Source organism: Streptomyces sp. NPDC026062 (genome assembly GCF_055568375.1).
Window position 1 is genome coordinate 1 of record NZ_JBVHOQ010000001.1, and the last position, 112,823, is coordinate 112,823.

The 112,823-nt window shown below is 70.4% G+C and carries 100 protein-coding genes, 1 tRNA gene, 3 pseudogenes and 1 riboswitch (1 of these 105 running past the window's edge); of the genes and pseudogenes, 40 read left to right on the forward strand and 64 right to left on the reverse strand.

The features are described from left to right. Positions 1–255: 255 nt before the first annotated feature. On the reverse strand, positions 256–1,590 hold the full coding sequence (locus tag ACZ4LX_RS00005) for a JmjC domain-containing protein (protein WP_467635800.1): 1,335 nt from the start codon (positions 1,588–1,590) through the stop codon (positions 256–258). Positions 1,591–1,885: 295 nt separating this feature from the next. Between ACZ4LX_RS00005 and ACZ4LX_RS00010 the strand changes: the two are divergent. Continuing rightward, a pseudogene (locus tag ACZ4LX_RS00010) lies at positions 1,886–1,992 on the forward strand (IS5/IS1182 family transposase); the annotation flags it as partial. 26 nt (positions 1,993–2,018) lie between these two features. Here the strand turns inward: ACZ4LX_RS00010 and ACZ4LX_RS00015 are convergent. After that, complete coding sequence (locus tag ACZ4LX_RS00015; RefSeq protein ID WP_467636914.1) at positions 2,019–3,071, reverse strand: hypothetical protein; 1,053 nt, start codon at positions 3,069–3,071, stop codon at positions 2,019–2,021. 483 nt (positions 3,072–3,554) lie between these two features. Between ACZ4LX_RS00015 and ACZ4LX_RS00020 the strand changes: the two genes are divergently transcribed. The 3 genes and pseudogenes from ACZ4LX_RS00020 (at position 3,555) to ACZ4LX_RS00030 (ending at position 7,241) form a co-directional block, all read left to right on the forward strand. Beyond that, complete coding sequence (locus tag ACZ4LX_RS00020) at positions 3,555–3,680, forward strand: hypothetical protein (RefSeq protein ID WP_467635802.1); 126 nt, start codon at positions 3,555–3,557, stop codon at positions 3,678–3,680. Between the two features lie 41 nt (positions 3,681–3,721). After that, positions 3,722–4,772, forward strand: a pseudogene (locus ACZ4LX_RS00025) (IS256 family transposase). A gap of 117 nt (positions 4,773–4,889) precedes the next feature. Continuing rightward, positions 4,890–7,241: a protein kinase domain-containing protein gene (locus ACZ4LX_RS00030; RefSeq protein WP_467635805.1), complete on the forward strand. Its 2,352-nt coding sequence runs from the start codon at positions 4,890–4,892 to the stop codon at positions 7,239–7,241. A 236-nt stretch (positions 7,242–7,477) separates the two neighbouring features. On the opposite strand, the gene ACZ4LX_RS00035 is transcribed toward ACZ4LX_RS00030, so the two are convergent. Next, positions 7,478–7,645 carry a hypothetical protein gene (locus ACZ4LX_RS00035; protein WP_467636917.1) on the reverse strand — a complete coding sequence of 56 codons (168 nt, stop codon included), beginning with the start codon at positions 7,643–7,645 and terminating at the stop codon, positions 7,478–7,480. Between the two features lie 321 nt (positions 7,646–7,966). Here ACZ4LX_RS00035 and ACZ4LX_RS00040 point away from each other — a divergent pair, with 321 nt between their 5' ends. Then, positions 7,967–9,184 (forward strand): tyrosine-type recombinase/integrase, encoded by a 1,218-nt coding sequence (locus tag ACZ4LX_RS00040; protein WP_467636821.1) that lies wholly within the window; start codon positions 7,967–7,969, stop codon positions 9,182–9,184. A gap of 109 nt (positions 9,185–9,293) precedes the next feature. Here ACZ4LX_RS00040 and ACZ4LX_RS00045 read toward each other — a convergent pair. After that, positions 9,294–9,367, reverse strand: a tRNA-Pro gene (locus ACZ4LX_RS00045). 127 nt (positions 9,368–9,494) lie between these two features. Between ACZ4LX_RS00045 and ACZ4LX_RS00050 the strand changes: the two genes are divergently transcribed. The 3 genes from ACZ4LX_RS00050 to ACZ4LX_RS00060 all read left to right on the forward strand — a co-directional run bounded on the left by ACZ4LX_RS00050 (position 9,495) and on the right by ACZ4LX_RS00060 (position 11,890). After that, positions 9,495–10,196, forward strand: a complete 702-nt coding sequence (locus tag ACZ4LX_RS00050; protein WP_467635809.1) for a transketolase — start codon at positions 9,495–9,497, stop codon at positions 10,194–10,196. A gap of 59 nt (positions 10,197–10,255) precedes the next feature. Continuing rightward, positions 10,256–11,158, forward strand: a complete 903-nt coding sequence (locus ACZ4LX_RS00055; RefSeq protein ID WP_467635812.1) for a transketolase family protein — start codon at positions 10,256–10,258, stop codon at positions 11,156–11,158. A 120-nt stretch (positions 11,159–11,278) separates the two neighbouring features. Beyond that, complete coding sequence (locus ACZ4LX_RS00060) at positions 11,279–11,890, forward strand: carbohydrate-binding protein (RefSeq protein WP_467635815.1); 612 nt, start codon at positions 11,279–11,281, stop codon at positions 11,888–11,890. A gap of 70 nt (positions 11,891–11,960) precedes the next feature. Here the strand turns inward: ACZ4LX_RS00060 and ACZ4LX_RS00065 are convergent, their stop codons facing one another. The 10 genes from ACZ4LX_RS00065 to ACZ4LX_RS00110 all read right to left on the reverse strand — a co-directional run bounded on the left by ACZ4LX_RS00065 (position 11,961) and on the right by ACZ4LX_RS00110 (position 21,394). Continuing rightward, a complete protein-coding gene (locus tag ACZ4LX_RS00065) occupies positions 11,961–12,551 on the reverse strand; it encodes a GAF domain-containing protein (protein ID WP_467635819.1) in 591 nt (196 codons plus the stop codon). Then, the gene (locus ACZ4LX_RS00070; RefSeq protein WP_467635822.1) at positions 12,548–13,315 is read right to left on the reverse strand and encodes a GTP-binding protein; all 768 of its coding nucleotides are present in this window, start codon (positions 13,313–13,315) and stop codon (positions 12,548–12,550) included. Before ACZ4LX_RS00070 ends, ACZ4LX_RS00065 begins: the two co-directional genes overlap by 4 nt. Next, on the reverse strand, positions 13,293–13,664 hold the full coding sequence (locus ACZ4LX_RS00075; RefSeq protein WP_467635825.1) for a DUF742 domain-containing protein: 372 nt from the start codon (positions 13,662–13,664) through the stop codon (positions 13,293–13,295). Before ACZ4LX_RS00075 ends, ACZ4LX_RS00070 begins: the two co-directional genes overlap by 23 nt. Positions 13,665–13,666: 2 nt before the next feature. Further along, the gene (locus tag ACZ4LX_RS00080) at positions 13,667–14,101 is read right to left on the reverse strand and encodes a roadblock/LC7 domain-containing protein (protein ID WP_350994283.1); all 435 of its coding nucleotides are present in this window, start codon (positions 14,099–14,101) and stop codon (positions 13,667–13,669) included. A 7-nt stretch (positions 14,102–14,108) separates the two neighbouring features. After that, positions 14,109–16,073 carry a sensor histidine kinase gene (locus ACZ4LX_RS00085; RefSeq protein ID WP_467635828.1) on the reverse strand — a complete coding sequence of 655 codons (1,965 nt, stop codon included), beginning with the start codon at positions 16,071–16,073 and terminating at the stop codon, positions 14,109–14,111. Positions 16,074–16,455: 382 nt separating this feature from the next. Beyond that, complete coding sequence (locus ACZ4LX_RS00090; protein WP_467635831.1) at positions 16,456–17,451, reverse strand: alpha/beta hydrolase; 996 nt, start codon at positions 17,449–17,451, stop codon at positions 16,456–16,458. Then, entirely contained in the window at positions 17,448–18,161 is a 714-nt protein-coding gene (locus ACZ4LX_RS00095) for a C39 family peptidase (protein WP_467635833.1), read from the reverse strand. The genes ACZ4LX_RS00090 and ACZ4LX_RS00095 overlap by 4 nt, the downstream gene beginning before the upstream one ends. Positions 18,162–18,412: 251 nt before the next feature. Then, the gene (locus ACZ4LX_RS00100) at positions 18,413–19,477 is read right to left on the reverse strand and encodes an ArsR/SmtB family transcription factor (RefSeq protein WP_467635837.1); all 1,065 of its coding nucleotides are present in this window, start codon (positions 19,475–19,477) and stop codon (positions 18,413–18,415) included. A gap of 111 nt (positions 19,478–19,588) precedes the next feature. Then, on the reverse strand, positions 19,589–20,854 hold the full coding sequence (locus ACZ4LX_RS00105; protein WP_467635840.1) for an MBL fold metallo-hydrolase: 1,266 nt from the start codon (positions 20,852–20,854) through the stop codon (positions 19,589–19,591). Positions 20,855–20,953: 99 nt separating this feature from the next. Next, entirely contained in the window at positions 20,954–21,394 is a 441-nt protein-coding gene (locus ACZ4LX_RS00110) for a PPOX class F420-dependent oxidoreductase (protein ID WP_467635845.1), read from the reverse strand. 217 nt (positions 21,395–21,611) lie between these two features. Between ACZ4LX_RS00110 and ACZ4LX_RS00115 the strand changes: the two genes are divergently transcribed. From ACZ4LX_RS00115 to ACZ4LX_RS00125, 3 genes are all read left to right on the forward strand, one after another. Next, the gene (locus tag ACZ4LX_RS00115; protein ID WP_467635848.1) at positions 21,612–22,202 is read left to right on the forward strand and encodes a carboxymuconolactone decarboxylase family protein; all 591 of its coding nucleotides are present in this window, start codon (positions 21,612–21,614) and stop codon (positions 22,200–22,202) included. Positions 22,203–22,363: 161 nt separating this feature from the next. Beyond that, positions 22,364–23,572, forward strand: a complete 1,209-nt coding sequence (locus ACZ4LX_RS00120) for a glutamate dehydrogenase (protein ID WP_467635852.1) — start codon at positions 22,364–22,366, stop codon at positions 23,570–23,572. A 92-nt stretch (positions 23,573–23,664) separates the two neighbouring features. After that, on the forward strand, positions 23,665–24,255 hold the full coding sequence (locus ACZ4LX_RS00125) for a TetR/AcrR family transcriptional regulator (RefSeq protein ID WP_467636824.1): 591 nt from the start codon (positions 23,665–23,667) through the stop codon (positions 24,253–24,255). 80 nt (positions 24,256–24,335) lie between these two features. On the opposite strand, the gene ACZ4LX_RS00130 is transcribed toward ACZ4LX_RS00125, so the two are convergent. The 3 genes from ACZ4LX_RS00130 to ACZ4LX_RS00140 all read right to left on the reverse strand — a co-directional run bounded on the left by ACZ4LX_RS00130 (position 24,336) and on the right by ACZ4LX_RS00140 (position 26,390). After that, positions 24,336–25,337, reverse strand: coding sequence for a DUF6745 domain-containing protein (locus tag ACZ4LX_RS00130; protein ID WP_467635853.1), 1,002 nt, complete (start codon positions 25,335–25,337; stop codon positions 24,336–24,338). Between the two features lie 230 nt (positions 25,338–25,567). Further along, positions 25,568–25,894 (reverse strand): hypothetical protein, encoded by a 327-nt coding sequence (locus tag ACZ4LX_RS00135; protein WP_136330525.1) that lies wholly within the window; start codon positions 25,892–25,894, stop codon positions 25,568–25,570. A gap of 301 nt (positions 25,895–26,195) precedes the next feature. After that, complete coding sequence (locus tag ACZ4LX_RS00140) at positions 26,196–26,390, reverse strand: hypothetical protein (protein WP_467635859.1); 195 nt, start codon at positions 26,388–26,390, stop codon at positions 26,196–26,198. A gap of 349 nt (positions 26,391–26,739) precedes the next feature. Between ACZ4LX_RS00140 and ACZ4LX_RS00145 the strand changes: the two genes are divergently transcribed. The 6 genes from ACZ4LX_RS00145 to ACZ4LX_RS00170 are packed head-to-tail and all read left to right on the forward strand — an operon-like array spanning position 26,740 to position 32,250. Next, complete coding sequence (locus tag ACZ4LX_RS00145; protein WP_467635862.1) at positions 26,740–27,693, forward strand: STM4015 family protein; 954 nt, start codon at positions 26,740–26,742, stop codon at positions 27,691–27,693. A gap of 7 nt (positions 27,694–27,700) precedes the next feature. Continuing rightward, a complete protein-coding gene (locus tag ACZ4LX_RS00150; protein ID WP_467635866.1) occupies positions 27,701–28,015 on the forward strand; it encodes a hypothetical protein in 315 nt (104 codons plus the stop codon). Continuing rightward, positions 27,996–29,138 (forward strand): STM4014 family protein, encoded by a 1,143-nt coding sequence (locus tag ACZ4LX_RS00155; protein ID WP_467635868.1) that lies wholly within the window; start codon positions 27,996–27,998, stop codon positions 29,136–29,138. The genes ACZ4LX_RS00150 and ACZ4LX_RS00155 overlap by 20 nt, the downstream gene beginning before the upstream one ends. A 37-nt stretch (positions 29,139–29,175) precedes the next feature. Further along, on the forward strand, positions 29,176–29,991 hold the full coding sequence (locus tag ACZ4LX_RS00160) for an STM4013/SEN3800 family hydrolase (protein ID WP_467636827.1): 816 nt from the start codon (positions 29,176–29,178) through the stop codon (positions 29,989–29,991). Continuing rightward, on the forward strand, positions 29,988–31,352 hold the full coding sequence (locus ACZ4LX_RS00165) for an STM4012 family radical SAM protein (RefSeq protein WP_467635871.1): 1,365 nt from the start codon (positions 29,988–29,990) through the stop codon (positions 31,350–31,352). The genes ACZ4LX_RS00160 and ACZ4LX_RS00165 overlap by 4 nt, the downstream gene beginning before the upstream one ends. 7 nt (positions 31,353–31,359) lie before the next feature. Beyond that, positions 31,360–32,250, forward strand: a complete 891-nt coding sequence (locus ACZ4LX_RS00170) for an STM4011 family radical SAM protein (RefSeq protein ID WP_467635874.1) — start codon at positions 31,360–31,362, stop codon at positions 32,248–32,250. 13 nt (positions 32,251–32,263) lie between these two features. On the opposite strand, the gene ACZ4LX_RS00175 is transcribed toward ACZ4LX_RS00170, so the two are convergent. Next, positions 32,264–33,106, reverse strand: a complete 843-nt coding sequence (locus ACZ4LX_RS00175; protein WP_467635879.1) for an SGNH/GDSL hydrolase family protein — start codon at positions 33,104–33,106, stop codon at positions 32,264–32,266. Between the two features lie 216 nt (positions 33,107–33,322). After that, complete coding sequence (locus tag ACZ4LX_RS00180; RefSeq protein WP_467635883.1) at positions 33,323–34,273, reverse strand: M23 family metallopeptidase; 951 nt, start codon at positions 34,271–34,273, stop codon at positions 33,323–33,325. Between the two features lie 3 nt (positions 34,274–34,276). Continuing rightward, a riboswitch (cyclic di-AMP (ydaO/yuaA leader) is annotated at positions 34,277–34,431 on the reverse strand. A gap of 501 nt (positions 34,432–34,932) precedes the next feature. Between ACZ4LX_RS00180 and ACZ4LX_RS00185 the strand changes: the two genes are divergently transcribed. Further along, positions 34,933–35,745 carry a tyrosine-protein phosphatase gene (locus tag ACZ4LX_RS00185; protein WP_467635890.1) on the forward strand — a complete coding sequence of 271 codons (813 nt, stop codon included), beginning with the start codon at positions 34,933–34,935 and terminating at the stop codon, positions 35,743–35,745. Between the two features lie 147 nt (positions 35,746–35,892). Here the strand turns inward: ACZ4LX_RS00185 and ACZ4LX_RS00190 are convergent, their stop codons facing one another. The 18 genes from ACZ4LX_RS00190 to ACZ4LX_RS00275 form a co-directional block, all read right to left on the reverse strand. Further along, positions 35,893–36,069, reverse strand: a complete 177-nt coding sequence (locus ACZ4LX_RS00190) for a DUF6126 family protein (protein ID WP_326740262.1) — start codon at positions 36,067–36,069, stop codon at positions 35,893–35,895. A 48-nt stretch (positions 36,070–36,117) separates the two neighbouring features. After that, positions 36,118–36,726 (reverse strand): helix-turn-helix domain-containing protein, encoded by a 609-nt coding sequence (locus tag ACZ4LX_RS00195; protein ID WP_467635896.1) that lies wholly within the window; start codon positions 36,724–36,726, stop codon positions 36,118–36,120. 87 nt (positions 36,727–36,813) lie between these two features. Then, on the reverse strand, positions 36,814–38,211 hold the full coding sequence (locus ACZ4LX_RS00200; protein WP_467635902.1) for an aspartate aminotransferase family protein: 1,398 nt from the start codon (positions 38,209–38,211) through the stop codon (positions 36,814–36,816). Then, positions 38,208–40,142: a 1-deoxy-D-xylulose-5-phosphate synthase gene (gene dxs, locus ACZ4LX_RS00205; RefSeq protein ID WP_467635904.1), complete on the reverse strand. Its 1,935-nt coding sequence runs from the start codon at positions 40,140–40,142 to the stop codon at positions 38,208–38,210. The genes ACZ4LX_RS00200 and dxs overlap by 4 nt, the downstream gene beginning before the upstream one ends. A gap of 179 nt (positions 40,143–40,321) precedes the next feature. Beyond that, positions 40,322–41,341, reverse strand: a complete 1,020-nt coding sequence (gene hpnH / locus ACZ4LX_RS00210; protein WP_467635907.1) for an adenosyl-hopene transferase HpnH — start codon at positions 41,339–41,341, stop codon at positions 40,322–40,324. A gap of 5 nt (positions 41,342–41,346) precedes the next feature. Next, positions 41,347–42,006, reverse strand: coding sequence for a phosphorylase family protein (locus tag ACZ4LX_RS00215; RefSeq protein ID WP_467635911.1), 660 nt, complete (start codon positions 42,004–42,006; stop codon positions 41,347–41,349). After that, positions 42,006–44,009 carry a squalene--hopene cyclase gene (gene shc / locus ACZ4LX_RS00220; RefSeq protein ID WP_467635917.1) on the reverse strand — a complete coding sequence of 668 codons (2,004 nt, stop codon included), beginning with the start codon at positions 44,007–44,009 and terminating at the stop codon, positions 42,006–42,008. Before shc ends, ACZ4LX_RS00215 begins: the two co-directional genes overlap by 1 nt. Positions 44,010–44,116: 107 nt before the next feature. Beyond that, the gene (locus ACZ4LX_RS00225; protein WP_467635921.1) at positions 44,117–45,220 is read right to left on the reverse strand and encodes a polyprenyl synthetase family protein; all 1,104 of its coding nucleotides are present in this window, start codon (positions 45,218–45,220) and stop codon (positions 44,117–44,119) included. Continuing rightward, positions 45,217–46,605: a hydroxysqualene dehydroxylase HpnE gene (hpnE, locus tag ACZ4LX_RS00230; RefSeq protein WP_467635926.1), complete on the reverse strand. Its 1,389-nt coding sequence runs from the start codon at positions 46,603–46,605 to the stop codon at positions 45,217–45,219. Before hpnE ends, ACZ4LX_RS00225 begins: the two co-directional genes overlap by 4 nt. Before the next feature lie 119 nt (positions 46,606–46,724). Continuing rightward, positions 46,725–47,645, reverse strand: a complete 921-nt coding sequence (hpnD, locus tag ACZ4LX_RS00235) for a presqualene diphosphate synthase HpnD (protein ID WP_467635928.1) — start codon at positions 47,643–47,645, stop codon at positions 46,725–46,727. Positions 47,646–47,674: 29 nt separating this feature from the next. Beyond that, positions 47,675–48,595 carry a squalene synthase HpnC gene (gene hpnC / locus ACZ4LX_RS00240; RefSeq protein WP_467635931.1) on the reverse strand — a complete coding sequence of 307 codons (921 nt, stop codon included), beginning with the start codon at positions 48,593–48,595 and terminating at the stop codon, positions 47,675–47,677. Between the two features lie 444 nt (positions 48,596–49,039). Then, positions 49,040–49,825 (reverse strand): ABC transporter ATP-binding protein, encoded by a 786-nt coding sequence (locus ACZ4LX_RS00245; protein WP_467635934.1) that lies wholly within the window; start codon positions 49,823–49,825, stop codon positions 49,040–49,042. Next, positions 49,818–50,747: an ABC transporter permease gene (locus tag ACZ4LX_RS00250; RefSeq protein WP_467635938.1), complete on the reverse strand. Its 930-nt coding sequence runs from the start codon at positions 50,745–50,747 to the stop codon at positions 49,818–49,820. The genes ACZ4LX_RS00245 and ACZ4LX_RS00250 overlap by 8 nt, the downstream gene beginning before the upstream one ends. Positions 50,748–50,854: 107 nt before the next feature. Continuing rightward, positions 50,855–51,727: a glycosyltransferase family 2 protein gene (locus tag ACZ4LX_RS00255; RefSeq protein WP_467636830.1), complete on the reverse strand. Its 873-nt coding sequence runs from the start codon at positions 51,725–51,727 to the stop codon at positions 50,855–50,857. An 8-nt stretch (positions 51,728–51,735) separates the two neighbouring features. Further along, positions 51,736–52,515, reverse strand: a complete 780-nt coding sequence (locus ACZ4LX_RS00260) for a CDP-alcohol phosphatidyltransferase family protein (protein WP_467635941.1) — start codon at positions 52,513–52,515, stop codon at positions 51,736–51,738. After that, entirely contained in the window at positions 52,493–53,554 is a 1,062-nt protein-coding gene (locus tag ACZ4LX_RS00265; protein ID WP_467635944.1) for an iron-containing alcohol dehydrogenase family protein, read from the reverse strand. The genes ACZ4LX_RS00260 and ACZ4LX_RS00265 overlap by 23 nt, the downstream gene beginning before the upstream one ends. After that, positions 53,542–54,279 carry a phosphocholine cytidylyltransferase family protein gene (locus tag ACZ4LX_RS00270; RefSeq protein WP_467635947.1) on the reverse strand — a complete coding sequence of 246 codons (738 nt, stop codon included), beginning with the start codon at positions 54,277–54,279 and terminating at the stop codon, positions 53,542–53,544. The genes ACZ4LX_RS00265 and ACZ4LX_RS00270 overlap by 13 nt, the downstream gene beginning before the upstream one ends. After that, positions 54,276–56,108 carry a DUF5941 domain-containing protein gene (locus ACZ4LX_RS00275; RefSeq protein ID WP_467636834.1) on the reverse strand — a complete coding sequence of 611 codons (1,833 nt, stop codon included), beginning with the start codon at positions 56,106–56,108 and terminating at the stop codon, positions 54,276–54,278. The genes ACZ4LX_RS00270 and ACZ4LX_RS00275 overlap by 4 nt, the downstream gene beginning before the upstream one ends. A 241-nt stretch (positions 56,109–56,349) precedes the next feature. On the opposite strand from ACZ4LX_RS00275, the gene galE reads away from it, so the two are divergent. The 4 genes from galE (at position 56,350) to idi (ending at position 59,916) form a co-directional block, all read left to right on the forward strand. Beyond that, complete coding sequence (galE, locus tag ACZ4LX_RS00280) at positions 56,350–57,333, forward strand: UDP-glucose 4-epimerase GalE (RefSeq protein WP_467635950.1); 984 nt, start codon at positions 56,350–56,352, stop codon at positions 57,331–57,333. Positions 57,334–57,498: 165 nt separating this feature from the next. Further along, positions 57,499–58,440 (forward strand): cation diffusion facilitator family transporter, encoded by a 942-nt coding sequence (locus ACZ4LX_RS00285; RefSeq protein WP_467635953.1) that lies wholly within the window; start codon positions 57,499–57,501, stop codon positions 58,438–58,440. A 75-nt stretch (positions 58,441–58,515) separates the two neighbouring features. Continuing rightward, positions 58,516–59,103 carry a GNAT family N-acetyltransferase gene (locus ACZ4LX_RS00290; protein WP_467635956.1) on the forward strand — a complete coding sequence of 196 codons (588 nt, stop codon included), beginning with the start codon at positions 58,516–58,518 and terminating at the stop codon, positions 59,101–59,103. Between the two features lie 207 nt (positions 59,104–59,310). Further along, a complete protein-coding gene (gene idi, locus ACZ4LX_RS00295; protein ID WP_467635959.1) occupies positions 59,311–59,916 on the forward strand; it encodes an isopentenyl-diphosphate Delta-isomerase in 606 nt (201 codons plus the stop codon). Positions 59,917–59,940: 24 nt separating this feature from the next. On the opposite strand, the gene ACZ4LX_RS00300 is transcribed toward idi, so the two are convergent. Together ACZ4LX_RS00300 and ACZ4LX_RS00305 are read right to left on the reverse strand one after the other, a co-directional pair. Beyond that, positions 59,941–60,396 carry an ATP-binding protein gene (locus ACZ4LX_RS00300; RefSeq protein WP_467635962.1) on the reverse strand — a complete coding sequence of 152 codons (456 nt, stop codon included), beginning with the start codon at positions 60,394–60,396 and terminating at the stop codon, positions 59,941–59,943. Between the two features lie 134 nt (positions 60,397–60,530). Then, a complete protein-coding gene (locus tag ACZ4LX_RS00305) occupies positions 60,531–61,154 on the reverse strand; it encodes an HdeD family acid-resistance protein (protein ID WP_467635965.1) in 624 nt (207 codons plus the stop codon). A gap of 80 nt (positions 61,155–61,234) precedes the next feature. On the opposite strand from ACZ4LX_RS00305, the gene ACZ4LX_RS00310 reads away from it, so the two are divergent. The 3 genes from ACZ4LX_RS00310 to ACZ4LX_RS00320 all read left to right on the forward strand — a co-directional run bounded on the left by ACZ4LX_RS00310 (position 61,235) and on the right by ACZ4LX_RS00320 (position 65,546). Continuing rightward, a complete protein-coding gene (locus ACZ4LX_RS00310) occupies positions 61,235–61,993 on the forward strand; it encodes an enoyl-CoA hydratase/isomerase family protein (RefSeq protein WP_467635969.1) in 759 nt (252 codons plus the stop codon). A gap of 91 nt (positions 61,994–62,084) precedes the next feature. Continuing rightward, the gene (locus ACZ4LX_RS00315; protein WP_467635972.1) at positions 62,085–62,942 is read left to right on the forward strand and encodes an SCO6745 family protein; all 858 of its coding nucleotides are present in this window, start codon (positions 62,085–62,087) and stop codon (positions 62,940–62,942) included. 156 nt (positions 62,943–63,098) lie between these two features. Beyond that, positions 63,099–65,546 carry a Tex family protein gene (locus ACZ4LX_RS00320; RefSeq protein ID WP_467635975.1) on the forward strand — a complete coding sequence of 816 codons (2,448 nt, stop codon included), beginning with the start codon at positions 63,099–63,101 and terminating at the stop codon, positions 65,544–65,546. Between the two features lie 158 nt (positions 65,547–65,704). Here the strand turns inward: ACZ4LX_RS00320 and ACZ4LX_RS00325 are convergent, their stop codons facing one another. Beyond that, positions 65,705–67,342, reverse strand: a complete 1,638-nt coding sequence (locus tag ACZ4LX_RS00325; RefSeq protein WP_467635978.1) for an ABC-F family ATP-binding cassette domain-containing protein — start codon at positions 67,340–67,342, stop codon at positions 65,705–65,707. A 238-nt stretch (positions 67,343–67,580) separates the two neighbouring features. On the opposite strand from ACZ4LX_RS00325, the gene ACZ4LX_RS00330 reads away from it, so the two are divergent. After that, a complete protein-coding gene (locus ACZ4LX_RS00330; RefSeq protein WP_467635981.1) occupies positions 67,581–68,543 on the forward strand; it encodes an FAD-dependent oxidoreductase in 963 nt (320 codons plus the stop codon). An 86-nt stretch (positions 68,544–68,629) separates the two neighbouring features. On the opposite strand, the gene ACZ4LX_RS00335 is transcribed toward ACZ4LX_RS00330, so the two are convergent. Beyond that, positions 68,630–70,375 carry a BCCT family transporter gene (locus tag ACZ4LX_RS00335; RefSeq protein ID WP_467635984.1) on the reverse strand — a complete coding sequence of 582 codons (1,746 nt, stop codon included), beginning with the start codon at positions 70,373–70,375 and terminating at the stop codon, positions 68,630–68,632. Between the two features lie 557 nt (positions 70,376–70,932). Here ACZ4LX_RS00335 and ACZ4LX_RS00340 point away from each other — a divergent pair. Next, positions 70,933–71,976 carry a LacI family DNA-binding transcriptional regulator gene (locus ACZ4LX_RS00340; RefSeq protein WP_467635987.1) on the forward strand — a complete coding sequence of 348 codons (1,044 nt, stop codon included), beginning with the start codon at positions 70,933–70,935 and terminating at the stop codon, positions 71,974–71,976. 131 nt (positions 71,977–72,107) lie between these two features. Here ACZ4LX_RS00340 and ACZ4LX_RS00345 read toward each other — a convergent pair whose 3' ends face one another. Then, positions 72,108–72,989, reverse strand: coding sequence for an oxygenase MpaB family protein (locus ACZ4LX_RS00345; RefSeq protein ID WP_467635991.1), 882 nt, complete (start codon positions 72,987–72,989; stop codon positions 72,108–72,110). A 316-nt stretch (positions 72,990–73,305) separates the two neighbouring features. On the opposite strand from ACZ4LX_RS00345, the gene ACZ4LX_RS00350 reads away from it, so the two are divergent. Beyond that, positions 73,306–74,280 carry an oxygenase MpaB family protein gene (locus ACZ4LX_RS00350; protein ID WP_467635994.1) on the forward strand — a complete coding sequence of 325 codons (975 nt, stop codon included), beginning with the start codon at positions 73,306–73,308 and terminating at the stop codon, positions 74,278–74,280. Here ACZ4LX_RS00350 and ACZ4LX_RS00355 read toward each other — a convergent pair. The 4 genes from ACZ4LX_RS00355 to ACZ4LX_RS00370 form a co-directional block, all read right to left on the reverse strand. Then, a complete protein-coding gene (locus tag ACZ4LX_RS00355) occupies positions 74,198–74,830 on the reverse strand; it encodes a TetR/AcrR family transcriptional regulator (RefSeq protein WP_467635997.1) in 633 nt (210 codons plus the stop codon). The genes ACZ4LX_RS00350 and ACZ4LX_RS00355 overlap by 83 nt on opposite strands. Before the next feature lie 141 nt (positions 74,831–74,971). Next, positions 74,972–77,662, reverse strand: a complete 2,691-nt coding sequence (locus tag ACZ4LX_RS00360) for a M4 family metallopeptidase (RefSeq protein ID WP_467636000.1) — start codon at positions 77,660–77,662, stop codon at positions 74,972–74,974. 131 nt (positions 77,663–77,793) lie between these two features. Further along, positions 77,794–78,891: a helix-turn-helix transcriptional regulator gene (locus ACZ4LX_RS00365; protein WP_467636003.1), complete on the reverse strand. Its 1,098-nt coding sequence runs from the start codon at positions 78,889–78,891 to the stop codon at positions 77,794–77,796. Positions 78,892–79,066: 175 nt separating this feature from the next. After that, positions 79,067–79,546, reverse strand: a complete 480-nt coding sequence (locus ACZ4LX_RS00370; RefSeq protein ID WP_467636005.1) for a macro domain-containing protein — start codon at positions 79,544–79,546, stop codon at positions 79,067–79,069. Between the two features lie 161 nt (positions 79,547–79,707). On the opposite strand from ACZ4LX_RS00370, the gene ACZ4LX_RS00375 reads away from it, so the two are divergent. Further along, positions 79,708–80,439, forward strand: a complete 732-nt coding sequence (locus ACZ4LX_RS00375; RefSeq protein ID WP_467636008.1) for a MerR family transcriptional regulator — start codon at positions 79,708–79,710, stop codon at positions 80,437–80,439. A 132-nt stretch (positions 80,440–80,571) separates the two neighbouring features. Here the strand turns inward: ACZ4LX_RS00375 and ACZ4LX_RS00380 are convergent, their stop codons facing one another. From ACZ4LX_RS00380 to ACZ4LX_RS00395, 4 genes are all read right to left on the reverse strand, one after another. Next, on the reverse strand, positions 80,572–82,743 hold the full coding sequence (locus ACZ4LX_RS00380) for a 3-hydroxyacyl-CoA dehydrogenase NAD-binding domain-containing protein (RefSeq protein ID WP_467636011.1): 2,172 nt from the start codon (positions 82,741–82,743) through the stop codon (positions 80,572–80,574). A gap of 30 nt (positions 82,744–82,773) precedes the next feature. Further along, the gene (locus ACZ4LX_RS00385) at positions 82,774–83,988 is read right to left on the reverse strand and encodes an acetyl-CoA C-acetyltransferase (protein ID WP_467636015.1); all 1,215 of its coding nucleotides are present in this window, start codon (positions 83,986–83,988) and stop codon (positions 82,774–82,776) included. A gap of 138 nt (positions 83,989–84,126) precedes the next feature. Continuing rightward, positions 84,127–85,269 carry an acyl-CoA dehydrogenase family protein gene (locus ACZ4LX_RS00390; RefSeq protein WP_467636018.1) on the reverse strand — a complete coding sequence of 381 codons (1,143 nt, stop codon included), beginning with the start codon at positions 85,267–85,269 and terminating at the stop codon, positions 84,127–84,129. Continuing rightward, positions 85,269–86,429: a CaiB/BaiF CoA transferase family protein gene (locus ACZ4LX_RS00395; RefSeq protein ID WP_467636021.1), complete on the reverse strand. Its 1,161-nt coding sequence runs from the start codon at positions 86,427–86,429 to the stop codon at positions 85,269–85,271. Before ACZ4LX_RS00395 ends, ACZ4LX_RS00390 begins: the two co-directional genes overlap by 1 nt. 235 nt (positions 86,430–86,664) lie before the next feature. On the opposite strand from ACZ4LX_RS00395, the gene ACZ4LX_RS00400 reads away from it, so the two are divergent. After that, a complete protein-coding gene (locus ACZ4LX_RS00400; protein WP_467636025.1) occupies positions 86,665–87,855 on the forward strand; it encodes a saccharopine dehydrogenase family protein in 1,191 nt (396 codons plus the stop codon). Between the two features lie 73 nt (positions 87,856–87,928). Here the strand turns inward: ACZ4LX_RS00400 and mmpA are convergent, their stop codons facing one another. Continuing rightward, a complete protein-coding gene (mmpA, locus tag ACZ4LX_RS00405; protein WP_467636028.1) occupies positions 87,929–88,090 on the reverse strand; it encodes a morphogenic membrane protein MmpA in 162 nt (53 codons plus the stop codon). A 48-nt stretch (positions 88,091–88,138) separates the two neighbouring features. Further along, on the reverse strand, positions 88,139–88,849 hold the full coding sequence (locus ACZ4LX_RS00410) for an endonuclease V (protein ID WP_467636031.1): 711 nt from the start codon (positions 88,847–88,849) through the stop codon (positions 88,139–88,141). Between the two features lie 43 nt (positions 88,850–88,892). On the opposite strand from ACZ4LX_RS00410, the pseudogene ACZ4LX_RS00415 reads away from it, so the two are divergent. Next, positions 88,893–89,222: pseudogene (locus ACZ4LX_RS00415) on the forward strand (YciI family protein); the annotation flags it as partial. Here the strand turns inward: ACZ4LX_RS00415 and ACZ4LX_RS00420 are convergent. Then, positions 89,223–90,335 (reverse strand): WD40/YVTN/BNR-like repeat-containing protein, encoded by a 1,113-nt coding sequence (locus ACZ4LX_RS00420; protein ID WP_467636837.1) that lies wholly within the window; start codon positions 90,333–90,335, stop codon positions 89,223–89,225. It abuts the pseudogene before it with no gap. A 185-nt stretch (positions 90,336–90,520) separates the two neighbouring features. Here ACZ4LX_RS00420 and ssgD point away from each other — a divergent pair, with 185 nt between their 5' ends. Together ssgD and ACZ4LX_RS00430 are read left to right on the forward strand one after the other, a co-directional pair. Next, positions 90,521–90,937 carry a spore wall synthesis regulator SsgD gene (gene ssgD / locus ACZ4LX_RS00425; protein WP_467636034.1) on the forward strand — a complete coding sequence of 139 codons (417 nt, stop codon included), beginning with the start codon at positions 90,521–90,523 and terminating at the stop codon, positions 90,935–90,937. Between the two features lie 370 nt (positions 90,938–91,307). Continuing rightward, complete coding sequence (locus ACZ4LX_RS00430) at positions 91,308–92,939, forward strand: ABC-F family ATP-binding cassette domain-containing protein (RefSeq protein WP_467636037.1); 1,632 nt, start codon at positions 91,308–91,310, stop codon at positions 92,937–92,939. 39 nt (positions 92,940–92,978) lie between these two features. On the opposite strand, the gene ACZ4LX_RS00435 is transcribed toward ACZ4LX_RS00430, so the two are convergent. After that, positions 92,979–93,440, reverse strand: a complete 462-nt coding sequence (locus ACZ4LX_RS00435; RefSeq protein ID WP_467636040.1) for an ATP-binding protein — start codon at positions 93,438–93,440, stop codon at positions 92,979–92,981. Between the two features lie 168 nt (positions 93,441–93,608). On the opposite strand from ACZ4LX_RS00435, the gene ACZ4LX_RS00440 reads away from it, so the two are divergent. The 3 genes from ACZ4LX_RS00440 (at position 93,609) to ACZ4LX_RS00450 (ending at position 95,913) form a co-directional block, all read left to right on the forward strand. Next, positions 93,609–94,460, forward strand: coding sequence for a Scr1 family TA system antitoxin-like transcriptional regulator (locus tag ACZ4LX_RS00440; RefSeq protein ID WP_467636043.1), 852 nt, complete (start codon positions 93,609–93,611; stop codon positions 94,458–94,460). A gap of 9 nt (positions 94,461–94,469) precedes the next feature. Beyond that, positions 94,470–94,661 (forward strand): hypothetical protein, encoded by a 192-nt coding sequence (locus ACZ4LX_RS00445; protein ID WP_467636046.1) that lies wholly within the window; start codon positions 94,470–94,472, stop codon positions 94,659–94,661. A 277-nt stretch (positions 94,662–94,938) separates the two neighbouring features. Beyond that, positions 94,939–95,913 carry an acyl-ACP desaturase gene (locus ACZ4LX_RS00450; protein ID WP_467636049.1) on the forward strand — a complete coding sequence of 325 codons (975 nt, stop codon included), beginning with the start codon at positions 94,939–94,941 and terminating at the stop codon, positions 95,911–95,913. A 210-nt stretch (positions 95,914–96,123) separates the two neighbouring features. On the opposite strand, the gene ACZ4LX_RS00455 is transcribed toward ACZ4LX_RS00450, so the two are convergent. After that, positions 96,124–96,378 (reverse strand): WhiB family transcriptional regulator, encoded by a 255-nt coding sequence (locus tag ACZ4LX_RS00455; protein ID WP_467636053.1) that lies wholly within the window; start codon positions 96,376–96,378, stop codon positions 96,124–96,126. A 213-nt stretch (positions 96,379–96,591) separates the two neighbouring features. Here ACZ4LX_RS00455 and ACZ4LX_RS00460 point away from each other — a divergent pair, with 213 nt between their 5' ends. Further along, a complete protein-coding gene (locus ACZ4LX_RS00460) occupies positions 96,592–98,790 on the forward strand; it encodes a DEAD/DEAH box helicase (RefSeq protein WP_467636056.1) in 2,199 nt (732 codons plus the stop codon). Here ACZ4LX_RS00460 and ACZ4LX_RS00465 read toward each other — a convergent pair. Next, positions 98,784–99,827 carry a multicopper oxidase domain-containing protein gene (locus tag ACZ4LX_RS00465; RefSeq protein WP_467636059.1) on the reverse strand — a complete coding sequence of 348 codons (1,044 nt, stop codon included), beginning with the start codon at positions 99,825–99,827 and terminating at the stop codon, positions 98,784–98,786. The two genes, ACZ4LX_RS00460 and ACZ4LX_RS00465, sit on opposite strands and share 7 nt — an antisense overlap. Before the next feature lie 279 nt (positions 99,828–100,106). On the opposite strand from ACZ4LX_RS00465, the gene ACZ4LX_RS00470 reads away from it, so the two are divergent. Both ACZ4LX_RS00470 and ACZ4LX_RS00475 read left to right on the forward strand, forming a co-directional pair. After that, entirely contained in the window at positions 100,107–102,599 is a 2,493-nt protein-coding gene (locus ACZ4LX_RS00470) for a ThuA domain-containing protein (RefSeq protein WP_467636061.1), read from the forward strand. Continuing rightward, complete coding sequence (locus tag ACZ4LX_RS00475; protein WP_467636064.1) at positions 102,596–104,833, forward strand: OmpL47-type beta-barrel domain-containing protein; 2,238 nt, start codon at positions 102,596–102,598, stop codon at positions 104,831–104,833. Before ACZ4LX_RS00470 ends, ACZ4LX_RS00475 begins: the two co-directional genes overlap by 4 nt. Positions 104,834–104,848: 15 nt before the next feature. On the opposite strand, the gene ACZ4LX_RS00480 is transcribed toward ACZ4LX_RS00475, so the two are convergent. Beyond that, positions 104,849–105,928, reverse strand: a complete 1,080-nt coding sequence (locus tag ACZ4LX_RS00480) for an ABC transporter permease (protein ID WP_467636067.1) — start codon at positions 105,926–105,928, stop codon at positions 104,849–104,851. Beyond that, on the reverse strand, positions 105,925–106,935 hold the full coding sequence (gene ligD / locus ACZ4LX_RS00485) for a non-homologous end-joining DNA ligase (protein ID WP_467636842.1): 1,011 nt from the start codon (positions 106,933–106,935) through the stop codon (positions 105,925–105,927). The genes ACZ4LX_RS00480 and ligD overlap by 4 nt, the downstream gene beginning before the upstream one ends. Before the next feature lie 97 nt (positions 106,936–107,032). Between ligD and ACZ4LX_RS00490 the strand changes: the two genes are divergently transcribed. Beyond that, entirely contained in the window at positions 107,033–108,097 is a 1,065-nt protein-coding gene (locus ACZ4LX_RS00490) for an ATP-dependent DNA ligase (RefSeq protein ID WP_467636070.1), read from the forward strand. Positions 108,098–108,112: 15 nt separating this feature from the next. Here ACZ4LX_RS00490 and ACZ4LX_RS00495 read toward each other — a convergent pair whose 3' ends face one another. The 6 genes from ACZ4LX_RS00495 to ACZ4LX_RS00520 all read right to left on the reverse strand — a co-directional run. Beyond that, positions 108,113–109,381: a lytic transglycosylase domain-containing protein gene (locus tag ACZ4LX_RS00495; protein WP_467636073.1), complete on the reverse strand. Its 1,269-nt coding sequence runs from the start codon at positions 109,379–109,381 to the stop codon at positions 108,113–108,115. Between the two features lie 23 nt (positions 109,382–109,404). Then, a complete protein-coding gene (locus ACZ4LX_RS00500; RefSeq protein WP_467636076.1) occupies positions 109,405–110,130 on the reverse strand; it encodes a hypothetical protein in 726 nt (241 codons plus the stop codon). A 46-nt stretch (positions 110,131–110,176) separates the two neighbouring features. After that, entirely contained in the window at positions 110,177–110,707 is a 531-nt protein-coding gene (locus ACZ4LX_RS00505) for a hypothetical protein (protein WP_467636079.1), read from the reverse strand. A 90-nt stretch (positions 110,708–110,797) separates the two neighbouring features. Next, the gene (locus ACZ4LX_RS00510) at positions 110,798–111,439 is read right to left on the reverse strand and encodes a hypothetical protein (RefSeq protein WP_467636845.1); all 642 of its coding nucleotides are present in this window, start codon (positions 111,437–111,439) and stop codon (positions 110,798–110,800) included. A gap of 119 nt (positions 111,440–111,558) precedes the next feature. Beyond that, positions 111,559–112,080 (reverse strand): hypothetical protein, encoded by a 522-nt coding sequence (locus ACZ4LX_RS00515; protein ID WP_467636082.1) that lies wholly within the window; start codon positions 112,078–112,080, stop codon positions 111,559–111,561. Further along, a protein-coding gene (locus tag ACZ4LX_RS00520) for an MCE family protein (protein ID WP_467636085.1) crosses the window boundary here: on the reverse strand, positions 112,077–112,823 show its 3' portion. It continues 510 nt past the right edge of the window; the window shows 747 of its 1,257 coding nt (coding positions 511–1,257); its start codon lies beyond the right edge, outside the window; it ends in the stop codon at positions 112,077–112,079. Before ACZ4LX_RS00520 ends, ACZ4LX_RS00515 begins: the two co-directional genes overlap by 4 nt.

Here is a 112,823-nt window from a genome sequence, read left to right on the forward strand (position 1 = left end):
CGCACGGCGGCGCAGCTCAAGGGGGTAACGGGAGGGTCGTGCCATGACTCAATCCTTTCACGGAATCGAGCCTCCACCTGACCCGGGACGGTTCACTGGACACCCGGCACGATCGACGAATGGATCGGCGAGGTACGGCCGGGGACGCGGCGACCCGCCGGGCCCTGGCTGCGGGTTTCCTGGCGGTCGGCAACGTCCGCTGCTCTTGGGACGCCGTAGCCGTGCGGTTGTACATGCCCGGACAGAGCGGCGTTGTCACAGTAGGTTCCCTACCACTGCGGCCTCCCCGGCGACGAGCTCGTGGACCAGGTGAGCTATGTCCTCCAACGTGAGACCGGCCGCATCGGCCAGCGCCGCCATGTCTGCTGTATGGCCGTCGACCAATGGACGCAGCGCCGCCTCCGCTTCGGGTGCGAAGTCGAATGTACTCCCGGCGGCGGACAACGTCACCTTGTCCTCGCCAACGTCCAGGATCGCGCGGGCAGTAGTCAGCCGCACTCGCAGGCTGCCGTCGGCGGGGATGGTGTCGATGTACGGGAGGCTCGGCACCATCCGGCCGACGGCTAGCCCGTCCATCGCCGTCCGGTAGCGCGTGAGCAGCTCCGGGTCCTCCAGCAGTTGGGCGAGTCGCTTGCGTAACCCGTCCGCGACGCTGGCCTGAATGTCCTGTGGAGCGAGCAGTGGCAAGTCGCGCCGCCAGTCTTCGTGCATGAGAAGCTGCTCGGACACCCAAGTCATCAGGTCGGTCGCGGTGTGGGTCTGCAGACCTAAGGTGACGTGCAAGGAGCGGGTGCCCTGATCGGCCGAGACCGCGTGCCACACGCCGCGAGGCACGTAAAGGACGTCGCCCGGCCGAAGAACCAGGTCTGCGACCGGGTCGGTGGGTGCCTCGCCCGGGTCCTCGATGTCGCGAAACAAGGGGAACGGGCGTGTGGGGCCGAAAATCCGCCACCGTTTCGCGCCGTCCAATTGAACGATGATTGTATCGTGGTCGTCCCAGTGGACGCCGAAGCCTTCGGTGCTGGTCCATGAAGCGTAGATATTCGCCTGGACGCGGGTGTGCAGTTCTCTTTCGATACCTTCGCAAAGGTGGGTAAGCGGCGGGTGGAGTTCGTCGGCCCTGACCAGGGCGAGCGACGCGCCTTCCTGGAGGCGAGCGTGCAGTCCGGCCGGGTGCAGTCGGTGCCACACCGTGTGGCGGCGTGTGGCGACAGGGGTGGTGTAGCTGCCGACCAGCAGGGTCTCGCCGTCGCGGGACAGTCGCATGCGCGGCGGCTCCAGCCGGTGACTGCTGAGAATGTGATTGAGGTCATCCCAGGTCATCAGACCAGAGACGTCGATGGCGCCGGCTGCGTGACGGTGTTCGCGGTGCAGTGCCTGGGCGACGAAGTCCTCACCCAGGCATGCTGTGATGGAAGGGCGCGTCGTCGCGTACGGCTCCTGCTCGTCGGTAGTTGCAGTCGCTCCTGCCGAGGCTGCCACCGTCGAGGGGATGGCGTTACGGGCGCGGGCCGCGGTCATCGGCTGGCGGGAGCGGACTAGGCCACCCGCCGACGGCACTGCGGGGTTGGGCGAGGCGGGACTCTGCATGAGCACTCTCCTCTCGAGAGGATGTCCGGGCCTGGAAAGCACGGCTGCTAACACCACCAATACAGCCGCAGACATCGGGGGCGATGACCGTGTGGCGGGCCCGCAGTGGAATGTGCGGGTCTTATGGGTCCTTGGTCTTTGTAACCTGCCTGCGCGCATCACCGTCTGCTGGCCACCTCGCGTTCGCCGTCGCCGTGTGCGTGCGGGACTTCGCCACGGTCTTCGCAAGGCCGAGCGAGTCAGCCAGACAGTTTGAGGCGGCTCCTCCGTGACTGCCCTAACCGCCGTCGAGTCAGTTGCAGGCGGACTGCGCGGTCCCGGTGCCGGGACCGGTGCGGCCCCGCCGCCGCAGACCCGACGCGATCATCGCGGACAGGGCATATTCGTCTCGAGTGATCCGCTTCAGTCCTGCGCGGCGAGGCACCGGATCAGTGGCTGTACCAGTAGGTGATGACTTCGTTCATGGCGGTGCGCAGCGGAGTGCCGGGGAGTCCGCCGGTCTGCGGGCACCTGTAGTTGTTTTGTGGGTTGCGCAGGTTGGCCCACCCGCTGCTGACCTCACCGAACTGGTTGGCGCACTGGGTCGCGATGGCGAGGCATCGCGTGATGTTGCCTGCGCCGCTGCAGAGTTCGGTGGTGAACAGGAGAGTGCTGTGGATCTGGATGCGGTGCCCAGCGGTGTCGTAGGTCCAGTCGAGGGCACCTTCGCGAGCGCGGGATGCTGAGGCATGCGCTGAGGTGGCGACACCCGTGGCTGCGGTAAGGCTCATGATGCCGATGACGGTGATGCGAGCGAACTTGTCGAACGTGGTTCTCTCCAGAGGCGAGCTGTAGTCGAAGCCCGTACCTGCGGCAGGCAAGAGGGAAGAGGTCACCCTGATTTCCCCTGCTCTTCTAGCATCTTGTTGCTCTTGATCTGTGATGGGTGCGCCAGGTGTGGCGTGTCGTTCCCATGCAGGTTCGGCGACGGGCGGGTGAGGGTGGGTTCGCGCGCCGCGCGATGGTGTCAGGGTCAGGTGGCGAGAAGTGTGGCGGGGCCGGTGCGGCTGGTGAGGCCAGTAGGACTGTCGCAGGCGGTGAGGTCGGCGTTGACGAAAAATTTCGGCGATGACCAGGCTGTCGCTGGTGAAGGTGCCGGAGGTGACGGTGCCGGTGAGGGTGAGGATCTGGGTGCCGGATGCTCCCGGGCCGAGGGCTGTGCCGTAGGTGTAGGCACTGTGGGTGCCGTCGTTCCAGGCCACGGTGGAAGCGCCTGAGGACGGCTGCTCCAGTACGGCGCAGGTCAGGCCTGGGGCGGTGCCACCGCCGGTGATGGTCCCGGCGGTGATGGCGGGCCGGGACAGCGAGATGCAGGACAGACTGATCGTCCCGGTGATGGTCACCGTCTGCGCGGTGTTCGTCAGTCCCGGGCTGTACGTGGTGGTGTCGGAACCGGTGCAGGTAGCGTCCAGCGGCGCTGCGTGCGCCTGGGCGGCGAACATAGCCCCGATCACGGCGATGGCGCCGGCCAGTGCGACCGTACGATGGCGGACGGTGGCGGGGGGCGGGTTCTGACGTACGGCACGGTTTCTCCTCATGGCAGGGGGCTGTGGCGGCGGTCGGTTGAGGCATTCCGGCCGAGACGAGAGTTCTGGTGTTGGCTGCGCCCGAGCGGCCGGACTGGAACTGTGGCCCAGCAGCGGACATATCGTCGGCTCGGGGCGAGGTGGGTGCCTGTCCGGTGCGCGGCACCCGGAAGAGACCACTGTGGTACAGCGAGATTTCCCGCGCAAGAACTGATTGCACAGGAGAGATTCCTGGTGCAGACGAGTCCCATGGGGTGTTGCACTGAGGCGCGCAGAGGCGCGCGGCGGGTACAAGCGTTCTGGAAGGGAGCCTCCCCGCGCGCGAGCCGTCTCAGCTGGTAGCTCGGGGATTGGGACTGTAAAAGATCGGTGTAACTCCTGATCAAGGAAGATGCATCGATGACCAGCGACATCGTGACCGAGGCCGAGTCCGTCAAGGCCACTGAGCCGCAGCCGGCGAAGAAGCTGGACGACCAGCTCACCGACGAGTTGGTGGCCACGCTCAGACCGAGGGTCTGCAGCTGACCGGCGAGGGTGGGCTGCTCCAGCAGCTGACCAATCGGCTCCTGGAGTCCGCCCTGGAGGGAGAGATCACCGACCACCTCGGCTATGACAAGCACGACCCGGCGGGGAAGAACGGCGGCAACAGCCGCAACGAGACCTGCGGCAAGACCGTGCTGACCGATGGTCAAGAAGCGGCAGAAGCGTGTGTCGGGCGTCGACGAGATGGTCGTCTTGCTCGCCCGCAAGGGGGTTGACGACCGGTGAGGTCCAGGCCCACCTGTCCGATCTATGGCGCCGACGTGTCGCGCCAGACGATCTCCACGATCACCGGCAAGGTCCTCGAGGGCATGGCCGAGTGGCAGAACCGGCCCCTGGACGCCGTCTATCCAGTGATCTCCATCAACGCGATCCACGTGAAGATCCGCGACGGCGCGGTGGCGAACCGGCCCACCTGCGTGGCCCTGGCCGTCACCGTCGAGGGCCGACGGGACATTCTGGGGCTGCGGGCCGGCGACGGTCGCGAGAGCGCCAAGCACTGGATGCACGTCCTGACCGAGATCAAGAACCGCGGCGTGAACGACGTCCTCATGCTGGTCGTGACGGGCTCAAAGGCCTGCCCGACGCCGTCGAGACCGTATGGCCGAAGACGATCGTGCAGACCTGCGTGGTCCACCTGCTGCGGAACTCCTTCCGCTATGCCGCCCGCCAGGACTGGGACAAGATCGCCAAGCTCCTCAAGCCCGTCTACACCGCGGCGACCGAGGACGCCGCACTCGAACGATTCGCGGAGTTCGCCGACCAAGGGCCAAGAAGTATCCGGCGATCGTCCGGCTCTGGGAGAACGCGTGGGAGGAGTTCACCCCGTTCCTCCGGTTCGACACCAAGATCCGCCGCATCGTCTGCACCACCAACGCGATCGAGTCCGTGAACGCGCGGATCCGGCGGGCGGTGAAAGCCCGCGGCCACTTCCCGAACGAGCAGGCCGCCTTGAAGTGCGTCTTCATGGCGATCATGTCGCTGGACCCGACCGGCAAGGGCCAGGCCCGCTGGACCATGCGCTGGAAAACCGCCCTGAACGCCTTCGACGGCCGCCTCTCCGCAGCCCGACAGTAACTCTCAACAACCTGAGTTACACCACTAGTTTGACAGACCCGCACGAAGGCGGAGAACGTCCTGACAGTCGGCATCCGAGGTCGGTATCGTCATAGGTCGGTGAAGGCGGGGGCCAGAGTGACGGATGCGTACGGGGACAGGCTGGGCCCGGGGTCGACGATCGGCCCCTACGTGGTCGAGCGCGTACTTGGTTCCGGAGGCATGGGGCGCGTCTTTGTGGCGATCTCCCCCACCGGTCGGCGCGTCGCAGTGAAGGTGATGCGCGAGGAGTACGCGGCCGACCCGCGGTTTCAAGTGCGTTTCGCGCGCGAGGTGGAGGCGGCCCGGCGGGTCAGCGGTGCGTACACGGCCTCGGTGATCGACGCCGCCACCGATGGTCCGCTGCTCTGGATGGCCACGCTGTTCGTGCCGGGGCCCTCGCTCGCCGACCGGGTGCGTGACGGAGGCCCCATGCCGGAACGCGAGGCCCGCGTACTGGCATACGAGCTGGCCGAAGCCCTGCGGGACATCCATCGGGTCGGGTTGGTCCATCGCGACCTCAAACCCGGCAACATCCTACTGACCGACGGCGGTCCTCGCGTTATCGATTTCGGGATCGCGCGGGTCGAGGGCACCGACCGCCTGACTCACACCGACGCTTGGGTGGGCACGCCGGCGTTCATGGCCCCGGAACAGTTCCTCGCCCAAGCCGGGATCGGGCCTGCCGCCGACGTCTTCTCGCTGGGCGGGGTGCTCACATACGCGCTGAGCGGCGCGGGCCCGTTCAACGGTGACATTCCCTACGCGATCGCGTGGAGCGTTGTACACGAGGAGCCCATACGCGTCCCAGGGGCAGGCCCCCTGCACGAGCTGATCGGCCAGTGCCTGGCCAAGGATCCGGCCGCCCGGCCGACCCCCACGGAAATCCTGGAACTCCTTCGGGAGAGCACGATCCAGCCACCGGCAGCCGCATCCGAAACGGCACCACAGGCGCATCAAGCACCGGCACGAGTGCCGGAGAGGGACTCCGTGCGAGTACGGAACCCGCAGGCGGCCCGAGTAACCGATCCGGAAGCGGAACGAGCAGCCGACAAGGACGCGCCCCAAATACCGGAACAGGAAGCTGAGCAGGATGCCCTCGACAACCCGTCAGCCGCTTCGATGCCGGAAGGAGCGGTAGTCGCCGACGTGCTACCGCCGGGCTCTAGCGAGGCCGACGAGAAGCCCGGCGTTGCGGATGGTGGCCGTCCACGACGCCAGGTGGCGCTGATGGCCGGAGCGCTCCTGGTTTCGGTGGCTCTGGGGCTGGTCGTGTGGCAGCCGTGGGGCGGCCGTCAGGGGAAGGAGCCGGGAGTCGGTGGGCCAACGCCATCCGAAGCCGCACCCTCGTCGACGCGACCGGTGGTGGTGGCGGCGAGTTGGACGACGAGGGTGCCGTCCGGCGGCGAGCACTGCACCAGCACTGACAAGGTGGTGCTCTGTGAGTCGGAGAAGGAAGCGGTCACCGCCTATGACGCCCGGACAGGAAAGAGGCTGTGGGGAAGCCTGCGCACCCGGGACAACAGCGTGATGCTCACCGTCGCGCCCGCTCGGTCGCTGGTGATCGTCGCCGAAGGGAACAACTACATAGGTCCCGGCGGGTGGAACCAGCAGGTGCTACGTGCCGTGGATCTCACCACCGGCAAGAACCGGTGGAAGGCCGCGACCATCATGGGTAGATCGGCGGCGCTGAACGGCACCGACCTGGTGGTAGGGGGAGAGTTCGGGATCAGCGGCAGGGACGTGGAAACGGGCACCGAGAAATGGCACCGGACAAAGGCGGACGTTGAACTGGCCTACCCCGTTGCGGTGGCCGGGGTCATCATGAACCTGCGTCCCGGCGACGCTTCCGAACGACCGCAGGCGGTGCTGGAAAGCCTCGATCCGAGCACCGGCGCCGTTCGCTGGAGCCGGGACCTACCCGCTCCCGACGTGTCTTGGGCCTGGCAGGCCGAGAAGAACTCCGTCGGAGTCGAGGTCTGGGGCACCAGCACGCCTCGTTTGAAGGAGTTCCTGCGGTTCGACGCCTCCGGCGCGCAGAAGGCGAGCCACACGATCCGCTCGCCGGAGACCGCCGCAGACAAAGCCGACGTCGCGGTCTTCGGTCCCACGTGGAAAGTGATGCGAGAGTGGACGAAGGGCCGCTTGGTGGCCACCGACCTCGCCGACGGTAAGGCGCGATGGGAGCTGCCGATGGCTGCGGCGGACGGCGATCCGTACGTCGACGGCAAGGGGCGCGTCTACGTCCTCAGGGCGAACGGCATGGTGATCTGTCTGGACGGCGGCAGCGGACGGGAGCTGTGGCGGTCCGAGCCTGCCCGTACATTGACGTCCACACCGTCCGAAGGGACGCGCCTGACAGTTCGGGCCGATGGTGTGGTCTTTGCACGCGTCGATTCAGGTTCCCTGGCCGCATTCAAACCGCCGGGCTATACGGGAACGTCCCTGTAAGCGCGCACCTGTACAGACTGGGACATCCAGCGAAGGGTATGGATGTCCCGTTTCTGCCGAGATGACCAGCAACAATGTGCACCCTGAATCCGTCCGTGGTGATCTTCGCCCCGGCGTCCAAGCATCGATCCACATCGGCCGCTGTGCTCACGAGACTCCGGCGCCGCCGGGGACGTTTGGCAGCTTTCGCGACGAAAACCTTGCGGTGGGCTCAGCGGATTGTGACGGTACGCCGCCTAGAAATGGGGGTTCTCGGTCGGATGATCGGCGTTGGTGGCAGCCTGAAGCAGTTCGTTGAGGTCCTCCGGGTCGGATGAGCGTTGGTCGATCCACCACCCGGCCCGGGTGATCGAGCGGGCCTTTTCTTCCAGCTCCGCCCAATCGGCCTCGTCCCAACTCCCCATACCACCCGGAGATCTACCGCCCCTGCCCACCGAACCGATAGCAGACTACACAGACCTTCAGAAGCACACGAAAAATGATGACACATCACACTTCGTCCAGGGTGACATCCGATCGTCCCTCCTGGCCAATGCCTGGTACTCGACGCGCGACCTCGCCGCCTGCCTGCGTGTAAACACATCGACTCTGCGCCGTTGGCGCACCGCTCGGCCACCCCAGGGCCCGCCGTTCGTCTCCGTTTCGGAACGCGTCGTCATGTACAGCGCGGTCGACGTTGAGGCATGGCTGCACAGCCACCGGACCGTCCCGCGCCGAGACGCATGATGACCGACAAGGCCACTGTGCCGGTCGGTGTCCGACTCACCACCGACATCGAGTACCGACCCGGTCGCCCCAACCCCTACCGCGCGCGAGTCCGCTGGTTCGACCCGGCCACCAAGCGACGCCTGTCCCTGTCGGAGGGAAAGGCGGACGAAGATGAAGCGCAGGAGTGGCTCCAGTCCGTCATCGAAGCGGCTGAGGCAGGGCTGTCGCCGTCGCTCGCCACCATAAAGCTCGCCGACTACGGCAACGCGAACATGGACCTCGCCCTGCGCGGCCTGGAGCTGAAAACACTCGATCCCTACCTGTCAGGCTGGCGGACGCGCGTCGTGCCCGCCTTGGGCCACCTCGCGGTGCGCATGGTCACCAACGGCGCTGTCGACCGCACCGTGCAGCACTGGATCGCCGACGAGCTCAGCCGCTCAACGGTCAAGAACACCATCGCCGTCCTGGTCCGCATCATGGAGCAAGCAGTCCGCGACGGCATCATCAAGGTGAACCCCGCCCGGGTGACCGGCTGGCAGAAGCTCTACAAACAGGCCGAGGACGAACTCCTCGACCCACGCGCGCTCGCCCTGCCCGACTGGGAAACACTCCTCGCACTGGCCGACGCGCTCGTGGCCGCCTCCCACGACGAGTACCGCGGCTGGGGAGAAGTGGTCATCTTCGCCGCGTGTACCGCCGCACGGATCGGAGAGATCTCAGGCTGTCGCGTCGGGGACATCGACACCACCCAGTGGATCTGGACCGTGCGGCGTCAGACCACACCCGCCCCCGGCGGGCTGACCGACAAGGGCACCAAGGGCAAGCGGGCCCGCAAGGTTCCCATCGTCGAGGAAATCCGCCCCCTCGTCGCCCAGCGCATCCTGTCCGCCGGCCCCGATCCCGACGCCCGACTGTTCACGGGCCCGCGCGGCGGACGTATCTCCACCGCCGTCCTGCGCGACGCCACACACTGGGACGATGTGGTCAGCAAGCTCGGCTATGAGCATCTGCGCCGCCACGACCTCCGGCATACCGGACTGACGTGGTTCGCCGACGCAGGCGTCCAAGTACACGTCCTCCGCAGGATCGCCGGCCACGGCTCACTGACCACTACCCAGCGCTACCTGCACCCCGACGTCCACAAGATCACGGCAGCCGGAGCCGCACTGTCAGCCCACTTCACCGCACTGCGCGCACCGCGCTCACTGCCGAGCCCCATCGTCATGACCCGCTGACGCGGTCAAGGACGCCCAGACCCCGGCTGGTCCCCAACTGGTCCCCAAAAAGATCAAGGGCCGGATTCGCATGACTCCGAATCCGGCCCTGATCTGCGACTGTCTCCAGTCGGGACGACAGGATTTGAACCTGCGACCCCTTGACCCCCAGTCAAGTGCGCTACCAAGCTGCGCCACGTCCCGTTGCCCGTCTGACCTGGGGTTTCCCCCGGCTGAACGCGCATGAGAAGAATACCGCACTTCAACCGGTGGTCACGAACACCTTTCAGTGCTTGACCTCAACCGCACTTGATGTTGGACGCTGATCCACATGACGAACACGACTGCCGCACCGGCGTCCGCATACGACGACCTGCCCCGGCTGATGAGCCTGATGACCGGCGACGAGAAGCACGGCCCCGCCGCCACCTCGACCCTGGACACGCTGTGGGTGCTGTACCACCGGGTGCTGCGAGTGACACCGGAGACCGTCGGCGCACCGGACCGGGACCGCTTCCTGCTCTCGAAGGGGCACGGACCGATGGCGTACTACGCGGTGCTCGCGGCGCACGGATTCTTCGATGAGAAGCTGCTGACGGGCTTCGGCTCGTACGACTCGCCCCTCGGTCACCATCCCGACAGGCTCCTGGTGCCCGGCGCCGAGATCGGCAGTGGCTCGCTGGGGCACGGGCTGCCGCTGGCCGTGGGGACAGTGCTGGGGCTGCGGGCCCAGGGGCTGACCGATCCCCGGGTCTGGGTGCTGACCGGCGACGCCGAGCTTGACGAGGGCAGCAACCACGAGGCGATCGCCTTCGCGGGCCCGGCCGGTCTGGAACGGCTGCACACCGTGGTGATCGACAACGCATCGGCGACCTACGGCCGCCCCGGCGGAATCGCGGAGCGGTTCGCGACCGCCGGCTGGTCGGTCGAGTCGGTGGACGGCCGGGACCACGAAGCCCTCTACGCGGCCTTCACCGCCCCGCACCCCGGGCAGCCGAGGGCCGTGGTCGCCCGGGTCGCCCCCAAGAGCTGACCCGCGCGACGCACAGCATCTCCACCGGAATCCTGCGCCCGAAGAAAAGGAACATCTCCATGGACACCATGCGCGACCGCTTCATCGCCACCACCACAAGCCTGCTCGACGAGGATCCCCGCCTGGCACTCGTCCTGGCGGAGATCAGCCGCGACGGATTCGGCCAGGCCGAGCGGGACCACCCCGACCGGGTCGTCAACGTCGGCATCCGTGAGCAGCTGCTCGTCGGGGCAGGGGCCGGGATGGCACTCACCGGAATGCGGCCCATCGTGCACACCTTCGCGAGTTTCCTGGTGGAGCGGCCGTTCGAACAGGTGAAGCTGGACTTCGGACACCAGGGGGTCGGCGGGGTACTCGTCAGCGCCGGGGCCTCGTACGACTGGCCGGCCGGCGGGTTCACCCACATGGCGCCCGGGGACGTCGCGCTCATGGACACGCTGGACGGGTGGACCGTGCACGTACCGGGCCATCCCGACGAGGCCGAGACACTGCTGCGGGAGGCGGCTGCCGGGGACGACAGGGTCTACGTACGCCTGTCGCTGCAGTCCAACAGCCGGGCACGTCCGGCAGGCGGGAGGGGCGGGTTCACCACCGCGCGGGAAGGAGCGGGCGGGGTGGTGATCGCCGTCGGACCGATGCTCGACAACGTCCTCACCGCGACGGAGGGGCTCGACGTGACCGTGCTGTACGCGACCACCGTGCGCCCGTTCGACGCCCAGGGGCTGCGCCGGGCGGTCGGTGACCGGGCCACCGCCGATGTCGTGATCGTCGAGCCCTATCTGGCCGGCACCTCGACGGGCGCCGCCAATGACGCGCTGGCCGCTGTCCCCCACCGGATCCTGGGGCTCGGCGTGGCCCGCGAGGAGCTGCGACGGTACGGACAGATGGACGAGCACCTCGCGGCGCACGGCCTGGACCCGCGCGCTCTGCGGCAGCGCATCGGCGGATTCCTGGGCGGGTGAACCGGGGAGGCGGGGCCCTGTTCGCCCATTGACCCCGCGGCGGACGTGAACCTACCCTGTCAACGCATTCCGAAAGCGCTTTCTAACCCCCCTCGGCACCTTTCGCACAGGGAGCGCCCAGTGAACCGTCCCGCCTCGGTCAGCGGTGTCCTGCGAAGTCTGTTTCCCCCACGGGACCTGATTCCGCTTGCCGCCCTCGCTCTCTGCCCCGTCCTCACCCTCTCCTTTCTGGCGGGTTCGCCCTCCCGGGCGCAGGCCGCCACCTCGCGCGTACCGGCGCCGGTCCCGGTCACCTGGCCGCGTCCCGTCTTCTGCGAGGCGGAGTGGTTCACGGCAACCGGCGGGGCGCACGGCGGAGCGATGAGGGAGAACCGGGCCCAGGACTCCGGCGGGAGGCGGATCACAGAGATCGAGGACGGCGACTGGATCGACCTCAAAGCGGTCGCGCCGGGGAAGGCCGGCTCGGTCACGGTCCGCGCCGCCTCCGGTGGCATCGGAGGAACGGTCGAATTCCGGGCGGGGTCACCGTCCGGACCGCTCCTGGGCAGCCTCGCCGTCCCGTTCACCGGCGGATGGGACCGCCCGGTGTCGGCGACGGCCGGGCTGACGGGTGCCGAGGGCGGGGTGCGGCTGTTCGCCGTGTTCACCAATCCGGCATGGAACGCCGGAACGGCCGATCTGTTCGCCGTGGACTGGTTCCGCTTCGACGCTCCGCCGGCCGGCGACGGATAGCCCGGCAAGGCGCCCGGGTCGACGGACCGGTCGCCGGTGGCGTCGACGGCGGTCCCGTTCGCCCGGACGCTCAGGTGCCGAGAATGTTCTCCTCCCGCTGGTGGATGTGCCGGAGGAGTTCCTGCGCCAGGGATTTGATCGTGTCGAGTCCCGTCCGCCCCCATGGGCGCGGAACGATGTCGACGGCGCAGACGGCACCGAGCGCGATGCCCGTACGGTCGATGAGGGGCGCTCCGAGATAGGAGCGGATGCCTATGTCGTCGACGACCGGGTTCCCGGCAAATCGCGGGTAGTCGCACACGTCCTCAAGAACCAGCGCCCTGCGCCGGACGACGACATGCGGGCAGAAGCCCCGGTCGATGGCCACATAGCGGCCGCGGCAGCTGCTTCCGGCCGCCGCGGCCCCCAGGTCGGTGCCTCTCCACGCGCCCGCCGGGGTGTGCAGCCCGGCGAAGAACTGGCGGTTCCCGTCAATGAAGTTGACCATCGAGAACGGCACCTCGGTCACTTCGGCCACCCGGTCGGCGAAGGCGTCGAAGTTGTCGAACGAGGCATCGGACCGCTCCCCCAGGCCGAGGCTGCGCAGCCGCTGGGTCCGGACCCGGGCGTCGCTGTCGACGGGTGTCAGCAGCTGCCGGCCGAGGGGGTGCGGGGTCGTCACGGATGAGCTCCGTAGCTTCCTCGGCCGGCCGGCGGTGCGGATTCGTCGGTCGTGTTGATGAGGTGCTGAACCAGGGTGACCAGCGCTCCGGTGCCCGAACTCGCGATGCGCGCGTCGCACAGGACGACCGGAACCGCGGGCGCCAGGTCGAGCGCCGCCCGCACCTCCTCGGGGCCGTAGCGGAAGGAGCCGTCGAACTCATTGACCGCGACGATGAATCCGATTCCGCGCCGTTCGAAGAAGTCGACGGCCGGGAAGCACTCCTCCAGTCTCCGGGTGTCGGCGATCACGACCGCTCCGAGCGCACCCTGGGAGAGTTCGTCCCACATGAACCAGAAGCGCTCCTGTCCGGGCGTGCCGAACAGATAGAGCACGTGCTGTTCGTCGAGCGTGATGCGGCCGAAGTCCATCGCCACGGTGGTGGAGGTCTTGGACTCGATGCCTTCGAGGCTGTCGGTCGCCGCGCTGACCTGGGTCAGCAGCTCCTCGGTGCTCAGGGGAGCGATCTCGCTGACCGCGCCGACGAACGTCGTCTTCCCGACCCCGAAACCGCCGGCCACCAGCACCTTGAGCGCGACGGGAAAGCTCTCGGGGCTGCCGGTGGGGTCCTCGTATCCGGACGTGCCTGTCACGCCCCCGTACCCGAGATCGCCGGGCGGGGGAGCGTACCCGCCGCCGCCCGGGGCCTCCGCGTATCCGACGTTTCCGGGGCTTGCGTTACCCGCGTGCGAGGGAGAGCCGTCAGAGCTGTCGTCGTAAGCCATCGAGCACTGCCTCCAGCAGGGATCGGTCGGTGGGCGTGTCATGGAAGGCGGGCGGGTGCGCGGTGACCGCGCCGCAGTCGACCAGGTCCGAGAGCAGGACCTTGGTGACGACTGCGGGCAGCCGCAGATGCGCGGCGATCTCGGCCACCGAGGTGGGCCCGCCGCACAGCCCGAGCGCCACGGAGTGTTCGGGACCGAGATGGGTCTGCGGAGCGGTCCCGGTGGCCATCACCAGGGAGAGCAGATCGAGCACGGTCGTGGGACGGGTACGGCCGTTGCTCACGGTGTAGGGGCGGATGAGGCGGCCTGCCGCATCGTCGAGCAACGGCCCTTCCTGCGTGGCCGGCACGGTCACAGCCCCGTGGCGCCCGGCACACCGGCCGCTTGTCTTGTCGGGGTCATGAGATAGGGCCGGACGCTCTTGACCAGCATCGTCATCTCGTAGCCCAGCACGGCGGCATCGGCGTTCCGTCCGGCGAGCACGGCCAGACAGGTGCCGGACCCGGCGGTGGCGACGAACAGGAGCGTCGAGTCGAGTTCCACCACCACCTGGCGGACCTCCCCGTTGTCCCCGAACCGGGCCCCGGCACTGCGGCCCAGCGAGTACAGCCCGGCGGCCAGCGCGGCCATGTGGTCGGCGCTGTCGGCGTCCATGCCATGGAGGGATTTCACCAGCCCGTCGGCGGAGAGCAGGACCGCGCTGCGCGTGTAGGGCACACGCTGTACCAGCCCGCTCAGCAGCCAGTCGAGGTCCGAGACCTGACCGGACGGCATATCGGTCGCCATGGTGCATCTACTCCTTGGTGGTGTTCAGGTGCGTTTCGAGTGGATCTTGATCGCTGGGGTACGAGCCGGCCCTGAGCAGTTCCACAGGGGCGGCGCCCCGGACCGGGAGCGGGTCCAGCGGTGCCCGGACCGGCGTCTGCGCTTCCCGGCCGGTCCGTACGCCTGCCGGCCCGCCGGCGTTCGTCGCGGTGTCCGGGTACGTCCCGAACTCCGAGCCGGTGTCCGGTACGTGCTCCGCCTCGGACTCCTCGCGCGCCTCGGCGAGGTCGATGCCGCGCCGGAAGGCCGCCACCAGCCCCGGGTCGTGGAGGATCGGCTCCTCCTCGGAGCGCGGGGCGGGAGCCTCCCTGAGCTGCGGGACCAGGTGTTCCTGGTTGGCCCGCCTGGGGAGCTGGGGCCGGCCCATCGTGCCGCGTACGACCCCGGTCTCCTGGGGATGCGCGGGGCCCTGGCCGTCCACGGCCGGAACGCCGGTGGACTCGCCTTCGGGGGCGGGCCGGTCGAGGCGTTCGGCACGCAGCGGGAGCGGTGGCGCCTCGTCCTGATGCTGCGTCTGCCGCGTTGCCTGGTGCAGCCGCAGCTGCTGCTTCGGTACGTGGGGCCGGTGCTCCGGTCCATGGGCGGGTGCCGGATCGCGGGCCGGGGTGGGGCGTCCTGCGGTGCCGTCCGACGGCAGCGGCCGGTGCACGGGGCCCAGGGGCGGGACCGGCGCGCCGTCCGCCCCGCCGGACACCTCCTCGTCGGCCCCGAGCAGGGTCTGCGGGAGGACGAGCACGGCCTGGGTGCCGCCGTAGATGTTGCTCTGGAGGCGTACGACGATGCCGTGCCTGCGGGCCAGCGACGCCACCACGAACAGGCCGATCCGGCCGTCCTGGAGCAGGCGGGCAACGTTGACCTGGTCGGGATCGGCCAGCAGGGCGTTCATCCGCTTCTGCTCGTCGCCCGGCATGCCGAGACCTCGGTCCTCCACCTCCAGGGCAAGGCCCGCGGTGACGCGCTGGGCGCGGAGCAGGACTTGGGTCTGCGGTGCGGAGAACACCGTGGCGTTCTCCACCAGTTCGGCCAGCAAGTGGATCACATCGGCCACCGCGTGCCCGCGGAGCGTCCCGTCGATCGGGGGTACGAGTTTGACGCGCGGGTACTGCTCGACCTCGGCGATCGCCGAGCGCAGCACCTCCGTCATGGTGACCGGGTTGCTCCACTGCCGCCTGGAGACGGCGCCCCCGAGAACGGCCAGGTTCTCGGCATGCCGGCGGATGCGCGTGGCCAGGTGGTCGACGTGGAAGAGGCCCTTGAGCAGATCGGGGTCCTCGACCTGGTGCTCCAGCTCGTCGAGCAGCTGGATCTCGCGGTGAACGAGCGACTGCAGACGACGGGCGAGATTGACGAATACCTCGACCTTCTGGTCCTCGCCGGTGTGCTCGGACAGCCGGGACGCCTGGACGACGGCGGCCACGGCTCCTTCCTGCTGGCGTCCGAGCTCCTGGGCGAGCAGCTCGAAGGCGTCGCTGCCGGGTGCTACGGGCTGTGGGGCACGCCGCGCCGACACGGGTTCGCCGTTGCGGAGCTGTTCCACCACCCGTTGCAGTTCGGCCTGGCCCTGTGCGCTGGCACGGCGCAGTGCCAGGCAGCGGCCGAACACGGTGGTGGCGACCCGGTTGGCGGCCAGCAAAGCGGCCACTATCGCGGCGACGGCCAGCCCGCCCGCCGCGCCGAGCGCCGTCCAGAGCTCCCTGGAGGGCCGGACATCGCCGGAGCGGGCGGTGAAGATGACGGCCGCGGCGCCGGCAAGTGCGACGACGACGGCCGGCAGGACCGCGGTGCGCAGGAGTTGGGGGCGTATGCGCGCCTCGGGAGACGGCCGGGCAGTGCGGGGCCTGGCCGCGGCCGAGTGGGAACGGGGACCTGGTCGGCCGTGCCGCCCGCCCTCTCGGCGTTCCGGTCGCGCTTCGGGTGCGCGAAGTTGAGACATCAGCGTCCTCAGGACGTGGGGCACCCGGAATCGGCATTCACGTGGTGACACCTACGGTGGTCGGTCATTCTCGGGTAATCGGCCGGGCAGGCTCGGAACACATGAGCTCACCGTTGATCACCGGGCACACACGGTAGTCGCCTCGTGTACGGGCGCGACGGGCAGTTGTGGAACTTGCCCGCCATCCGTCCCGCTCTGGTATGACCTTTCGCACGAGCGACCGAATTGACCGGGCCAATACCCGGTGTCCACTACCCGGTGGGTCATACCCAGCGGCGGATGGCCGATCGGCCGCGCCACGGCGCCGGGACGCGGCACCCGCTCACGCATGCGGCAGGCCCCCTCGACCACGTCGAGGGGGCCTGCCGCGGACCTGGGAGCGCTACGCCTTGCGGAGTCTGGCGATGATTCCGTCCAGGTCGCGCTGGAACATGTAGTCGCGGAAGATGTGTCCGCCGGGCTCCTCGTGCCACTCGTGCGGAATGCCGGCGTCTCCGAGTCGGGCCCGGAACTCTCGCTGCCCGGCCAGCACTTGGTTCTCGTTGACCTGGTCGAACCAGTTGACCGGGTCGGGGCTGGTGCCCGCGACCAGGAAGACCCGCTTGTTCCGGTAGCTCTCGATCCGTTCGACCGGGTTGTCGGCGCTGACCCGGGACTCGTCCCAGAGCGGTACGCCGTAGACCGTGCCGCCCGCCAGCTCCACCGCGGCGGACGAGGCGTTGGCCCAGTGGCCGACCAGGCCCGCGTCACGGCGGAGACTCGCCGGACCGGAATGGGCACTCACCGAGGCGAAGTGACCGTAGTACTTGGCCGCGTACTTCAGCGCGCCGAAGCCGCCCATCGAGAACCCGGCGACGGCTCGGCCGTCGTACTCGGCGTACGTACGGAAGTTCGCGTCGATCCAGGGCAGCAGCTGGGCGATGTGGAAGGTCTCCCAGTTCCGGGGACCGGCGTTGGAGCTGACCGGGTTGGAGTACCAGCCCGCGTGTCCCCCGTCGGGCATCACGACGATGACCGGCCTGCCGGCCGTCCAGGCCCGGATGCCCGCGCGGTCGAACGTGATGAAGTCCTGGTCCGTGCCGCCTCCGTGCAGCAGGTAGAGCACGGGGTAGCGGCGGCCGCCGGTGTGGTAGCCGTCGGGAAGCAGGACGTTCACGCCCGGGTTCCAGCCGATCGCGTCCGTCGCGAACCGGTAGTAGCGCATCCGGGGATCGCTCTCGTCGCTGTCCACGATACGCAGCCCGAATCCGTCTCCGGCGGCACTGGCGGTCGTTGCCGAGGCGAGGACACTCCCGGCGCCCAGCGCCATCGCGGCGGAGAGCCCGCCTGCGGCCCTGATGACGCTTCTGCGTGTGGGCCCGCTCTTCCCCGCGCTCATGCCGAGTATCCCTTCGGCGGAATCAGTGTGGCGAGCTGGTCGAAGGAGATCCAGTAGATCTGGTTGCCGCCGAAGGAGGCGGGGTCGGCGATGAGTACGGTGCGGTCCACCTCGTCGTAGCCGAAGACGGTGAAGTAGTGGTAGATCGTCTGGTCCGACGGATAGCCGGGAGGCTGGTTGCCGGGCGGGGCGACGATGTTGGCCACCAGCGGGTAGTTGCGGTCGATGTCGAAGACGATGTCGTACCAGAGCAGGTCGCGCTGGGCCTGGGTCGGCGGGTCGTTCGGCATCTCCTTGGTCTCGTACCAGCCACCGCCGAGGTTCGAGTTGAGCACGTTCGTGACCTGACCGATGTGGTCGGTGCCGTTCTGGGTGGTGCCGAGCTGCCGGGCCAGGTCGCCCTGGCTGGGCGGGGCCGTCCGGGCGGAGAGCGCGATGCGGGTGGCGGCCGGACCGCACCAGTAGCCGGTCTCCTGGACCTGATAGTCGATCTGCAGCCAGTGCGCGCTCTGCGTGCGTCCGCCGGCGACCTCCAGCCGGGTGCCCGGCCGGTTGTGTCCGCTGACGACAGCCGTGCCGGCCTTCGCGCCGTGCCCGAGCACGGATACGGACGAGGTCTGCGGTACGGGTGACGCCTGGACCAGGGTGGGCTGGAGGAGAGCTCCGGCGGCGGCTACGGCGATCGCTGCGGACACAAGTCTCTTGCGCATACGGGCTCCTGAGAAGGGTGGGGGGCCGTGCGGGAGAAACCGCACCGGAAGGCGCTCAGCTGTACGGGACAGCGGGCATCAGCGTCCCCGTTGCCGTACGGGGCGCGCAAGCGATGAAAGTTCAGACTTACGGCGGTACTTGAGTGACCGTCACATCCCGTCCTCCGGCCGCCGCATGGCGGCCGTCACCCCGGGCCGCCATGTCTCGGACTCACGCCCCGGCCCCACACCTCGGCGCCCTGCCTCGGCCCTCACCTCTCGGTCCCCGCCCGCCGGCCCTCACCCCCGCCTTCACGCTCCGCACCCAGGCGGCGGACGGGTCCGCTCTCGGCGGCCAGCAGGGCCCTCCCTTCGGCCGTCGCGACATGGAAGGAGCGCCCGGCCTTGCGCACCGTGGCGACCAGCCCCGCCGCACGCAGCACGTTCAGATGCTGGCTGACGGCGGGGTGCGTCACATCCAGGAGCCTGGCCGCCTCGACGGTGGAGCAACCGGTGCGGGTGGCACGCAGGACACCCGCCCGGGTGTGCCCGAGCAGGGGTCCCAGCGGCCCGGCACCTTCCGCGGAACGGACCCCGGATGCGCCGACGGGGTCCGGTCCCGCCCAGTCCGCCGCGTGGTCGATGGGATAGACGAGCACCGGCGGCAGATCCCCGTCGGCCAGAGTGATCGGCGTGGGCCAGCAGAAGAACGAGGGCTGGAGCAGGAGCCCCCGGCCGCGCAGGCACAGGCGCTGATCGACGGGATACACCACTTCCAGGACGGGTGGACGCCAGCGGAACTGCGGCCCGAGCCCGGCCAGCAGCCCCTCGGTCCCCCCGTCGAGCAGGCTGTGCAGCCGGACGGCGCGGTCGGCGTCGACATGGGCGTGGACACGCTGCCAGTAAGGCGCGAGCGCCTCGCGCTGGTACGTACCCAGAGCTTCGCCCAGGCGCCGCAGAGTCTCGGCATCGCCCCCGGCCAGCGATCCCACCCAACTGGGCAGTTGAAGCGAGGACGCCAAGTGGGTCAGGTCGGTCCGCAGCCGTGGCCGGGGGGTGCTCATCAGGGTGTCGAGCGCCGCCTGCAACGTGGCACGGTCGCCGGACGTCGGGGTGAGGAAGTCGGGCGAGTAGCCACGCGGGGGCAGGAGCGCGGACAGCAGCCGGGGGCTGTCGGAGAGTCGCGGCCGCACCCAGCGGCGCCATTCGCCGAACACCCTTTCTCCGTCGCGCCGTTGCAGGGTCTGCACGCTGTTGCTGATCTCCCAGAGGAAGTCCGGGCCGGGAGCCACCCTGACCCGCGCAAGGTCCTCGGACGTGAAGTACACCCGCAGCATGACCGCTCCCCCGGGAAGTGAGCTCCTCCGCGCGCAGCGTACCGCCGTTCGGACGTCGCGGCGCCGGCCCTCCCGGTGAGGCGGCGCAGCGGGAGGGCCGGCACATGCGTCCTATGCCTGGGGGGCCCTGTCCCGGTCGCGTCCGGAGGTGGCGGCGGCCCTGGCCGTGCCGGGAAGCTGTACGTGCACGGGGGGCCAGTTGCCCCACCCGGGTGCCGGTTCGGCGGCGACGTCGCGCCACCACGGCTCGACGGCGGGAGGGTTCGCGGGTTCGAACGGCTGGCCCGGCCGGGGAGCCGCCATCGTCACGCCGGCGAACTGCGTGGCACGCATGGACCATTCGGCGGGTTCGGCCCACGGGTGAAGAGCGAGGTTGAAGGTACCCCAGTGGATCGGCAGCATGACGCCCGCCGACGGGTCGTCGCCCTGGAGGTCGAGATGGGCCCGGACCCCCTCGTCGGGACTCATGTGGATGTCGGGCCAGGCGCCGGGTTCCGGCTTGCTGTCCGTCTGGTCCTTCGGCCAGTACTGGCTGTACGCACCGATCTGGATCATGGTGGCGTCGAACGGGCCGTGCTCGGCGCCGATCTCCTTGAAGCCGGGGAAGTAGCCGGTGTCACCGCTGTGGTAGATCCGGTGCTCGGGGCCGGCAACCGCCCAGGAAGCCCAGAGGGTGTGCTGCTGGTTGCGCAGACCTCGGCCGCAGAAGTGCCGGGCGGGCGTCGCGGTCAGGCTGATACCGGCGACGGTCGTGGACTCGTTCCAGTCGAGTTCGTGGATCCGGTCCAGGGGCACCCCCCAGCGCTCCAGGTGCGCGCCGACACCGAGAGGTACCGCGAAGACCGTGGCCGTGTCCGCGAGCGAGCGGATCGTCGGGAGGTCGAGGTGGTCGTAGTGGTCGTGCGAGATCACCACGACATCGACCGGGCCGAGGGCACCGAGCGGCAGCGGTGCGGGGTGCACACGCTTGGGGCCGGCGAAGGCGAAGGGCGAACAGCGCTCGCCCCAGACCGGGTCGAACAGCACCCGCCGTCCGTCGATCTCGGCGAGCACACTGGAATGCCCCATCCAGGTGAGCCGTAGTCCGGAGGCGGGGGGCTCGGCGAGGTCGGCGAGGGTCGTGGGGTGGACCGGCACGGTCCCGGTCGGCGCTCTGAGGACCCGCTCCTCCTTGCGGAAGTAGACCTTCGCGAACTCCAGCGCGGAGCCGGACGGCCTGGTCCGGGCCCCCACCGGGTTCTGGAAGACCCCGTCGGCGAAATTGGGGGAACGGCGGATGCGTTCCATACGGGCGCCGCCCGGGTCGGCCCCGAAGGCGGCGGGACGCAGCGCACGCAGCCGGGTGCGCAGCGGGAGTGGGGAGTCAGCGCCGGTCACAAGGTCTCCTGAGGGAGTCGGTATCGTCTCATTATGGACAGCGGGAACGGCTGCGCGAGTACGGAGCATCCAACCGGATGGCGCTCCGGAAGGAGCCGATCAGCCACGCTGCTGCCCGTACACGTGCTCGACGTGGAGCCGCAGGACGATCCGGCGGTCCCTGACCATGGCCCGGCGGTAGTCCTCCCAGTCCGGGTGCTCACCCTGGACGTCGCGATAGAGGGTGATCAGTTCCGCCACGGTGGCGTCATCGGGGTCGGCGGCCACCGGTGTGAGCTCGGCCGTACCGTCCGCGACCGTCCAGGCCCAGCGGTCCTGGCTGGTCACGTGGTAGCTCGCCCGCGGGTCCCGCGACAGGTTCCGGGTCTTCGCCCGGCCCTCGGTGACCGAGACACGGATGATGCGCTCGTCGGGGTAGTAGAAGTGGTTCACATTGGACATCTGCGGTCTGCCGTCCCGCCTGAGCGTGACCAGCACACCGCCGTTCTCCTCGGCCACCAGCCGTAGCAGTTCCTGCTGCTGTGCATCGAATCCCGTCATGCCGGATCCAACGTCCGGTCCGCCCGCAGGATTCCGGATCCGGTACGGACTCGTTCGGCAAGCGTCCGGATCAGGCCACCCCATGCCGCCCGGCCGCTCCCCCGGCGCACCGATGTCACATTCCGTGGCCCGCGTTTCGTCGCACCCGTGTCAGCAGCCCGGCGGCGGCATCCTCACCACCCCCGCCGGCACCGAGCCGTACCGGAGGAGACCGGTCATGACAGCCCGTATTTCGCTCGACCCGCCCCGCAGCCTCCTGTTCCGTGCCGTCTCGTGGTACTCGAACCGTGCGTACGGGAAGGTCATCGATCCCCTGCGCGCCGGTGCCCACCACACCGGGGTGCTGTGGGCCTGCTCCAGGCTGGAGCTGTCCGTGGACCGCTGGAAGAAGCTGGACCCGCGGCTCAAGGCCCTGGCGGTGATGGCGTCCGCGGCCACCGTCGGATGCGGCTGGTGCATGGACTTCGGCTACTGGGTGCACCACGGCCAGGGCATGGACCCGCGCAAGCTCCGCGAGGTACCCGGGTGGCGCGAGAGCGACGTCTACACCCCGCTGGAGCGCGAGGTGCTGGCCTACGCGGAGGCCATGACCGTCACCCCGCCCCAGGTGGAGGACGCGATGGTGGACCGGCTGCGTGGTTCGCTCGGTGAGGCGGCGCTTGTCGAGCTGACGACGGTGATCGCGGTGGAGAACATGCGGTCACGGTCGAATTCGGCCCTGGGACTCACCAGTCAGGGCTTCAAGGACCGGTGCGAGTCGCAGTGGCCCGGCACGTCCGAAGAGCACACTCCGGCCACGGACCGATGAGGCGGCGCAGACCGCGTTGACAGTGGGCCCCCGGCTCCCAATACTGACTGGTGATTCAGTAAATGATCGTCGGCCGGTATCGGGGGCGGCGGGTCCGCTCCCCCGGTATCCACGGCACCGCCCCGGGCCCGCCCCGATCGCGTGACCGAGGAGCACCCCCGATGACGACACCTCCGGTGTCCCCGCCCGCCCCGTTGATCTCCCTGACCTGGACGGACCACGTCACGGGCCGCCAGGGGCACCTTGTCGTCGACCGGCTGGTGCGCGGGGTGTCCAGTGGCGGGCTGCGCATGCGCGAGGGCTGCACGCTGGCCGAGGTCACCGGGCTGGCCCGCGGCATGACGATGAAGGAAGCCCTCCACTTCGACGCGGACCGGCCGGGCGCGCGCTACATACCGCTCGGCGGCGCAAAGGGCGGAATCGACTGCGACCCCCGCGATCCGGCGGCGTACGGCCTTCTGGTGCGCTATCTGCGGGCGATGCGTCCGTACGTGGAGAGCATCTGGACGACCGGCGAGGACCTCGGGCTCACCCAGGAACTGATCGACCGCGCCGCCGCGGAAGCGGGGCTCGTCTCCACCGTGCAGGCGGTGTACCCGCTGCTCGACGACGAGGCCGCGGCGCGCCGGCGGCTGGCCGACGCCTTCGCCGTCGAGGTGGACGGCATCGGCCTCGACGAGCTGGCCGGCGGCTGCGGAGTCGCCGAGTCCGCGCTGGCCGCGCTGGACGGGGCCGAGATCGCGTACGCGGACGCGCGGGTCTCGCTCCAGGGGCTCGGCACCATGGGCGGGGCGACCGCCCGGTTCCTGTCCCGGGCGGGTCTGCGGGTGGTCGCTGTCGCCGATGTCAAGGGAACGATCGCGAACCCGGACGGTCTCGACGTCGAGGCGCTCCTCGGTGCCCGCGACGCCTACGGCACGGTGGACCGGGGCGTGCTGCGCGACACCGATGAGGAGCTGCCGGCCGACGCCTGGCTGGCGCAGGACGCCGACGTGCTCGTACCCGCCGCCGTCTCCTACGCCATCGATCTGACGAACCAGTCCCGGATCAGAGCCCGTTGGGTGGTCGAGGCGGCCAACATGCCGGTCCTGCCGGAGGCGGAGGCACTGCTCACCTCGCGCGGGATCACGGTGCTGCCCGATGTGGTCGTCAACTCCGGTACCAACGCCTGGTGGTGGTGGACACTCTTCGGCGACATCGGCGCGGACGCGGATGAGGCCTTCGCGTACATCCGGCGCTCGATGCGCGCCCTCATCGAACTCGTACTGGCCCGCGCCGAGGCGGACGGCCGCACTCCGCGCGCGGCAGCGCACGCCGTCGTCGCCGACCGGCTGCCGGTGATGGCCGACCGCTTCGGCTGGTACCGCTGAACCCGAACCCGCAGCCGGTTCCGGGCCCGCCCCCGGCCCTCTGTGGAGCGGGCATTGGTTAGGCTGACGCCGTGGCAAGAGTGCGGTTGGGTGTGGCGGAGCGGCGCGAGGAGTTGCTGCGCGCTGCGGTCGAGCAGATCGAGGTACGGGGTGTCGCGGCGGTACGGATCGCCGATGTGGCATCCGTGCTCGGCGTGAGCAACGCCCTTGTGCTCTACCACTTCTCGACCAAGGAGAAGCTGGTCGCAGCCGCGTTCGCACACGCCGCGGAGGCCGACCTGGCCCATCTGCGCAAGCTGCTGAGCCGGCGCACCACGGCCGTCCGCCGCCTGCGCGCCGCCGTGCGGTGGTACGCGCCGACGGGCCAGGCCAAGGGCTGGCGGCTGTGGATCGAAGGATGGGCGGCCTCCCTCCGCGACCCGGCACTGCGCAATGTCGCGGGCGATCTCGACCAGCAGTGGAAGGCCGAGCTGGCCGAGGTCATCGAAGAGGGCGCGGCCGCGGGCGAGTTCCGCTGCGACGACCCGATGTCCGTCGCCTGGCGGCTGACCGCGCTGCTGGACGGTCTGGCGGTACAGATGACGTCGTACGCGGGTCCGCTGTCCCGCGCCACGATGCTGGAGTGGGCCGAGGAGGCGCTCGCCCGTGAACTGGGCATCGACCACGGGACCCTGATGGCCTGACGCGCTGCCGGGCCCGGCCGCCCCGTCCGGGTGATCCGCCTCTCCGGCTCCCGTCCGCCGCTTCGCTTCCCCGGGGCGGGTCAGGTCTGACGCACCGGTGCGTAGGCCTCTCCCTGAAGTCCGAAGGTCCACGCGACGCCCTCCTTCGCGGTCCTGGTGCGCGGCGGCACCCGGAGCCAGTACGTGCGATGTGTCCCGTCCGGTTCCGGAGTGGAGTTGACCACCTCCACCATGACCACGTCCTCGTCTCCGTCGAGCGGGATGCGCCAGAGAACACCCGTCTCGTCCCGGTGCACCGGTTCGGCTCCGGACTCGGTGAGATACCGGTCGTACCCGTAGAACTCCAGCATCACGCGGCGCAGCTCCGCGTTGGCCTCGGCACGGATCCGCTCGGGCGTCAGCACGGCCAGCTCGGCGAGGAACTCGGCGGGTACGGGCATGCCGCGCCAGGCGTACAGGGAGAAGCCGTCGCGGTAGGCGAGCGCGGGACCGTCACCGCTGTCGAGCCGTCCCGCCTCGTCCCGGTGCAGGGTCTCGGGACGTTCACTCATCACCACCGTGCGCTCGTACGGCCACCACCAGCCGGCGTTCCTCGCGACGGCCGCGAGTCCGTCGAGCCGGTCGCCCCGGCCGTCGAAGGCGGCGAGCCAGGCCGCGTCGTGCTGCCCGAGGACGGCGTCGAGCAGAACCAGCCGCACATCCGACTCGTCCTCGGGCTTCCCGGCGAGGTCCGCCACGACCCCTGCCCGTATGCGGTCGGCCAGCGCGGACGTGGTCTCCCAGAGCTGGGCACCGGTGGCGGACCACAGCGCGGACCAGCCGGCCGGGCCCAGTTCGTCGTACATCCGGCGCCGTTCCTCCGCCCACGGCCGGGTCCGGACGTCCTCACGGACCGAGCGGCCCGCATCGGTCAGCTTCTCCACCGCCTCGACGGCGGCCCTGGGCGAATCCGCCCAGACGAACTCCGCCGGCTCGGCCAGACCCGCACGCCGGTAGGCGAGCCGCACCCCTTCTTCGGCCGCTGCCCGGTCCGCCGCTCCGGTCGCCGCTGCCACGGCCCGCCATGAGTCCACGTACTGCATCGTCTTCCCCGTCCCCTGATCCTGTGTTCCGTGTTCCGGACGCCCCTGCGTCCGGGAGTGTCCCGCAACTGCCCATGTATGTCTGCCGGTCACCGTGGGTGTGTCCGTCGGTGTGGGAGCGCCCGCCGAGGTGGGTGAACTGCCCCCTGTGTGACTGGCCCGGCCCGCGTGCGCTGCCAGGTGCTCACGCACCGCCGTGCGCCCCTGGCGTTCCCGGAGGTCCTGGTCACTCAGTCCGCGACGATGCGGACCGCCCCCGGTGCGTATTCACGCTGGCGCACCACTCGGAACCACCCCTTCGGCAGCGAGATCACCGCATGTTCCTCGTGCACCACGCGGCCGCCGTCGGGGAGGTGGAGCAGCATCGGGCCGAACACCCCGCCCTCGCGGATGAGTCTTCCCGGCCCCGGGACGGCGTGCGCGTGTCCGGTGACCTCGCCGAGCGCGAGGACCAGCCGGCCGCGCCCGTCGCGCAGTTCGCCCGGCGCCTCCAGGAGATTCGCGGGCACCGCGGACTCCTCCAGCGCCATGATCAGTACGTCACCCTGCCGGTACACAGAGGTCTCCCCTCCGTGGCCGCACCCACTGTGCCGGCCACAGGGAAGACGCTACGGCGGGGGTCTGACAACGCCGCCTGCCCGAGGTCATGGAGGCTGTGGCCCGGGGTCCGTCCACGGCTCCGCCGGGCTGTCCTCCGGTTGTGCTGTCCGGCCGGAACCGGCCGCCTCACCTCAGCCGACGGAGCCCGGGCGTCGTTCACGTCCGGGCGACCGGCGGCAGGGCGTCGTTCACGTCTGACGGCTCGGACTCGACTTCTGTGGCGGCATCCTCGCGTGCTCTCCCGGCGTCCTTGTCAGGTCACGCTCCCGGGTCGTCCCGGGTGCCCCGGTCCGCCGCCTCGCGCAGGGTCGCCCGGATGTGCGCGACGGCTTCCGTCGCCGGGAGATCGGTCAGGCCCTCCGTGAACGGCAGATGCACGGGGCAGAACCACTCGCAGTACTCCGGGTGGCCGGCCCAGTCGTCCGGATACGTGCGCGTGGGCCGGAATCCCACCAGTGTGAAGTCCTCGTACTCAAAGCCTGAACGTTGGTACGGGACACAGCATATGGCGCAGAACGGCGGCTCCATCGGGCGCTCTCACTCTCTGGCGGGTCAACACCTGCGGGTCGCTCACCGTAACCGACCCCGGAAGCCCGCCCGGGCCCGTCCGGGCGCCGGCTCGCCCTGCACGGCGTGCCCCTGCCGGGCGGTCCGCGGATACCCCCGGGCACTGTTCGACCACGCGGGCCGAGCCGGATCCGCTTCTTGTGAACGAGCCGGGGAGCCCGGTCGCCCCGTTGTCAGTGGGACTTGATAAACCTTGCGGACATCAAACCGTCGCCGTCATCAGGAGATCAGGGCCATGTCCGATGTGGACCACCTGCACGAACTGCTCGGCCTTCCGGCCGTCGATTTCCAGTCCGGGACGGACGGCAGCCCCCGGCCGGCCGCCGACGCGGCGGCCTGGCGCGTGTTCGTCGAACCGTACGAGGACGAGGACCACACCTGGGAGCAGGAGTTCGCCGCGTTCCTGGACGAGGTGGACCCGGCCGGTGTCCGTGCGCTGATCATCGGGCAGTGGGGCGAGTCGTACGAGGAGACGTCGTCGTACCCGATCGATCTCGTCATCGCCGCGGCCGAGCGGCTGACGTCACTGGAAGCCGTGTTCGTGGGCGATCTGACGATGGAGGAGGCGGAGATCTCCTGGATCCAGCAGAGTGACGTCACCGCGCTGCTCACCGCCTTTCCCGCGCTGGTGGAGCTCGGGGTGCGCGGTGGTTCCGAGCTCGTCTTCCCCGCCACGAAGCACGAGCGGCTGCGTTCGCTCACCATCGAGACCGGCGGGCTGCCGGTGCAGGTGGTGCGCGGGGTGCTGGACAGCGAACTGCCCGCGCTGGAGCGACTCGACCTGTGGCTGGGTGTCTCCGCCTACGGGGGCGAAACCGATGTCGCCGATCTCGCCCCGCTGCTGTCGGGGACCCGTTTCCCGGCTCTGAGCCATCTCGGTCTGCGCAACAGCGAGGTGGAGAACGAGATCGCGGCGGCCGTCGCCTCCGCCCCGGTCGTGGCGCGGCTGCGCACCCTCGACCTGTCCTGCGGCACCCTCGGCGACGAGGGAGCGGCGGCGCTGCTGGAGGGGCAGCCGCTGACACATCTCGACGTCCTCGATCTGCACCACCATTTCCTCACCGAGCCGATGGAGCGCCGGGTCGCCGAGGCGCTGGAGCCGCACGGCGTGCGGGTGGATCTGTCGGACCGCTGCAAGCCGTGGGGCGACCGCGGGGCGGCGGGCCGGTACGTCACGGTGTCGGAGTGAGTGCGCGGTGACGTACATCGAGCACCCCGGCACCTTCCACGGACTGCCCGTCCTCACCCTGCCGCCGCCCGGTGAGCAGGGCCCGGCTCCGACGGCGCTGCACGAGGCCGGCTCCGCGGCCCGGCGGCCGGACTGCGCCGGGGAAGGGCCGGCGCTCCCGGATCCGACCTCGCCGGACCTGCACCACCACTCCCTCACCGATCCGGTGAGGGGGCGCGTCCGCGAGATGTACGCCCGCGAGGGCGTCCACGTCGGTCTCGACGAGGCGGACCACTGGGATCCCGAGGACGACGAGCCCCGTTATGTCGCGGTCGGCGAGTAGGGCGCCGCGCCTTGCGGTCGTCGGCAATCCCGGCAGCCGCAGGGTCGGCCTCTTCCAGGACGCGGTGCGCGCCGCCGGGCTTCCGGCTGCCCGCTCGGTGTCCTGGCTCGGCGTACTGAGGGGCGAGGCGGACTTCCTGCCCGGCGAGACCGTGCGCGTCGAATCGCCCGGCGAGGACGCCGAGGTCGAGCGGCTGCTGCGCGGGGTGGCCGACCCGACCAGGGTGGAGGGCTCGGCCCTCTGGTACACGCGGTTCGTCTCCGCCGTGCGGGACGTGGCACGGGCGGCCGAGGCTGCGGGCGCGCTCGTGCTCGACGGCCCGGGCGACATCGCGACGCTGTTCGACAAGCGCCTGTGCCACGGGGTCCTGGACGCCGCCGGTGTTCCCGTACCCGCCTCGCCTACATCGGGGCAGGGCGCTCGTCCCGTCCGTGGCTGGGCCGATGTACGCGCGCTGATGACGGAACACCGCCTGCCACGCGTGTTCGTGAAGCCCGCGCACGGATCCTCGGCCTCCGGGGTGATGGCCGTGGAGACGGCCGGTCCGGGGCGGATCCGGGCAGCCACATCGGTCGAGCGCGATCCGGCCGGCCGTCTCCACAACTCGCTCCGGGTCCGCCGCCTCACGACGGAACGGGAGGTGGCGGCGATCGTCGACGCACTCGCGCCCGACGGCCTGCACATCGAACGCTGGCTGCCCAAGGCCTCGCACCGGGGCCGGGCCTCGGATCTGCGGGTCGTGGTGATCGACGGCCGGGCCACCCATGCCGTGGTCCGCACCAGCAGCTCCCCCATGACCAATCTGCATCTCGGCGGTACACGCGGCGATCTGGACGAGGTGCGGGCCGCCATCGAGGCGGCGGGCGGCAACTGGGCCGAGGCGCTGGCCGTGTGCGAGAGGGCGGCCGCCGCCTTCCCGGACATGCTGTGCGTGGGCGTCGATCTGCTGCCCGCCACCGGCTGGCGGCGCTTCGCCGTCGGCGAGGTCAACGCCTTCGGCGATCTGCTGCCGCGGCTGACCGGCCTGCCGGGCAGCGGCGCCGAGGGCCTGGACACCTATGCGGCGCAGATCGCCGCCGTACTGAACCGAGCAAGGAACCACCGTGTCAGCGCAACCCCCTGAATCACACTCCGGCGTCACGGACGCCGCCGGCCCCGACATGAGCGAGGTCGTGGGCAGCCATGATCTGCTGCTCGTCACCCTGGACACTCTGCGGTACGACGTCGCGGCGGAGCTCGCCGCCGCCGGCCGTATCCCGAATCTGGCCCGGCATCTGCCGGGCGGCGTCTGGGAGAAGCGGCATGCTCCGGGGAGCTTCACCTACGCCTCGCACCAGGCGATCTTCGCCGGGTTCCTGCCCACACCGGCCTCCCCCGGACCGCATCCCCGGCTGTTCGCCGCGCGGTTCGCCGGCAGTGAGACCACGGCGGAGCGCACCTTCGTCTTCGATACCCCCGATCTGGTCTCCGGCCTGGCCGGGGCCGGATACCGCACGGTGTGCATCGGCGGGGTGGGTTTCTTCAACCGGCAGGCACCGCTCGGCTCGGTGCTGCCCGGACTGTTCCAGGAGGCGTACTGGGAGTCCGGGTTCGGGGTGGCCTCACCCACCTCGTTCGAGGAGCAGGTGGCCCGCGCCGAGCAGGTCGTCGGGGAACTCCCCTCCGGTCAAAGGCTGTTCCTCTTCGTCAATGTGTCGGCCTTGCACCAGCCGAACTGGTTCCACCGGCGCGGTGCGACCCGCGACGCGGGAGACAGCCGTGCCACCCACGCGGCAGCGCTGGAGTACGTGGACGCGCACATCGGCCGCCTCTTCGCAGCCGTGAGCAGCCGCGGACGGGCGTTCGCCATCGTCTGCTCCGACCACGGCACGGCGTACGGCGACGACGGCTACACCGGTCACCGGCTCGGTCACGAGTCCGTCTGGACCGTTCCGTACGCGCACTTCTTCCTGGAACCGGGAGCCACCGCACGATGACCAGTCGGCACACCACTCGCCCGTACCAGAGCTACGTCTACGCCTACCCGCACAAGACCGCGTACAGCAGGCTCTCCGAACACCCCGGCGGGCGGCCCTCGCTGAGTGACCTGTGGGCGGGCGAGAGCAAGGACGCGCTCTCGCTCTACCTCCACATACCCTTCTGCGAGGTCCGCTGCGGCTTCTGCAACCTCTTCACCCGGATCGGCGCGCCCGACGAGCTCACCACCCGCTATCTGGACGCGCTGGACCGGCAGGCGACTGCTGTACGGGATGCCCTGGGCGACGCGGAACCGGTGCGCTTCGCCGCCGCCGCGTTCGGCGGCGGGACGCCCACCTTCCTGACGGCCGGCGAGCTGGAGCGCCTGTGCGACATCGCGGAGAAGCGCATGGGCGCCGACCTGCGGTCCGTACCGCTGTCCGTCGAGACGTCACCGTCGACCGCGACGGCCGACCGGCTGGCCGTCCTCGCCGACCGGGGCACGACGAGGATCAGCATCGGTGTGCAGAGCTTCGTCGAGGCCGAGGCCCGTGCGGCGGTCCGTCCGCAGCGGCGTGCCGATGTCGAGGCGGCCCTGGGTCTGATCAGGGAGAGCCGCATCCCGGTCCTCAACATCGACCTGATCTACGGCATCGACGGCCAGACCGAGCAGAGCTGGCGTACCTCCTTGGACGCGGCACTGCGGTGGCAGCCGGAGGAGCTGTATCTCTATCCGCTCTACGTCCGGCCGCTGACCGGCCTGGGCAGGCTCGGGGGCGCTGACGAGGCTGCCGCGGACGCCGCCTGGGACGAGCAGCGACTGCGGCTGTACCGGGCCGGCCGCGACCATCTGCTCGCCCTCGGCTACGAGCAGGTGTCGATGCGGATGTTCCGCCGCGCCGACGCGCCGCGCACCGAGGGCCCCGACGACTACGCCTGCCAGACCGACGGCATGATCGGCCTGGGCTGCGGTGCCCGTTCCTACACGTCGCGGCTGCACTACTCCTTCGACTACGCGGTGGAGACGCGCGAGATACGGGCGATCATCGACGGTTACACGGCGGCCGAGGACTTCTCGCGCGCCGAGGTGGGCCGGTTCACCGACGGCGACGAGGCACGCCGCCGCCATCTTCTGCAGTCCGTCCTCCAGGCCGAGGGACTGCGCGTGTCCGAGTACCGCGAACGCTTCGGTACGGAACCCGGCCAGGACTTCCCCGGCGAGCTCGCCCGGTTCGACGGGCGGGGCTGGCTCGACCGCGACGCGGCTGCCGACGGCCTGCTGCGGCTGACACCCGAGGGACTCGCCCACTCGGACGCCCTGGGCCCCGAGCTCTTCTCCCCCGCCGTACGGGCCGCGATGGCCGCGTACGAGCTGAAGTGAGCCCCGCATGGATCTGACGATTCTCTACCGGGGTCCGCTCGCGTCGTGCGACTACGACTGCCCGTACTGTCCGTTCGCCAAGCGGCGCGACAGCCGGGAACAGCTGCGGGCGGACCGGGCCGCGCTGGAGCGCTTCACCGCGTGGGCGGCGGCGCGGACGGACGACCGGATCTCGGTGCTGTTCACCCCGTGGGGCGAGGGCCTGGTGCGCTCCTGGTACCGCCGGGCGCTGGTCGAGCTGTCACGGCTGCCGCACATCCGCAGGGTGGCGATCCAGACGAACCTCAGCGGCCGTACGCAGTGGCTGGCCGCCGCCGGCACCGCGGGCCGCGAGAAGATCGCGCTCTGGTGCACGTACCACCCGGGCCAGACACCGTACGAGCGGTTTCTCGGCCGGTGCGCGGAGCTGGCCTCGCTGGGGATCCGCCACAGCGTGGGAGTGGTCGGGCTCGACACCCATCTCGACGAGGCGCGGCGGCTGCGGGCCGCCCTTCCCGAGGAGGTCTACCTCTGGGTCAACGCCGCCGAGGGACACACCTACACGGACGAGGAGGCGGACCGGTGGACTGCGATCGACCCGCTGTTCCCGTACAGCCGCCATCCGCACCGCTCGGCCGGCCTGCCCTGCCGGACCGGTGAGTCGGTGATCTCGGTGGACGGGGACGGCACGGTGCGACGCTGTCACTTCGTCCGTGCCGAGCTCGGCAATCTCTACGACGGCAGCTACCGCGCGGCGCTCGGGCCCCGGGCCTGTCCGCTCGCCGTCTGCGACTGCCACATCGGTTATGTGCACCTGGAGACACTGCCGCTGTACGACGTCTTCGCCGGCGGGGTGCTGGAGCGCATACCGGCGGATCCGCTGTCCCCCGCCGCCCCGGCAGGATCCTTGGGCGGCTGAGGACAGCGGATGGTCAGAGCGGCAGCAGGTCGGGGCGTTTGGCCTCGACGTGGTCGCCCGAGGACTCACCGCGCAACCGCCTGCCGATCCACGGCACCAGGTACTCGCGTGCCCAGTGGATGTCGTCGCGCCGCACTTCGAGCGTTCCGCGCTGTGCCTGCGGCGGCCACGGCTGGTCCGGGTCCGCGGGCACGTCGAGGCCGAGGACCTGGGCGGCGCGCAGCGCGACCCGGGTGTGTCCCTCGGGCGAGAGGTGCAGCCGGTCGTCGTCCCAGGCCCGCCGGTCCTGCACCGAGCGCAGGGACCAGAGGTCGAGCACCGGGCAGTCGTAGCGGTCGGCGATGGACCGCACATGAGCGGTGTAGGTGGCGATCTTGCCGCGCAGATGGCGCAGCACGGGAACGTCACGGGTGTCGAAGCCGGTGGTGACCATGACGGTGCCGACCGACCGGGTCAGGTCGGCGACCGCGCGCTCGAAGCGCTCGGCCACGTCGTCCGGGTCGGTGCCCGGCCGGATGATGTCGTTGCCGCCTGCGCAGAAGCTCACCAGGTCGGGGGCGAGTTCCCTGGCGCGCGGCACCTGTTCCTCGACGATCTGGTCGAGGAGTCGTCCTCGTACGGCGAGATTGGCGTACCGGAAATTCCCGTGCGCGGCTCCTGCGGTGTCCGCCGCGTCGGTGTCCGGGAGCTGGTCCGCGAGGAGTACCGCGAACCGGTCGGCCCAGCCGACGAAGGTTCCGTCCGGGCCGGGGTCACCGACTCCCTCGGTGAAACTGTCGCCAATCGCCGCGTACGACTCGATGGCGTCCTGTCGGTTGATGACGCCCTGCTGGATGTTGTTCGAATCGTCTGCCACAAGGGCATATCCTGCCTCGCCGAATGTGACCTACGCGACCGTAATATGGGGTTGACGGGTGGTGAGATAGACCACCTGGTCAGTTTTTGGTAAAGGGGGAATAAGTACGCCCCCCGGTGGGGCGTGCGCACGCAAAAGCGGAGGGACGGTGCGCCGCCGCGCACCGTCCCTCCATGTGTTGCTCAGGCCCGGATCACCGGACCGGTGTTGTCCGGATCAGACGTTGATCCCGTGCGACGCCAGGTAGGCGATGGGGTCGATGTCCGAGCCGTACGCCGGGCCCGTGCGGACCTCGAAGTGGAGGTGCGGGCCGGTGGCGTTGCCCGTGGAGCCGGACAGGCCGACCTGCTGACCCGCGGTCACGGTCTGACCCGCCGAGACGGAGAGCGAGGACATGTGGCCGTACTGCGAGTAGTGGCCGTCGGCGTGCTTGATGACGACCTCGTTGCCGTACGCGCCGCCCCAGCCCGCGGTGACGACGGTGCCGGAGGTGATCGCCTTCACGCTCGTACCGGCGGAGACGGGGAAGTCGATGCCGGTGTGGCTGCCGCTGGACCAGCTGGCGCCGGAGGCGCGGTAGGCGGTGGTGTGGTTGCCCGGGACCGGGTGGACGTAGCCCGAGTCGTTGCTCCGGGCGGCCGGGGCGGAGGTCTCCTCGGACGACGAGGCGTCGGAGGAGGACGAGGGGGTGGAGTCGGAGACCGTGGAGGCCTTCGTCTCGGACTTGGCCGGAGCCTCGGGCGCGGCCTTCGACGGGGTGGTGGTGCCCGTGGAGGTGGTCGAGGAGTGACCCCAGGCCTTGCCGCCGAGGGTCAGCTTCATGCCGGGGAAGATCAGGCTCGGGTTGTCGCCGACGACCTTGCGGTTGTCCTGGTACAGCTTCTCCCAGCCGCCCTTGAGCTTGTGCTGGGCGGCGATCTTCGACAGGTAGTCGCCGGAGACCACGGAGTAGGTCGTGGTGCCGGCCTGCTTCTTCGCGACCGGGTTGGCCGGGGTGGCGTGCGTGGCGGCCGACTGCGCGGCTGCGGGAGCGGCCTGCTCCGCGGCGTTGGCACCGGTGGCGCCGAGTAGCGGAAGCGCGATGACGGCTCCGCCGGCACTCGCGACGACGACGCCACGGGCGATGGTGCTGGACTTGGGACGGCGGTGCTTACCCGATATGGGCATGAAGGTTTTCCTCTCCGGCGCCTGCGAGGTGAGCTGTCGGGTTCGGACTGGAGATGTCCGGTCGCGGCTGGCGCGACTTCACCCCGAGCCGGCCGGATTCCCGGTCGGCGGCTTACCTGGTTCCCCCGCTCCTGCCACGCGGTGAGTGAGTGCGAATTCCGGGCGGCGGCAGGATTAGGCGGTCCGTCCGGATGGCAGTGAACGTAAGCGAGCCGGGACGGCGGAAACAAGCCACCGGCTCCACCACCGATTCCGCTTCGGGAAATCGGCGAAGAATTCCGGTCACACTCCGTGGATTATGGATCTTGGCTTTCCGCGCGGTTCCCGGAATACCCCAACGCGCCACCGCCACACACCGTCACGGATATGATCCCGCTCACGAGAGAGCGACCATCTCCCGTACAAGCGGGGCAAGTTTGACGAAAAACCCCAATTCGGACATGTCATGCCCATCGCCCCACCCCTTCGCACCAGCAGCGGGGACCGGGAGCTTCGGACCGGGCCCACGAGCCCCTGCCGCCGAGCCGAAATCCAGGGCCTGCACCAGAGCCTGAAATGCGGCCTCACCCAAGAGGATTATCCGAGGAATCGATGTCGTATCGTCACGAGCGTGGACCCGCCGGCGACACGCGTCGGCGACCGAGCCTCCAGGAGTGACCGTGACGCAGCAGCTGCCGCAGACCCCGTCGACGGAGCCCGAACTGGCGGGTGTCCGCAATTTCCGTGACGTGGGCGGGCTGCCCACCTCGGACGGCCGCCGGGTGCGGTACGGACGGCTCTACCGCAGCGGTCACCTGGCACACGCCACGGCCGAGGACGCCACGTTCCTCGCCGGTCTCGGGCTGCACACCGTGTTCGACTTCCGCAACGCAGCCGACCACAAGCTGGACGGCCTGGACGTGGAACTTCCCGGCGTCCGCAATGTGAGCATCCCGCTCACCGACCCGGCGGACGGCGCGGAATTCTGGCGAATGGTGCGCGACGGCAACACGGACGAGCTGCGGTCGATCCTGGCCGACGGCAAGGGATCCCACCGCATGATCGCTTCCTACCGGCAGATCATCCTGGAGCGCACGGCCGAGCACAGCCGGGTGCTGCACGCCCTGGCCGAGGACAGCGTGCCCGCCCTGATGCACTGCGCCGCGGGCAAGGACCGCGCGGGTCTCTCGATCGCGGTGTCCCTGCTGGCCGTCGGCGTCGAGCGCGAAGCAATCGAGTCCGACTACCTCAAGTCCAACGACGCGCACCGCCGCTACAAGGTCCACCGCAGCGACGCCTCCCCCGCCGGAATGTCGCCCGAGGTGATGGAGCTGCTCAATCCGCTCTTCGGCGCCCACCCCGACTACCTCGCCGCGGCCTTCGCGACCATCGACGAGACCTGGGGCAGCACCGACCGCTACCTGGCGGACGGTCTCGGGGTAACCCCGGAGACCCGCGAGCGGCTGCGCGAGCGCCTGCTCGACGAGGTCTGACCGACGGGCGGCGCCCACGGCTTCCACTGGTGCACCGCCGCAGCGAACCGGGCGGCGCGCCGCCCCGGCAACCGACACTGCGGCACCGCCCCTTACCGCTGATACACCGCCAGGGCCAAGGGCTGTGGCGGTGCACCGCCACAGCCGCTACTGGTTGTGCATCCCCACGGCGAACAGCAGATAGAGGAAGCCCGCGATGATGTGCCCGGCCACCAGATAGGCGAAGAGCCTGATGACGAGCCCGCGAGGCATCTTCTTCTCCTGCGGGTCATAGTTCTTGGGGCGGCCCGGGCCGAGCGGGTCGTAGTTCTCGGAATCGGACATGACAGGTCCTCTCTGGCGACCGGCGGGGCCGGTGGCGGGGACGGCGTCTCAGCGACGGTGGATCCCGCTGCCGAGACACAGCTCGGCGGCGGGGCTCTGGAGCAGGGTGTGGACGAAGAGCAGCTCCGCGCCGTCACGGTCGAGGGCCGCGATCCGGTGCGGGGTGAGCGAGTCGAAGTGCGCGCTGTCCCCGGGTGCGAGGTCGTGGACCGTCTCGCCGAGGGTCACCCTCAGATGGCCGGCCAGGACATGGAGCCACTCCTCGCCGGGATGAACCCGCACCAGATCACCCTGGGCGCCGTGCGGGACCCGGACACGCAGGGCCTGCATCGCCCGGCCGGGGCCGCCGGCCTGCTGGTACATCCAGCCGTCGGCCTCGGCCCCTTCGAACCTGCGGCCACGGACGATCGCGTCACGTTCCGGGGGGATCTCACCGAGCAGCTCGGAGACCGTCGTACCGTAGATCCTGGCAAGTCCGAGCAGCATGGGAAGCGAGGGCTGGCGGCGGCCCGTTTCGAGCCGGGACAGATGGGCGGGCGAGAGCCCGGCCCGCTGAGCAGCGGTCTCCAGGGTGAGACCACGGCCGCGGCGCAGTTCGCGCAGGCGTGGCGCGACTCCGGGCAGCTCGTCGGCCACCCCTCCCTCTGGAGGATTCATATCTCCATTTGGCCAGGAACTTTCCTCGGAGGCAAATTTCTTGCCTCCGAGGCAAACGCTGGGCGGCCGCCCTCGGTCCGCCGCTGATCAGCGGTTAGCGACGGCCTGCTTCACCAGGGTCCGCCCGAAGTCCCACATCAGTCCACCGCCACCGTGCGCGTCGTCCATCACAGCCGTGAACGCGCCCACGAAGCGGTCCACGTCCGCTTCGTCGATCACCAGGGGCGGGATCAGTTTGATCACTTCCAGGTGGTCGCCGGAGACCTGAGTCAGGATCCGGTGCTTCTGCAGCAGCGGTACGACCACCATCTGCGCGAAGAGCCCCTTGCGGGCGGCCTGAAGCATGGTCCAGCGGCTGCGCAGCTTCAGCGAGGACGGCCGGCCGAACTCGATACCGATCATCAGCCCGCGCCCGCGCACCTCGTGCAGCAGCTCGTACTGCCCGAGGAGCGCGGCCAGCCGTTCGCGCAGCAGATCACCGGTGCGGCGCGCGTTCGCCACCGTCTCCTCGCTCTCCATGACCGCGAGGACCGCGAGTCCGGCCGTCATCGCCTGGGCGTTGGAGCCGAAGCTCGCGGAGTGGACGAGGACGCGGTCCATCGAGGAATAGACGCGCTTGAAGATCCAGTCCTTGCCGAGCGTCGCTCCGACGGGCACATAGCCGCCGGAGAGCGCCTTGGCCACGCAGACCAGATCGGGTTCCACCCCCTCCTCGTGCTGGTAGGCGTAGAAGTCCCCGGTCCTGCCCAGGCCGGTCTGCACCTCGTCCGCGATGAGCAGGGCCTTGTGCTTGTGCAGCAGCTCCTGGGCCTCGCGCAGGAAGCCGGGCGGCGACGCGTGCACCCCCTTGCCCTGGATGGGTTCGACGACGAGTCCGGCCACGTCGCCGTGCTTGAGCTCACGGCGCAGGGCGTCGAGGTCGCCGAGTTCGATGGCGGTGTCGGGCAACAGCGGGGCGAAGCCGTCCCGGAAGCCGGCCTCGCCGTTGACCGAGAGCGAGCCGGTGGTGAGCCCGTGGAAGGCGTGGGAGCAGTACAGGATCCTCGGCTTCCCGGTGGCGTACCGGGCGAATTTCAGGGCCGTCTCCACCGCCTCCGTGCCACTGTTGCCGAAGAAGACCCGGTCCAGGTGCGGGCTGTGGGCGAGCAGCTTCTCGGCCAGCAGACCAGGCAGCGGCTGGCAGTCGAACCGGGTCAGATCGGCAAGCGAGGCGTCCAGAACATCATGCAGCGCCTTGCGTACGACGGGATGGTGGCGGCCGAGCCCCATCACCCCGAAACCGGCGAGCATGTCCAGGTAGTCGTTGCCCTCCGCATCCCAGAAGTGCGCGCCCTCGGCCCGTTCGTAGACCCTGTCGAAGCCGATGGTGTGCAGCATGCGCGGCAGTTGGTGGTTGAGGTACTTCGTGTGCAGGTCGTAGCGTTCGGCGCCGCGCTCCGCGAGGAGCCGCGCCAGGTCGAAGCCCTTAGGCCCGTCGTCCGTCATGCCCCGTTCTCCTTCTCCCCATGGCTCAGAGCGTCCGGCCCCGCTTCCGGCCCCTCGTCCGCGTCGCGGACGTCCAGCGCGGCGCTGATCCGGCCCGCGATCTCGACGGGTGTGAGTCCGATGTCGGCCAGCACCTCGGCCCTTTTCCCGTGGGCGAGGAACTGGTCGGGAATGCCGAACGTCCGCAGCGGTACGTCGACTCCCGCGTCCCGCAGAGCCTGCCCCACCGCCCAACCGACACCTCCGGCCCGGCTGTTGTCCTCCACGACGGCGACGAGCCGGTGTTTCGCGGCGAGCGGCGCAAGCTCCGCGTCGACCGGCTTGACCCAGCGCGGATCGACCACGGTGCAGCGGACCCGGCGGCCCGTCAGCAGGTCCGCGGCCCGCAGACAGACGGGCGCCATCACGCCGACCGCGACCAGGAGCACATCGGCGTCCTCCGCACCGTGCAGGACGTCCATGGAGCCGATCCTGCCGATCGCGGGGACCGGATCCCCCACCGACGCCTTCGGGAACCTGATCAGGGTGGGTGCGTCGTCCACGTCGAGCGCCTCACGCAGTTCGGACCGCAGCCGGTCGGCGTCGCGCGGTGCCGCGATCCGCAGTCCCGGCACGACCTGGAGGACGGAGAGGTCCCACATCCCGTTGTGGGAGGCCCCGTCCGGTCCGGTGACCCCGGCCCGGTCGAGAACGAACGTGACGCCGCACCTGTGCAGGGCGACGTCCATCAGCAGCTGATCGAAGGCCCGGTTGAGAAAGGTCGCGTACACGGCGACGACCGGGTGCAGTCCGCCGGTCGCCAGTCCGGCGGCGGAGACCGTCGCGTGCTGCTCGGCGATCCCGACGTCCCAGACGCGGCCGGGGAACGCCTCGGCGAACTTGGTCAGCCCGACGGGGTGCAGCATCGCCGCCGTGATCGCGACGACATCCGGACGCTCCGCGCCGATCCCGGCGATCTCGTCCCCGAATACGGAGGTCCAGGACGGCCCGGCCTCGGGAGCGAGCGGGGCGCAGGTCAGCGGATCCATCGCGCCGACGGTGTGGAAGTGATCGGCCTCGTCCCGGAGCGCGGGAGGATAGCCCCGGCCCTTCTCGGTGAGGCAGTGCACGAGCACGGGTCCGTGGAAGCGTTTGGCGCGGTGGAGCGCGGACTCGACCGCGATGGTGTCGTGTCCGTCGATCGGGCCGATGTACTTCATTCCGAGGTCCTCGAACATGCCCTGCGGGGCGAAGGTGTCCTTGAACCCCTTCTTGGCCCCGTGCAGCGACTCGTACAGCGGCTGTCCGATGACGGGGGTCCGCTGCAGGACGCCCTTGCCCCAGGAGAGGAAGCTCTCGTAGCCGTCGGTGGTGCGCAGGGTCGCGAGGTGGTTGGCGAGGCCGCCGATGGTCGGGGCGTAGGAGCGCTCGTTGTCGTTGACGACGATGATCAGGGGGCGGTCCTTGGCTGCGGCGATGTTGTTCAGCGCCTCCCAGGCCATGCCGCCGGTGAGTGCGCCGTCACCGATGACCGCCACCACATGGCCGGGGCGTCCGAGCACCTCGCCTGCCTTGGCGAGGCCGTCGGCCCAGCCGAGCACGGTGGAGGCGTGCGAGTTCTCGATGACGTCGTGCTCGGACTCGGCACGCGAGGGATAGCCGGAGAGGCCGCCCTTGCCTCGCAGCTTGGAGAAGTCCTGCCGGCCGGTGAGGAGCTTGTGTACGTAGCTCTGATGGCCGGTGTCCCACAGGATCCGGTCCACGGGCGAGTCGAAGACCCGGTGCAGGGCGATGGAGAGCTCCACCACCCCGAGGTTGGGGCCCAGGTGGCCACCGGTCCTGGCCACCGCCTGGACCAGGAACTTCCTGATGTCCTCGGCGAGTTCGCCGAGCTGCGGTTCGTTCAGCGCCTTGAGATCGTGCGGCCCCCGGATGGACTGGAGCAGCGTCATGCCCGGGCCCCCTCTCTGGTCCTGTTATCGGCTCACGATGACGGCCCGGACCCTCGGTCCGCGTCCCGCCGACCGCCGCCGGCCCGGCCCGGACGCGCCGCGAGGTGCGGCACGTCGCCGGCGGCCGGGCCGGCAGCGCGCGGAGAGCCGGCCCGGCCGGCTCTCCGGCAGCCGTCATGTCACCGGTTACCGCCGACGGTCTCCCGCGCCGCGCGCAGGGATTCCTTCAGCGACCCCATGGTGGCGAGTACGGCGGTGGGCTCGTAGCCGCAGTGCGCCATGCAGTTGGCGCAGCGCGGGTCCTTGCCCCGGCCGTACTTGTCCCAGTCGGTCTCCTCGATGAGCTGCCGGTACGTCGGCACGTACCCGTCGCTCATCAGATAGCAGGGACGCTGCCAGCCGAACAGGGAGTAGTTCGGAATGGCCCATGCCGTGCAGGGGAAGTCCGCCTTGCCCTCCAGAAAGTCCAGGAAGAGCGGCGAGTGGTTCAGGCGCCACCTGCCCCGGTTGCCGCCCGCGAAGGTCTTCTTGAACAGCTCACGGGTCTGTTCGACACCCAGGAAGTGTTCCTGGTCGGGTGCCTTCTCGTAGGCGTAGGCGGGCGAGATCATCATCTCGTCGACCTTCAGGTCGTCATTGAGGTAGTTGAGGACCTCGATGATGGTCTGCGGTGTGTCGGTGTTGAAGAAGGTGGAGTTGGTGGTGACCCGGAAGCCGCGCCGCTTGGCCTCCTTGATCGCCGCCACCGCCTCGTCGAAGACTCCTTCCTTCGCGACCGATTCGTCGTGGCGCTCGCGCAGCCCGTCGATATGGACGGCGAATGCGAAATAGGGCGAAGGGGTGAACTTCTCGATCTTCTTCCGCAGCAGCATCGCGTTGGTGCAGAGGAAGACGTATTTCCGCTTCTCCACCAGCTGCCGGACGATTTCGTCGATCTGCGGGTGCATCAGCGGCTCGCCGCCCGCGATGGAAACCATCGGGGCGCCCGATTCGAGCACGGCGCCGACGGCCTGGGCCACCGGCATGCGCTGCTTGAGGACTCCGGCCGGGTGCTGGATCTTCCCGCAGCCCTCGCAGGCGAGGTTGCAGGCGAACAACGGCTCCAGCTCGACAATCAGCGGGAACTTATCCCGCTTTCGGAGCTTCTGTTCAATGAGGTACGTCGCAACCTTGATGGACTGACGGAGCGGCATGGCCATCTAGCTCACCTCCTGGGGAGCAGCAAAGATCGGTGCCATTCATAGAAAGCCGGCAGGACGGCACGGAGAACACGGAAAGCCGATATTCCACCGCGGAACGTGCCGATGCGGACGAGCTCATGCTCCGGAGCGTCCACGACCACCCGTACGGCCGCAACCGGGCGTGGCCCGGACCGCAGAGCGATGCGCAGCGTCGCGGCGGACTCCATGTCCACCGCGATCGCTCCGGTGGCCCGCAGCGCGGCCCGCTCATGCCCTCGGACGACATGATCGGAGCCGGTCAGCGGACCGGTGTGGACGGTGCGTCCGGGTACGGCCCTGGCGAGTGCGTCGGCGAGCAGTTCCGTGCCGGTGCAGGTGTCCGACCGCCCGGCTGTCCGGGTCTCGTCGGCCACCACCAGGTCGCCGGGGTGCATGCCGGGTTCGAGCCCGGCGCAGAACCCCGAGGCGATGACCGCGGCGCCGAGCGCCCGGCCCTCGCCGAGCGCTTTCGCCACGGCGGTTTCGGCCGCCTTCGGCCCCATGCCCGTACGGAGTACGGTCACCGGGCCCGGGGCAGTTCCCGCCCTGGCCCTGCCCGTGCGCAGGGCCAGGTGCTCGATGCCCAGGGCACAGGCGACGAGCAGCGGAGCGGCGGGGCCGGCCGGCCCCTGGGCATCGCCCATCAGATCCCCTCGCGAACCGCCGTGCGGCCCGCGAACGGGTCGCCGTGCACGTACCGTCCGAGTGCGGTCAGCGGGAAGACCTGCCGGTAGAGGTGGTAGTTGATGGAGAAGTCCCAGGGGAAGCCGGTACCGGTGAAGTACGGCTCGTCCCAGGAGCCGTCGGCCTGCTGGGTTTCGGCGAGCCAGGCGATGCCGCGCGAGACGGCCGGGGTGTCGCGCCGACCGGCCGCGAGGAGGGCCAGCAGGGCCCAGGCGGTCTGGGACGCCGTCGAGGCTCCGTGGCCGATCCACTTGTCCTCGTTGTACGAGCGCAGGTCCTCGCCCCAGCCACCGTCGTCGTTCTGGACGGATTCCAGCCAGCCGACCGCCCGGCGGATGGCGGGGTGCGCGGCGGGCAGTCCGGCGGCGACCAGCGCGGGCACCACCGACCCGGTCCCGTAGACGTAGTTGACGCCCCAGCGGCCGAACCAGCCGCCGGCCGCGTCCTGTTCGGCGAGCAGCCACTCGATCCCCCGGCGGGTCGCGGGGTGCCCGGAGTGGCCCTCGACGGCGAGCATCTCCACCACATGGCCGGTGACGTCGGCGGACGGCGGGTCGATGACCTCGCCGAAGTCGCAGAACGGCAGCCGGTTGGGGAAGGCGCTGGTGTTGTCGGCGTCGAAGGCTCCCCAGGCACCGTTGCGGGACTGCATGCCGACGTTCCAGCGCACTCCGCGCTCGATGGCGGCCTCGACCCGCGCCTGGTCCGGGTGACGGACCCGGCGCAGCGCGAGAACCACCTCCGCGGTGTCGTCGATATCGGGGTAGTTGTCATTGTGGAACTCGAACGCCCAGCCACCAGGCGCCAGTTGGGGCCTGCGCACGGACCAGTCACCCGGTCGTACGATCTCCTCGCCGAGCATCCAGTCCGCCGCCTTCACCAGCGCCGGGTGATCGGCGGCGACCCCGGCGTCAGCGAGAGCGATGGTGGCGAGGCAGGTGTCCCAGACCGGGGACTGACAGGCCTCGATCATGCGGGCACCGTCCTCGCGCCGGACCGCGAACCGGTCGAGCGATTCGAGTCCCGCCCGCATCACCGGGTGGTCGAGGTCGTAGCCGAGCAGATGCAGGGCGATGACGGAGTACACGGCAGGTGGCTGGATTCCGCCCCAGCAGCCGTCGTTCTCCTGGCGTTCGATGATCCAGCGCGCGGCCGCGTCCATGGCGGCCTTGCGCAGCTTGCGCGGGGCGACCCGGTGGTAGAGGTGCAGCGCCTTGTCTAGGCGCTGGAAGACGCCGTCCCAGCTGGTGGCCGGGGCGCGGCGGCGGGGCGGGTTCGGTTCGCCGGGATCCGTGTGCAGCTCGTCCAGGGCGAAGGGCGCGGGTCGCACCGGCCGTTTCGCGGAGACGACGGTGAGCGGCACGATGGTCTGGCGGGCCCAGCAGCCGAAGTCGTAGATGTTCAGCGGGACCCACTTGGGGAAGAACATCAGCTCGGGCGGGAGTTCCGGCAGGTCGTCCCATTTCCACCAGCCGAAGAGAGCCAGCCAGATCCGGGTGAACACGCGGCTCGCCGCGATCCCGCCCTGTTCCCTGACCCACCCCGCGGCACGGGCCATGTGCGGTTCGTCCGGCCGATCCCCCGCCAGGCGCAGGGCCACATAGGCCTCGATGGTGGCGGAGAGATCCCCGGGACCACCGTGGAAGGTGGCCCAGGTGCCGTCGCCGAGCTGTTCGCCGCGGATGAAGCGGCTGGCCGCCTGGACCGTGGCGGGATCCTGAATGCCGAGAAACTGCCGGAGCAGGAGGTCCTCGGCGTCCATGGTGACGTTGGTGGCGAGGTCGCCCTTCCACCAGCCCTGCTCGTCCTGTCTGCCGAGGAGGTGCTCCACAGAGCGTTCCGCGGCCCGCCGCGCGGCGGCGAGTACGTCGTCCGCGGCGATCGTCGATTCGGTTGTCGGAATACTGGCCGAGGCTGCGCGGGGATCAACAGCCCCGGTGCTTCCGTCGGTCGTCGCTGTCATGGCTTCCCCTTCGTGCAGTTGGTCCGCTGCTGTGCTGGGGTCTCCGTCGGCCGGCGCCCGTGACGGGCGCCGGCCGGCGACTGCGAGTCATATGGAGGCGATGGTCATCATCTCTTTCGTACGACGACGAAGTCCGCGAGCGCCGTGAGCTGCGCCCGCACGGATTCAGGCATGTCCACACCATGCAGCGCCTCGATGGCGACCGCATGCTGGCGACGGGCCTCCTGGGCGGTCCACTCCCGGCCGCCCGCCTCCTCGATGAGCGCCGCACGGGCGGCGAACTCCTCTTCGGAGAAGTTTTCGAAGTCGCTGCTCTTCGCGTCGGCGGCGAGCAGTTCGCCCAGACGCTCCGAGGCCGGTCCGCCCGCGGCGAGCGCGGCGACGACCGGCAGGGACTTCTTGCGCTGGCGCAGATCGCTCCAGGTCTGCTTGCCGGTGGAGTCCGGGTCGCCCCAGATCCCCAGCAGGTCGTCGACCGCCTGGAAGGCGAGGCCGAGGTGGTAGCCGTACGCCTCCAGGACGTCGGCGGTCCGGTCGTCGGCGCCGCCGAGCACCGCGCCGATGGAGCAGGCGCAGGCGAGCAGGGCGCCCGTCTTGTTGCCCTCCATCTCCAGGCACTCCTCGACGGTGACCCGTTCGCGGTGCTCGTAGGAGATGTCCTGGGCCTGCCCGTCGATCAGCTTGCGGGTGGCCGTGGTCAGCCGTCGGGCCGCGCGGCCCGCCTCGACGGTGCCGAGTTCCAGCAGGATCTCGTTGGCCAGTGCGAACAGCGCGTCGCCGACCAGGATCGCCTGGGCGGGGCCGTGCACCTTCCACACCGTGTCGCGGTGGCGTCGCTGCTCGTCGCCGTCCATCAGATCGTCGTGCAGCAGCGAGAAGTTGTGCACGAGTTCGACGGCCACGGCGCCGGGGACACCGGCCTCGGCGGCGGCTCCCGCCGCCTCGGCGGACAGCAGGGCGAGCGCCGGACGGACGGCCTTGCCGCCGTCGCCGTCGGAAGGCCTGCCCTGGGCGTCGATCCAGCCGAAGTGGTAGGCGGCCACGGTGTCCATGGGCGGTGCGAGCCGGTCAACGGCGGCCCGGAGCACCGGCACGGAAAGGGCCCGTCCGCGCTCCAGAAGCGCGGTGACGTCCGTGGTGTCCGCCACGGTGTCGGAAGCCGGATTCGCCGGGGTCACTGACTCTCCTCTTGTTCCGGTGGTACTGCTCATGCCGCCTCCTGCAGCGGATGTTCTTGGGGGCGGCCGAGCGCCAGGAGCGCGGCGTCCGCGGCACCGGCACCGCTGCGTACGGCACCCTCCATCGTGGCGGGCCAGCCGGTGGCCGTCCATGCGCCGGCCAGGAAGAGACCGGGTGCGCGGGTGCGCGCCCCCGGTCGCAGCCGGCCGACGCCGGGGGCGGGCGCGAAAGTCGCCGTACGCTCCCGGGTGACGAAGAAGTCCCGGATACCGGCCCCGCGGGCGGCGGGCAGAAGCCGCTCCAGCTCGGGCAGGTAGCGAGCGCGGAGCTCGGCGACGGGCAGATCGATCTCCTCGCCGGCGGCGGACTGGGAGACCGCGAGGTACTGGCCGGGGCCGGCCAGACCGGAGGCCTCGGTCCGGTCGAAGACCCACTGGACCGGCGAGCCGAGCGCGGCGAAGAACGGCCGCCTGAGCACCTTGCGGTCGTAGACCACGTGCACGTTGAGGATCGGCGAGGTGCCGATCTCCAGCAGCCGCTCCGGCGCGTCGAGCGCGCCCTCGGGCAGCAGGTCATGGGCCTCGCGCTGGGGTACCGCCAGCACGACGGTGTCCGCCTCGATCCGTTCGGCTCCGGTGTCGGCCACCCAGCGTCCGTCGTCGGTGCGGGTGAGCGAGGCCGCCTTCGTCCTCAGTTCGGTACGGACGCCGGCGGAGTCCAGGGCCTTGCGGCTGAGCGTGTCGTGGACGTCCCCGAGCGGCACGGAGGCCCAGCCGATGTCGGCGGCGCCGGGCTCGGAGAGGAGTCCGGTCTTGAAGACCTTCGCGGCGAGTGCGAGCGAGGAGTTCGGGGCGGTCGCATTGAGTGTGGCCACACCCACCAGGTCCCACAGGGCCTCGATGGTGCGGGGGGACTGGCCGTGCCGGGCGAGCCAGCTGCCGAAGTCGATGTCGTCGAGCGCGGGGTCTTCGGGGTCCAGCCGGCCCAGCGCAAGGGCTGCCCGGCCGACGCTCGCGCGCTCGGCGAGCGAGAGGTGCGGATAGGCGGCGAGCCCGGCGGCAAGGTGGAACGGAACCGGGAGACCGTTGCGTCGCAGCCGTCCGAGCCGGGGGCCCGCAGACCGCCCCACATCGAGAACGGGCACGTCCAAACGGTTTTGCAACGGGGCCAGACGTGCGCCGTCGACGCGGTCGAGGAACCAGCGGTAAGCGGTGCAGCACCGCAGATACACGTGCTGACCGTTGTCGACCGTCAGATCGCCGCGCCGGAAGGAAAAGGCGAGGCCGCCGAGCCTGGGCCGCCCTTCCAGCAGGGTCACGTCAACCCCGGCGTCGGCCAGACGCAAGGCAGCCGTGACGCCGGCGATCCCGCCGCCGACCACGACCGCGCGGGAGGAACGCATCGTGCCGTCCGTCATACGTCCCCTTCTCGCCAGGTCTTCTCCGTCAGGGACGCATCCGCCCGACAGGGGGTTGCCCGCCGTGCGGAGTGATCATCCATGATGCTCATGGTGCGTGAGATGTCCGTGTGGCGCATTCAGACACGCCCCCTGGTGGTGCGGCGCGAGATGTGACGCGCGTCAAGACCCGACAGGCCGCGCACCGCCACGTACGCCTTCTCGTGACCCGGGAGCGAGACCCGGCCGCGCAGCACGGCCTCGGGGTCGCGCTCGATCCGGTCGAGGAGCCGGCGGTAGATGCCGGCCATGGCCGCCACGCAGGCACCGCTGCGCCGGTCGAGCATCGGCAGCAGCCGGTAGCCCTCGGCGAACAGGGCGCGGGCGCGCCTGACCTCGAAGTGGACCAGCCCGGCGAAGTCGGAGCCGGGCGGCGGGGTGGCCCGGTGGAAGCCCGCGGAGCAGCCGAACTTGGCGAGGTCGTCGGCGGGCAGGTAGGTGCGCCCGTTACCCGCGTCCTCGCGCACGTCGCGCAGGATGTTCGTCAGCTGGAGCGCGAGGCCGAGCGTGTCGGCGTACTCCGCGGCGCGCTCGGACCCCGGCGCGCCGGGCTCCGTACCGAAGATGCCCAGGCTGAGGCGGCCGATGGCGCCCGCGACGCACCGGCAGTAGATCTTGAGGTCGTCCCACGTCTCGTAGGTCGCGCCGCGCACATCCATCAGCACACCGTCGATCAGCTCGTCGAGCCCTTCGAGCGGCAGCGGGAACCGGCGGGCGGCATCGGCGAGCGCTACGGCGACCGGGTCCGTGTCATCCTCGTCGATCGCCCCGTCACGGATCCGGTCGAGCACCGCACGGGTGCCCTCCAGGCGGACGCGCTTGGTCTCCGGTTCGAGTTCGCCGTCACCGATGTCGTCGACCCGTCGGGAGAAGGCGTACAGGGCCGACATGGCCTGCCGCTTCTCGACGGACAGCAGCCTGATGCCGTACGCGAAGTTACGCGCCTGCTGTCCGGTGACCGCCTCGCAGTAACTGTATGCGGCCTGTACCGGTGCCGACATGTACGTCGTCTGTCCCTCCACGGTCCGGCTCACCCCTCTCTACGCGCTCTTCGCAAAACAACTCCCACCTCGCGCAGCAGGCTGGGCTTGGTGGGTTTGGGGGGTCCGGGCAGTACGTCGAACCCGGCGGCCGCGATCGCGGTGAGGGCGGCACGCCCCCCTCCCACGAATCCGGCGAGAAGCAGCTTGAGCCTGCCGTGGACGCTACCCACCAGGGGGGTGCCTTCATTCAGCAGATTCCCGGCACGTTCGGCTTCGTATGCGATCAGCGCACGCACCGACGCGTTCCCGGAGGGGGCCGCCAGGTCGGATTCGGTGACTCGGAACCTGGCCATGTCCTCGGCCGGCAGATAGATCCGGTCACGGCCGAGGTCCTCGGTGACGTCCTGGAGGTGCTCGGCGATCTGCAGTGCGGTGCAGACCGCGTCGGAGCGGCGGACGCGCTCGGGACTCGCGGTTCCGGTGAGCTGGAGGACCAGGCGGCCGACGGGGTTCGCGGAGAGCTCGCAGTAGGCGAGGAGTTCCTCGTACGTCCCGTAGCGGCGGATCTTCTGGTCCTGCCGGTTGGCCTCGATGAGGCCGAGGAAGGGCTCGGGGGTGAGGGCACGGTGCCGCACGGTGGGACGCAGCGCTTGCAGGAGCGGGTGGTGTGGCGTCTCGCCGGTGCCCGCGAAGATCCTGCGCAGGTCGGTTTCGAGCGCGTCGAGCATCGCGAGCCGGTCCTCGCTCTGCGCCGGGTCGAGACCGAGGTGCCGCGCGTCGGCGCCACCGGGTGCGAGGTCGCCGTCGCCGATGTCGTCGACGAGGCGGGCGAAGCCGTAGACGGCCATCAGGTCGTCGCGCCAGGCACGTGGCAGGAAGAAGGGGGCCACCGGAAAGTTCTCGTCGGCGGCCTTGTCGAGGGTTCCGGGTACGGCGGGATCACGTCGCGCCTGCCGGGTACGGGTCACTGCGTACCGCCCTGCGCGAGGACGGCGTGAGCACCTCGGAGCTGGAGATCTTCCGTCATAGCCGTCACATCTCCCGTTCTACACTGCTGACCCAAAACAACCCATTCCGGACACGCCGCCCGCTCTCCCGAGTGCGGAGGACGACTAAGGGCCGTCCACCCAGGCGGTATCGCCCCACTTGCCACGAATCAGCACCGGTCCAGCTTACGTTGTACACCGCTCATCCATACGCGGGGGTGCGGGCTGCGCGGCACCTGCGAACCGCGCGCTGTCAACTTTCCCCTTGTGCAAGGAAATTGACGTCATCCAGCGGGAGGAGATCTTGCCGGGTGCTGTACGACGAGCCGTGGAGGCCCGGGAGGGGCCCCGTTCCGGAAGCAACACAGCGGCCTCTGCCGGAATGCTCCGGCAGAGGCCGCTGCGGTAGGCGGCTGCGGCGCCGCCCTACTTGCCGGTCTCGCGCTCGTACGCCTTGAGGACCTCGTCGGTCGGTCCGTCCATCAGCAGTTCGCCCTTCTCCAGCCACAGCACCCGGTCGCAGGTGTCCCTGATCGACTTGTTGCTGTGACTGACCAGGAAGACGGTGCCGGCCTCCTTGCGGAGCTCCCGGATGCGCGCCTCGGAACGGATCTGGAACTTCCGGTCACCGGTCGCCAGCGCCTCGTCGATCATGAGGACGTCGTGGTTCTTGGCTGCGGCGATGGAGAAGCGCAGCCGGGCGGCCATACCGGAGGAGTACGTCCGCATCGGCAGGGTGATGAAGTCGCCCTTCTCGTTGATGCCGGAGAAGTCGACGATGCTGTCGTAGCGTTCGCGGATCTCCTCGCGGCTCATCCCCATGGCGAGCCCGCCGAGCACGACATTGCGCTCGCCCGTCAGGTCGCTCATCAGTGCCGCGTTCACACCGAGCAGCGAGGGCTGTCCGTCCGTGTACACCTTGCCGCTCTCGGTCGGCAGAAGTCCGGCGATGGCCCGCAGCAGGGTGGACTTGCCCGAGCCGTTCGTCCCGATGAGCCCGATGGCCTCACCCCGGTAGGAGGTGAAGGAGACACCGCGTACGGCGTGCACCTTGCGGACCCCGCGCTCCTCGCCCTTGCCGCGGCGCAGTATCCGGCTCAGTGCCGCGGTGGCGCCGCCCTTGCCACCGCCGCCGCCGTTGACGCGGTACACGATGTGCACATCGTCGGCGATCACGGTGGGGACGCGCCCCGCGGTGTTGTCCTCAGCCACGGCCGTACCGCTCCTCTGCCTTCCAGAAGTACACAAAGCCACCGGCACCCACCACGAGCGCCCAGGCGAGGCCCACCACCCAGACGTGCGCCGGCAGGTTCTCGGAGCCGTAGCCGTCGATCAGGGCGAACCGGACCAGGTCCATGTAGATGGCCGCGGGGTTGTACTGCAGCACATCACCGATCCAGGCCGGCTTGTCCGCGAGCATCACCGGGATGGAGAACATGACGCCGGAGGCGTACATCCAGGTCCGCATGATGAACGGCATCAGCTGCGCCAGGTCGGGCGTCTTCGACCCGAGCCTCGCCATGATCAGAGCCAGTCCGGTGTTGAAGAAGAACTGCAGGAACAGCGCGGGAATCACCAGCAGCCAGGACAGCCTGGGATAGCTGCCGAAGCCGACCGTCACGGCGACCAGCACGATCATGGAGTACATCAGCTGCTGGAGCTGCTGGAGCGAGAACGAGATGGGCAGCGAGGCACGCGGGAAGTGCAGCGCCCGCACCAGGCCGAGGTTGCCGGAGATGGCGCGGACCCCGGCCATCACCGAGCTCTGGGTGAAGGTGAAGACGAAGACCCCGGTCACCAGGAACGGGATGAAGACCTCCTGCGTCATCCCCCTCTTGGTGCCCAGGATCAGACCGAAGATGAGGAAGTACACCGCGGCGTTGAGGAGCGGGGTGGCCACCTGCCAGAGCTGACCCAGCTTGGCCTGGCTGTACTGAGCGGTCAGCTTGGCCCGGGAGAACGCCAGGATGAAGTGGCGCCGCCCGCGGAGCTGGCTGATGTACTCAAGGAGTCCGGGCCGGGCGCCGCTGACCGTCAGGCCGTGCTTCGCGGCCAGCTCGGCGGGGCTCAGGCCGTCGTCGGCCGATGGCGGGGTGCTCAACGCAACAGCACCGTCATGGGTTGTGTCACTCACCAGATGAAACTCTCGTATTCACATCGCGCAGCCAGTCGCGGGCGCGGCTCAGGGCGGACAGGTCCCGACAAGAAAACTTACGCCTCATGCTCCCAGAGGCGCACCTCTCAGATCACCGGAGGGCGGCCGAGTCTGGTCAGCCGCCACACCGTACGCCACTTCATCGGGCGGCGCGGTCCGCAGGGCTTCGACCAGCCCTCGCGGAAGCCGCCGAACCACGCCTTCAGCGCCGGGCCCGAGGGCTTGCGGAGCAGGGTCAGCAGCAGCCACACGCCGAGATACACCGGGACCAGGGGCGCGGGCAGATTGCGCCGCGCCAGCCAGACCCGGTTCCGGGCCACCATGCGGTGGTAGACGGCATGCCGGGAGGGAGCGGTCGTGGGGTGGTTGAGGACCATGTCCGCGCGGTAGTCGATCTGCCAGCCGGCGTCCAGGGCCCGCCAGGCGAGGTCCGTCTCCTCGTGCGCGTAGAAGAAGTCGCCCGGCAGCGGGCCGACCTCGGCGATGACCCTTGTGCGTACGGCGTTGGCGCCGCCGAGGAAGGTCGTGACCCGCGAGGAGCGCATCGGGTCGGCGGCGCGCAGGCGCGGCACGTGGCGGCGCTGGGTCTCGCCGGTGTCGGGGTCGGCGATCCGGAAGCTGATGATGCCGAGTCTCGGATCGGCCTCGAACGCCTGCCGGCACAGCTCGGCGGTGTCCGTGAGGGGCAGGTGTCCGTCGTCGTCGAGGAAGAGCAGGGCGTCGACATCCGCGCCGGAGGGCCCGAAGGCCTCGATGCCCACGTTGCGTCCGCCGGGGATGCCCAGGTTCTCGGGCAGCTCCACGGTCCGCACGCCTGCGGGAACGTCCGGGACGGCGGAGCCGTTGCCCACGACGACCACCTCGATGCGGTCGCCCTCCTGGCCGGCGACCGAATCGAGCAGGGCGCGCAGCTCGGCCGGGCGGTTGCCCATCGTGATGATCACCGCGCCGAGTTTCATGGGGGTACTCACTTCAGCCTGCTCGATGCCAGGACCGACACGAGATGGAGGAGGGTCTGCAGCAGGGCGATGCCGGCCAGAACCGCGACCGCGAGGCGGCTGAAGAAGAAGTCGTCCCGGACGGCGTCCAGGACGGCCGCGACCAGGATGACCAGCGACGCCTCGACGCACAGGATCAGCCGGTGGAACTTGAGCGCGCCGGCGGCCCGGCGGGCGAGCGCCATGCCGGAGGAGCGAGGCTCGGAGGCGGCCTCCTTGACCGGCGGCAGCCCGCCCTGGTGACGTGCGACGCCGACCAGGTCGGTCTCGGCCTTGATCAGGATGGCGCCGAGCGCGGCGAGCGTGCCCAGGAAGGCCCACAGCCAGTCGATCCGCCCGCTGCCCCACAGGTCCGCGGCCCGCAGACCGAAGCCGACCAGCACGGCGGCGTCACAGAGGTAGGCGCCGACCCGGTCCAGATAGACGCCGCCCAGGGAGAACTGCTGCTTCCAGCGGGCGAGCTCGCCGTCGACACAGTCCAGCAGCAGGTAGAGCTGGACCATGAGGACGCCGAGCAGCGCACCGGGGATGCCCGGGACGAGCAGCGCCGGAGCGGCGAGCACACCGGCGACGGTCATCAGGTAGGTCAGCTGGTTGGGCGTCACCTTGGTGTTCACCAGGTACCGGTCCACACGCAGCGAGACCTCGCGCATGTATATCCGGCCCGCCCAGTGCTCGCCACTGCGCCGGTCCTTGACGCCCGGGGGGTGAACGACAGGACGGAGTTCAGCTACTGATGGTCTTGGCATAGTCGGCGTACGCGTCCCTGATCTGGTCGGTGGACAGGTTGAGGTGCTCCAGGACCGTGAAGCGTCCCGGGCGGGTCTGCGGCGCGTAGTCGACGGCCCGCACGAACTCGTCGGCCGTGAAGCCGATCTGCTCGGGCAGGACCGGCAGACCGTGCCGGCGGAGCACGTCGGCGAAGAGCCCGGACTGCTCACGGGCCCCCCGCAGGTGCATGGCGAAGGCCGCGCCGAGGCCGACCTGCTCGCCGTGGCTGGCGGCGCGCCGGGGGAAGAGCAGGTCGAAGGCGTGGCTGATCTCGTGGCAGGCGCCGGACGACGGGCGGGTGTCCCCGCTGATCGAGATGGCGATGCCGGAGAGCACGAGCGACTCGGCGAGGACCGTGAGGAACTCGTCGTCGGCGACGGTGCCGGGGTGCCGCAGGACGGCTTCGCCGGCGGTACGGGCCATGGCGGCGGCCAGTCCGTCTATCTGCTCACCGTTGACCTGGTGCGACAGTTCCCAGTCGGCGATAGCGGAGATGTTGGAGATCGCGTCACCGACACCGGAACGCACGAAGCGGTCGGGGGCGTCGCGGATCACCGTGAGGTCGATGACCATGGCGATCGGCATCGGGACACCGTAGGAGCCCCGGCCGTTGTCGTTGTCCAGGGTCGCGACGGGCGAGCAGAGGCCGTCGTGGGCGAGGTTCGTGGCGACCGAGACCAGCGGCAGTCCGACCCGGGCCGCGGCGTACTTCGCCACGTCGATGATCTTGCCGCCGCCGAGGCCGACCACGGCGTCGTAGCGCTTGCCCTTGATGTCGTCGGCCAGCTTCACCGCGGAATCGATGTCGCCCCCGGCGACGCAGTACCAGTCGGCGCCCGGCAGAGCCGGGGCGAGCTTCTCGCGCAGCGCCCGTCCGGAGCCGTCGCTGATGGCGATCGCGAGCCTGCCGGACGTGGAGATCCTCTGGTCGACGAGGAGGCCGGCCAGGTCGTCCATGGCGCCCCGGCTGATGTCGACGAAGACCGGGGAGGGGATGAGTCGGGTCAGTACCGGCACGCGATCTCCCTGCCCCTGGCGAGGTCGTCGTGGTTGTCGATCTCGACCCAGGTCACGTCGCCGATGGGGGCCACGTCGACGGTGAAGCCGCGGTTGACGAGTTCCTGGTAGCCGTCCTCGTAGTAGAGGTCGGGGTCGCGTTCGAACGTGGCCTTCAGCGCGTCGGCGAGCTCCTCGGCGGCCTCGGCCTCGATGAGGGTGACGCCGATGTACTCGCCGGTGGCGGTGGCCGGGTCCATCAGCTTGGTGATGTGCCGTACACCCCGGTCGCCGTCGGTGATGACCTTCATCTCCTCGTCCGCGAGGTTCTTCACGGTGTCGAGGGCGAGGATGATCTTCTGTCCGCTGCCGCGGGCGTCCAGCAGGGTCCGCTCGACGGAGACCGGGTGAACGGTGTCGCCGTTGGCGAGGATCACCCCGCGCTTGAGGACCTCGCGGGCGCACCACAGGGAGTAGGCGTTGTTCCACTCCTCGGCCTTGTCGTTGTCCACGAGGGTGAGCGTGAGGCCGTACTTCGCCTCCAGCTCCGCCTTGCGGTCGTAGACGGCTTCCTTGCGGTAGCCGACGACGATGGCGACCTCGGTGAGACCGATCTCCGCGAAGTTGGCCAGCGTGAGATCGAGGACGGTCTTCTCACCGTCCACCGGCACGAGCGCCTTGGGGAGCGTGTCGGTGTAGGGGCGCAGGCGCCGTCCTGCGCCGGCTGCCAGTACGAGGCCGATCATGCGGGTTCTCCTTCGTCGTGAACGGCGGGCGCCTTGGAGGACACCCAGAAGCGGATGGACTCCACCAGAACGACCAGTGCCACGGCCACCGCGAGGGCGGTGAGAGCAATGGTGAAGCCCGAGGTCTCCGTGAGAACGGCGGCGAATACGGCCACCGCCAGGGTCCGGCCCTCGTGCCCGCCGATCGTGCGCACCAGCCACCGGGGCGGGGCGCCGGTGCCGCCTCGAATGCGGTACACCGTGTCGTAGTGATGGTAGGCGACCGCCGAAACGAGACCGAAGGCCGCGGGCAGCGCACCGTCGATGTCGCTGCGTGCGGCCAGGATGAGCACCGTGCAGTACTCCGCAGCGCGGAAGACGGGGGGGACGAACCAGTCGAGCGCGCCCTTGAGGGGGCGGGCCACCGCTACGCCCGAGCAGATCGCGTAGAACACCGCGGCCGCGATCATCTGCCGGCTGCCGAAGGGCTGCTGAAGCGCCGCGGCGATCAGCGCCCCGGTGCCGACGACAGCCACCACCGGGGCGCCCCAGGCGCCGGGGACGCGCGGGCCCCGGGCGGCCACGAGCTCGGCGATCGGGCCGGAGTCGGCGAGGTCGGCGAGGGCCTGGCACGCACGGTCGGTGCGGCGGGCCCTGCGGGTCAGCGAGCGCAGCAGCCGGCCGGCCGTGGTGTAGCAGGCCGCGAAGGCGCATCCGACGAGCAGGGCGTAGAAGGTGATCCGGGGAGTGGTCAGCGCGGTCAGTACGGCGATCATCGCCCAGCGCTCGCCGATCGGGAGCACGATTATGCGGCGCACCCAGTGGGTCCAGCCGACGCTGTCGAGCTTGTCGGAGAGGGCGGCCGTGGGGCTGGCGTCCGCGACCGCGTCCTGGTTCGCCTCGGTGAACGAGAAGTCGATGACATGGCGGCAGGACTGGAGCACCATCGCGCCAAGGGCCAGCGCCCACACGTCGTCACCGCCGCGGGCGGCGCCGAGTGCGAGGCCCGCGTAGTACGCGTACTCCTTGGCCCGGTCGAAGGTGGCGTCCAGCCACGCGCCCATCGTCGAGTACTGGAGCGAGTAGCGGGCGAGCTGCCCGTCCGTGCAGTCCAGTACGAAGGAGAAGAGCAGCAGCAGACCGGCGGCGACGTATCCGCCGCGGGTGCCGGTGGCCGCACAGCCCGCCGCGATCAGCGCGGTGAGCAGGGACGCGGTGGTGACCTGGTTCGGGGTGAACCCGCGCCGTGCGCACCAGCGGGCGAGGTAGCGCGAGTACGGGCTGATGCAGTACGTGGTGAAGAAGCCGTCGCGGGCCTTCACGGCGCCGCGCAGCCGGACCGCCTCGTCGTCGACGGCGGCGACGCCCGACCGCGCGGCGGCCCGGGCGGCCTCGTCCGCCGGTACGGCGGCGACGAGCGAGCCGAGCTCCGGGCGCTGTACCGCGGTGCCTTCGGCTTCCATCGTGGCCGCCAGCCGACCCGGCACGGTGCGGTCGGTGACCGCGACAGCGGTGCCGGCCGGTCCGGCGGGGACGCCGGCGCCGACCGCCTCGGTGGTGGTGCGCATGGCACGGAGCAGGGCGGGGCGTGCCTCGGGCTGCGCGGTGAGCGCACCCGGCACGGTGGCGGCGGGGAAGCGGGGGTCGGTCAGTCCGAGCCGCAGGGCGTGAACATGACCCACGAAGCGGGGGTCGACGAGAGCGACGCGCCTCTCGGCCGGAACGGCGGTCAGCAACCCGACCGCTTCGGTGACATCCGCAGCGATCTGTACGTCGAAGCCCAGCGAACTCAGATCGCCCTGAAGCGACGATCCGGGCACGGGAGCACCTGTGAGAATGGCGGTCGACAGACGAACTCACTCCTTGGTGCTGACACGTCGGCGCGCGACAGTGCGGCCCTGAAATGCGGCCGGCGGCATGTCGGCAGAGGCTATCGGATGAACGGAGGCAGGAATTCACTGCCTGTTCGGGCTCCGTTGCGGGCGGAACGGCATCATGCGGTCCCGTCCGCGATCATCATCGTCGATGGTCGCCTCGCCTGACAAAACACGGGTACGGGACAGCCCCCCGGTCCGCCGTAGTCTGACCGTCATGACATGGCTGATCACAGGCGGAGCTGGATATATCGGGGCACACGTGGCGCGGGCGATGAGGAGCGCCGGGGAGCGGGTGGTCGTGGTCGACGACCTCTCGGCCGGCAATCCCGACCGGCTGCCGGACGATGTCCCCCTGATCCGGGGATCGGCGGCCGACCGCGAGCTGCTGGACCGGGTGCTCGCGGAGCACGAGGTGACCGGTGTGGTGCATCTCGCGGCGAAGAAGCAGGTGGGCGAGTCCGTCGAGCAGCCGCTTCTGTACTACCGGGAGAACGTCACCGGGCTGAGTGTCCTCCTGGAGGCCGTCGTGGCGGCCGGGGTCCGGCGCTTCCTGTTCTCGTCCTCGGCCGCCGTCTACGGCGTTCCGGAGATGGATCTCATCACCGAGGACGCTCCCTGCGTCCCGATCAATCCGTACGGTGAGACCAAGCTCGCCGGCGAGTGGCTGGTGCGGGCCGCCGGGAAGGCGCACGGGCTGTCCACCGGCTGTCTGCGCTACTTCAACGTGGCCGGCGCCGCCGAGCCGTATCTGTCGGACACGGGCGTCTCCAACGTGATTCCCATGTTCTTCGACCGGTTGACCCGTGGTGAGGCGCCACTGATCTTCGGTGACGACTACGCCACCCCCGACGGCACCTGCATCCGCGACTACATCCACGTGGCCGACCTGGCCGACGCCCACCTGGCCGTCGCCCGGCGGCTGACCCAGCAGGACGGTCCCGGTGACCTGACGGTGAACATCGGCCGCGGCGAGGGCGTCTCGGTGCGTGAGCTCGCGGATCTGGTCGCGGAGGTCACCGGCGTCGGACTGAAGCCCGAGGTCGGTCCGCGCCGGGCCGGGGACGCCGCGAAGGCGGTCGCCTCGTGCGAACGGATGTCCGGTGAGCTGGGCTGGACGGCCCGGCGCGGGGTGCGGGAGATGGTCGGGTCGGCCTGGCAGGGCTGGCTGCTGCGCCATCCCGGGGCATCCGCCTCCTAGGGCCGTACGGGCGGCTCCACTGCTCTGACCTGCGGCCATTTCCGCAGGTCAGAGCAGTTGACAACGGTGTTCAGTGCCGTGTTGCCCGATACCCCCCACCCGTAGTTCACTGACAGGGCCCGGTCCGTTCGAGTCCGGGCCCGCAGACGACCGGGAGGCGTCCCCATGGGGGCAGGGCACGATCACGGACATGTGCACGGAGGGCCCGCGCCCACCGGCACGGCAGCCGCCGCGTACAAGGTGCGGCTGAGGATCGCGCTGGGCATCACGCTCGTCGTGGCGGTCATGGAGGTCGTGGGCGGAGTCCTGTCGGGTTCCCTCGCGCTGATCGCCGACGCGGCCCACATGGCGACCGACGCCCTCGGCCTGGGCATGGCGCTGCTGGCGATCCACTTCGCCAACAAACCGGCCGGGCCGAACCGGACCTTCGGCTACGCCAGGGCGGAGATCCTCGCCGCGCTGGCCAACTGTCTCCTGCTGCTGGGGGTGGGCGGGTATCTGCTCTTCGAGGCGGTGGAGCGTTTCATCACCCCGGCCGAGACCCGGGGCGGGCTGACGATCGCCTTCGCGCTGGTCGGCCTGGTCGCGAACATGGTGTCGCTGTCACTGCTGGTCCGCGGGCAGAAGGACAGCCTGAATGTGCGGGGCGCCTACCTGGAGGTGCTCGCGGACGCCCTGGGCTCGGTGACCGTGCTGGTCTCGGCGGGCATCGTCCTGGCGACCGGCTGGCAGGCCGCGGACCCCGTCGCCTCACTGGTCATCGGGCTCATGATCGTCCCGCGTACGGTGAAACTGCTCCGGGAGACGTTGAACGTACTGCTGGAGTCGGCACCCCCAGGGGTCGACATGGGCGAGGTGCGCGACCACATCACCGCCCTGCCCGGAGTGCTGGACGTCCATGACCTGCACGCCTGGACGATCACCTCGGGGATGCCGGTGCTCTCCGCCCATGTGGTGGTGCGCCAGGAGTTCCTCGACTCGGCCGGGCACGAGAAACTCCTCCATGAGCTGCAGGGCTGCCTCGGTGACCACTTCGACGTCGAGCACTGCACCTTCCAGTTGGAGCCGAGCGGCCACGCCGAGCACGAGGCGAAGCTCTGCCACTGAGGCGCGGGGGGCCGGCTGGGCCCCAGGTGTAGTGTTTTCGCAGCGTTGCACGAGACACTCAAGGGTTGCCCCACGTTGACCGACGACGATCATTCCCTGAACAACTCGCCCCCCTCATCGCCGCACGGCCGCGCTCCGGGGCATCGGCACTCCGCCGCCCAGTGGACGGCCCGTCCCGAGTCGTCCGCCGACACCGCGGCCGTGCGCACCGTCAACGCGGCCGCGTTCCCGACGGAGGCGGAGGCCGATCTGGTCGACGCCCTGCGCAAGGACCCGTCGGCCTGGCTGCCCGGGTTCTCGTACGTCGTCGAGGCCGCCGACGGCTCCCTCGCCGCCTGCGCCCTGCTGACCCGCTGCCGGGTCGCGGGCGCACCGGCACTGGCACTGGCCCCGGTGGCCACCGCCCCGGAGTATCAGCGCAAGGGCGCCGGACAGGCCGTGGTGGGGGCTTTGCTCGATGCCGCACGACGGCGCGGGGAGCCGCTGGTGCTGGTGCTCGGCCATCCCGAGTACTACCCGAGATTCGGTTTCGTGCCCGCTTCGCGGTACGGGATCCGGCCAGGCTTCGACGTCCCGGACGAGGCGATGATGGCCCTGGTCCTGGATGACTCCGTGCCCGTCCCGCAGGGCACGATCGAGTACCCGGCCGCCTTCGGAGTCTGACCACGTCCTGCGTCCCCGCCGCGTCCTGCGGTGCGGCGGAACCGGACATGCCAGGAACCGAAGTACGGACAAGCCGCTTTTGTACGGCAGACTTGAGCAGACTCGACGGGACCGGCGTACGGGGCCGGGACCTTAGGGGGTGTCAGACACATGCCTGCGGCGTCCGGCACGCACTCCCTGATCCGACACCCCTAGCGAAGGATGGGTATGCCGACCACACCAGCCACCGCGGCGAACAGCGCGTCGAACGACGCCTCGAACGACGCGGCCGAAGCGATCATGCTCGAACTGGTCGACGAGAACGGCACCACCATCGGTACGGCGGAGAAGCTCGCGGCCCACCAGGCACCGGGCCAACTGCACCGGGCGTTCTCCGTGTTCCTCTTCGACGAGCAGGGACGGCTGCTGCTCCAGCGCCGCGCACTCGGCAAGTACCACTCCCCCGGTGTCTGGTCCAACACCTGCTGCGGCCACCCGTATCCGGGCGAGGCGCCCTTCGCCGCCGCCGCCCGGCGGACATACGAGGAACTGGGCGTCTCACCCTCGCTGCTGGCCGAGGCGGGCACGGTGCGCTACAACCATCCGGATCCCGCGTCGGGTCTGGTCGAGCAGGAGTTCAACCATCTCTTCGTGGGCATGGCCCAGGAGCGGTTGCACCCGGATCCGGAGGAGGTGGGCGAGACGGCTTTCGTGACGGCCGGGGAGCTGACCGAACGGCACGCCCGCGCCACGTTCTCCGCCTGGTTCATGACCGTTCTGGACGCTGCCCGTCCCGCGATCCGGGAGCTGACCGGACCGGCCGCCGACTGGTAGGCACACACCGCCGGCGCGGGTGGGTCACAGGCGCGTGCGGAGCGGCAGCGCCGCCCAGATGGTCTTTCCGCCGCCTGCGGTCTGCTCCACGTCGCAGCTCCCGCCCGCCTCGCGGGTGATCTCGCGGACCAGCAGCAGCCCACGCCCCCCGGTCTGCGCGTAGTCCGTCTCCAGCGCCGTCGGCCGGTAGGGGTGGTTGTCCTCGACGGACACCCTGATCCAGTCGGTGCCCACGGCGACCTCGACCGCGAGCTCCGGCGAGAGCAGCGCGGCATGCTTCACGGCATTGGTCACCAGCTCCGAGACGATCAGCAGGAGCCCCTGGGCGATGTCGTCGTCGAGGGGGACGCCCTGGCGCTCCAGCAGATCGCGTACGGCGTGCCGGGCCTGAGGTACCGAGACATCGGTGGCCGGAGCGGTGAACCGCCAGACCCCCTCGTACGACACGGGCCGGGCCGGGACACTCCCGCGGCTCTCCATTGTCCGGTACCCGCTCTCCACTCGGTGGTGACTGCACGTCGAGTACAGGGTGCGGGGCGTAGTCGGCCCGGTCCGTACCAGTGCCCAGAAGTCGACTCCAATCGACGGAATTTGACGAGCTCAGTGCGGATGCGTCAGCTTTCGGATCGCTTCCGGCCTTCCTCCGGGAGCCCGTCCGCGTCCTTGCCGGGCACCATCTGATCCGAGACCATCGACACGATCCGGCGGCCCCCGACACCGACCGCGATGAGCCCGAGCCCGTCGAAGAGCAGGGCGAGCGAGAAGAAGCAGCCGAGGACGTACAGGCTGCTGTGCGGCCAGTCGAAGAGGACCAGCAGCCCGAGCAGCAGCCCGAAAGCACCCTGAAGCAGCGTCCAGCCGAACTGCGGCCCCCGCACCACGACGCTGCCGACGAGCCGGAACACCCCGCCCGTCAGGAAGAGCAGCGCGGCGAACATGGTCAGCGCCTCGGCGGTGCCGTGCGGGTGGCGGATGACGACGACTCCGGCGGCGATGTTCAGCGCGGCGACCACCACGCCCAGCCAGAAGTAGCTGGTGCCGCGCGACTGGATCGCATGGAGCAGCCCGACCAGGCCGCCGATGAGCAGCAGCCAGCCGAAGAGGATCATCGAAGTGAGTGTCGCGACGCCGGTGTAGACGAGGCCCACCAGGCCGGCGACGACGAGCAGAATACCGAGCAGGGCCAGACCGCTGAAACTGCGGTTGAGCTTCCTGCCCTCCTTCACGGGATCGGCCACCTGAAGCTCCTCGGAGTGCGTGCCTGCTTCGCCACCCCTTCTTGATCATAGGTTCGAACGACATGGATAGCATCCGGCGTATGGACCGTACGGAACCCCGGCTGGAGCACACCGTCACGGACGGCGTCGCCACCGTCGTCATCAGCAACCCCGCCAAGCGCAACGCGATGACGGCCGCCATGTGGCGGTCCCTGCCGGTGCTGCTCGAAGGGCTGGCCGCCGACCCGTCGGTGCGCGCCCTGGTGCTGACCGGCGCCGGCGACACCTTCTGCGCGGGCGCGGACATCTCCTCCCTCCGCGGCCCCTCGGCCGCCCCGCAGCAACTCGCCGTCGCGGCCGAGGAGGCGCTGGCCGCCTTCCCCCTGCCGACGCTGGCCGCGGTGCGCGGCTACTGCGTGGGCGGCGGGAGCCAGCTGGCGGCCGCCTGCGATCTGCGGTTCGCGGAGGAGGGGGCGTCGTTCGGCGTCACCCCGGCCAGGCTCGGGATCGTCTACGCCGCGTCGTCGACCCGACGGCTCGTCGCACTGACCGGCCCGGCGACCGCCAAGCACCTGCTGTTCTCGGGCGAGCTGATCGGGACGGACCGGGCGCTGCGGACGGGCCTGGTGGACGAGGTGCTGCCGGCGGGCGAGCTGGACAAGCGCGTCGAGGAGTACATGCGGACCCTGGCGTCCCGTTCCCGGCTGACCCAGGCCGCGGCCAAGGAGTTCACCGCGGGGCGCGAGGACCGGGACGCGCACTGGGCAGAGCAAGCACGCCTCAGCGGCGACACCGCGGAGGGCGTCGCCGCCTTCCTGGAGCGTCGTTCACCGCACTTCACCTGGCCGGACGGACAGTGAGCGGCTCCGGCCGAAGGAAGGGCCGAATGCATCGCACATCACCGGCTCCGCCGGGTTCCGGTGCGTACCAACCAGTCGGTAACGTGCGGGCATGAGTACTCTCCCGCCCCGTGCCGGACGCCGCTGCCACAACGCCCTCAACCCCCTGCACTCCGTGATCTTCTTCTCCCCCGACCTCGGCAAGGAGCTCGGGGCGATCGGGATCGACGACGCCTCCGCCGCCTACTTCGCCACGCGCGCCGCCGCGCTGGGCGCGGTCGGCCCGGGCACGGTCACGTCGACCTTCTACAACTTCAACCACGACCTCGTGGCCAGGCATGTGCCCGCCGTCTGGGACATGGCCGCACCCGAGGCCGTCCTCGCGGCGCGGCTGCGCGCCGCCGACTCGACGCTGCGCCGGCTGCTCGGCGCGGAGATCATCGGCTCCCCCGAGATGGCCGAGGCCGCGGAGCTGGCCCTGCGCGCCACGGAGGGCTGTACGCGACACGCCCGGCCGCTCTTCGCGGCGCACGCCGATCTCCCGGTTCCGGACCAGCCGCACCTCGCGTTCTGGCACGCCGCGACACTGCTGCGCGAGCACCGCGGCGACGCCCACCTCGCCGCTCTCCTCGCGGCCGGCCTCGACCCGCTCGAGGCCCTGGTCAGCCACACCGCCACCGGCAAGGGCATGGCGCCGCGCTGGATCCTGGCCACCCGAGGCTGGCGGCGCACCGACTGGGACGACGCGTCCGCGCGGCTGCGCGAGCGTGGACTGCTCACCGCCGAGGGTGAGTTGACGGAGGCGGGCACCGAGCTGCGGGCCGGTCTGGAGGAGGCCACGGACCAGATGGACCTGGCCCCGTACGAACACCTCGGCGGTGCGGGAGTGGCCCGGCTGACCGAGCTGGGCCGCGGATTCCTCGGCACCGCGCTGGCCGCCGGGGCGTTCCCGGCGGATGCCACCGGCTGACATCGCCGGGGAACGGACGGCCGGTATCCGAGGTGGCCGGGCGACACGGCGCCCGGCCACCCGGCACAATGCAGGCGAGTGGCTCCGGCCCGGCCCGCACGGCCGGCGCCGGGCCCGACCAGCACAGCCAGCAGGAGAAGGCGAGTCGGTAGAACCGTGACGACGTCCATCGAAGGCAGGATCGCCGAGGAGCTCGGCGTACGTGAGCGACAGGTGAAGGCGGCCGTCGAGCTGCTCGACGGCGGATCGACCGTGCCGTTCATCGCGCGCTACCGCAAGGAAGCCACCGAGATGCTCGACGATGCGCAGCTGCGCACGCTCGAGGAGCGGTTGCGGTATCTGCGGGAGCTGGAGGATCGCCGTACCGCGATCCTCGAATCCGTACGGGAGCAGGGCAAGCTCGACGAGGCGCTGGAGGCGCAGATCCGGGCGGCCGACACGAAGGCGCGCCTGGAGGACATCTATCTGCCGTTCAAACCGAAGCGGCGGACCAAGGCGCAGATCGCTCGTGAGGCCGGTCTCGAACCGCTCGCCTCGGGGCTGCTCGACGACCCGTCGACGGACCCGCTCGCCTCGGCCGCCGCCTTCGTCGACGCGGACAAGGGGGTCGCGGACGCCGCCGCGGCGCTGGAGGGGGCCCGTGCCATCCTCACCGAGCGTTTCTCGGAGGACGCCGACCTGATCGGTGACCTGCGTGAGCGCATGTGGTCGCGCGGGCGGATGGTGGCCAAGGTGCGGGACGGCAAGGAGGAGGCCGGGGCCAAGTTCGCGGACTACTTCGACTTCGCCGAGCCGTTCACCGCGCTGCCCTCGCACCGGGTACTCGCGATGCTCCGGGGCGAGAAGGAGGACGTCCTCGACCTGGTTCTGGAGCCGGAGGAGCCTTCGCAGACGCCCGGCCCCTCGTCGTACGAGAACATGGTGGCCCGCCGCTTCGGAGTGAACGACCGGGGGCGCCCCGGCGACAAGTGGCTCGGCGACACGGTGCGCTGGGCGTGGCGGACGAGAATCCTGGTCCACCTCGGGATCGATCTGCGGCTGCGGCTGCGCACCGCGGCGGAGGACGAGGCGGTGCGTGTCTTCGCGTCCAACCTGCGCGATCTGCTGCTCGCCGCGCCCGCCGGGACGCGGGCCACGCTGGGGCTCGACCCGGGCTTCCGTACGGGGGTGAAGGTCGCGGTCGTCGACGCGACCGGCAAGGTCGTCGCGACCGATGTCATCCACCCGCATGTCCCGGCCAACAAGTGGGACCAGTCGCTCGCCAGGCTGGAGCAGCTGGCGAAGGCGCACGACGTCGATCTGATCGCGATCGGCAACGGCACCGCCTCGCGCGAGACGGACAAGCTGGCCGGTGAACTGTGCGACAAGCACCCGGAGTTGAAGCTCACCAAGGTAATGGTTTCGGAGGCCGGGGCCTCCGTGTACTCGGCGTCCGCCTTCGCCTCGCAGGAACTCCCGGACATGGACGTGTCGTTGCGTGGCGCCGTATCGATCGCCCGCCGCCTCCAGGACCCGCTGGCCGAGCTGGTGAAGATCGACCCGAAGTCCATCGGGGTCGGGCAGTACCAGCACGACCTGTCCGAGGTGAAGCTGTCGCGCTCGCTGGACGCGGTCGTCGAGGACTGTGTGAACGGGGTCGGGGTCGACGTCAACACCGCGTCGGCACCGCTTCTTTCCCGGGTCTCCGGCATCGGTTCGGGGCTCGCGGAGAACATCGTGGCGCACCGCGACGCCCATGGCCCGTTCCGCTCCCGCAGGGGCCTCAAGGACGTGGCCCGGCTGGGCCCGAAGGCGTACGAGCAGTGCGCGGGCTTCCTGCGGATCCGGGGCGACGACCCGCTGGACGCGTCGAGCGTGCACCCGGAGGCGTACCCGGTGGTCCGGGCGATGGTGAAGCGGACGGGTGGCGATGTCGCCTCGCTGGTCGGCAACTCGGAGGTGCTGCGGTCGATCCGGGCCGACGACTTCGTGGACGAGAAGTTCGGGCTGCCCACCGTGACCGACATCCTCAAGGAGCTGGAGAAGCCGGGGCGCGACCCGCGTCCGGCCTTCAAGACGGCCACCTTCAAGGAGGGCGTCGAGAAGATCGGCGATCTGGCGTCCGGAATGGTGCTGGAAGGGGTCGTGACCAACGTCGCGGCGTTCGGCGCGTTCGTGGACATCGGGGTGCATCAGGACGGCCTGGTGCACGTGTCGGCGATGTCGCGGACCTTCGTGAAGGATCCCCGGGATGTCGTGAAGCCGGGTGACATCGTCAAGGTCAAGGTCATGGAGGTCGACATCCCGCGGAAGCGGATCTCGCTGACCCTGCGGCTGGACGACGAGGCGGGTGCGGGGACCGGGTCCGGTTCAGGTGGCGAGCGCGGCTCGGCCGGTGAGCGCGGCGGACGTCCGCCGAGGCAGCGGCAGGGTCAGGGGCAGGGCGGACCGGGCGCGCGTGGCGGCCAGGGCGGCCAGGGACGTGACCGGCGCGGTGGCAGCGGGGGCGGCAACGGCGGCGGCGCCCGCCAGGCTCCGGCCGCCGCGCCGGCGAACGGGGCGATGGCCGACGCGCTGCGGCGAGCGGGGCTGCTGGATCCGAAGCAGGGCGGCAAGAAGCGCTAGCCCGGCAGAGCGGGGGTGGGCCGGGGATGCCGGCGGCGGGCTTGCTCCCCGTCCCTTCCCGTCCCGCCCCTTCCGCTGACCAGGGCCGAGCGCCGGCCCGCTCCTCGAACGCCGAAGGCGCTGGACGGGGCGGGAGGGGGCCGGTGGGGCCGGGCGGGTCAGATTTCCGTCAGGCGGCCCGCCGACACCTCGACGCGGCGCGTCGTGCGGACCGCCTCCAGCATCCGGCGGTCGTGCGTGACCAGCAGCAGCGTCCCCGTGTAGGAGTCGAGCGCGGACTCCAGCTGTTCGATCGCGGGCAGGTCCAGGTGGTTCGTGGGCTCGTCCAGCACCAGGAGGTTGACACCGCGGCCCTGGAGGAGTGCGAGCGCCGACCGGGTCCGTTCGCCCGGGGAGAGCGTGGTCGCGGGGCGCATCACATGGTCGGCGCGCAGGCCGAACTTGGCGAGCAGCGTGCGCACCTCCGCCGGCTCCGTGTCGGGTACGGCCGCGCAGAACGCCTCCAGGAGGGATTCCGAGCCATGGAACAGCTTCCGCGCCTGGTCGACCTCGCCCACGACCACACCGGAGCCCAGGCTCGCGTGTCCCGAGTCCAGCGGGAGGCGGCCGAGCAGGGCTGCGAGCAGTGTCGACTTGCCGGCTCCGTTGGCGCCGGTGATGGCGACCCGGTCCGCCCAGTCGATCTGGAGCGAGGCCGGGCCGAACACGAAGTCACCGAGCACCACCCGGGCCTCGCGCAGGGTGGCGACGACCGAGCCGGAGCGGGGGGCGGAGGCGATCTCCATCCGCAGCTCCCACTCCTTGCGGGGCTCGTCCACCACATCGAGACGTTCGATCATGCGCTGGGTCTGGCGGGCCTTCGCGGCCTGCTTCTCGCTCGACTCGCTGCGGAACTTGCGGGCCATCTTGTCCGAGTCGGTGGCCTTGCGACGGGCGTTCCTGACGCCCTTGTCCATCCAGGAGCGCTGCATCAGGGCCCGGCCTTCGAGTGCCGAGCGCTTGTCCGCGTACTCCTCGAACTCTTCGCGGGCGTGCCGGCGGGCCCGCTCGCGCTCCTCCAGGTAGGCCGCGTAGCCGCCGCCGTACAGGTTGATCTGCTGCTGGGCCAGGTCGAGTTCAAGGACCTTGGTGACCGTGCGCATCAGGAACTCGCGGTCGTGGCTGATGACGACGGTGCCGGCACGCAGCCCGGAGACGTACCGCTCCAGCCGTTCCAGACCGTCCAGGTCGAGGTCGTTGGTGGGCTCGTCGAGCAGGAAGACGTCGTAGCGCGAAAGCAGCAGCGAGGCGAGCCCCGCGCGGGCGGCCTGGCCGCCGGAGAGCGCCGTCATCGGCAGGTCGAGGCCGACCGTGAGGCCGAGTTCGGCCGCGATCTCCTCGGCCCGCTCGTCCAGGTCGGCACCGCCGAGGGCGAGCCAGCGCTCCAGCGACTCCGAGTACGCGTCGTCGGAGCCGGGCGCCCCGTCGACAAGGGCCTGCGTGGCGGCGTCCATGGCGGCCTGGGCGTCGGCGACGCCCGTGCGGCGGGCCAGGAACTCGCGCACGGTCTCGCCGGGGCGGCGCTCCGGTTCCTGCGGCAGATGGCCGACCGTGGCGGTGGGCGGGGAGAGCCGCAGCTCGCCCTCCTCCGGCTGGTCGAGACCGGCGAGCAGCCGGAGCAGCGACGATTTACCGGCGCCGTTGACTCCGACGAGACCGATCACGTCACCGGGCGCGACCACGAGGTCGAGCTCGGCGAAGAGAGTGCGGTCGCCGTGTCCGGCGGCGAGGTCCTTGGCGACGAGAGTGGCAGTCATCAGGGTGCCGATCCTAATCGGCCGCCGGACCCCCTGGACGGCCAGGCCGGTCCGGCAGGCGCGGGGGCCCGGACCGGCTCGGCTCCGAGGGAGGTCCGGCCGGGCTTCGAGGGGACGGCCGGCACGGTGGGGCCGGATCTGAGATCGGCCGCCCAGGGAGCGGGCGATCCCGGTTGTTCCCGTCCGGCCGGCCCGCTGTGAGCGCCCTGTGGCGGTGGTATTCCGTTAGCGTCCGGCCATGAGCGAAGAGAGCGCGGACAGAAGCGGAGGGGCGGCAGTGCCGGATGTGATCGTGGTGGGTGGTGGGGTCAGCGGCCTCACCACGGCGATGGTGCTCGCGGACCGCGGCCACCGGGTGCGGGTCTGGTCATCGGCACCGACCGACGCGACGACATCGGCGGTCGCGGGGGCCCTGTGGTGGCCGTACCGGATCGAGCCGCTGGCCCGGGTGGGCGAGTGGTCGCTGGCCACGCTGCGGTGGTACGAGGAGCTGGCAGCCCGGCCGAAGGAGACCGGTGTACGGCTGGTCGCGGGCGTGCACCGGGGCGAACGGCTCGCCGCGCTCGGGCCGTGGGCGGGGCAGCTCGACGATGTCGTGGAGACCGCCGAGGGGCTGCGGTGCCGTCTGCCGCTGATCGACATGCCCGTCCACCTGGAGTGGCTGGTGGGCCGGGTCAGGGCGGCCGGGGGCTCGGTGGAGCGGCGGACCGTCACCTCGTTCGACGAGGCGGCGGAGGAGGCGTCCACGGTGGTCAACTGCACGGGGCTCGGCGCACGGGAGCTGGTGCCGGACACCGGGGTGCGGCCGGTGCGGGGCCAGTTGGTCCTGGTCGAGAATCCGGGGATCGAGGAGTGGTTCACCGAGGCGGACCCGGCATCGAGCGAGACGACGTACTTCTTCCCGCAGCCGGGCCGGCTGGTGCTCGGCGGCACGGCCGGGGCCGACGACTGGGATACGGTCCCCGATCCCCGGACCGCGCGGGAGATCGTGGCCCGGTGCGCCCGGGTCCGCCCCGAGATCGCCCGGGCGCGGATCATCGGGCACCGCGTGGGGCTGCGTCCGGCCCGGGACGAAGGGGTGCGGATCGAGGCCGGTCAGCTGCCCGGCGGCGGGCGCCTGGTGCACAACTACGGTCACGGGGGCGCGGGCGTGACGGTGGCCATGGGGTGCGCGCAGGCGGCGGCCCGGCTGGTCGGCTGAGCAACCGCCCGCCGATGACCACGGGGTACCCCCGGGTGGCGGCCCGGCCGGTCGGCCGAGCCACCGCCCGCCGTGCGGGACGCGCGTCATTCGCCGCCGGGTGCCGAACCGCCGGGCCCGTCGTGGCGCTCGGTGGTGATCTGGCTCTCGCCGGGGCCGATCCGGATCTCGAAGTCGCCGTCGTACTTGGCGTGGCCCTCGATGACCGCGGACTCCACGGCTTCCACGCCGAACTCCCGGCGCACGATCAGCGGGTCCTGTCGCAGGTCGCGCATCAGGGCCACGCACATGCCGATCATCACGAGGGTGAAGGGCGCCGCCACCAGGATGGTCAGGTTCTGCAGCCCGGCGAGCGCATCGCCCTTGCCGTTCCCGATGAGCAGCATGATCGCCGCCACGGCGCCCGTCACGACACCCCAGAAGACGACCACCCACTTGGCGGGTTCGAGGATGCCCTTCTGGGAGAGGGTGCCCATCACGATGGAGGCGGCGTCCGCGCCGGAGACGAAGAAGATGCCTACCAGGATCATCACCAGCAGGCTCATCACGGTGGGGATCGGGAACTCCTGGAGCACGCCGAAGAGCTGGGCCTCCGGAGTGTCCGCCCCGGTCAGCCGGCCGGCCTTCTGGAGTTCGATCGCGGTTCCGCCGAAGATCGCGAACCAGATCAGGCTGACGGTACTGGGCACGAGGATGACTCCGCCGATGAACTGACGAATGGTCCGGCCCCGGCTGATCCGCGCGATGAACATCCCCACGAAGGGCGTCCAGGAGATCCACCACGCCCAGTAGAAGACCGTCCAGCTCCCCAGCCACGTGGCCACCTCGCCCTCGCCGGTCGCCTCGGTGCGTGCGATGAGCTGTGGCAGATCACCGAGGTAGGCGCCGATCGAGGTGGGCAGCAGGTCGAGCACGATGATCGTGGGGCCCGCGATGAACACGAAGACGGCGAGGATCAGGGCAAGCACCATGTTGATGTTGGACAGCCACTGGATGCCCTTCTCCACACCGGAGATCGCCGAGGCCACGAAGGCGACGGTGAGCACGGCGATGATCAGGACGAGCAGTCCGGTACCGGTCTTCTCCTTCCAGTTCAGCTCGTGGAATCCGCTGCCGATCTGGAGGGCGCCGAGGCCCAGCGAGGCGGCCGAGCCGAAGAGCGTGGCGAAGATGGCGAGGATGTCGATCAGCCGGCCGAAACCGCCGTGGGCGTGATGGGCGCCGATGAGCGGCTCGAAGACCGCGCTGATCGTCTGCCGCCTGCGGCGCCGGAAGGTGCTGTACGCGATGGCCAGCCCGACCACCGCGTAGATCGCCCAGGGATGAAGCGTCCAGTGGAAGAGGGTGGTGGCCATCGCCGTCTGCATCGCCTCGGCGGCGTCGGCGGGGCGGGTGCCGGGCGGCGGGGAGGTGAAGTGTGCCAGGGGCTCGCTGACCCCGTAGAACATCAGGCCGATACCCATGCCGGCGCTGAACATCATCGCGACCCAGGACACCGTCCTGAACTCGGGCTCCTCACCCTCCTGGCCGAGAGAGATCTTTCCGTACCGGCTGATGGCGAGCCAGAGGGCGAAGACCACGAACCCGGTAGCGGCCAGCATGAAGGCCCAACCACCGTTGTGGATGAGCCCGTTGAGGAGCGTACTGGAGACGTCCTCCAGCGAGTCGGTGGCAGTGGCCCCCCAGACCACGAAGGCGAGGGTGAGGACGGCGGTGACGCCGAACACGACCCGGTCGGTCGTGGGGTGCCGGCCCAGGGCCGGGTCGCCGGGCAGATCCGCCGTCACCGACAGATCCCCCCTGCCGCCTGTTCTCTGATCGTCCTGCGACACGAATGACACCTTTCGCGGAAGCCGAGAATTCGCTCTCCGTAGGCAGTACCACACACAGAGCGCACCCCCCGGGATCAACAAGCAGTATCGTCTTGACCGTTTATGAGCCGATTTGCCGCACAGTGGTCCAGGAGGAGCGGGACCAGCTTCGGGGCGGGCTGCCGGTGGTCCCGGCCGCGCGCGGCCGGGCGGACGCGGCCGGCGGACGCGGCCGGGCGGCCGGGTGCTCGGATTCGTCGGTGACCCGGCCGTCGGCTGACAGGCGGTCGGGGCGAGGACGCCGATCCTGACGCGGTGGCGGCGACGGTGACAGCCGGGCCCGCCGCCGGGGCCGTCCGCCGGACGGGCGCTCCGCACACGTGCCGGTACGGCCGCGATCCACCCCGCACCTCGTCCGCGCGACAGACCCCCGCGGGTCCGGCGTCCGGCGCGTCGACGGGACCCATGAAGCGCCCGGACGCGGGCCGGCGGTGACAGCCTCTAGGCTGTCGAGGTTCGCGCTGAGCGGCCGGGCCCGGCCGCTCGATGCCTCATCCCGTGCCCGCGAGGAGCGTCTCTTGCCCGGTCCGACCCCCGATGCCCCTCATGAAGCGCGCCCCACGCTGGAGGCTGTGGCGGCTCTGGCCGGAGTCTCCCGCGCGACCGCCTCCCGGGTCGTGAACGGCGGCGCAGGAGTGCGACAACCACTCGTGGACCAGGTCCGCAAGGCAGTCGATGAGCTCGGCTACATACCGAACCACGCCGCGCGGACCCTGGTGACCCGGCGCAACGGCGCGGTCGCCGTGATCATCGACGAGCCCGAGGCGCGGATCTTCTCCGACCCCTTCTTCTCCCAGCACATCCGCGGCATAAGCCGTGAACTCAGCGTGTACGACGCCCAGCTGGTCCTGCTGCTGGTGGAGGGCAGCGGGGACTTCGAGCGGGTCACCCGCTATCTGGCCGGCGGCCATGTGGACGGAGTACTCGCCTTCTCCCTGCACACCGACGACGAACTTCCCTCGGTCGTACGGAGGTTCCGGCTACCGGTCGTCTACGGCGGTCGGCCGGGACGGCCGGGCGCGGCCTCCGAACTCGCGGTCCCGTTCGTGGACTGCGACAACCGGGGCGGCGCCCGTGAGGCCGTACGCCACCTGGCCTCGCTCGGCCGCAGGAACATCGCGCACATCGCGGGGCCGCACGACCAGACATCGGCGCTCGACCGGATCGACGGCTACACCGACGTGCTGCCCGACGGGGATCCGGCCCTGGTCGCGGACGGCGACTTCACCGCCGAGGGCGGCGCACGGGCAATGGCGCAGCTGCTGGAGCGGCGGCCGGACCTGGACGCTGTCTTCGCCGCCAACGATCTGATGGCCTCCGGCGCCCTGCGGGTGCTGCGCGAACATGGGCGCCGGGTACCGCAGGACGTGGCGCTGGTGGGGTTCGACGACATGGAATCGGTCGCCGATGCCACCGATCCCCCTCTGACGACGATCCGTCAGGATGTGGTGGGCATGGGGAGGTTGATGGTCAGGCTCCTGATGGAACGGCTCGACGAGGGGACCACCGGCGCCGATTCGGTGATCACACCGACCGAGCTGGTCCGACGCGCCTCGGCGTGACATCGCCGGCCGAACCGATCCGACACGCCCCGGCGTGACGACCCCGGCGGAACCGATCCGATACGCCTGCGCGTGCCGACGCCGCAGGTGCGCCCCGGCCTGGCTTCCACCGCCAGGTGGCCGGAGAGCGGTCAGCGGATCCCGTGCCGCAGCGCTTCCCGGTGGGCCGCCCGTGCGCGCCGGGCCCTCGGCAGATACCGCAGCCGTTCCGGCAGTACCGGCACGACCACCCGTACGACGGCACAGAACCGCCGCAGTCTGCGTTCCTGCGCGTCCGTCCACTCCAGACCGATCGCCTCACGCGCGTCCGGCGGCATGAGCCCCACGGTGAGGAAGCCCCGGAAGCGGGCCAACGGCGGCAGCAGTACCGGCCACAGGGCCCTCAGCAGCAGCCGGAGAAGCAGGGGCCCCCGGTCCGGGGGCGGTACGGGAGCGTCGATGGCGACGAGTTCGCCGACGACGGCGGTCCGCTCGATCTCCTCGGCGAGCACGCGGTGGTAGTAGGGCCAGAACTCCTCGATCGTCTGCGGCATGTCCCGGTCGTGGATGCCGAGCACCCGGCCCACCTGGAGCCACTCCCGGTACAGCGCCCGCTCCTGCTCCCGGCTGAGCGGACGGAGCAGATAGCGGGTCCCGTGCCGGTACACGGGGAAGCCGGTGGCGTGCACCCACGCGTAGTTCGCCGGTGACAGTGCGTGGTACGGGCGGCCCCGGGTGTCCGTTCCCTGGATGGCGCGGTGCAGCCGACGGAGCCTGCGCCCCTCCTCCGCGGCCTCCTCGCCGCCGTACACCCAGAGTTGGAGGGAGCTCAGGGAACGCTCCCCGCGCCCCCACGGGTCCGTACGGAAGACGGAGTACTCGTCGACACCTGCGCCGACGGCGGGGTGGGCGACCTGGAGCGTAAGCGCGGCCGGCAGCATCAGCACGGCCCGGATGTCGCCCGACAGACTCCACAGCACCCCGCCGGGCGGCGGCGGCACCGGATCGGCCCCTCTGGCCCGTTCGCTGTTCATACGGCGCTCCCGACGGTTCCCGGGCGCGTGGCTCGGCGCCCGGCCCCTGCGTGATCCAGTATGCGAGCGCTCGGGGAGTGATGCGCACCGGCCCCCGGAGCATCACACCACGCGCCCGTCGCGGGGCCGGACCCCAGTCGGCCGGCCCATGGTGTTGACGAGACTCGTGAAACAAGTCGATAGTATTTGTAACTTTGACTCCCTGGCCAGACGGTCCCTCACATTCCTTTCACCACAGGTGAGTTGATCAGTAGCTCAGCGACATCGCAGAAGAGTGGTCCCACGGGAAGTCGGAAAACGGACAGGAGAGCACACCATGGGCCGATACAGCCGCCTGCACGAGATACGCCGGATGGATCCGGCGCGCGACTACGCCGAGATCCTTCGGCTGATCTCCCAGTACGAGTTCCCCTGGGACTACCGTCAGGGGGTAAGTGTCGCCTTCCTCCGGGACTACGGTGTCCCCCGGATCTCGACCCTCCTCGACCGGACCCAGGAGTTCGAACGGGCCGGGCAGAAGCGGTACGACGACACGGTGCTCATCGGGTACGAGATGGCCGCCGACGGCTTCGACTCGGAACGCGGGCGCGCGGCCGCACGTCATCTCAACCGCATCCACGGCAAGTACACGATCCCCAACGAGGACTTCCGCTACGTCCTGGCGACCACGGTGGTGGGGCCGAAGCGCTGGATCGACCGGTTCGGCTGGCGCCCCCTGTGCGCCCAGGAGGTGCAGGCGCTGGTGGAGGTCGGCCGCAAGATGGCGTCGGTCATGGGGATCGCGGATGTGCCCGACACGTACGAGGGGTTCGAGCAGCTGCTCGACTCGTACGAGGAGCGGATGTTCGCGTACGACCCGGCCAACCGACGGGTCGCGAACGCCTCCTTCCGCGTCATGGCCGGCTGGTATCCGCGTCCGTTACGGCCCCTCGTGGCCAGATTCTCGCTCGCCCTGCTCGACGAGCCGCTGCTCAGGGCGCTGGGCTTCCGGCCGCAACCGCAGTGGGCGCAGACATCGGCGGCGGCGGCCCTGCGGCTGCGCGCGCGGTGCGTGCGCCGGCTGCCGGCCCGTCCGCGCCGCTTCCCCTCGCGACCGCAGCCGCGTTCGTACCCCTTCGGCTGGCGGCTCGACGACCTCGGGCCGCACTGGGCCCGCAACCGCCCCCTGGAACCGCTGCCCGACGAGACGGAGGGCCCCGCGGACGGCGCTACCCCGCGGCCAGCAGCGGCACCAGACAACGGCGGGCGAACTCCCGCACCTGGGCGTCGTCGTCGAGCTCGAAACAGCTGACGGGGTTGAGCAGGAAGGAGACGGTGATCCGCACCATGAGTTCGGCGACCGGGACCGGATCGGTCGCCGGCCGGCCCTCGGCGAGCCGGGCCTCACGCAGCCGTTCGGCCAGATACTCACGGATGGCGAGGAAGGCGGGTCCGCTGTCCAGGGTGAGGAAGGGGAGCATGGTCTCGGGCTCCAGCCGCAGCAGGCCGCCGATGAGCGGATGCTCGCGGATGTGCCGCAGTACCGCGGTGAACCCCTCGACAAGACGGTCCTCCGTCGTCGGCAGCGCGGCCACCGCACCGTCCACCTCCGTGACGAACCGGCGGTACTCGCGCAGCAGACAGGCGGAGACGAGGCTGTCCTTGTTGCCGATCCGCCGGTACACGGTCACCCGGGAGACCCCGGCGCGCCTGGCGACGTCGTCGACGGTGGAGCGGCGCAGCCCGAAGGTCATGAACTGCTCACGCGCGGCGTCCAGGATCTGCTCACTGAGCGCGTCGGTGGGCACGCTCTCACCCAGCGCCAGGGCCAGCGGTGACTCGTCGGTGCTCCGTGCCGTCATGGATCCTCCCCTGTTCCGCGACTTCCGCCCCCACCATAGGAGCCGATACGGAGTGACGTATCCCGTACTCCTGTCACGCACGGGCGGGGCGCCCACCGGAGTCCAGTGGGCGCCCCGCCGCTGCCGCTGTGCCGGGTGCGGTTACTCGCAGGTGCCGGCGAACGTTCCGCGGGTCACCACGTCGGTGGCCGCGGCGGTCGTGTCCAGCCAGGCGATGCGCTGTCCGTCACCGAGGGACGGGGCCAGCTGGGCGCCGGAGGAGCAGGAGACGCGGCTGAACAGGTCGAGCCCCGCGAGCACGTCGGCGGTCTTGGAGACCTTCACCTTGCCGGGCCCGCTCCAGGAGCCGAGGGCGCCCCACAGGTCGTAGGTGGAGTAGGCGAAGTACTCATCGTTGACGGAGAACTGGGCCATGTAGGTGCCCGACGGGTGGGCCAGCTTCGCCGCCTTGGACAGGTCGTCGAGCGGCGCCGACATGAACTTGGTGCCTGGGATCAGGAAGCCGCCGGTCTCACGCCAGAACACCCGCTCCGAGGTGATCTGGATGTCGGAGACGTAGTCGAAGAGGAAGCCGATGATGCGCTTGGTCTGGGTGGTGCCCGTGGCGATGTCGTAGACGTACACATAGGTGCCGTCGCCGCCGGCCCAGGCGATCCGGCCGTGCTTCATCGCGAGCCTGGCGGCCTTGGTGCCGGCCTCCGGGGTCACGTTGACCGTCGTGCCGTCCGCCTTCCGGAGCATCACGTCCTGCTCGCCGTCGGCCGTGGTGCTGATGTAGGCGAGCGCGCCGTTGTCGGTCACCGGCTCGGTCTCGTCCGCGTCCGGGCTGTCGACGAGCTTCTTGATCGCGCCCTGGCCCTTGGCCCCGGTCCGGTAGATGCCGATGCCGTCGGCCGCGATACGGGTGAAGACGATGCGGTCGTCGTCGAGCGACGGGTCGAGCAGATAGGCGTCCTTCTGGGCCAGTTCGTGCGTGGGCTTCTTGCCGAAGCTGCCCACGGTGATCCCGAAGGCGGCGCTGCCCTGGTCCCAGGCGATGGCGGAGCCGTGGCTGATCGCGTAGACGTCGCCATTGATCTGGGCGGCCTGCTCGTCGATCCCGCTGTAGACCTCGTAGGCGGGCAGGACGTCGGCACCGATGGTGGTGCCGTCGTGCGTGCCGCTCTTGTGCTCCCAGCCCTGCTCGATGCCGTGGCCGTCGAAGGCCTCGGCGATCACGGCGAGGTCCGCCTTCGAGACGTGGAGGGACTTGGCGGCGAGGGTCACCGCGTTGCGCATGTCGGTGAACCCGGAGAGCGGGGTGAGGTAGTTCTGCGCGGACCTGTAGACGATCTGGTCGGCGAGCTTGCTGTCGAGGTTCTTGCGCATGTCCCACAGCGCGCCGCCGACGATGGTGGAGTTGTAGTGCACCCCGCCGTTGTCGATGTCGAGCGTGATCGGCTGGTAGTCCTTCTGCGCGCTGCGCCCGTCGTTCAGGTCGCGCAGGGCGCAGTCCTCCAGCGGCTTGGTGCCGTTGCAGAGGTACTCACCGATGAGGCCGGACGTCGGGTCGCTCATCGCGATGCCCTTGTCGGCGGTCTCCATGGCGTTGCCGAAGTAGTCGGATATCGCCTCGTTGAGCGCGCCCGACTGGTTGAGATAGACCAGCCCGGCGGAGTGTTCGGTGACCCCGTGCGTCATCTCGTGGCCGACGACGTCCAGACCGACGGAGAGCGGCACCCCGTTCATGTGGCCGTACACCATCTTGGAGCCGTCCCAGAAGGCGTTGGCGTAGTCCTTGCTGTTCGAGGCCACGTTGACGACGGAGTAGATCGTGCCGCCCTTGCCGTCGACTCCGTCACGGCCGATCTCGTTCTTGTAGTACTCGTAGACCTTCGCCGCGTTCAGGTGCGCGTCGACCGCGCCCGACGTGGTGTTCGCGCCGTCGAAGCGGTCGCTCGCCGACGTACCCAGGGGGATGTCCTCGGTGACCGGGCCGCCCGCGACGAGGGTGTAGTTCTTGCGCTGGGCGTCGTAGGTGCGGATCTGGCCGCCGGTCAGCGGGTACATGGCACGCGTCGAGTCGACGAGGGTGTACGAGCCGTCCGTCTCCTTGTTGACGTCCAGCTTCGCCTCGGCGCCGTCCACCCTGACGCCGGTCGCCTCTGCGGGCGACACGTCGGCGGCGTCGATGTTGTTGTACGAGAGCGCGATGCCGCCCACCCGCGCGTCGACGTACACCTCCTGGCGGACCGGCGAACCGTTGGCCTTGCCGCCGGTGACCGTGAAGTGCCAGGCGAGCCGGCCGCCCTCGGCATCGGGGAGTACGGACAGGCCGTGCGCCTCGGTCTTCGCGTCCCGCACGTCGGACAGGCCTCGGTCGAGGCTGAACATCCGCTGCCGCGCGAGGGCTTCGGTCACCTGGGGTGTGGTGGAGACCGTGAGGTCGGTGTAGAGCGTGCCGGTCGCGGAGGTGACCTGCTGCCCGCCGTCGGCCGCCTGCGTCTGTACCGCGTACTCGGCGCCGAAGACCGGGACACCGTCGTGCTTCTGCTGGAAGCGCACCGACGACTGCTTGCCGTCCTTGGTGGTCTTCACGGTCCGCAGATCGGAGACCGGGATCCGGTACGTGTCCTCATGAGCCTTCAGGTGGGCCCTGGCTGCCTCGGCCGGGGTGCCCTGCCGGGGTGCGGCGTCCAGGCCCTGGGTCATCGCGGGGGCGACGCCCACCGGCCCCGGCGCAGGCGCCGGTTCCGTGTCGTCCGCCCAGGCCGGCGCGGCCAGCAGCGCCGCGCCGGTCGCGGCGGCGACCACCCCGGTCGCCAGCATCCTCAGCGCATTCGTTCGTCTCACAGGACCTCCCCATCGCACACCTGCGCCGAGCCGTTGGGGCGGCTCGGCGTTGACGTGCTGATCGTTCGCCATGGGGGGGCACGGGAACAAGGGATGACCCTGGCGTGAACATGCCGTGGCGTAAATACGCCTCAGAGCACGGGCTGCGCGCCCGGACCGTCCACCGGATCGGGCAGCCAACCGGCCCTTGCGGCGTACCAGCCGAGCTGGAACCGTGTGGCCGCGCCCACCTCGTCCATCAGCGTGTGCAGCCGCCGCTGCACGGTGCGGTGGCCCATGCCCAGCTGGCGGGCGATGGCGGCATCGGTCAGGCCGACATGCAGCAGGGCCACGATCTGCCGGTCGACCGCCGCGACCGAGGATTCCACGGCCTCCTCCTCACCGGACAGGCTCAGCCGCCACCCCTTCTCGAAGTGCTCCTCGAACAGCGAGACCAGGGCCGTGAGCAGCCCCGTCCGGTGGACGACGAGTGCCACCGGTTCCGTCTCGCGCTCCGGGTCCAGGGGCAGCAGGGCGATGCGGCGGTCCACGAGGACGAGCTTGATCGGGAGCCGGTCCGTGACGGAGATCTGCTGGCCCTGGGCGACGCAGGACTTCAGCACGGAGGAGGTCTCCGGACTCTCCAGCCATTCGCGTTCGACGACGCTGCGCACGGTCACCCCCCGGCTAGCCATCTCGGCGTCCACCTCTTCGTAGTTGTCCTCGAAGCTGAGCACCGCGGGCACCCGCCTGACCGGCACCAGGGTGCACACCTCGCTCCTGGCCTGTCGCTGCATCGTCAGCAGCCGCCGTCGGATCGCCGCCGGACCCGACAGCAACTCCACCGGTGCGCCGGCCCCGTACATCTGGGCGGAGCGGTGCCGTTCGGAGAGGTCACCGACGAGCGACTCGACCCGGTGCAGTGCGGAGCGCCGGGACTCCAGGAGCGGTCCGAGCGCGAGGACGGGTGAGGCGGCCCGGTAGCGGAAGGCCCCGTCGGTGTCCGGCCGGTCGGCGCTGGCCAGACCTCGCTCGACAAGGGAGTCGAGGGCCCGTGCCGCCTCAGGAGTGCTCAGCAACGCCTCGAAGACGCCCGGCTCGCTGTCCGGCCGGTCCACGAGCAGCCGGTAGACCGCGTCCTCGTCCGGTCCGAGCCCCAGCAGCGTCAGCAGTGACGCGTCCACCGGGTCTCCCGGCCGTATGTCCTCATGCTTCCCGGCCGCCCCGCGCTCCGCCTCGGCACTCGCCACTGGCCCTGCCCCTTCCACCGCCCCGCTGACGGCGGTCAGGCTATCCGGCGGACACCGGCGGCGAGCGCCCGCCCGCCGGCCGCTACGGTGGGCGGCCGGGCAGTGGGCGCACCGTGCTCGCGCAGCGGACCCCTCCGGTTGGACATGTCCGGCTCGGCGCACGGCCGTACGGACCCTACGGGCCGAAGTCGTACACCGTCACCGCGATATCCCGGGCGGTCAGCCGCTTCTCTATCAGCGGCTCGACCCGGGACCACTTCCCGCCCGCGAGCCCGCAGCCGATCCGCGGCATATGGACCGAGGCGCCCAGTTCGGCCGCCTTCCCGGCCACCGCGTCCAGTGCCGTATCGATCGCCTCGTAACGCACCGGGACGCCCTTGCTCCCCGTGCGCATCCCTCGCTGGCCGACCGCGTTCGCCACCCACACGTACGGGCTCACCTGCACGAACTGCACGGCGCCCAGGCCGAAGTCATTGCCCGCGCGCTCGCGGTGCCAGCGGCGGTAGGCCGCCTCCGGCTCCGGCCACCGGCGCGAGAGGGCCAGGACGAAGCCCTTGCCCCAGCCTCCGAGGTCGTTGCAGACATGGACGATCAGCTTGACGCCCTTGCCGTCCGGTGAGGTCGCGTCCCCTTGCACGTATCTGATCCCCGACATGGCGTCAGGCTACGGCCCGTCACTGACATCGACGTGCGCGGCAGGCTCCGGCCGCCCTGGCCCCCAGCACTTTCACATCAATGGTGAGACAGCAATACTGATCCACCGGGGTGGCGCACCTGTCAGCGTTCCACCCGCAGGGCCGGACACGAGGAGCAGATATGGCGACCGGGGCCGTGGAGCCGACGCTCACCGTCGACGAACTGGCGGCACGCGCCGGGGTGACCGTGCGCACGGTGCGCTTCTACAGCACCCGCGGACTGCTGCCGCCCCCGGTCATCGGGCCGCGCAGGGTCGGGCACTACGGACCCGCGCACCTCTCCCGGCTGGCGCTCATCGAGGAGCTCCAGCACCAGGGCATGACCCTCGCCGCGATCGAACGCTATCTCAAACAGCTGCCGCCCGATCTGAGCGCCCACGATCTTGCCATCCACCGTGCGCTCGTGGCCTCCTGGGTTCCCGATTCGGCGGAGGACGCGACCCGCCAGGAGCTGGAGCGGCGTGCGGGACGGCCGCTGGCCCAGCAGGACATCGACCGGCTGGCCGCGATGGGGGTGCTGGAGCGGTCCGAGCGGGGGGACGGTGTGTACCGGCTGGATCCGGGGCTGCTGCGGCTCGGCGTGGAGCTGCTCGACGTACCCATCGCGCACGAGACGATTCTCGCCGCCCGCACGGTCCTGCTGGAGCACACCCGCTCCGCCGCTCACGAGCTGAGCCGGCTGTTCCGGGACGAGGTGTGGGGTCCGTACCGGGAACGGGAGTCGGATCCGGAGCACCTCAAAGCGATGAAGTCGCTGTCCGCGCACATGCAGCCGCTCGTGCTGCAGGCGCTGATGACCGCCTTCCAGCGTTCGCTCAAGGAGGAGCTGCGGGCCGCCTTCGCGGCGGAGTAGCGGCCCGGCAGGACGCACCCGGACGCGTGTGTGGCCTGTCGGGCGGGTACGGCCGGTCCGGACCAGGGACCGGACCGGCGGTCCGCACCGGTGGGTGCGGACCGCCGGTGGGTGCGGACCGTCGCGGCGGTTTCAGTCGTGGAAGGTCTCGCCCTTCCCGGCCTTCTCGACGAGCAGAGCGGGGGGCAGGAACCGGTCGCCGTAGCGCTCGGCGAGTTCCCTGGCGCGGGCCACGAAGCCGGGCAGGCCGCCCTCGTAACCGTTGATGTACTGGAGCACGCCGCCGGTCCACGGCGGGAAGCCGATGCCCATGATGGAGCCGATGTTGGCGTCGGCAACGGTGATCAGGACGTTCTCCTCCAGGCAGCGGACGCTGTCCAGCGCCTCGGAGAAGAGCATCCGCTCCTGCATGTCGGCGAACGGCATGTCCGTTCCCGGCTTCGTGAAGTGCTCACGTAGTCCGGGCCAGAGGCGGGTGCGCCTGCCGTTCTCGTCGTACTCGTAGAACCCCGCGCCGCCGCTGCGTCCGGGGCGTCCGAACTCGTCGACCATCCGGTCGACGACCGAGTCCGCGGGGTGGCTGGGCCAGGTGCCGCCCGCCTCCTCGACCGCCCGCTTCGTCTCGTTGCGGATCTTGCGGGGCAGGGTGAGCGTCAGCTCGTCCATCAGGGAGAGCACCTTGGCCGGGTAGCCCGCCTGGGCGGCGGCCTGCTCGACGGACGCGGGCTCGACACCCTCGCCGACCATCGCGACGCCCTCGTTGATGAACTGGGCGATGACACGCGAGGTGAAGAAGCCACGTGAGTCGTTGACGACGATCGGCGTCTTCTTGATGCGGCGGACCAGGTCGAAGGCGCGGGCCAGGGCCTCGTCGCCGGTCTTCTCGCCCTTGATGATCTCGACCAGCGGCATCTTGTCGACGGGCGAGAAGAAGTGCAGCCCGATGAAGTCGACGGGCCGCGAAACCCCTTCGGCCAGCGCCGTGATGGGCAGGGTGGAGGTGTTGGAGCAGAGCAGGGCGTCCGGCTCGATGACGTCCTGGATCTCCTGGAACACCTTGTGCTTGAGCGCGGGGTCCTCGAACACGGCCTCGATGACGGCGTCGCAGCCCGCGAGGTCCGCCGGGTCCGCGGTCGGAGTGATCCGGGCCAGCAGCTCGTCACGCTTCGCCTCGGTCGTACGGCCCCGGGAGAGCGCCTTGTCGAGCAGCTTCTCGCTGTACGCCTTGCCCTTGGCGGCGGCCTCCGCGGAGATGTCCTTGAGGACGACGTCGATGCCGGCCCTGGCACAGGAGTACGCGATACCCGCGCCCATCATCCCGGCGCCGAGGACGGCGACCTTGCGGACCTGGCGCTCCTCGACGTCCTTGGGGCGGCTGGCACCGGAGTTGACGGCCTGGAGGTCGAAGAAGAACGCCTGGATCATGTTCTTGGAGACCTGGCCGGTGACCAGCTCCGTGAAGTAGCGGGCCTCGATGGTGAGCGCGGTCTCGAAGTCGACCTGCGAGCCCTCGACGGCCGCGGCCAGGATGTTGCGCGGCGCGGGCATGGGAGCGCCGGCGAGCTGCTTCTTCAGGTTCGAGGGGAAGGCGGGCAGGTTGGCGGCGAACTTCGGGTGCGAAGGGGTACCGCCGGGGATCTTGTATCCCTTGACGTCCCAGGGCTGCTGGGATTCGGGGTTCGCGTCGATGAAGGCGCGGGCCTTGTCGAGCATCTCCTCCCGGGTGGCGGCGACCTCGTGGACCAGGCCGTTCTCCAGCGCGCGCCGCGGTGTGTACTGGGTGCCCTGGAGCAGCACCTTCAGCAGCGCGTCGGCGATGCCCATGAGGCGTACGGTGCGGGTGACGCCACCACCGGCCGGCAGCAGGCCGAGGGTGACCTCGGGCAGGCCGATGCGGGAGCCGGGGGCGTCGAGGGCGACGCGGTGGTGGGCGGCGAGCGCGATCTCGTAACCGCCGCCGAGGGCCGCACCGTTGATGGCGGCGACGACGGGCTTGCCGAGGGTCTCGATGCGGCGCAGGGACCTCTTGATCGCGGTGCCGGCGTCGAACGCGGCCTGAGCGTTCTCGGGACCGATCCTGATCATGTCCTTGAGGTCGCCGCCCGCGAAGAAGGTCTTCTTGGCGGAGGCGTAGATGATGCCCCGGATGGAGTCCTTCTCGGCCTCGGCCCGGTCGGCGACGGCCTCGATGGAATCCCGGAAGGCCTGGTTCATCGTGTTGGCGGACTGGTTGGGGTCGTCGAGTACGAGGGTGACGACGCCGGTCTCGTCCTGTTCCCAGCGGATGGTCGTGCTCTCGGTCATGTGTCTGTCTTCTCCGTAGGAAGGGGACGGTCAGAGACGCTCGATGACGGTGGCGATGCCCATGCCGCCGCCGACGCACAGGGTGACGAGCCCGTAGCGCTTGTCCTGGCGTTCCAGCTCGTCGATGAGCGTGCCGAGGATCATCGCGCCGGTGGCGCCGAGCGGGTGGCCGAGCGCGATGGCGCCGCCGTTGACGTTGATCTTGTCGAGGGAGAGCCCCATGTCGCGGGCGAAACGCAGGACGACACCGGCGAAGGCCTCGTTGATCTCGACGAGGTCGATGTCGTCGATGGTCAGCCCGGCCTTGGAGAGCGCCTTGCGGGTGGCGGGCGCGGGGCCGGTGAGCATGATGGTGGGCTCGGATCCGGAGACGGCGGCGGAGACGATCCGGGCGCGCGGGGTGAGGCCGTAGCGCTCGCCGGTCTCCTTCGAGCCGATGGCGACGAGGGCGGCGCCGTCGACGATGCCGGAGGAGTTGCCCGCGTGGTGGACGTGGTCGATCTTCTCCACCCAGTGGTACTTCTGGAGCGCCACCGCGTCGAAGCCGCCCATCTCGCCGACCGTGGCGAAGGACGGCTTGAGCGCGGCGAGGGAGTCGGCGGTGGTGCCGGGCCGCATGTGTTCGTCGTGGTCGAGGACGACGAGACCGTTGCGGTCCTTGACGGGGACCACGGAACGCGCGAAGCGGTTGTCCTTCCACGCCTCGGCCGCCCGCTCCTGGGACAGCGCGGCGAACTCGTCGACATCGCGGCGCGAGAAGCCCTCGATGGTCGCGATGAGGTCGGCGCCGACACCCTGCGGCGCGAAGCCGGTCTGGTAGTTCGTCATCGGGTCCATCGCCCAGGCGCCGCCGTCCGAGCCCATCGGGACGCGGGACATCGACTCGACCCCGCCCGCGAGGACGAGGTCCTCCCAGCCGGAACGCACCTTGGCGGCGGCCAGGTTGACGGCCTCCAGGCCGGAGGCACAGAAGCGGTTCTCCTGGACGCCGGCAACGGTGTCGGGGAGACCGGCCGCGATGGCGGCGATGCGCGCGATGTCCGAGCCCTGGTCGCCCAGCGGGCTGACGACGCCGAGGACGATGTCGTCGACGGCGGCGGGGTCCAGGCCCGGGAAGCGGTCGCGGAGTTCGTGGATGAGGCCGACGACGAGATCGATCGGCTTGGTGCCGTGCAGGGCCCCGTTGGCCTTGCCGCGGCCGCGCGGGGTGCGGATCGCGTCGTAGACGAATGCTTCGGTACTCAAGACAGCTGCCTTTCGAGGGTGGTGGCGCAACAGGGGTCCGGTGAACAGGTCGGTCGAGCGGGCGGAGACCCGTGAACGGTCCGGGCAGGCGGGGCGGGCAGGAGCGGGGCGCGGTCGAGCGCGCCGTTCGGACAGGGGTCAGGCGAGCAGTGAGCGGCCGATGATCTCCTTCATGATCTCGGTGGTGCCGCCGTAGATGGTCTGGATGCGGCCGTCGGTGAACGCTCTGGCCACCGGGAACTCCGACATGTAGCCGTATCCGCCGTGCAGTTGGAGGCAGCGGTCGGCGACGCGCTTCTGCAGCTCGGTCGCCCACCACTTCGCCATCGAGGCGTGCACGGCGTCGAGCGTCCCCTCCGAGTGGTCGACGATGCACCGGTCGAGGAAGGTCCGGGTGACCGCGCACTCGGTGGCCATCTCCGCGATCTCGAAACGGATGTGCTGGAGCTTGGAGAGCGGACGCCCGAAGGCCTCGCGCTCCTTGACATACGTGGTGGTGATCTCCAGGAGGTACTCGGCCGCGGCGATCCCGGCGACGGCTATGCCCATCCGCTCCTGGGCGAGGTTCGTCATCAGGTGGATGAAGGCGCCGTCGAGCTCACCGAGGAGGTTCTCCTTGGGGACGCGCACGTCGTTGAAGAACAGTTCGGCGGTGTCCTGGGACTTCTGGCCGATCTTGTCGAGGTTGCGGCCCCGCTCGAAGCCCTCCGTGCCGCGCTCGACGACGATCAGTGAGAGTCCCTTCGCGCCGCCGTCCGGGGTGGTCTTCGCGACGACGACCACCAGGTCGGCGAGGATGCCGTTGGAGATGAACGTCTTCGAGCCGTTGAGCAGCCAGTGATCGCCCCGGTCCTCGGCGGTGGTGCGGATGCCCTGGAGGTCGGAGCCCGCCCCGGGTTCGGTCATCGCGATGGCGGTGATGATCTCGCCGCTGCAGAAACCGGGCAGCCAGCGCCGCTTCTGCTCCTCGGTGGCCAGGCCGGTGAGGTAGGGGCCGATGATGTCGTTGTGCAGCCCGAGCGCGAGACCGGGGGTGCCCGCCCGGGTGAATTCCTCGGCGAGGACGGCGCTGTAGCGGAAGTCGCTGTTCCCGCCGCCCCCGTACTCCTCGGGTACGGCGAGGCCGAGCAGCCCCTGCCGTCCGGCGGCGAGCCAGGCCTCGCGCGCGACGATGCCGTCCTTCTCCCACTGCTCGTAATGCGGGAGGACCTCCTTGTTCAGGAAGGTGCGGACGGTCTCGCGGAACGCGTCGTGCTCTTCGGTGAAGATCTGCCGCTGCATCAGTCGGTCGTGTCCTTCCGGATGGTCCGCAGGGCCGGCACATCCCAGTCCGCGGCGACGGCTTCGGTGTCCGCGCCCGGCTGCGCCGGTCCGCTGTGCACCGAGGCGGGCGTGGCCGAGAACCGGGGCGCGGGCGCGGGCTGGGTGAGTGTGCCGTGCTCGACGAAGGTGGCGCGGGCGGCGAGGTGGGGGTGGCGCGGTGCCTCGCGAAGGGAGAGAACGGGTGCCACGCAGGCGTCCGAGCCTTCGAAGACCTCGGTCCACTCGGCACGGGTACGGGTACGGAACCGGGCGGCGACGACGCCGCGCAGCTCGTCCCAGCGGGCGATATCGCTCCGGTCGGGGGCGCTCTCCCCGATACCGAGGAGCTCGGTGAACTCCGCGTAGAACCGCTTTTCGAGCGGGCCGACCGCCATGTACTCGCCGTCCGAGGTCTCGTACGAGCCGTAGAAGGGGCAGCCGCCGTCCAGCAGGTTGGAACCGCGCCGGTCCTGCCAGCCGCCTGCCTGCAGCATGCCGTGGATCATCATGGTGAGGTGCGCGGTGCCGTCGACGATCGCCGCGTCAACGACCTGTCCGCCACCGCCGGGGGTCCGGGCGTGCTGGAGAGCGGCGAGGACGCCGACGACGAGGTAGAGCGAGCCGCCCGCGTAGTCGCCGAGCAGATTGGCCGGGACGGCGGGCGGCTCCCCCGGCCTGCCGATCATGGAGAGGGCGCCGGTGACGGCGATGTAGGCGATGTCGTGGCCGGCCCGTTCGGCGAGCGGACCGTCCTGGCCCCACCCGGTCATGCGTCCGTAGACGAGCCGTGGATTGCGGGCCAGGCAGACGTCCGGGCCCACGCCCAGGCGCTCGGCGACGCCGGGCCGGTACCCCTCGATCAGGATGTCGGCGCGCTCGGCCAGATCCAGGACCGTCTCCGGGCCGGACGCGTCCTTGAGGTCGACGACGACGGAGCGCTTGTTGCGGTTGGTGAGGTCATGGGCCGGATCGATACCGAGGCCTGGACCTCCGGGCCGGTCGACCCGCACCACGTCGGCGCCCAGATCGGCCAGGAGCATCGCGGCGAACGGACCGGGTCCGATGCCTGCCAGCTCGACCACGCGAACGCCGGCCAGCGGGCCGCGCGGAGCGTGTGAGCCGTTCCCTGTCGTTGCCATCGAGCCCCCAGCGGTGTGACACAACCGATGTAACATCGATGATGCTAAGAACGCGCCGCGCTCCGCACAACCCCTTGCGGCGAGCAAGCGCTTAGTTCTTTTCCCGGGATCCTCCCCCACGAAGCCTTCCCGGCCGGCCGGCGCCACGTCACGAGGCATCCCCGGCCGCACACCCCGTGCCCGGCTCCGCTACCCTCTGCCTGCTACGTCGGCGCCCGCCCCTGTGGAGGCACTTGTGAACAGGCAGAACGGGGCATCACGCCCCTATGACGTGGTCCTCTTCGGTGCCACCGGTTTCGTCGGTGTGCTCACCGCCGAGTACCTGGCGGCACACGCCCCGGAAGGCTGTCGCTGGGCCCTGGCCGGCCGCAACCGCGCCAAGCTGGAACAGCTGCGCAACCGCCTCACCGCACTGCATCCGCACTGCTCGGACCTCCCGCTGCTGCTCGCCGACTCGGACGACGCGGACGCGCTGCGCGCACTCGCCGAGTCCACCCATGTGGTGGCCACGACCGTCGGCCCGTACATCTCGTACGGGGAGAAGCTGGTCGCCGCGTGCGCCGAGGCCGGAACGGACTGCGCCGACCTCTCGGGCGAGCCGGAGTTCGCCGACCGGATGTATCTGGAGCACGACGCCCGGGCCCGCGAGACCGGGGCCCGGATCGTGCACGCCTGCGGTTTCGACTCCGTGCCGCACGATCTGGGTGTGTACTTCACGGTCGGCCAACTGCCCGAGGACGTCCCGCTGCGCATCGACGGATTCGTCCGCTCCAACGCCGTCTTCTCGGGCGGTACGTTCGCCTCCGCCCTCACCGCCATGGGCCGCGGCCCGCAGATGCTGAGCGCCGCCAGGGAACGCCGCCTGCACGAGCCGCGGCTGGTGGCCCGCCGCGCCCGCGCCCCGCTCGGCGGGCCGCGCTTCAGCACGGAGACCGGCACCTGGGCACTTCCGCTGCCGACGCTCGACGCGCGGATCGTGGAGCGCTCGGCCCGCGCGCTCCCCCGCTACGGCCCCGACTTCCGATACCGCCACTACGCCTCGGTCAAGCGTCTGCCGGTGGCCCTCGGGGGCACCGCGGCGCTGGGAGCCCTGCTGGGCGCGGCGCAGGTGCCGGCCGTACGGGACTGGCTGTCGGATCGCTACGCGCCCGGGTCGGGCCCGGACGAGGAGCGCCGTCGGCGGAGCTGGTTCACGGTCCGGTTCGTCGGCGAGGGCGGCGGCCGCCGGGTCTTCACGGAGGTGTCGGGCGGCGATCCGGGCTACGACGAGACGGCGAAGATGCTGGCGGAGTCGGCGCTCTGCCTGGCCATGGACGAACTCCCGCCCACCTCGGGACAGGTCACCACAGCCGTCTCGATGGGTGACGCGCTGCTGGGAAGGCTGCGCGGGGCGGGTCTACGCTTCCGGGTGGCCGCGGTCCGCTGACACACGCCCTGGGGCGGGTTTCGAAAGTCCCGCCTGCTCGGCGACGCCTGGCACGCCCTCCGGGCGGACGGCGCTACTTTCGAAGCACGCCCCAGAAGATCCAGGACGTCAGGGTGTAGAGCATCGCCCCGGCCCAGACGAAGCCGACCGCGCCCCCGATCAGCATGCCCAGCGCCACACGGCGCTGAGCGGGGTGAAGGGGAGCGGTTCGGGCGCTTGAGCGAGATGCGTTCATGTGTCCAGAGTGCCGACCATGATCGCCGGACGCCATCCGTACGGGTACTCAGTCGTCCTGACCCCGTGCCCGCGCCGGCTCCCGCTCGGTGGCCTCCCGGAGCGCCCGCCTGCACAGCGCGTCGGCCCGGCGGGTGGTCTCGGGCTGCCGGAAGTCGCGGGCCAGCAGCAGCGTGTGCGCGCAGGCGTTGTCCAGGCCGGTGCGGTGTCCGACCGACACGTACACCGGTTTGGTGCGGTCCTGGGTGCGCAGCGCCTGCCCCACTTCCTCGCCCCCGTCGAGCAGCGGCGAGCGGTCGCCGCGGCAGGGGCCGGGCTGTTCGTACGAGAAGGTGAACGGGTTCTTCGCGACGCCGATGACGGGCAGCCCGGTGAGCACGCCGAGATGGCTGGCAAGGCCGAAGCGGCGCGGGTGCGCCCGCCCGTATCCGTCGCAGACGACGAGGCCCGGGTCGACGGGCAGGGACTCCAGGGCGGCCAGCACGGTGGGGATCTCACGGAAGGCGAGGAGCCCCGGGATGTACGGGAAGGTGACCCGCCCGACGGCGGTGGATTCGGCCACCACCTCCAGCGTGCCCGCGTCGAGCACGACGGCCGCCGCCACGACGATGTCGCGCTCGTCGTCGTAGGCGACGTCGACGCCTGTCACCCGGCCGGTGCCCGGCGGCGGCCCCGGCTCGTCGAGCACCACCCGGGTACGCAGGGTGTCCTGGAGGGCGCGGGCCTCGGCTTCGTCGGCGGGCATCCGAAGTGTCGTCATGATGCCTGTCAGCTTAGGGCGCCGCTCCCGCGGCCTTGCGATCGTGTTCGTACGTGAGCTGTCCCGCACCGCCCCGCCGGACCGCGTCGACGCGGTGATGAGGGATCACATCGCCTGGCTCGACGCCCCGTACGCGACCGGGGTGTTCTTCGCCTCCGGCCGACAAGAACCCGCCTCCGGCCGCAAGAACACCCGCGACGGCGGGGTGATGCTCGCGGCCGGGGACGACCGGGGCGTGATCGAGCGGCTCGCGGCGTCCGGCCCCTGCGTCGTGCACGGCGTCTGCGTCGTGCACGGCGTCTGCGCCTACCGGATCACGGAGTTCATCGCGGCGAAGACATCGGACGCGCTCGCCCCGTACCGCCGGCAGCTCTCATTGTCCCCGTCCACGGAGGGTGTGTGCGGCCCGGCCGTTCTCACCGGCCGCCCAGCAGCTCCCGTCCGCGGCGCAGTCGACCGTGTCGTACGACCCGGTGTCGACCGTGCGCCAGGTGCGGCCGCCGTCCCTGGTGAGGTCGGTGCCGGTCGGGCCGACCGCCAGTGCGGTGTGCCGGCTGTGGGGCAGCCAGGCGACGCCCGAGCGGTAGGCGGCGGGCGGTGTCTGTGAGGGCTGCCAGCGGCGGCCCCCGTCCGCGCTGACCGCGGAGGCGTGGGGCGACGCCTGGCCTGCGCGGTAGTCGCCGCCGACCGCGATGCCGTGGGTACGGTCCCGGAAGGCGAGGCCGAACACGCCGCGGACGGGGTCCCCTGCCGGGACCTGCGACGCGGTCGCGGTCCAGGTCAGCCCCCGGTCGCCGGAGTGCAGGACCCGGGCGGTGGCCGCGCCGCCGGTCGCCAGCCAGGCATCCTTGGGTCCGGCGCTCACCAGGCACTGCCCACTGGCCGCGAATCCCGCCTCGCCCGGCTGGGCCTGCGGCATACCGGCGCTGGGCAGCACGTTCCAGCTGCGGCCGCCGTCCGCCGTCGACAGGATGCGGAACCGCCCGTCGACCGGGTCGCTCATCGCCAGGCCGTGCCGGCTGTCGAAGAAAGTGAGGCAGTCGTAGAAGGCACGTGCGTCGGTGTTGCGGAAGGACTCGGTCCAGGTGGCTCCGCCGTCGTCCGTACGCAGCACCCGGGATGCCTCGCCCTCACCGATGGACAGCGCCACCGCCCGCCGGGCGTCGAAGGCCTCGATGTCGCGGAACTCCAGCTCCTCGGCGGCGGCACCGGGCGGCGAGACGTCGCGCCAGTGCCGGCCGCCGTCGGTGGTGCGCAGCACGGTGCCCTTCGAGCCCGCGAGCCAGGCCGTGCGGCTGCTGACGGCCGCGAGGCCCCGGAAACGTGCGTCGGTGCCTGTACCGGTGGGCGTCCAGGCCGGCCCGCGGCCGGGTCCGTGCCGTTCACCGGGTGCCGCCTGGGCCGAGGGCGCGGCCAGCGCGGCTGCCAGTGCCGCCCCGCACAGTCCCAGTGACATCAGTCGTCGCGTCTTCCCCATGGCCCTCATGGCGCTGGAAGCTAGCCCCACGGACCGCACCTCGTCCAGGGTGCATCGCCCGTATCGGGGCACATGTCCGGGAAGCAGCAACGCGGTGACACAGCTCACGCCGCGCTCCGGTGCACGGATCGGCGGAATCCGTCGTCTGCATGAGTGCCGGAGACCGTCCGCCCGGCCGCGAGAGGGAGCAGGTCTTGTCCACCGTTATCGAACAGTCCGTGCAGGCCCGCATGGTCGCATCCGCACCGCAGATGGAGACACTTCCCGCAGTCCTCAGTTACGACCGCACGGATCCCTTCGCCGTACGCATGGCGTTCCCCGCGCCGGCGACGCTGGAGGGTACCGAGGTGTCGTGGCAGTTCTCCCGGGAGCTGCTGGCAAGAGGGATGGACGCACCGGCAGGCGCCGGGGACGTACGTGTCAGGCCCTTCGGGTACGACCGTACGGTGCTGGAGTTCCACGCCGCCGAGGGCATCGCCATGGTGCACGTACGGACGGTGGAGCTGCGCCGCTTCCTGAGCCGCGCGCAGGAGCTGGTCCCCGCCGGGGACGAGCACCGCTTCCTGGACCTGGACCGGTTCCTGACGGATCTGCTCGGCGGTTCGGCCTGAGGCAGGGCCTCGCCGGACCGGGGGCTTCACGGGACCGGGGCTTCGCGGGACAGTGCCGCGCCGGACCGGTGCCTGGCCGGGCCGGGTCCTGTTAATTCGTTTGCCCGGGCCCTCGGCCCGCCGTAGTTTCGTTGTTGTCCTTGTTGCCGTCGACAGGAGTAGGACGTTGCTCGTCTGAGGTCTTGAGACACCGTGTCGCACGCCGTGCCATGTCCGCACATGCCCGCGTGCCCGAGTGTGACCTCAGCTCTCCGAGCCGTCCTCCGCGACCAGGGCCTTCCTCTCCACTTCCGGACACTCGTCCGTGGAATGCCGTGACCGGTGTCTCGCCCCGTTGCCCCTGTCCTTCCTCGCAACCGGGAGATTCCCTATGTCTGCCCCTCTCCACCACATCACCTGCTCGTCACTCTCCTTCGCCTGGCCCGACGGCAGCCCGGTCCTCGACGACTTCCCACTCACCGTGGGGCCCGGCCGTACCGGCCTCATCGGGCTCAACGGCTCGGGCAAGTCGACCCTGCTGCGGCTGATCGCCGGCGAACTCGCCCCCACCGAGGGCCGTGTCAGGGTTGTGGGTGAAGTTGGTCATCTGCCGCAGAACCTGGTTCTGGACACCGCACTGCGCGTCGACGCCGTCCTGGGGATCGCCGGGACCCGGGCGGCGCTGCACGCCATCGAAGCCGGCGACACCGGCGAGGAGCGGTTCGCCGCCGTCGGTGACGACTGGGACGTGGAGGAGCGTGCGCTCGCCACGCTCGATGAGCTCGGCCTCGGCCACATCGGTCTCGACCGCACGATCGGTGAGATGTCGGGCGGCGAGTGCGTGCTGCTGCGTCTGGCGGCGCTGCTGCTGGCCCGGCCGGACGTACTGCTGCTGGACGAACCGACGAACAACCTGGACCTGTACGCGCGCGGCCGCCTCTACGCGGCAGTCGAAGCGTGGAGCGGCGTCCTCGTCGTCGTCAGCCACGACCGGGAACTCCTGGAGCGGGTCGACCAGATCGCCGACCTGCGCGACGGCTCGGTCACCTGGTACGGCGGGAACCTCTCGGCGTACGAGGAGGCGCTGGCCGTGGAACAGGAGGCCGCCGAACGCATGGTGCGGGTCGCCGAGGCCGATGTGCACCGCCAGAAGCGCGAACTCGCCGAAGCCCAGGTCAAACTGGCGCGGCGCAAGCGCTACGGACAGAAGATGCAGGAGAGCAAGCGCGAACCGAAGATCGTCATGGGCGCCCGCAAGCGCGCCGCCCAGGAGTCGGCGGGCAAGCACCGCATCATGCACGCGGCAAAGCTGGCCGACGCGAAGGAACGCCTCGACGAGGCGGTCGAGGCGGTGCGCGACGACGCCGAGATCAGGGTCGAACTGCCGCACACCAAGGTCCATCCGGGCCAGGGCGTGCTGACACTGAGCGGCCTGGAACTGCCGTACGGGACACAGGTGCGGGGTTCGTTCGAAGTGCGGGGCCCGGAGCGCATCGCGCTGGTGGGACGTAACGGAGCGGGAAAGACCACGCTGTTGCGGACCCTGGCCGGTGAGCTGGCACCGGTGTCCGGCGAGGTGTCGGTGCAGCTGCCGATGCGTTTTCTGCCGCAGCGGCTGGATGTGCTCGACGACGAGCTGAGTGTGGTGGAGAACGTGGCGCGGTTCGCGCCGGATGCCACGGACAACCGGATCAGGGCGCGACTGGCACGCTTTCTGTTCAGGGGTGCACGGGCGGACCGGCCTGCCGGGACCCTGTCGGGCGGCGAGCGGTTCCGTGCGGCTCTGGCCGCGCTGCTGCTGGCCGAGCCCGCGCCTCAGCTGCTGATGCTGGACGAGCCGACGAACAACCTGGACATGGCGAGCGTGCGCCGGCTGACGGCGGCACTCGATTCGTACGAGGGAGCGCTGATCGTGGCGAGCCACGACGTGCCGTTCCTCGAATCGATCGGCATCACGCGCTGGCTGCTGCTCGACGGCGGTCTGCGGAACACGACGGCCGAGGAGGTGCGTGCCGGCCTCTGACGTGCGGGGACCAGGCCGACGGTCCAGCGGAAGCGGAGGCTACTTGTGAAGTAACGCCCAGGTCTTGGAGCCGCCGGAGGCAGTCAGCGCGGGGGCCAGCCCCCAGTCCCCGCCGTGCGCGTCCACCGCGGCTGCCAGCAGCCACATGCTGGCGCTGCGGCTCTCCCGGCACTCCTCGGACTTCTCGGGTGATTCATGGACCGGATGCTGGTCGTAGAGGGTGATCCGCAGGGCGTCGAACTGCCAGTGGACCCGCAGAAGCATCTCCCGGTCCGGGGTGAAGTGGTAGGCGGCCGCGACCAGTTCCGATGCGGCGAGGACCGCCGTCTCACTGAGTTCGGCGAGACCGTGCCGGGTCAGGAGTTCATCCACGGCACGGCGGGCGAGTCCCGCGCAGAAGGCACCGCCCGGGAGTGCGAACGAGTAGCTGAGGTTGTCCGCCGCCGGCGGGTGCGGCCCGGCGGGTGCGAGGGCCGGAAGACAACGCAAGGCGCCCTTCATCAAGTGCTGCTCACATTTCTCATACGCGTGGTGACGATCACACACGGGGGCGCGGTCGCCCCGTGTGAGACTTGCACTACCGACCGTAGCGCACGCCTGGAGCACAGTGCTACTACTTGTGTGGTTCCGGTCATTTCGTCATCTCTCACTTCCGGAAGGACCCACACCGTGCCGCCCAGGAGCACTCCGACCGCACGCCAGCAACGCCTCGGATACGAACTGCGCAAGCTGCGCGAACAGTCGGCGATGACAGCACAGCAGGCGGCGGCCCTGCTCGGCGTCGACCGCACGCGCATCCCGAACATCGAGTCCGGCCGGTTCGGCATAAGCGCCGAGCGGGTCCGCACTCTCGCCTTCAACTACGGCTGCCCGGACACCGGGCTCGTCGATCTGCTGGCGGAGATGGCGCAGGAACGGGCCAGGGGATGGTGGGAGGAGCATCGCGGCCTGCTGCTGCCGAGCCTGCTGGACATCGCCGAACTCGAGTTCCACGCGGTGGAGCTGATCACCGCCACCACCACACACATCCCCGGCCTGTTGCAGACCGAGGAGCACGCGCGGGCCGTCTTCGACAACGCCGACCCCCAGCTCCCGGGCCCCGATCTGATGGCCCGGCTCTCCCTGCGGCTGCGCCGCCAGGAGGTGCTCGAACGGGACCGGGCACCGCTCTACGAGGCGGTGATCCACGAAGCCGCGCTGCGCATGCAGTTCGGCGGCCCCAAGATCGCCCGAGCACAGCTGGAGCACATTCTCGAACAGTCCGAGCGCACCCGGATCACGGTCCGGGCGATCCCGTTCACAGCAGGCGGATTCCCCGGAGCCGGACAGTCGTTCACGTATGTCGGCGCAGCCGTCCCGCAACTCGATACCGTGCAACTCGACTCCTCGCACGGCTCGATGCTGCTGGACGCGGACATGCAACTGCGCCGTTACCGGGGCCTGTTGGAGCGCCTGCGCACGCTCGCGCTGCCCGCCGAGGAATCGCGCGATTTCATCCGACGCATAGCCCAGGACCTCTGAGGAGAGACCATGAACGACATCTGCTGGGAAGAAGCGTTCTGCAGCGAGGGGGCGAACTGCTTCCGTTTCGGAATCGACGACCAGGGCCGCGCCTACATCGGCTCCACGACCGACGCGGCGGCGTACGTCAGCGATTCCATGGAGGCGCTGCGGGCACTGATCCTCCTGGTGAAGGCGGGCGCGGCCGACCATCTGCTCTGACCCCACCCCGACCCGACCGTGCCCCTCGTGCGCCGCGCTCCGAGTACGCCGACTGTTCAGAGCGCATGCCACCGGGGGCCCGGCCCGGCCGATTCATTTGCTCCAGGCACCCCACCCCGACCTCCCTGACCCTCTGTATACACGCTTGACCTGCACTTATAACACTAAGTGAGCGATTGTCGCCCGGATGGGCTTGGCGGAGGCCTTACCGCCGCTTTAACCTACGGTTTCGTAACCTACGAAGCCGTAGGTAATTCTCCCGTCCCCAGGAGCCCCCGTGACGATCACCTCTCCCCACCTCGGCAGTTCGCAGGCGTGGACCGACGCCCAACTGCTGTACGCGCTGGAAGAGGTGGTGGAGAAGGAGCTCAACCGTCATCTCAAGGTCGCCAAGGACTGGATGCCGCACGAGTACGTACCGTTCTCCGACGGCCGGAACTTCCCCGGCGTCTTCGAGGACGGCCAGGCCTGGGAGTCCGGGCAGTCCAAGGTCACGGACATCGGCAAGATCGCCCTGGTCGTGAACCTGCTGACCGAGGACAACCTCCCCAGCTACCACCACGAGATCGCCTCGCTCTTCGGCCGCGACGGCGCCTGGGGCACCTGGGTGCACCGCTGGACGGCCGAGGAGGGCCGCCACGGCATCGTGATGCGCGACTACCTGCTCACTTCGCGCGCCGTGGACCCGGACAAGCTGGAGCAGTTCCGTATGGCGCACATGGCGGAGGGCTTCGAGTCCGACAACCGCCACTCGATGCTGCACTCCGTGGCCTACGTGGCGTTCCAGGAGCTGGCGACCCGGGTCTCGCACCGCAACACCGGCCACCAGTCGGGCGACCCCGTCTGCGACCGCATGCTGGCACGGATCGCGACCGACGAGAACCTGCACATGGTGTTCTACCGCAATCTCCTCGGCGCGGCCTTCGAGCTCGCCCCGGACCTGACGATGCAGTCCGTGCGCGACGTCGTCGTGAACTTCCGGATGCCGGGCCACGGCATGCCCGGGTTCGAGCGGGCCGCCGCCCAGATGGCGATCGGCGAGATCTACAACATGCGGATCCACCACGACGACGTCATCCAGCCGGTGCTGCGCTACCTGAAGGTGCTGGACATCGACGGCCTGGGCTCGGAGGGGCTCAAGGCCCAGGAGGAGCTCGGTCTGTACATGAACGGGCTGGACAGCGAGGCGTCGAAGTTCGACGAGAAGCTCGCCGCGCGCAAGGCACGCATGGCGGCCCGCGCCCTGGCCTGATCCACGGCAGCACACGCGCCCTGGCCGGTCCACGGCAGCACACGTGACCCCGGCGGGGGCGGGCCTCCTCGGCCCGCCCCCGCCGTCGCTGACGTACCGGCGTTCACGGCCGCGTGGAAGCGGTGGGCCGAGCACCTCGCCTTCCGCGCCGCTCAGGACCTGGTCCGGCCAGTCGGCCGGACCCCGAAGTGTCCCCCGGTGAGAGCGCGTTCAGGCCCGCTCGCGCTCGTCTCTGCGGAGCCGGTCACGCTCCTTCTCGGAGAGACCGCCCCAGACGCCGAAGCGCTCGTCGTTGTCGAGTGCGTATTCCAGACAGGCCAGGCGGCCCTCGCAGGCGTTGCAGAGCCGCTTGGCCTCACGTGTGGAGCTGCCGGGAGCGGGGAAGAAGAACTCGGGCCCCGTCTGTGCGCACAGCGCTGTCTCCTGCCAGGCGTAAGCGGGGTCGGTCGCGGTGTTGATCAGCATGGGGCCACAGTGCCCTGCCGGGATAAACGACTGATCAACGATCCATCAACCGGCCGGACCGCAGCACTCACGAAGCCGCGCGGCACCGGCGACTCGGAGGGTGGCCGGTGCCGCGAACCCGCCCGGCTGTCAGTCGCGCATGGGACGATACGAGTCGCTCCGGGCGGAAGCCGGAGAGCGGGGCGGCAGGGCGGCGGGGACAGAGGGAACGACATGAGTGAGGCCGGTTCCACGGAGGGCGGGGCGCCGACCGGGCGGGCGGCCCGGGAGCTGCTGACGCGGGCCGACGGGCTGCTGAGCGCCGCGCGCGGGGTCCTCGCTGACCATGCACGCGCCGTCACCGCCGTCCGCACCGCACTGGACCCGCTCATCGAATCCCTCGTCCGCGAGGATCTGTCGTGCATTCCGGTGTCCCGGCTCAAGGACGTCACCGAGGGCAGGCTGCGCCTCGGAGCGGTCGAGCAGGCCGGCTTCACGACCGTGGGGCAGGTATACGGGGCCACCCGCTACGAGCTCCGCCAGATCCCCGGAGTCGGCGCGCAGACGGCCGACCAGACCCTGGCCGCGGCAGGCCAGATCGCGCACGCGGTGCGGGACACCGTCGCCCTGCGGATAGACGTGGACACCCCCGACGACGCCACGACCGCCCTGGTCACCGCCTTGTACCGGCTGGTCGAGGCCGGGCCCGACCTGCGGCGGGCCGTGGACGGGGCCCGCAGGCTGGCCGACCGCCTGGAGCCGCTGCTGACCGAGGCCGGTCCCGCCCGGGGGCGGCTGCGGATGGTGTTCATCCGGCGCGGGCCGCGGACGCGGGCACTGGAGGCCGTCGCCTCCGTGCGGGCGGCCGTGGCCGACGCGGTGGAGCGCGAACTCCCCCCGCTCTTCGGCCAGGTGTCGGTCGATCTGCTGCGGGACCCGGAGTCCGACATCGCGGCCTGGGTCGACTTCGAACTGCGGTCCGCGGAGTACTACAGCCTGCTGGCCGAGATGTCCGGCACCGGCCCCGACCGGGACGCGGCCGAGGGGTTCCTGCCGTCCGGCATCGCCGACCGGGTGCGCGGCCTTCGGCTCGACGACGCCCGGCTGCGGGTCTCCCTGCGCGGCTACCAGTCGTTCGGCGCGCGCTTCGCGCTCGCACAGAAGCGGGTGATCCTGGGCGACGAGATGGGGCTGGGCAAGACCGTGCAGGCCATCGCCGCGCTGGCCCATCTCGCGGCGCGCGGGGAGACGCACTTCCTGGTGGTGTGCCCGGCCAGCGTGCTGATCAACTGGACGCGGGAGGTCCGTGCGCGCTCCACGCTGCGCGCCCTGCCGGTGCACGGGCCGGAGCGGCGGGCGGCGTTCGCCGACTGGCGGGAGAGCGGCGGGGTCGCGCTGACCACCTTCGACGCCCTGCACACGCTCCCCCTCGCGGGCGCCGGTGGTGTACGGCCCGGCATGCTCGTCGTCGACGAAGCCCATTACGTCAAGAACCCGGCCACCCGTCGCTCCCGTGCGGTGTCCGGCTGGTCGGAAGCGACCGAGCATGTGCTCTTCCTGACCGGCACACCGATGGAGAACCGGGTGGAGGAGTTCCGCAGCCTCGTCCGCCATCTCCGGCCCGAGCTTGCCCCGTCGGTCAGCACCACACACGGCGTCGCCGGTTCGCATGCGTTCCGCCGGGCCGTCGCCCCCGCCTATCTGCGCCGCAACCAGCAGGACGTGCTCACCGAACTCCCCGCACTCGTGCAGGTCGACGAGTGGGAGGAGTTCAGCGAGCCCGACCGACGGGCCTACCACGAGGCGGTGGCCGCCGGGCACTTCATGGAGATGCGGCGGGCCGCGTACGCACACCCGGCCACGTCGGCCAAGCTGAACCGGTTGCGCGAGCTGGTCGCCGAGGCCTTGGAGAACGGCTTGAAGGTCGTCGTCTTCTCCTACTTCCGCGAGGTGCTGGAGACCGTGCGACAGGCCCTGGGGGAGGGCGTGTTCGGCCCGCTGTCCGGAAGCGTGCCGGCCGCCCGCCGCCAGCAGCTGATCGACGGTTTCGCGGCTGCGGACGGCCACGCGGTGCTGCTCAGCCAGATCCAGGCGGGCGGGATCGGGCTGAACATGCAGGCCGCGTCCGTCGTCATCATCTGTGAGCCGCAGATCAAGCCGACGATGGAGCACCAGGCCGTGGCCCGCGCGCACCGGATGGGCCAGATACGCACGGTTCAGGTGCACCGGCTCCTCGCCGCGGACAGCGTGGACCAGCGGATGCTGGACATCCTGGCGCGCAAGGAGAGGCTGTTCGACGCGTACGCACGGCGCAGCGACGTCGCCGAGACGACGCCGGACGCCTTGGACGTGTCGGACGGATCGCTGGCCCGCCGCATCGTCGAGGAGGAGCAGCAGCGCCTGGCCCCGGTGGCGGACGCGGCGGGTCAGTGACCTTCATGCGCTGTCTTCTTCACCGGAGGCTTCGCTTCCGCTGAAGGGGACGGCGAGGACGGAGACGCCGCGGACGGCGTCATGGTGTGCCCCTCGTGCCCCGGCACCGTCCCGTCCGCCTTGGCTACCAGCAGCATTCCGGCCATCCCCATGTCGGAGTGGCTCTGCACATGGCAGTGGTACATCCAGGCGCCGGCGCCCACGTGTTCACCCGCGATGACCTGGAAGCCGAAGGAGTCCGCAGGCCCGACGATCTTCGTGTCGATCACCCGGCTCGGGTCGTCGGGGCCGGTCAGCAGGCCCGTGCGGTTGTCCGCCCAGCGGTGACCATGGACATGGAAGGTGTGGTAGTACTCGCCGTGCGTGATCATGACGACTTCGAGCCGGTCCCCCACCGTCGCCTCGAAGTCGGGGCTCTTGTCGGCCGGCTTGTTGTTGATCGTCATGTCGTTGAAGACGATCGTGATGGTCTTGTCGGGGAGGATGTCGCCCTTGCGCCGGACGATCACCGGCCCGTACAGGCCCTTGCGGATGCCTCCCGTGCCGTGGTCCGTGCCGACGACATGGTCGTGGTAGTGCCAGTAGCCCGCGCTGCCCGGCTGCCAGGTGCCGTCCTTGCGCCTGCCGGGGGCATGGGTGCGCCAGGTGTACGTACGGGTCTCGCCCGGTTCGACGATGCTCCTGTTCATCCGGGTGCCGTCGCTCGCGATGTCGTAGTCGACACCGTGCGCATGGAGGCTGGCTGCCACGTCCATCGTGTTCTCGAACTCGATGTGCAGGGTGTCGCCCTCGTTGATCTCGATCAACGGGCCGGGAATCGACGCCTTGCCCTTCTCGAACCCGTATCCCATCGAGCCGTCCGCCAGCTTCTCCGCGTACATCTTGAGATGGCGCACCGCTCCCCCGGCGGGTGCCGTCGGCGGCGGGTTCTCCGCGGAGGTGGCGTCGATGGCACCGAGGGACAACGATGTCACGCCGGTCGCTGCCACCACCCCGCCGCCCATCAGCATCCGCCGGTTGAAGCTCCTTCGGTCCATGTCGAACTCCCCACTGTTGGAAGGGTCTTGCGGAGAAAACCGAGACAACCACGGCATGAGGCACGGAGATACGCAGACCGCACGGGCCGGCGGGCCGCGGGCACGGCCGCCTCCGGAACGGGCCATACCGTAGCCCGGGGATCTTCGTTTATCCACACTAAGGACAAAGTTCGTGTCATTGCTGCCATAGCTATTGGCGAGTCGCGAAAAGAGGTCTAGCTTCATGCGCTGTTGCAGTGCCCAAGCTGTTGAAGTGACCAGAGAGGGGTGGGTGACCACATGCAGCGCACACCACATCACAGGTCCAGATCGCGACGCGGGCTTGCGGCGGCCTTAGCGGCCGGCGCGTTGACCGCATCCCTGCTCGGCGGCAATGCCGCCAGTGCCAGGCAGGACCCCGGAACACCGGCGTCCGGGGCGACAACGTTGTCCCTTCCGTCGCCGCCGGGTGGCGCCGACGTCAAGGTGCTCGTCTTCCATGCCTCCGCCACCGAGGAGTCCCCGACCGTCGACGCCGGAATCGCGGCGATCGAGAGGATCGGGCTCACCGGGCCGGAGGCGGGCCGGTTCACGACCGTGGCGACCGACGATCCGGCCGTCTTCACCCGTGGCAAGCGGCTCGGCACGTACAACGCCGTTGTCTTCCTGACGGGTGGCGGCGATGTCCTGGATCCGGAGCAGGAGGCCGGTCTGGAGGCGTACATGGAGGCCGGCGGCGGCTTCCTCGGGATCCATGACGCGGCGCGCACCGAGCCGTACTCGGACTGGTTCACCGGTCTGGTCGGCGCGCGGCCGGCGGCCGGCAGCCCCACCTCCGTACAGCGTGCGACGGTGGAGATCGGGGACCGGCAGCACCCGGCGACCAGGAATCTTCCGCTGGAGTGGAAGCGCCCGGACAAGTGGCTGAACTGGAAGGACAATCCGTCCGGCGACGTCCACACCGTGGCACGGGTCCGGGAGATCACGTACAAGCCGGGGGCGAGCGCCAACGGCTGGGACCATCCGGTCTCCTGGTGCCGTGACTACGACGGCGGCCGGTCCTTCTACACCGCGATGGGCGGTACGGTCGACAGCTTCGCCGAGGCCGACTTCCGGGACCATCTGCGCGGCGCGCTCGACTGGACGACCCGGATCTCGCAGGCCGACTGCAAGGCGACAATCACCTCCAACTACACGGCGGAGCGGGTGACCCAGCCCAACCAGCCCGGGCAGAACGACCAGATCGGCGAGCCGCACGGCCTGGTGACCGCCCCCGACGGGCGCGTCCTGTACATCGGCCGCGGCGGCGCCGACAGCAGTGTGCCGGTCGTCACCGACTGGGCCGACCCGGACGTCGGCAAGGGCCTGGGCCAGATCCACGTCTACGACCCGGAGACGAAGAAGGTCACCCTCGCGGGTGAGCTGACCGTCTTCGGCAACAAGGGCGGCGGCGACGAGCTGATCAAGGTCGAGGAGGGGCTGCTCGGCATCGAACTCGACCCGGACTTCGAGAAGAACGGCTGGGTGTATCTGCACTACACACCCCACGACAAGATCGACCGCGACAAGCAGATGGCGGTCCGTCAGGTCTCCCGGTTCACCCTCGACCCGGCGACGAACAAGCTGGACCTCTCCTCCGAGAAGGTGCTGCTGCACTGGCCCGTCCAGATCCACAGCTGCTGCCACGCGGGCGGCGGCATGGCCTGGGACTCCAAGGGCAACCTGTACATCGCGGCCGGGGACAACAACTCGTCCGGGTTCAGCGACGGTTACTCCGGCAACAACCCGCAGCCGAACTACAAGGGCGTCTCGTTCGCCGACGCCCGCCGCACCGCGGGCAACACGAACAACCTCAACGGGAAGATCCTGCGGATCCACCCCGAGGACGACGGCACCTACACCCTGCCCGAGGGCAATCTCTTCACCGGCAAGGAGACGGACGAGGGCGGCGGCAAGACCCGCGGCGAGATCTATGTGATGGGGGTGCGCAACCCGGCACGCATCTCCGTCGACAAGTCGACCGACACGCTGTACGCGGGCTGGGTCGGCCCCGACGCCGGCGCACCGAGCACCACCTGGGGCCCGGCCAAGTACGACACGTTCGCCGCGATCACCAAGGCGGGCAACCATGGCTGGCCGTACTGCATGGGCAACAAGCAGCCCTACCGGGACCGCAATCTGCCCGATCCGGGCAAGCCGCTCGGCTGGTACGACTGCGACCACCCCAGGAACGAGTCCCCGAACAACGACGGCCTGGTGAACCTGCCGGCGGTCACCTCCAACACGATCTGGTACTCGCCGCAGGGCGGTGGCGTGGACTACCCGCGCGACGCGAACGGCATCCCGAGCTACAAGGTGGAGGACCAGAAGCAGCTCCTGCCCTGGCTCAAGGGCGGCGGCCAGGCCACGATGAACGGCCCGGTCTACCGGTACGACGCGGCGAGCACCAGCGCCGGCAAGTGGCCGTCGTACTGGGACGGCAAGTGGTTCGTCGGTGACTTCTACGACGACACCCAGCCGCGCCACGCCGTGCTCACCGATCCGAAGACGGTCGGCAGGGGCGGACTGCCCACGCACGCCGAGTCGCTCAAGGAGATCATCCCGGTCGGCGCGAACGGCATCCGCAACCTGATGGACTGGAAGTTCGCGCCGGACGGTTCGCTGTACGTCCTGGACTACGGGCGCGGTTTCTTCACCTCCGACTCCAAGTCCGCGCTGTGGCGCGTGACGTACAAGGGCGGCGCGGCGACCCCGGCCGTCGAGGATCTGGCCAGAAAGGCGGCAGTGCGGTGAGACACCGTTCGATCTTCTCCCGAAGGCGTCCGAGGCCCGCGCGGCTGTGGCTCGCGCTGCTCGGGTCCTTCCTGATGGTGCTGGGACTGACGTCGACGGCCGCGTACGGCCGGACCGCGGCCCCGGCGGAAGCGGCGGCCGACCAGGTGCTGACCTGGACGGCGGGCAACCCCATCGACCACTACCTCTCCGCGCCGAAGACCGCGGTGGCCGGCAAGGCGACCATCGTGTTCGAGAACAGCGAGGAAACCGGGAACACCACGGGCATGCCGCACACACTGACCTTCAGTGTCTCGGACCCGGAGTTCAACAACGATGTCCCGCTGAACCTGCTGGCCAACCCGGGCGACGACCGGGGCGGCAGGCAGACGGCGGAGGTCACGCTCAGCCCCGGCCGGTACTTCTACCACTGCACCATGCCGGGGCACGAGGCGATGCAGGGCATCCTGACCGTCACCGACGGGAGCGGCGGTGAGGACACCACCGCTCCCGAGACCTCGGCGAAGGTCGACGGCGACAAGAACGCCGACGGCGCGTACATCGGTCAGGCGACGGTCACCGTGGCCGCGACCGACGAAGGTTCGGGCGTGGACAGCGTCGAGTTCGCGCTCGGTGCGGACGGTGCGTGGCAGCCGTACACCGTGCCGGTCGTCGTGAACGAGGTCGGCACGCACACCGTGCGGTACCGCGCGACCGACAAGGCGGGCAACGCGGCCGCGGAGAAGACGGCCGAGTTCGCGGTCGCCGCTCCGCCGACGGACGACACGACGGCGCCCGAGACCTCGGGGACCGTGTCCGGGGAGAAGGACGACCAGGGACGGTACCTGGGCATGGCGACGGTCACCGTGACCGCGTCCGACACCGGGTCGGGCGTCAACACCATCGAGTACGCGCTCGGTGCGGACGGTGCCTGGCAGCCGTACACCGGACCGGTGATGGTGCACCAGGTGGGGACGCAGCAGGTCCGCTACCGCGCCACCGACAAGGCGGGGAACGCGGCCGCGGAGAAGGCGGTGGAATTCACCGTCGTCGAGCCGCCCACGCAGGACACGACGCCGCCCGAGACCTCCGCCGAGGTCGAGGGCGACAGGAACGCGGACGGCGCCTACCTCACCAGTGCCAAGGTCACGGTCACCGCGACCGACGACGGCAGCGGGGTGGACAAGGTCGAGTACTCCCTGGACGGCGGCCCGTACCTCGCGTACACCGCCACCGTCATCGTCGACCGGATCGGCTACCACACGGTCGCCCACCGGGCCACGGACAAGGCGGGCAACACGTCCGAGGCCGGGCAGGTGTCGTTCACCGTCGCACAGAGCGGCGGGGTTCCGGCGCCGAACTGCCCGGAGTTCGACGAACGCCTCACTGTCATCGTGGGCACCGTCGACACCGGCGTCCCCAACCGCATCACCGGCAACCGCTGCACGATCAACGAGCTGATCGAGGACGAGAAGGACTGGTCGTCGCACGCGCTGTTCCTCAAGCACGTGGACAAGGTCCTCGACAAGCTCCTCACCGCCGGGGTGATCGACGCCCGCGAGCACAAGAAGATCTACCGGGCGGCCAAGCAGTCCGGCATCGGCAGGCCCGGCCAGGACGAGGGCTACCGCAAGCTCTTCGACGGCACGGCCGCCTCGCTCGCCAAGTGGCAGCAGGTGGGCGGCGGGCAGTTCGCGCTCGACGAGGCGGACGGCTCGATCACCAGCTCCACCACGGTGGACGGCATGGGCATGCTGTGGTTCCCGGAACGCCAGTACGGCGACTTCTCGCTGAAGCTCCAGTGGCGGGACGACGCCCCGGGCACCGGCAACGCCAACGGCGGGGTGTTCGTACGGTTCCCGAACGTCCACGACAACCCGGAGGAGTCGCGTCCGGAGTGGGTCGCCATCAAGTACGGCCATGAGATCCAGGTCAACGACCGGCCGGACGGCGACATGTACAAGACCGGTTCGGTGTACGGGTTCGACCGGGTGGGTCTCGCGGGGGCCGGGGTGACCCCCAAGGGCACCTGGAACGACTACGAGATCCGGGTGGTGGACCAGCACTACTCGGTCTACCGCAACGGCGTCCTGCTCAACGAGTTCGACAACACCGGCGGTCAGGCCTTCGAGCCGCCTCGGGGTGACGACCCGGGCACCGACGGCCGGCGGTACGCCTCCGGCTACATCGGGCTCCAGGTCCACAGCACCTCGGACGTGATCTCCTACCGGGACATCCGGATCCAGGAGCTGTAACGGCACCGTCCGGTGTCAGGAGGCCGCGGCCGCATGCTCGGGCATGTGGTCGCGGCCTCCCGGGTGCCGGTGGCGCCAGACCCAGAAGACCGTGATGGAGACCAGGCACCAGGCCGCGAGCACCAGATAGGGAAAAAGCTTCTGGTGGCCCTGGTAGTAGACGGCGGTGTGCTGGGCGTTGACGGAGGCGCCCGGCGGCAGCCAGCGTCCGATGTGCCCGAGCACGGAGGGAAGCAGCGGCCAGGACACCGCCCCGCCGGAGGACGGGTTGCCCAGGAGCACCATCACACCCCAGGTGGGAAGCATGGCCCAGCGCCCCATCATGGTGTTGAACATGGTGAAGACCATGCCCGAGGTGAACATCGTGAACGCCAGGATCAGCCAGGACTCGGCGAAGGGCAGGTCGACGGCGCCGAGCAGCCAGTCCACCACCGCCGCGATGGCGAAGGCGCCGAGCAGCGAGTACGCGAGGGTGAACGCGATCCGTTCCAGCGGGAGCAGGGCCTTGGCGTGCACGCTCAGCTGGATGGAGCCGACGAAGCCCACGATCACGGCCGCGAGCGAGATGTAGAAGAGCGCCAGCCCGCGCGGGTCGCCCTTCTGTAGCGGTTTGACGTCCACGACGGCGACCGGGATACCGAGCGTGTCACCTACTTTCACAGCCGATTCCGCGAGAAGTCGGGCGACGGCGGCGCCGGAGGCACTGGCCACGTCGAGCCGCACCCCGCGCTCGCCGGGGCGCACGATCGTGAAGACCTCCTGCTCCTCCAGCGCCTCGCGCGCCTGGGCCGGCGTCCGGTAGACATGGATGACGAGGGAGGCGTCCAGGGCCTTGTCCATCGCGGCGACGAACTCCTTGCCGCGGGCGGTGTCCGGCCGGCTGACCACGGCGGTCGGGATCGCGTGGGGGGTCGGGTTGGCCATCGCGTACGTGTACGAGCCGGCGAAGAGCCCGGCGGCGGCCGCGAGGATGAACAGCAGGACCGTCGCCGGGAAGTAGGGCGACTCCTTGAACGCCGCCCACTTCTCGCGCCGGCTCAGCGGCCGGCCGTGCGCCCCATGCTGCGCCTCGGGCTGCGGTCCGGGTGTGCTCATGCGTCGCTGTCCTCGTCGTGCCGGGCGCGGCTCGGCTGCACCCTCTTCGGTTCACCCGGCATCTTCGGGTACTCCGGCGGATAGGGCAGGTCGCCGGGGCCTCCGTCGCTCTCGTGGCGGTCGGCGAGCTCCAGCAGCGCGTCGAGCCGGAAGGCCTCCTGGTCCATGTCCGCGTGCACATCGCCGAGTTCCGCGTAACGCACCGGCATGGTCCGGATGTCGAAGTCGCGCGGTTCGGCGTCCTCGATCTCCTCCCAGCGCAGCGGGGCCGACACCGGGGCGTGCGGACGGGGGCGTACGGAGTAGGCGGAGGCGATCGTCCGGTCGCGGGCGGTCTGGTTGTAGTCGACGAAGATGCGCTCGCCCCGTTCCTCCTTCCACCAGGCGGTGGTCACCCGGTCGGGCATCCGGCTCTCCAGCTCGCGCCCCACCGCGATGGCGGCCCGCCGGACCTCGGTGAACGTCCAGCGCGCCTCGATGGGGACGAAGACATGGATGCCGCGTCCGCCGGAGGTCTTGGGCCAGCCCCGCAGCCCGTGCTCGTCCAGGACGGAACGCAGCTCCAGGGCCGCCCGGACCGCATCGGCGTAGTCGGTGCCGGGCTGCGGATCGAGGTCGATGCGCAGCTCGTCCGGGTGGTCGGTGTCACCGCCGCGGACCGGCCAGGGGTGGAAGGTGAGCGTGCCCAGGTTGGCGGCCCAGAGGACGGCGGCCACCTCGGTGGGGCAGATCTCACGGGCCGACCGGCCGCTCGGGAAGCCGATCTCCGCGGTGGGGATCCAGTCGGGGAGGTTCTTGGGAGCCCGCTTCTGGTAGAAGAACTCGCCGTCCACGCCGTCGACGAACCGCTGCAGGGTGGTGGGCCGGTTGCGCAGGGCTCGCAGGATTCCGGGGCCGACGGCCAGGAAGTACTCGGCCACGTCCCTCTTGGTGTAGCCCTTCTCCGGGAAGTAGACCTTGTCCGGATTGGACAGCCGCACGGGCCGTCCGCCCGCGTCCAGCTCCACCGCTTTGCCCGCTGCTGCCATGTCGGACACGGTAGGCGTGGCGCACATATGGCGCATATCGGAGGACTCCGGTCGCCTTACGGTCCACAATCGGGGCATGGATCTGCCGGTGATGCCGCCCGTGAAGCCCATGCTCGCGAAGTCCGTGAAACGGATCCCGCCCGGGATGAGCTACGAGGCGAAGTGGGACGGCTTCCGGGCGATCGTGCACCGGGACGGTGACGAGGTGGTGATCGGCAGCCGCACCGGCAAGCCCCTCACCCGGTACTTCCCCGAGCTGGTCACCGCCGTCCGGGAGCACTTGCCGCCGCGTTGCGTCGTCGACGGCGAGATCGTGATCGCGCACGACGGACGGCTGGACTTCGACCGGCTCAGCGAGCGCATCCACCCCGCCGAATCCCGGGTACGGCTGCTGGCCGGGCAGACCCCGGCGAGCCTGGTCGCCTTCGACCTTCTGGCACTGGGCGACGACTCGCTCATGGACACCCCGCAGTCGGACCGGCGGACGGTGCTGGAGGCCGCGCTGGCCGATGCCTCGGCGCCGGTCCATCTCGCTCCCTCGACCACCGATCCGGCCGTGGCCCAGGAGTGGTTCGAACAGTACGAGGGGGCGGGGCTGGACGGGATCGTGGCCAAACCGCTCGATCTGCCCTACCGGCCGGACACCCGCGCCATGTACAAGATCAAGCACGAGCGCACCGCCGACTGTGTGGTGGCGGGCTACCGCTTCCACAAGAGCGGCCCGGTCGTCGGTTCACTGCTGCTCGGCCTGTACGACGAGCGGGGCGCGCTGCAGCATGTGGGGGTCTGCGCCGCGTTCCCCATGAAGCGCCGCGCCGAGCTGGTCACCGAGCTCGAACCCCTGGTCACCGATGTCGCCGGGCATCCCTGGGGTTCCTGGGCGGACGCCGGGGCGCACGAGGGTTCCCGGATGCCCGGCGCCCCGAGCCGCTGGTCGGGGAAGAAGGACATGTCCTGGGTGGCGGTGCGTCCGGAACGGGTCTGTGAGGTGGCGTACGACCATATGGAGGGCGACCGGTTCCGGCACACCACCCAGTTCCGCAGATGGCGGCCGGACCGCACCCCTTCCGGCTGCACCTACGCGCAGCTGGAAGAGGTGGTGCGGTACGACCTGGCCGAGGTGCTTTCGGCAGGCGGCTGAACGTATCCGCCGGGATCAGACGGAGGCCGGCGGCGCTTCGGTGGCACAGGGATCATCGGTGTCCGCCGGGTCGGGCGAAGCCGTCTCCGTGGCGCCCGTGGTGTCCTCCGGGTCCGGCGACGTGGTTTCCGTCGGGCAGCCGGACTCACCCGGATCGGGTGTGGTGGTCGGGTCGGGGGTGGTGCCGGGGTCGGGGGTCTCCGTCGGGTCCGGGCTGCCGGGGCCGGTGTCGGTGGGGTCGGGGGTGGTTCCCGGGGTGGTGCCCGGGTCCGTCGAGCCGCCGGGGCCGGGGGTTTCCGTGTCGCCCGGCGAGGGGCTCGCGCCAGGACTCCCGGTTCCCGGTGCCGTCGGACCGGTGGAGTGGCTGGGCTGCGGGCCCACCACGATGCCGCCGCCACCGCCGTCGCCGCCCTTGCCGTCCGTGCCCGGCCCGCCCACGGGGTGCTCGGGCTCGTTCGGACTGCCGGCACCGGGGCTCTTGGGCACCGGGCCCTTGCCGTCGGGCACCACATGGATGCCGTTGCGGTAGAACGCCAGCCAGGACAGCACGGTACGCAGATAGGTGTCCGAGTGGTTGTAGCTCAGGATGGCCCGGTCGAGGTCGGCGCGCACGGTCAGATCGCGTGTGCCGGCGCAGAGATAGGCCCCGGCGGCCAGGGACGCGTCGTAGACGTTGCTGGGGTCGCTGCGGCCGTCGCCGTTGCCGTCCCTCGCCCAGTGTGCCCAGGTGGAGGGGATGAACTGCATCGGGCCGACCGCCCGGTCATAGGTCTTGTCCCCGTCGTACCCGCCACCGTCCGTGTCCGGGATGTTCGCGAAGCCGACGCCGTTGAGCACCGGCCCCAGGATCGGGGAGAGCGTCGTGCCGTGGGCGTCCACCCGACCGCCTCCCGCGTGTCCGGACTCGACCTTGCCGATCGCGGCCAGCAACTGCCACGGCAGCCGGCAGCCGGGGTCGCTGCGTCCCAGCGCGCTCTCCGCCCTGCGGTAGGCGGCGAGCACCGTGGACGGGATCCCCGCCTCGGTCCACGACTGGACGGCGGCCTTGTTCCGCTTCACGCCGGGCTTCGGCGGCTCGGGGCTCTTCAGGGGCGGGAGTTCGGTGTGGTACGAGTCGTCGTTGGGTACCTGCGACCACTTGACCTCCTCCGCCTCCGTCCTCTGCTTCCGCGTCTCTTCGTGCGTGACGAGTCCCGGTGCCTGGGACGCGGTGAGCGCTGCCATCGCGGCGACGGCGGCCGCGGTGCCGCCCATGCCGCGGCGCATGGTGCCGTTGAACCTCATGCGTGCTCTCCTCTCCCCCCGGCTCACCGGGTGAACGTGTCGATGGCGGATATCCGCCAGGTGCCGCCGCGGCGCACGGCGTCCACGGCGAACATGGCCGCCGCGTACGTGGTCTCCTCTGCCTTGCCCGTACGGGTGTTGCTCTGGTCGGCGAAGATGATCAGCCGGGCCCGGTCGCCGTCGAGCACCTCCACCCCGCTCTCGGTGACGGTCGTGGTGAGAACGAGCTTCTGCTTGGGCGCCTGCGCCCGTACCTCGGCGAGCATGTCCTGGTGCTGCTGGACCGCCTTGCCCGTCAGGTACTTCGTCACCGCCGCGTCGGCCTTGGCGGGCGAGGCGTAGTTGTACGAGAACACCGCGCCGACGGCCTCGGTGATCTGCCCCTTCACCTCACTGGTGCGGGCGATGTCGGTGAGCGCGGTGTTCCGGCGGCCCGGGTCGTCGTTCAGGGTAGCGGCCGAGGTGAACGCCACGGCGGCGAAGGCGCCGAGGAGAACGGTCGCGGCGCACAGCACGGCCGGCAGCGTGATCCGGAGGCGAGGTGGCCGGCCGGGCCGTGACCGCTCCGGCTCCGGCTCCGGCTTCTCCTGCGCTTCGGCCTCGTCGACGGCGGCTTCGTCCGTCCCGGTGCCCTCCGGGACGGCGTCGGGATCCATGGGTCTGCCCGCGGGCGCGGGCGCTGCGGTGCGTTCGGCGGCGACGGTGGCCAGGCGGCGCTGCCGGTTGACGAGGTGACGGGTCGTCGACATGTCCGGGGGTCCTCTCGGTGCGGGGTGGGGAGTCGGTGGCGGCCGCTCAGCCGGCGGTGTTGCCGACGGGCGCCTGGCCGAGGGCGCTGAGCTTCCACCCCTCGGAAGTGCGGGTGAGCTGCCCCAGCATCCGGCTCTCCTTCACCGCGGGCTTGCCCTTGGGCGCGGTCACGGTCACCCGCAGGGCCACCATCACGCCGGCCTTGCCGGCCCGGTCGTCGAGCTCGGTGACCGCGCCCGACAGCACCTTGGCCGTACTGACGGTCTTCGCCTCCTGGATCTGCTTCACGAACCCCTCCCGCCCGTCGACGAGTTGCTGGTGCAGATCCCCGGTGGTGGAGTCCTCCCAGCTGTCGAGCCCCTTGGCGAGCTGTTCGTGGTCGAGCGTGTTCATGTTCTGCACGGCCTGTTCGCCGGCGGCCAGCGCGTCGTCGCGGGCCTGGGCGTACGCCGCCGAGCCGTCGTGCTCCGCCTGGTACCAGGACACCCCGCCCCAGCCCGCGGCACCCGCCGCCGCGACCGTCAGGACGATCGCCGCCGCCACCAGCGGATTCCTCGTCATCCGTACCCGTGCCATCGCTGCCTCTCCCTGCCGGCCGGTCTGTGCTGTGCTGATCCGTGCTGTGCCGCGCCGAGTGCGGACGTGCCGCGCCGCTCCGCCTCCGCGCTATCTGGACTTGATGTCGACGATCATCCAGCGTCCGTCCCGGAGCTGGGCCGTGACGGACAGCTGAGCCGCCGCCGTGCTCGCGGCCCTGCCCTTGCGCTCGTAGACCTGGTCGAGGAAGACCAGCAGATGGGCGCTGTCGGGGGTCAGCCGGGTCACCCCGGCCCGGACGACATGGGTGGTGAGCGTGAGCTTCTGGTCGGCGGACTGCTTCTCGACCTGGCCGAACAGCGCCGCGTACTGCTGGAGCGCCTTGCCCGCCAGGAGCTGCTGGGCGGACGCCTTGGTTGCGGCGATGTCGTCGGGGCCGTAGGAGAAGACCTTGCCGAGCGCGTTGGTGACGTCTCCGGCGACCTGGGTGGTGGTCGTGCTGTCCGTCAGTGCCCGGTTGGAGGTGGCGGGGGTATCGCGGAGCTGCCGGCCGACGACGTAGAACGCGCCCCCTGCCGCGATCAGGACGACGGCGAGCACGCCGGCCACCACACGGGGCCATCGCCGGGCGGGACCGTCCCCGGCGTCGCCCTCTCCCGGGCCACCGTCCTTCCCGGCGTCATGGTTCCCGGCGTCCTCGTTCCCCGCTTCGTCGTTCCCGGCGTCCTCGTTCCCGGCGTCCTCGTTCCCGGCCGACTCATCCGCCGGCATGCGGGCGGCGGTGTGGTCGTCGCTCGCAGACGCGGGGGCGAGGGACGCGCCGGGCTCCTCGGCGCGTTCCGTCACCTCTGTCTCGTCGGACACGACGTCCGTCGTCCCGCTCCGCAGCTTCATGTGCCGCTCCCTATGCCGAGCGCCGTGAGCGCCTTGATCTTCCAGCCGTCCCCGGTCCGGACGAGGGTGGCCTCGAAACGCTTGCGCTCGGTGCCGGCCTTTCCGGTGCGCGGGGTGACCTCGATGTCGACGGTGGCGATCATCAGCGCGATGCCGGTCCGGTCGTCCACTTCGGTGAGAGCCGCGTCGGTGACCTTCCCGCGCGCCGTGGAGCCGGACTTCCTGAGATCGGCGGCGTCCCTCTTGCGTGTGCGTTTCAGCTGGTCGTGCAGGGGACCGGTGGACGCGTCGAGCCAGGCGGCGAGTCCGGCGTCGATGCTCGCACCGTCCTTGCCGTCGAGGCTGTTCAGCCGGGCCAGGTACACCCTGCCGTCCGCCAGCGCCCGGTCCCGGCTCTTGGCGTACGCCAGCTCGTCGTCGCCGCGGGCCTGGGCGTACGACCAGCCGCCGAGTACGCAGACCAGTGCGGCGACGAGCAGGACGGCCCAGCCGCTGAGTGAGCGGGCACGCGAGGTCATGCGCCACCTCCCAGGCCCAGCAGTCCGGCCATGCCGTCGGCCGCGGGCGCGTTGTCCGCCTCGGCGCCGAGCGCTCCGGGCAGCCGGTCCTTCTCGTCATCGCCGAAGAGCAGCGTGCCGGGCTTCGCCGGTGCGGCCAGGGGCCCGCCCTTCGGGGCGTTCGCACTGCCGCGGACGTTGATACCGGTACCGGGCGACGAGGTGCAGCGGGCCTTGGTGTTGAGGGCGGGCGCGGGTGCGAGATCGAGCCCGTTGCGGTACTTCGTGGCGCCGTAGCCGGTGGTGCAGGGCAGCGGCTCGAAGAAGGTGACCGACATCCCGAAGCGGGCACCGTCCTCGTCGACCGCGCTGGCACCGGCCGCCGCTACGGCCGGGAGCTTCACCAGGAGTTCCTCCAGTCCGCGCTGGCGGGTGACGGCGACGTCCGAGGTGGTGAGGAGGTTGGCGACGACGACTCCGAAGCTCGGGTCGAGGTCGCGCAGCAGCCCGCTGATCTGCCCGGTCGCATCGGGAGCCGCTGCGATCAGCCGGCGAAGATCGGTGTCCGAGCCCTTGAGCTGGGCGGCCAGTTCCTTGGCACCCGAGGCGAAGCCCTTGAGTGCCTCGCCCTGTTCGGCCTGGGTGCGCAGCACGGTCACGCCGTCGGCCATCAGCCTGGTGTTGACGGGCAGTGCCTCGTCGGCCGCGTCGACGAACTCGCTGCCGGTGTCCAGGAGGACCTGGAGGTCGTCGCCGCGTCCGGA

What these genes read in the sequence shown, in the direction of transcription:
- ACZ4LX_RS00260 (WP_467635941.1), bottom strand. Translation starts at nt 52,515, where the DNA reads ATGCCAAGACCATCAGTAGCTGAACTCCGTCCTGTCGTTCACCCCCCG.
- ACZ4LX_RS00300 (WP_467635962.1), bottom strand. Translation starts at nt 60,396, where the DNA reads ATGGAGAGCCGCGGGAGTGTCCCGGCCCGGCCCGTGTCGTACGAGGGG.
- ACZ4LX_RS00225 (WP_467635921.1), bottom strand. Translation starts at nt 45,220, where the DNA reads ATGAGCAGTACCACCGGAACAAGAGGAGAGTCAGTGACCCCGGCGAAT.
- shc (WP_467635917.1), bottom strand. Translation starts at nt 44,009, where the DNA reads ATGACAGCGACGACCGACGGAAGCACCGGGGCTGTTGATCCCCGCGCA.
- galE (WP_467635950.1), top strand. Translation starts at nt 56,350, where the DNA reads ATGACATGGCTGATCACAGGCGGAGCTGGATATATCGGGGCACACGTG.
- ACZ4LX_RS00190 (WP_326740262.1), bottom strand. Translation starts at nt 36,069, where the DNA reads ATGTCCGATTCCGAGAACTACGACCCGCTCGGCCCGGGCCGCCCCAAG.
- ACZ4LX_RS00445 (WP_467636046.1), top strand. Translation starts at nt 94,470, where the DNA reads ATGAACGACATCTGCTGGGAAGAAGCGTTCTGCAGCGAGGGGGCGAAC.
- ACZ4LX_RS00430 (WP_467636037.1), top strand. Translation starts at nt 91,308, where the DNA reads ATGTCTGCCCCTCTCCACCACATCACCTGCTCGTCACTCTCCTTCGCC.
- ACZ4LX_RS00390 (WP_467636018.1), bottom strand. Translation starts at nt 85,269, where the DNA reads ATGCAGCGGCAGATCTTCACCGAAGAGCACGACGCGTTCCGCGAGACC.
- ACZ4LX_RS00435 (WP_467636040.1), bottom strand. Translation starts at nt 93,440, where the DNA reads ATGAAGGGCGCCTTGCGTTGTCTTCCGGCCCTCGCACCCGCCGGGCCG.
- ACZ4LX_RS00195 (WP_467635896.1), bottom strand. Translation starts at nt 36,726, where the DNA reads ATGAATCCTCCAGAGGGAGGGGTGGCCGACGAGCTGCCCGGAGTCGCG.
- ACZ4LX_RS00120 (WP_467635852.1), top strand. Translation starts at nt 22,364, where the DNA reads ATGACGACACCTCCGGTGTCCCCGCCCGCCCCGTTGATCTCCCTGACC.
- ACZ4LX_RS00480 (WP_467636067.1), bottom strand. Translation starts at nt 105,928, where the DNA reads ATGAGCACACCCGGACCGCAGCCCGAGGCGCAGCATGGGGCGCACGGC.
- ACZ4LX_RS00110 (WP_467635845.1), bottom strand. Translation starts at nt 21,394, where the DNA reads ATGACGGGATTCGATGCACAGCAGCAGGAACTGCTACGGCTGGTGGCC.
- ACZ4LX_RS00155 (WP_467635868.1), top strand. Translation starts at nt 27,996, where the DNA reads ATGTCGCGGTCGGCGAGTAGGGCGCCGCGCCTTGCGGTCGTCGGCAAT.
- hpnH (WP_467635907.1), bottom strand. Translation starts at nt 41,341, where the DNA reads ATGGCCATGCCGCTCCGTCAGTCCATCAAGGTTGCGACGTACCTCATT.
- ACZ4LX_RS00070 (WP_467635822.1), bottom strand. Translation starts at nt 13,315, where the DNA reads ATGGCTTACGACGACAGCTCTGACGGCTCTCCCTCGCACGCGGGTAAC.
- ACZ4LX_RS00330 (WP_467635981.1), top strand. Translation starts at nt 67,581, where the DNA reads ATGAGCGAAGAGAGCGCGGACAGAAGCGGAGGGGCGGCAGTGCCGGAT.
- ACZ4LX_RS00315 (WP_467635972.1), top strand. Translation starts at nt 62,085, where the DNA reads ATGAGTACTCTCCCGCCCCGTGCCGGACGCCGCTGCCACAACGCCCTC.
- ACZ4LX_RS00040 (WP_467636821.1), top strand. Translation starts at nt 7,967, where the DNA reads ATGACCGACAAGGCCACTGTGCCGGTCGGTGTCCGACTCACCACCGAC.
- ACZ4LX_RS00085 (WP_467635828.1), bottom strand. Translation starts at nt 16,073, where the DNA reads ATGTCTCAACTTCGCGCACCCGAAGCGCGACCGGAACGCCGAGAGGGC.
- ACZ4LX_RS00410 (WP_467636031.1), bottom strand. Translation starts at nt 88,849, where the DNA reads ATGACGACACTTCGGATGCCCGCCGACGAAGCCGAGGCCCGCGCCCTC.
- ACZ4LX_RS00495 (WP_467636073.1), bottom strand. Translation starts at nt 109,381, where the DNA reads ATGAGGTTCAACGGCACCATGCGCCGCGGCATGGGCGGCACCGCGGCC.
- ACZ4LX_RS00455 (WP_467636053.1), bottom strand. Translation starts at nt 96,378, where the DNA reads ATGCTGATCAACACCGCGACCGACCCCGCTTACGCCTGGCAGGAGACA.
- ACZ4LX_RS00270 (WP_467635947.1), bottom strand. Translation starts at nt 54,279, where the DNA reads ATGATCGGCCTCGTACTGGCAGCCGGCGCAGGACGGCGCCTGCGCCCC.
- ACZ4LX_RS00130 (WP_467635853.1), bottom strand. Translation starts at nt 25,337, where the DNA reads ATGCAGTACGTGGACTCATGGCGGGCCGTGGCAGCGGCGACCGGAGCG.
- ACZ4LX_RS00095 (WP_467635833.1), bottom strand. Translation starts at nt 18,161, where the DNA reads ATGCGCAAGAGACTTGTGTCCGCAGCGATCGCCGTAGCCGCCGCCGGA.
- ACZ4LX_RS00370 (WP_467636005.1), bottom strand. Translation starts at nt 79,546, where the DNA reads ATGTCGGGGATCAGATACGTGCAAGGGGACGCGACCTCACCGGACGGC.
- ACZ4LX_RS00050 (WP_467635809.1), top strand. Translation starts at nt 9,495, where the DNA reads ATGACGAACACGACTGCCGCACCGGCGTCCGCATACGACGACCTGCCC.
- ACZ4LX_RS00380 (WP_467636011.1), bottom strand. Translation starts at nt 82,743, where the DNA reads ATGACCGAGAGCACGACCATCCGCTGGGAACAGGACGAGACCGGCGTC.
- ACZ4LX_RS00145 (WP_467635862.1), top strand. Translation starts at nt 26,740, where the DNA reads ATGTCCGATGTGGACCACCTGCACGAACTGCTCGGCCTTCCGGCCGTC.
- ACZ4LX_RS00505 (WP_467636079.1), bottom strand. Translation starts at nt 110,707, where the DNA reads ATGGCACGGGTACGGATGACGAGGAATCCGCTGGTGGCGGCGGCGATC.
- ACZ4LX_RS00310 (WP_467635969.1), top strand. Translation starts at nt 61,235, where the DNA reads ATGGACCGTACGGAACCCCGGCTGGAGCACACCGTCACGGACGGCGTC.
- ACZ4LX_RS00015 (WP_467636914.1), bottom strand. Translation starts at nt 3,071, where the DNA reads ATGTTCGCCGCCCAGGCGCACGCAGCGCCGCTGGACGCTACCTGCACC.
- ACZ4LX_RS00080 (WP_350994283.1), bottom strand. Translation starts at nt 14,101, where the DNA reads ATGGCGACCGATATGCCGTCCGGTCAGGTCTCGGACCTCGACTGGCTG.
- ACZ4LX_RS00090 (WP_467635831.1), bottom strand. Translation starts at nt 17,451, where the DNA reads ATGAGCGCGGGGAAGAGCGGGCCCACACGCAGAAGCGTCATCAGGGCC.
- ACZ4LX_RS00350 (WP_467635994.1), top strand. Translation starts at nt 73,306, where the DNA reads ATGGGCCGATACAGCCGCCTGCACGAGATACGCCGGATGGATCCGGCG.
- ACZ4LX_RS00470 (WP_467636061.1), top strand. Translation starts at nt 100,107, where the DNA reads ATGCAGCGCACACCACATCACAGGTCCAGATCGCGACGCGGGCTTGCG.
- ACZ4LX_RS00515 (WP_467636082.1), bottom strand. Translation starts at nt 112,080, where the DNA reads ATGACCTCGCGTGCCCGCTCACTCAGCGGCTGGGCCGTCCTGCTCGTC.
- ACZ4LX_RS00115 (WP_467635848.1), top strand. Translation starts at nt 21,612, where the DNA reads ATGACAGCCCGTATTTCGCTCGACCCGCCCCGCAGCCTCCTGTTCCGT.
- hpnD (WP_467635928.1), bottom strand. Translation starts at nt 47,645, where the DNA reads ATGTCGGCACCGGTACAGGCCGCATACAGTTACTGCGAGGCGGTCACC.
- ACZ4LX_RS00035 (WP_467636917.1), bottom strand. Translation starts at nt 7,645, where the DNA reads ATGGGGAGTTGGGACGAGGCCGATTGGGCGGAGCTGGAAGAAAAGGCC.
- ACZ4LX_RS00005 (WP_467635800.1), bottom strand. Translation starts at nt 1,590, where the DNA reads ATGCAGAGTCCCGCCTCGCCCAACCCCGCAGTGCCGTCGGCGGGTGGC.
- ACZ4LX_RS00215 (WP_467635911.1), bottom strand. Translation starts at nt 42,006, where the DNA reads ATGGGCGATGCCCAGGGGCCGGCCGGCCCCGCCGCTCCGCTGCTCGTC.
- ACZ4LX_RS00255 (WP_467636830.1), bottom strand. Translation starts at nt 51,727, where the DNA reads ATGAAACTCGGCGCGGTGATCATCACGATGGGCAACCGCCCGGCCGAG.
- ACZ4LX_RS00055 (WP_467635812.1), top strand. Translation starts at nt 10,256, where the DNA reads ATGGACACCATGCGCGACCGCTTCATCGCCACCACCACAAGCCTGCTC.
- ACZ4LX_RS00345 (WP_467635991.1), bottom strand. Translation starts at nt 72,989, where the DNA reads ATGAACAGCGAACGGGCCAGAGGGGCCGATCCGGTGCCGCCGCCGCCC.
- ACZ4LX_RS00420 (WP_467636837.1), bottom strand. Translation starts at nt 90,335, where the DNA reads ATGAGGGCCATGGGGAAGACGCGACGACTGATGTCACTGGGACTGTGC.
- ACZ4LX_RS00170 (WP_467635874.1), top strand. Translation starts at nt 31,360, where the DNA reads ATGGATCTGACGATTCTCTACCGGGGTCCGCTCGCGTCGTGCGACTAC.
- ACZ4LX_RS00200 (WP_467635902.1), bottom strand. Translation starts at nt 38,211, where the DNA reads ATGACGGACGACGGGCCTAAGGGCTTCGACCTGGCGCGGCTCCTCGCG.
- ACZ4LX_RS00375 (WP_467636008.1), top strand. Translation starts at nt 79,708, where the DNA reads ATGGCGACCGGGGCCGTGGAGCCGACGCTCACCGTCGACGAACTGGCG.
- ACZ4LX_RS00285 (WP_467635953.1), top strand. Translation starts at nt 57,499, where the DNA reads ATGGGGGCAGGGCACGATCACGGACATGTGCACGGAGGGCCCGCGCCC.
- mmpA (WP_467636028.1), bottom strand. Translation starts at nt 88,090, where the DNA reads ATGAACGCATCTCGCTCAAGCGCCCGAACCGCTCCCCTTCACCCCGCT.
- hpnE (WP_467635926.1), bottom strand. Translation starts at nt 46,605, where the DNA reads ATGACGGACGGCACGATGCGTTCCTCCCGCGCGGTCGTGGTCGGCGGC.
- ACZ4LX_RS00325 (WP_467635978.1), bottom strand. Translation starts at nt 67,342, where the DNA reads ATGACTGCCACTCTCGTCGCCAAGGACCTCGCCGCCGGACACGGCGAC.
- ACZ4LX_RS00395 (WP_467636021.1), bottom strand. Translation starts at nt 86,429, where the DNA reads ATGGCAACGACAGGGAACGGCTCACACGCTCCGCGCGGCCCGCTGGCC.
- ACZ4LX_RS00165 (WP_467635871.1), top strand. Translation starts at nt 29,988, where the DNA reads ATGACCAGTCGGCACACCACTCGCCCGTACCAGAGCTACGTCTACGCC.
- ACZ4LX_RS00490 (WP_467636070.1), top strand. Translation starts at nt 107,033, where the DNA reads ATGGATCTGCCGGTGATGCCGCCCGTGAAGCCCATGCTCGCGAAGTCC.
- ACZ4LX_RS00180 (WP_467635883.1), bottom strand. Translation starts at nt 34,273, where the DNA reads ATGCCCATATCGGGTAAGCACCGCCGTCCCAAGTCCAGCACCATCGCC.
- ACZ4LX_RS00460 (WP_467636056.1), top strand. Translation starts at nt 96,592, where the DNA reads ATGAGTGAGGCCGGTTCCACGGAGGGCGGGGCGCCGACCGGGCGGGCG.
- ACZ4LX_RS00160 (WP_467636827.1), top strand. Translation starts at nt 29,176, where the DNA reads ATGAGCGAGGTCGTGGGCAGCCATGATCTGCTGCTCGTCACCCTGGAC.
- ACZ4LX_RS00100 (WP_467635837.1), bottom strand. Translation starts at nt 19,477, where the DNA reads ATGCTGCGGGTGTACTTCACGTCCGAGGACCTTGCGCGGGTCAGGGTG.
- ACZ4LX_RS00355 (WP_467635997.1), bottom strand. Translation starts at nt 74,830, where the DNA reads ATGACGGCACGGAGCACCGACGAGTCACCGCTGGCCCTGGCGCTGGGT.
- idi (WP_467635959.1), top strand. Translation starts at nt 59,311, where the DNA reads ATGCCGACCACACCAGCCACCGCGGCGAACAGCGCGTCGAACGACGCC.
- dxs (WP_467635904.1), bottom strand. Translation starts at nt 40,142, where the DNA reads ATGACGCTGCTCCAGTCCATCCGGGGGCCGCACGATCTCAAGGCGCTG.
- ACZ4LX_RS00500 (WP_467636076.1), bottom strand. Translation starts at nt 110,130, where the DNA reads ATGTCGACGACCCGTCACCTCGTCAACCGGCAGCGCCGCCTGGCCACC.
- ACZ4LX_RS00020 (WP_467635802.1), top strand. Translation starts at nt 3,555, where the DNA reads ATGACCAGCGACATCGTGACCGAGGCCGAGTCCGTCAAGGCCACTGAG.
- ACZ4LX_RS00465 (WP_467636059.1), bottom strand. Translation starts at nt 99,827, where the DNA reads ATGGACCGAAGGAGCTTCAACCGGCGGATGCTGATGGGCGGCGGGGTG.
- ACZ4LX_RS00510 (WP_467636845.1), bottom strand. Translation starts at nt 111,439, where the DNA reads ATGCCGGCGGATGAGTCGGCCGGGAACGAGGACGCCGGGAACGAGGAC.